General features: G+C 63.9%; 128 protein-coding genes, 2 tRNA genes and 1 pseudogene (1 of these 131 running past the window's edge). 19 read left to right on the top strand and 112 right to left on the bottom strand.

The genetic code is table 11. The features are described 5' to 3' along the window. Positions 1 to 828, top strand: partial view of a selenium metabolism-associated LysR family transcriptional regulator gene (locus G454_RS17135; RefSeq protein ID WP_035106257.1) — the 3' portion only. 81 nt of this gene lie to the left of the window's left edge; the window shows 828 of its 909 coding nt (coding positions 82-909); its start codon lies off the left edge, out of view; the stop codon is at positions 826 to 828. Here G454_RS17135 and G454_RS0100675 read toward each other — a convergent pair. The 9 genes from G454_RS0100675 to G454_RS0100630 form a co-directional block, all read right to left on the bottom strand. Next, positions 825 to 2,096, bottom strand: a complete 1,272-nt coding sequence (locus G454_RS0100675) for a glutamate-5-semialdehyde dehydrogenase (protein ID WP_245574258.1) — start codon at positions 2,094 to 2,096, stop codon at positions 825 to 827. The genes G454_RS17135 and G454_RS0100675 overlap by 4 nt on opposite strands. Before the next feature lie 21 nt (positions 2,097 to 2,117). Beyond that, entirely contained in the window at positions 2,118 to 3,239 is a 1,122-nt protein-coding gene (gene proB / locus G454_RS0100670; protein WP_027717020.1) for a glutamate 5-kinase, read from the bottom strand. Between the two features lie 49 nt (positions 3,240 to 3,288). Continuing rightward, entirely contained in the window at positions 3,289 to 4,557 is a 1,269-nt protein-coding gene (gene obgE, locus G454_RS0100665; protein WP_027717019.1) for a GTPase ObgE, read from the bottom strand. 11 nt (positions 4,558 to 4,568) lie between these two features. Beyond that, a complete protein-coding gene (locus tag G454_RS17130) occupies positions 4,569 to 5,141 on the bottom strand; it encodes a Spo0B domain-containing protein (protein WP_051275729.1) in 573 nt (190 codons plus the stop codon). An 84-nt stretch (positions 5,142 to 5,225) separates the two neighbouring features. After that, positions 5,226 to 5,492: a 50S ribosomal protein L27 gene (rpmA, locus tag G454_RS0100655; RefSeq protein WP_027717018.1), complete on the bottom strand. Its 267-nt coding sequence runs from the start codon at positions 5,490 to 5,492 to the stop codon at positions 5,226 to 5,228. Next, the gene (gene rplU, locus G454_RS0100650; protein ID WP_027717017.1) at positions 5,493 to 5,816 is read right to left on the bottom strand and encodes a 50S ribosomal protein L21; all 324 of its coding nucleotides are present in this window, start codon (positions 5,814 to 5,816) and stop codon (positions 5,493 to 5,495) included. Positions 5,817 to 5,959: 143 nt separating this feature from the next. Then, positions 5,960 to 7,588 (bottom strand): sodium:solute symporter family protein, encoded by a 1,629-nt coding sequence (locus G454_RS0100645; RefSeq protein ID WP_035106254.1) that lies wholly within the window; start codon positions 7,586 to 7,588, stop codon positions 5,960 to 5,962. Between the two features lie 39 nt (positions 7,589 to 7,627). Continuing rightward, on the bottom strand, positions 7,628 to 7,735 hold the full coding sequence (locus tag G454_RS22670) for a symporter small accessory protein (protein ID WP_342669526.1): 108 nt from the start codon (positions 7,733 to 7,735) through the stop codon (positions 7,628 to 7,630). A 427-nt stretch (positions 7,736 to 8,162) separates the two neighbouring features. Continuing rightward, positions 8,163 to 9,911 carry a carbon starvation CstA family protein gene (locus G454_RS0100630; protein WP_027717015.1) on the bottom strand — a complete coding sequence of 583 codons (1,749 nt, stop codon included), beginning with the start codon at positions 9,909 to 9,911 and terminating at the stop codon, positions 8,163 to 8,165. Positions 9,912 to 10,147: 236 nt separating this feature from the next. Here G454_RS0100630 and G454_RS22230 point away from each other — a divergent pair, with 236 nt between their 5' ends. After that, on the top strand, positions 10,148 to 10,555 hold the full coding sequence (locus tag G454_RS22230) for a hypothetical protein (protein WP_245574257.1): 408 nt from the start codon (positions 10,148 to 10,150) through the stop codon (positions 10,553 to 10,555). A gap of 61 nt (positions 10,556 to 10,616) precedes the next feature. On the opposite strand, the gene G454_RS17125 is transcribed toward G454_RS22230, so the two are convergent. The 6 genes from G454_RS17125 to G454_RS0100590 form a co-directional block, all read right to left on the bottom strand. Beyond that, positions 10,617 to 11,837 carry an Rne/Rng family ribonuclease gene (locus tag G454_RS17125; RefSeq protein WP_051275728.1) on the bottom strand — a complete coding sequence of 407 codons (1,221 nt, stop codon included), beginning with the start codon at positions 11,835 to 11,837 and terminating at the stop codon, positions 10,617 to 10,619. After that, positions 11,834 to 12,514 (bottom strand): TIGR03936 family radical SAM-associated protein, encoded by a 681-nt coding sequence (locus tag G454_RS17120; protein WP_051275727.1) that lies wholly within the window; start codon positions 12,512 to 12,514, stop codon positions 11,834 to 11,836. Before G454_RS17120 ends, G454_RS17125 begins: the two co-directional genes overlap by 4 nt. Positions 12,515 to 12,520: 6 nt before the next feature. Continuing rightward, on the bottom strand, positions 12,521 to 14,359 hold the full coding sequence (locus tag G454_RS0100605; protein ID WP_027717013.1) for a TIGR03960 family B12-binding radical SAM protein: 1,839 nt from the start codon (positions 14,357 to 14,359) through the stop codon (positions 12,521 to 12,523). A 57-nt stretch (positions 14,360 to 14,416) separates the two neighbouring features. Beyond that, positions 14,417 to 15,298 carry a M50 family metallopeptidase gene (locus G454_RS0100600; protein ID WP_027717012.1) on the bottom strand — a complete coding sequence of 294 codons (882 nt, stop codon included), beginning with the start codon at positions 15,296 to 15,298 and terminating at the stop codon, positions 14,417 to 14,419. A gap of 20 nt (positions 15,299 to 15,318) precedes the next feature. Next, the gene (locus G454_RS17115) at positions 15,319 to 16,080 is read right to left on the bottom strand and encodes a M23 family metallopeptidase (RefSeq protein WP_051275726.1); all 762 of its coding nucleotides are present in this window, start codon (positions 16,078 to 16,080) and stop codon (positions 15,319 to 15,321) included. Positions 16,081 to 16,146: 66 nt separating this feature from the next. Beyond that, positions 16,147 to 16,791 (bottom strand): carboxypeptidase-like regulatory domain-containing protein, encoded by a 645-nt coding sequence (locus tag G454_RS0100590; protein WP_027717011.1) that lies wholly within the window; start codon positions 16,789 to 16,791, stop codon positions 16,147 to 16,149. A 295-nt stretch (positions 16,792 to 17,086) separates the two neighbouring features. Between G454_RS0100590 and G454_RS0100585 the strand changes: the two genes are divergently transcribed. Both G454_RS0100585 and G454_RS17110 read left to right on the top strand, forming a co-directional pair. Continuing rightward, on the top strand, positions 17,087 to 18,169 hold the full coding sequence (locus tag G454_RS0100585; protein WP_027717010.1) for a mannose-1-phosphate guanylyltransferase: 1,083 nt from the start codon (positions 17,087 to 17,089) through the stop codon (positions 18,167 to 18,169). An 8-nt stretch (positions 18,170 to 18,177) separates the two neighbouring features. After that, positions 18,178 to 19,559 (top strand): annotated as a pseudogene (locus G454_RS17110) (phosphomannomutase/phosphoglucomutase). Here G454_RS17110 and rodA read toward each other — a convergent pair. From rodA to G454_RS0100500, 16 genes are all read right to left on the bottom strand, one after another. Further along, positions 19,556 to 20,884: a rod shape-determining protein RodA gene (rodA, locus tag G454_RS0100575; protein WP_027717009.1), complete on the bottom strand. Its 1,329-nt coding sequence runs from the start codon at positions 20,882 to 20,884 to the stop codon at positions 19,556 to 19,558. The pseudogene G454_RS17110 and the gene rodA sit on opposite strands and share 4 nt — an antisense overlap. 16 nt (positions 20,885 to 20,900) lie before the next feature. Beyond that, positions 20,901 to 21,188, bottom strand: coding sequence for a cell division topological specificity factor MinE (minE, locus tag G454_RS0100570; RefSeq protein ID WP_027717008.1), 288 nt, complete (start codon positions 21,186 to 21,188; stop codon positions 20,901 to 20,903). A 19-nt stretch (positions 21,189 to 21,207) separates the two neighbouring features. After that, complete coding sequence (gene minD, locus G454_RS0100565; protein WP_027717007.1) at positions 21,208 to 21,999, bottom strand: septum site-determining protein MinD; 792 nt, start codon at positions 21,997 to 21,999, stop codon at positions 21,208 to 21,210. Positions 22,000 to 22,026: 27 nt separating this feature from the next. Beyond that, the gene (minC, locus tag G454_RS0100560) at positions 22,027 to 22,383 is read right to left on the bottom strand and encodes a septum site-determining protein MinC (protein WP_027717006.1); all 357 of its coding nucleotides are present in this window, start codon (positions 22,381 to 22,383) and stop codon (positions 22,027 to 22,029) included. A 68-nt stretch (positions 22,384 to 22,451) separates the two neighbouring features. Next, complete coding sequence (gene mrdA / locus G454_RS17105) at positions 22,452 to 24,599, bottom strand: penicillin-binding protein 2 (RefSeq protein ID WP_084413165.1); 2,148 nt, start codon at positions 24,597 to 24,599, stop codon at positions 22,452 to 22,454. Positions 24,600 to 24,605: 6 nt separating this feature from the next. Next, a complete protein-coding gene (mreD, locus tag G454_RS0100550; RefSeq protein ID WP_027717005.1) occupies positions 24,606 to 25,103 on the bottom strand; it encodes a rod shape-determining protein MreD in 498 nt (165 codons plus the stop codon). A 22-nt stretch (positions 25,104 to 25,125) separates the two neighbouring features. Beyond that, positions 25,126 to 25,956: a rod shape-determining protein MreC gene (gene mreC / locus G454_RS0100545; RefSeq protein WP_027717004.1), complete on the bottom strand. Its 831-nt coding sequence runs from the start codon at positions 25,954 to 25,956 to the stop codon at positions 25,126 to 25,128. A gap of 15 nt (positions 25,957 to 25,971) precedes the next feature. Further along, a complete protein-coding gene (locus G454_RS0100540; RefSeq protein ID WP_027717003.1) occupies positions 25,972 to 27,003 on the bottom strand; it encodes a rod shape-determining protein in 1,032 nt (343 codons plus the stop codon). 19 nt (positions 27,004 to 27,022) lie between these two features. Continuing rightward, a complete protein-coding gene (gene radC / locus G454_RS0100535) occupies positions 27,023 to 27,718 on the bottom strand; it encodes a RadC family protein (RefSeq protein ID WP_027717002.1) in 696 nt (231 codons plus the stop codon). 7 nt (positions 27,719 to 27,725) lie between these two features. After that, positions 27,726 to 28,331 carry a Maf family protein gene (locus tag G454_RS0100530; protein WP_027717001.1) on the bottom strand — a complete coding sequence of 202 codons (606 nt, stop codon included), beginning with the start codon at positions 28,329 to 28,331 and terminating at the stop codon, positions 27,726 to 27,728. Positions 28,332 to 28,355: 24 nt separating this feature from the next. Beyond that, on the bottom strand, positions 28,356 to 28,613 hold the full coding sequence (locus tag G454_RS0100525) for a DUF4321 domain-containing protein (protein ID WP_027717000.1): 258 nt from the start codon (positions 28,611 to 28,613) through the stop codon (positions 28,356 to 28,358). A gap of 137 nt (positions 28,614 to 28,750) precedes the next feature. Beyond that, a complete protein-coding gene (locus G454_RS0100520) occupies positions 28,751 to 28,981 on the bottom strand; it encodes a hypothetical protein (protein ID WP_027716999.1) in 231 nt (76 codons plus the stop codon). A 6-nt stretch (positions 28,982 to 28,987) separates the two neighbouring features. Further along, on the bottom strand, positions 28,988 to 30,274 hold the full coding sequence (locus G454_RS17100) for a Ger(x)C family spore germination protein (RefSeq protein ID WP_051275725.1): 1,287 nt from the start codon (positions 30,272 to 30,274) through the stop codon (positions 28,988 to 28,990). Continuing rightward, positions 30,267 to 31,919: a spore germination protein gene (locus G454_RS17095; RefSeq protein WP_035106324.1), complete on the bottom strand. Its 1,653-nt coding sequence runs from the start codon at positions 31,917 to 31,919 to the stop codon at positions 30,267 to 30,269. The genes G454_RS17100 and G454_RS17095 overlap by 8 nt, the downstream gene beginning before the upstream one ends. A gap of 137 nt (positions 31,920 to 32,056) precedes the next feature. Further along, complete coding sequence (locus tag G454_RS0100505; protein WP_245574256.1) at positions 32,057 to 33,415, bottom strand: bifunctional folylpolyglutamate synthase/dihydrofolate synthase; 1,359 nt, start codon at positions 33,413 to 33,415, stop codon at positions 32,057 to 32,059. Positions 33,416 to 33,581: 166 nt separating this feature from the next. Further along, positions 33,582 to 36,230, bottom strand: coding sequence for a valine--tRNA ligase (locus G454_RS0100500; protein WP_027716997.1), 2,649 nt, complete (start codon positions 36,228 to 36,230; stop codon positions 33,582 to 33,584). Between the two features lie 166 nt (positions 36,231 to 36,396). Between G454_RS0100500 and G454_RS0100495 the strand changes: the two genes are divergently transcribed. Beyond that, positions 36,397 to 37,461, top strand: a complete 1,065-nt coding sequence (locus tag G454_RS0100495) for an ABC transporter substrate-binding protein (RefSeq protein WP_027716996.1) — start codon at positions 36,397 to 36,399, stop codon at positions 37,459 to 37,461. Here the strand turns inward: G454_RS0100495 and yihA are convergent. The 6 genes from yihA to tig form a co-directional block, all read right to left on the bottom strand. After that, positions 37,458 to 38,042 carry a ribosome biogenesis GTP-binding protein YihA/YsxC gene (yihA, locus tag G454_RS0100490; protein ID WP_027716995.1) on the bottom strand — a complete coding sequence of 195 codons (585 nt, stop codon included), beginning with the start codon at positions 38,040 to 38,042 and terminating at the stop codon, positions 37,458 to 37,460. The genes G454_RS0100495 and yihA overlap by 4 nt on opposite strands. Continuing rightward, positions 38,023 to 40,455: an endopeptidase La gene (lon, locus tag G454_RS17090; RefSeq protein ID WP_035106250.1), complete on the bottom strand. Its 2,433-nt coding sequence runs from the start codon at positions 40,453 to 40,455 to the stop codon at positions 38,023 to 38,025. The genes yihA and lon overlap by 20 nt, the downstream gene beginning before the upstream one ends. Before the next feature lie 186 nt (positions 40,456 to 40,641). Next, a complete protein-coding gene (lonB, locus tag G454_RS0100480; protein WP_027716994.1) occupies positions 40,642 to 42,363 on the bottom strand; it encodes an ATP-dependent protease LonB in 1,722 nt (573 codons plus the stop codon). A gap of 123 nt (positions 42,364 to 42,486) precedes the next feature. Next, positions 42,487 to 43,737, bottom strand: a complete 1,251-nt coding sequence (gene clpX, locus G454_RS0100475) for an ATP-dependent Clp protease ATP-binding subunit ClpX (protein WP_027716993.1) — start codon at positions 43,735 to 43,737, stop codon at positions 42,487 to 42,489. Positions 43,738 to 43,752: 15 nt separating this feature from the next. Next, positions 43,753 to 44,346: an ATP-dependent Clp endopeptidase proteolytic subunit ClpP gene (gene clpP, locus G454_RS0100470; RefSeq protein ID WP_027716992.1), complete on the bottom strand. Its 594-nt coding sequence runs from the start codon at positions 44,344 to 44,346 to the stop codon at positions 43,753 to 43,755. Then, positions 44,347 to 45,654 carry a trigger factor gene (gene tig / locus G454_RS0100465; RefSeq protein WP_027716991.1) on the bottom strand — a complete coding sequence of 436 codons (1,308 nt, stop codon included), beginning with the start codon at positions 45,652 to 45,654 and terminating at the stop codon, positions 44,347 to 44,349. Positions 45,655 to 46,044: 390 nt separating this feature from the next. Between tig and G454_RS0100455 the strand changes: the two genes are divergently transcribed. The 3 genes from G454_RS0100455 to G454_RS0100445 are packed head-to-tail and all read left to right on the top strand — an operon-like array spanning position 46,045 to position 47,624. Next, positions 46,045 to 46,227 (top strand): OadG family protein, encoded by a 183-nt coding sequence (locus G454_RS0100455; RefSeq protein WP_027716990.1) that lies wholly within the window; start codon positions 46,045 to 46,047, stop codon positions 46,225 to 46,227. A 40-nt stretch (positions 46,228 to 46,267) separates the two neighbouring features. Continuing rightward, positions 46,268 to 46,486 (top strand): biotin/lipoyl-containing protein, encoded by a 219-nt coding sequence (locus tag G454_RS0100450; protein ID WP_027716989.1) that lies wholly within the window; start codon positions 46,268 to 46,270, stop codon positions 46,484 to 46,486. 22 nt (positions 46,487 to 46,508) lie between these two features. After that, on the top strand, positions 46,509 to 47,624 hold the full coding sequence (locus tag G454_RS0100445) for a sodium ion-translocating decarboxylase subunit beta (protein ID WP_027716988.1): 1,116 nt from the start codon (positions 46,509 to 46,511) through the stop codon (positions 47,622 to 47,624). 295 nt (positions 47,625 to 47,919) lie between these two features. On the opposite strand, the gene G454_RS0100440 is transcribed toward G454_RS0100445, so the two are convergent. Next, positions 47,920 to 47,996: transfer RNA gene (locus G454_RS0100440), tRNA-Arg, on the bottom strand. A 64-nt stretch (positions 47,997 to 48,060) separates the two neighbouring features. Continuing rightward, entirely contained in the window at positions 48,061 to 49,467 is a 1,407-nt protein-coding gene (locus tag G454_RS17085) for a B12-binding domain-containing radical SAM protein (RefSeq protein ID WP_051275724.1), read from the bottom strand. Positions 49,468 to 49,617: 150 nt separating this feature from the next. Between G454_RS17085 and G454_RS0100430 the strand changes: the two genes are divergently transcribed. Further along, positions 49,618 to 50,310, top strand: a complete 693-nt coding sequence (locus tag G454_RS0100430) for a DUF554 domain-containing protein (RefSeq protein ID WP_027716987.1) — start codon at positions 49,618 to 49,620, stop codon at positions 50,308 to 50,310. 38 nt (positions 50,311 to 50,348) lie between these two features. Here G454_RS0100430 and G454_RS17080 read toward each other — a convergent pair whose 3' ends face one another. From G454_RS17080 to G454_RS17075, 3 genes are all read right to left on the bottom strand, one after another. Beyond that, the gene (locus tag G454_RS17080) at positions 50,349 to 50,567 is read right to left on the bottom strand and encodes a hypothetical protein (RefSeq protein ID WP_035106247.1); all 219 of its coding nucleotides are present in this window, start codon (positions 50,565 to 50,567) and stop codon (positions 50,349 to 50,351) included. Positions 50,568 to 50,673: 106 nt separating this feature from the next. Continuing rightward, complete coding sequence (locus G454_RS0100420) at positions 50,674 to 51,054, bottom strand: sigma-54-dependent transcriptional regulator (RefSeq protein WP_211229878.1); 381 nt, start codon at positions 51,052 to 51,054, stop codon at positions 50,674 to 50,676. Continuing rightward, the gene (locus G454_RS17075) at positions 51,035 to 52,570 is read right to left on the bottom strand and encodes an ATP-binding protein (protein ID WP_051275723.1); all 1,536 of its coding nucleotides are present in this window, start codon (positions 52,568 to 52,570) and stop codon (positions 51,035 to 51,037) included. Before G454_RS17075 ends, G454_RS0100420 begins: the two co-directional genes overlap by 20 nt. A gap of 247 nt (positions 52,571 to 52,817) precedes the next feature. On the opposite strand from G454_RS17075, the gene G454_RS0100410 reads away from it, so the two are divergent. The 3 genes from G454_RS0100410 to G454_RS0100395 all read left to right on the top strand — a co-directional run bounded on the left by G454_RS0100410 (position 52,818) and on the right by G454_RS0100395 (position 54,683). Next, positions 52,818 to 53,036, top strand: a complete 219-nt coding sequence (locus G454_RS0100410; RefSeq protein ID WP_027716985.1) for a hypothetical protein — start codon at positions 52,818 to 52,820, stop codon at positions 53,034 to 53,036. A gap of 172 nt (positions 53,037 to 53,208) precedes the next feature. After that, positions 53,209 to 53,409, top strand: coding sequence for a hypothetical protein (locus tag G454_RS0100400; RefSeq protein ID WP_027716984.1), 201 nt, complete (start codon positions 53,209 to 53,211; stop codon positions 53,407 to 53,409). 74 nt (positions 53,410 to 53,483) lie between these two features. Continuing rightward, a complete protein-coding gene (locus G454_RS0100395) occupies positions 53,484 to 54,683 on the top strand; it encodes a sulfite exporter TauE/SafE family protein (RefSeq protein ID WP_211229877.1) in 1,200 nt (399 codons plus the stop codon). 974 nt (positions 54,684 to 55,657) lie between these two features. Here G454_RS0100395 and G454_RS0100390 read toward each other — a convergent pair. The 3 genes from G454_RS0100390 to G454_RS0100380 form a co-directional block, all read right to left on the bottom strand. Beyond that, positions 55,658 to 56,590, bottom strand: coding sequence for a PP-loop family protein (locus G454_RS0100390; protein ID WP_027716982.1), 933 nt, complete (start codon positions 56,588 to 56,590; stop codon positions 55,658 to 55,660). Between the two features lie 63 nt (positions 56,591 to 56,653). Further along, positions 56,654 to 56,727, bottom strand: a tRNA-Gly gene (locus tag G454_RS0100385). 215 nt (positions 56,728 to 56,942) lie between these two features. Then, positions 56,943 to 57,962 (bottom strand): inorganic phosphate transporter, encoded by a 1,020-nt coding sequence (locus G454_RS0100380; protein ID WP_027716981.1) that lies wholly within the window; start codon positions 57,960 to 57,962, stop codon positions 56,943 to 56,945. A gap of 131 nt (positions 57,963 to 58,093) precedes the next feature. On the opposite strand from G454_RS0100380, the gene G454_RS0100375 reads away from it, so the two are divergent. Next, positions 58,094 to 58,711: a DUF47 domain-containing protein gene (locus G454_RS0100375; RefSeq protein ID WP_035106245.1), complete on the top strand. Its 618-nt coding sequence runs from the start codon at positions 58,094 to 58,096 to the stop codon at positions 58,709 to 58,711. 11 nt (positions 58,712 to 58,722) lie between these two features. Here the strand turns inward: G454_RS0100375 and G454_RS0100370 are convergent, their stop codons facing one another. After that, the gene (locus G454_RS0100370; protein WP_027716979.1) at positions 58,723 to 59,172 is read right to left on the bottom strand and encodes a hypothetical protein; all 450 of its coding nucleotides are present in this window, start codon (positions 59,170 to 59,172) and stop codon (positions 58,723 to 58,725) included. Positions 59,173 to 59,189: 17 nt separating this feature from the next. Next, positions 59,190 to 59,909, bottom strand: coding sequence for an NAD(P)/FAD-dependent oxidoreductase (locus tag G454_RS0100365; RefSeq protein WP_027716978.1), 720 nt, complete (start codon positions 59,907 to 59,909; stop codon positions 59,190 to 59,192). Positions 59,910 to 60,083: 174 nt separating this feature from the next. Here G454_RS0100365 and G454_RS0100360 point away from each other — a divergent pair, with 174 nt between their 5' ends. Then, positions 60,084 to 60,431 (top strand): cupin domain-containing protein, encoded by a 348-nt coding sequence (locus tag G454_RS0100360; RefSeq protein WP_084413160.1) that lies wholly within the window; start codon positions 60,084 to 60,086, stop codon positions 60,429 to 60,431. Here the strand turns inward: G454_RS0100360 and G454_RS0100355 are convergent. The 7 genes from G454_RS0100355 to G454_RS0100325 form a co-directional block, all read right to left on the bottom strand. After that, entirely contained in the window at positions 60,400 to 61,026 is a 627-nt protein-coding gene (locus G454_RS0100355; protein WP_027716976.1) for an XTP/dITP diphosphatase, read from the bottom strand. The two genes, G454_RS0100360 and G454_RS0100355, sit on opposite strands and share 32 nt — an antisense overlap. Next, positions 60,986 to 61,774 (bottom strand): ribonuclease PH, encoded by a 789-nt coding sequence (gene rph / locus G454_RS17070; RefSeq protein WP_035106244.1) that lies wholly within the window; start codon positions 61,772 to 61,774, stop codon positions 60,986 to 60,988. The genes G454_RS0100355 and rph overlap by 41 nt, the downstream gene beginning before the upstream one ends. Before the next feature lie 25 nt (positions 61,775 to 61,799). Further along, positions 61,800 to 62,573, bottom strand: a complete 774-nt coding sequence (locus tag G454_RS0100345; RefSeq protein WP_027716975.1) for an MBL fold metallo-hydrolase — start codon at positions 62,571 to 62,573, stop codon at positions 61,800 to 61,802. A 13-nt stretch (positions 62,574 to 62,586) separates the two neighbouring features. Further along, positions 62,587 to 63,351, bottom strand: coding sequence for an acyl-CoA dehydratase activase (locus tag G454_RS0100340; RefSeq protein WP_027716974.1), 765 nt, complete (start codon positions 63,349 to 63,351; stop codon positions 62,587 to 62,589). A gap of 18 nt (positions 63,352 to 63,369) precedes the next feature. After that, entirely contained in the window at positions 63,370 to 64,350 is a 981-nt protein-coding gene (locus G454_RS0100335; protein WP_035106242.1) for a 2-hydroxyacyl-CoA dehydratase family protein, read from the bottom strand. Between the two features lie 16 nt (positions 64,351 to 64,366). Then, positions 64,367 to 65,170 carry a glutamate racemase gene (gene murI / locus G454_RS0100330; protein ID WP_027716972.1) on the bottom strand — a complete coding sequence of 268 codons (804 nt, stop codon included), beginning with the start codon at positions 65,168 to 65,170 and terminating at the stop codon, positions 64,367 to 64,369. Between the two features lie 145 nt (positions 65,171 to 65,315). Then, positions 65,316 to 67,010: an N-acetylmuramoyl-L-alanine amidase gene (locus tag G454_RS0100325; protein WP_084413159.1), complete on the bottom strand. Its 1,695-nt coding sequence runs from the start codon at positions 67,008 to 67,010 to the stop codon at positions 65,316 to 65,318. Between the two features lie 141 nt (positions 67,011 to 67,151). On the opposite strand from G454_RS0100325, the gene G454_RS17065 reads away from it, so the two are divergent. Continuing rightward, positions 67,152 to 67,832 (top strand): L,D-transpeptidase family protein, encoded by a 681-nt coding sequence (locus G454_RS17065; RefSeq protein WP_084413158.1) that lies wholly within the window; start codon positions 67,152 to 67,154, stop codon positions 67,830 to 67,832. Here G454_RS17065 and G454_RS0100315 read toward each other — a convergent pair. From G454_RS0100315 to G454_RS0100295, 5 genes are all read right to left on the bottom strand, one after another. Beyond that, positions 67,829 to 69,184 (bottom strand): APC family permease, encoded by a 1,356-nt coding sequence (locus tag G454_RS0100315; protein WP_211229876.1) that lies wholly within the window; start codon positions 69,182 to 69,184, stop codon positions 67,829 to 67,831. The two genes, G454_RS17065 and G454_RS0100315, sit on opposite strands and share 4 nt — an antisense overlap. Beyond that, positions 69,177 to 69,530, bottom strand: coding sequence for an SCP2 sterol-binding domain-containing protein (locus G454_RS0100310; protein WP_027716969.1), 354 nt, complete (start codon positions 69,528 to 69,530; stop codon positions 69,177 to 69,179). The genes G454_RS0100315 and G454_RS0100310 overlap by 8 nt, the downstream gene beginning before the upstream one ends. 20 nt (positions 69,531 to 69,550) lie before the next feature. After that, positions 69,551 to 70,462 (bottom strand): hypothetical protein, encoded by a 912-nt coding sequence (locus tag G454_RS0100305; RefSeq protein ID WP_027716968.1) that lies wholly within the window; start codon positions 70,460 to 70,462, stop codon positions 69,551 to 69,553. A gap of 407 nt (positions 70,463 to 70,869) precedes the next feature. Then, positions 70,870 to 71,256: a hypothetical protein gene (locus G454_RS0100300; RefSeq protein WP_027716967.1), complete on the bottom strand. Its 387-nt coding sequence runs from the start codon at positions 71,254 to 71,256 to the stop codon at positions 70,870 to 70,872. Between the two features lie 57 nt (positions 71,257 to 71,313). Next, positions 71,314 to 71,985, bottom strand: a complete 672-nt coding sequence (locus tag G454_RS0100295; RefSeq protein WP_027716966.1) for a zinc dependent phospholipase C family protein — start codon at positions 71,983 to 71,985, stop codon at positions 71,314 to 71,316. A gap of 422 nt (positions 71,986 to 72,407) precedes the next feature. Here G454_RS0100295 and G454_RS0100290 point away from each other — a divergent pair, with 422 nt between their 5' ends. After that, positions 72,408 to 72,653: a hypothetical protein gene (locus tag G454_RS0100290; RefSeq protein ID WP_027716965.1), complete on the top strand. Its 246-nt coding sequence runs from the start codon at positions 72,408 to 72,410 to the stop codon at positions 72,651 to 72,653. A 65-nt stretch (positions 72,654 to 72,718) separates the two neighbouring features. Here the strand turns inward: G454_RS0100290 and G454_RS0100285 are convergent, their stop codons facing one another. The 4 genes from G454_RS0100285 to G454_RS22520 form a co-directional block, all read right to left on the bottom strand. Next, entirely contained in the window at positions 72,719 to 73,582 is an 864-nt protein-coding gene (locus G454_RS0100285; RefSeq protein WP_027716964.1) for a CBS domain-containing protein, read from the bottom strand. Continuing rightward, positions 73,583 to 73,954, bottom strand: a complete 372-nt coding sequence (locus G454_RS0100280) for a hypothetical protein (RefSeq protein WP_027716963.1) — start codon at positions 73,952 to 73,954, stop codon at positions 73,583 to 73,585. It abuts the gene before it with no gap. Between the two features lie 55 nt (positions 73,955 to 74,009). Next, positions 74,010 to 74,531, bottom strand: a complete 522-nt coding sequence (locus G454_RS0100275) for a hypothetical protein (protein ID WP_027716962.1) — start codon at positions 74,529 to 74,531, stop codon at positions 74,010 to 74,012. Between the two features lie 115 nt (positions 74,532 to 74,646). After that, on the bottom strand, positions 74,647 to 74,778 hold the full coding sequence (locus tag G454_RS22520) for a hypothetical protein (protein ID WP_281168420.1): 132 nt from the start codon (positions 74,776 to 74,778) through the stop codon (positions 74,647 to 74,649). A 236-nt stretch (positions 74,779 to 75,014) separates the two neighbouring features. Between G454_RS22520 and G454_RS0100265 the strand changes: the two genes are divergently transcribed. Then, on the top strand, positions 75,015 to 76,139 hold the full coding sequence (locus G454_RS0100265) for a PQQ-binding-like beta-propeller repeat protein (RefSeq protein WP_027716961.1): 1,125 nt from the start codon (positions 75,015 to 75,017) through the stop codon (positions 76,137 to 76,139). A gap of 2 nt (positions 76,140 to 76,141) precedes the next feature. Then, positions 76,142 to 77,446, top strand: coding sequence for an S-layer homology domain-containing protein (locus G454_RS0100260; RefSeq protein ID WP_027716960.1), 1,305 nt, complete (start codon positions 76,142 to 76,144; stop codon positions 77,444 to 77,446). A 418-nt stretch (positions 77,447 to 77,864) separates the two neighbouring features. Here the strand turns inward: G454_RS0100260 and G454_RS0100250 are convergent, their stop codons facing one another. The 49 genes from G454_RS0100250 to G454_RS0100010 all read right to left on the bottom strand — a co-directional run bounded on the left by G454_RS0100250 (position 77,865) and on the right by G454_RS0100010 (position 110,426). Next, positions 77,865 to 79,016, bottom strand: a complete 1,152-nt coding sequence (locus G454_RS0100250) for a tyrosine-type recombinase/integrase (protein ID WP_027716959.1) — start codon at positions 79,014 to 79,016, stop codon at positions 77,865 to 77,867. A 66-nt stretch (positions 79,017 to 79,082) separates the two neighbouring features. Then, on the bottom strand, positions 79,083 to 79,295 hold the full coding sequence (locus G454_RS0100245; RefSeq protein WP_084413156.1) for a helix-turn-helix domain-containing protein: 213 nt from the start codon (positions 79,293 to 79,295) through the stop codon (positions 79,083 to 79,085). 242 nt (positions 79,296 to 79,537) lie between these two features. Then, entirely contained in the window at positions 79,538 to 79,813 is a 276-nt protein-coding gene (locus G454_RS0100240) for a hypothetical protein (RefSeq protein ID WP_027716957.1), read from the bottom strand. A 203-nt stretch (positions 79,814 to 80,016) separates the two neighbouring features. After that, positions 80,017 to 81,378 (bottom strand): hypothetical protein, encoded by a 1,362-nt coding sequence (locus tag G454_RS0100235; protein ID WP_156896599.1) that lies wholly within the window; start codon positions 81,376 to 81,378, stop codon positions 80,017 to 80,019. Positions 81,379 to 81,470: 92 nt separating this feature from the next. Next, the gene (locus tag G454_RS17055; RefSeq protein WP_051275721.1) at positions 81,471 to 81,707 is read right to left on the bottom strand and encodes a hypothetical protein; all 237 of its coding nucleotides are present in this window, start codon (positions 81,705 to 81,707) and stop codon (positions 81,471 to 81,473) included. 94 nt (positions 81,708 to 81,801) lie between these two features. Beyond that, a complete protein-coding gene (locus G454_RS0100225; protein WP_245574255.1) occupies positions 81,802 to 82,134 on the bottom strand; it encodes a CopG family antitoxin in 333 nt (110 codons plus the stop codon). Further along, positions 82,127 to 82,399 carry a BrnT family toxin gene (locus tag G454_RS0100220; protein ID WP_035106240.1) on the bottom strand — a complete coding sequence of 91 codons (273 nt, stop codon included), beginning with the start codon at positions 82,397 to 82,399 and terminating at the stop codon, positions 82,127 to 82,129. Before G454_RS0100220 ends, G454_RS0100225 begins: the two co-directional genes overlap by 8 nt. A gap of 20 nt (positions 82,400 to 82,419) precedes the next feature. After that, positions 82,420 to 82,668, bottom strand: a complete 249-nt coding sequence (locus tag G454_RS0100215; protein ID WP_027716953.1) for a hypothetical protein — start codon at positions 82,666 to 82,668, stop codon at positions 82,420 to 82,422. Next, positions 82,646 to 82,903 (bottom strand): hypothetical protein, encoded by a 258-nt coding sequence (locus tag G454_RS0100210; protein ID WP_027716952.1) that lies wholly within the window; start codon positions 82,901 to 82,903, stop codon positions 82,646 to 82,648. Before G454_RS0100210 ends, G454_RS0100215 begins: the two co-directional genes overlap by 23 nt. After that, positions 82,893 to 83,099, bottom strand: a complete 207-nt coding sequence (locus G454_RS0100205) for a hypothetical protein (protein ID WP_027716951.1) — start codon at positions 83,097 to 83,099, stop codon at positions 82,893 to 82,895. Before G454_RS0100205 ends, G454_RS0100210 begins: the two co-directional genes overlap by 11 nt. A gap of 140 nt (positions 83,100 to 83,239) precedes the next feature. After that, positions 83,240 to 83,530: a DUF2442 domain-containing protein gene (locus tag G454_RS0100200; RefSeq protein ID WP_027716950.1), complete on the bottom strand. Its 291-nt coding sequence runs from the start codon at positions 83,528 to 83,530 to the stop codon at positions 83,240 to 83,242. Between the two features lie 27 nt (positions 83,531 to 83,557). Next, positions 83,558 to 83,920, bottom strand: coding sequence for a hypothetical protein (locus G454_RS20140; protein ID WP_211229874.1), 363 nt, complete (start codon positions 83,918 to 83,920; stop codon positions 83,558 to 83,560). Between the two features lie 62 nt (positions 83,921 to 83,982). Beyond that, on the bottom strand, positions 83,983 to 84,111 hold the full coding sequence (locus G454_RS22515; RefSeq protein ID WP_281168419.1) for a hypothetical protein: 129 nt from the start codon (positions 84,109 to 84,111) through the stop codon (positions 83,983 to 83,985). Further along, positions 84,111 to 84,911 (bottom strand): hypothetical protein, encoded by an 801-nt coding sequence (locus tag G454_RS0100185; protein ID WP_027716949.1) that lies wholly within the window; start codon positions 84,909 to 84,911, stop codon positions 84,111 to 84,113. Before G454_RS0100185 ends, G454_RS22515 begins: the two co-directional genes overlap by 1 nt. A 102-nt stretch (positions 84,912 to 85,013) precedes the next feature. After that, positions 85,014 to 85,208 carry a hypothetical protein gene (locus G454_RS0100180; protein ID WP_027716948.1) on the bottom strand — a complete coding sequence of 65 codons (195 nt, stop codon included), beginning with the start codon at positions 85,206 to 85,208 and terminating at the stop codon, positions 85,014 to 85,016. Positions 85,209 to 85,407: 199 nt separating this feature from the next. After that, a complete protein-coding gene (locus G454_RS0100170; protein WP_156896597.1) occupies positions 85,408 to 85,893 on the bottom strand; it encodes a hypothetical protein in 486 nt (161 codons plus the stop codon). Positions 85,894 to 86,005: 112 nt separating this feature from the next. Next, a complete protein-coding gene (locus G454_RS0100165) occupies positions 86,006 to 86,461 on the bottom strand; it encodes a hypothetical protein (RefSeq protein WP_027716946.1) in 456 nt (151 codons plus the stop codon). A 697-nt stretch (positions 86,462 to 87,158) separates the two neighbouring features. Continuing rightward, positions 87,159 to 87,494, bottom strand: a complete 336-nt coding sequence (locus G454_RS0100155; protein WP_027716945.1) for a hypothetical protein — start codon at positions 87,492 to 87,494, stop codon at positions 87,159 to 87,161. Beyond that, entirely contained in the window at positions 87,473 to 87,982 is a 510-nt protein-coding gene (locus G454_RS17045; protein ID WP_051275719.1) for a hypothetical protein, read from the bottom strand. The genes G454_RS0100155 and G454_RS17045 overlap by 22 nt, the downstream gene beginning before the upstream one ends. A 15-nt stretch (positions 87,983 to 87,997) precedes the next feature. Next, positions 87,998 to 88,816, bottom strand: coding sequence for an RNA-binding protein S1 (locus G454_RS22225; RefSeq protein WP_027716944.1), 819 nt, complete (start codon positions 88,814 to 88,816; stop codon positions 87,998 to 88,000). A 124-nt stretch (positions 88,817 to 88,940) separates the two neighbouring features. Further along, positions 88,941 to 90,014 carry an AAA family ATPase gene (locus tag G454_RS17040; RefSeq protein ID WP_051275718.1) on the bottom strand — a complete coding sequence of 358 codons (1,074 nt, stop codon included), beginning with the start codon at positions 90,012 to 90,014 and terminating at the stop codon, positions 88,941 to 88,943. Further along, entirely contained in the window at positions 89,995 to 90,825 is an 831-nt protein-coding gene (locus tag G454_RS0100135; RefSeq protein ID WP_027716943.1) for an NPCBM/NEW2 domain-containing protein, read from the bottom strand. Before G454_RS0100135 ends, G454_RS17040 begins: the two co-directional genes overlap by 20 nt. Next, positions 90,822 to 91,043: a hypothetical protein gene (locus G454_RS0100130; RefSeq protein WP_027716942.1), complete on the bottom strand. Its 222-nt coding sequence runs from the start codon at positions 91,041 to 91,043 to the stop codon at positions 90,822 to 90,824. The genes G454_RS0100135 and G454_RS0100130 overlap by 4 nt, the downstream gene beginning before the upstream one ends. Beyond that, the gene (locus G454_RS0100125; RefSeq protein WP_027716941.1) at positions 91,031 to 91,570 is read right to left on the bottom strand and encodes a hypothetical protein; all 540 of its coding nucleotides are present in this window, start codon (positions 91,568 to 91,570) and stop codon (positions 91,031 to 91,033) included. Before G454_RS0100125 ends, G454_RS0100130 begins: the two co-directional genes overlap by 13 nt. A gap of 32 nt (positions 91,571 to 91,602) precedes the next feature. Then, positions 91,603 to 92,091, bottom strand: coding sequence for a metal-dependent hydrolase (locus tag G454_RS17030; protein ID WP_051275717.1), 489 nt, complete (start codon positions 92,089 to 92,091; stop codon positions 91,603 to 91,605). 6 nt (positions 92,092 to 92,097) lie between these two features. Then, positions 92,098 to 92,685, bottom strand: coding sequence for a hypothetical protein (locus G454_RS0100115; RefSeq protein WP_027716940.1), 588 nt, complete (start codon positions 92,683 to 92,685; stop codon positions 92,098 to 92,100). A gap of 213 nt (positions 92,686 to 92,898) precedes the next feature. Then, the gene (locus G454_RS0100110; protein ID WP_156896596.1) at positions 92,899 to 93,471 is read right to left on the bottom strand and encodes a hypothetical protein; all 573 of its coding nucleotides are present in this window, start codon (positions 93,469 to 93,471) and stop codon (positions 92,899 to 92,901) included. Between the two features lie 83 nt (positions 93,472 to 93,554). Beyond that, the gene (locus tag G454_RS17025; RefSeq protein WP_051275716.1) at positions 93,555 to 93,851 is read right to left on the bottom strand and encodes a PDDEXK family nuclease; all 297 of its coding nucleotides are present in this window, start codon (positions 93,849 to 93,851) and stop codon (positions 93,555 to 93,557) included. Next, positions 93,809 to 94,048 (bottom strand): hypothetical protein, encoded by a 240-nt coding sequence (locus tag G454_RS21230; protein WP_156896595.1) that lies wholly within the window; start codon positions 94,046 to 94,048, stop codon positions 93,809 to 93,811. The genes G454_RS17025 and G454_RS21230 overlap by 43 nt, the downstream gene beginning before the upstream one ends. 51 nt (positions 94,049 to 94,099) lie before the next feature. After that, positions 94,100 to 95,929 (bottom strand): VirD4-like conjugal transfer protein, CD1115 family, encoded by a 1,830-nt coding sequence (locus G454_RS17020; RefSeq protein ID WP_051275715.1) that lies wholly within the window; start codon positions 95,927 to 95,929, stop codon positions 94,100 to 94,102. A 6-nt stretch (positions 95,930 to 95,935) separates the two neighbouring features. Further along, a complete protein-coding gene (locus G454_RS0100095; protein ID WP_156896594.1) occupies positions 95,936 to 96,436 on the bottom strand; it encodes a hypothetical protein in 501 nt (166 codons plus the stop codon). Next, on the bottom strand, positions 96,348 to 96,734 hold the full coding sequence (locus G454_RS0100090; protein ID WP_027716937.1) for a hypothetical protein: 387 nt from the start codon (positions 96,732 to 96,734) through the stop codon (positions 96,348 to 96,350). The genes G454_RS0100095 and G454_RS0100090 overlap by 89 nt, the downstream gene beginning before the upstream one ends. Positions 96,735 to 97,136: 402 nt before the next feature. Beyond that, the gene (locus G454_RS0100085; protein ID WP_027716936.1) at positions 97,137 to 97,376 is read right to left on the bottom strand and encodes a hypothetical protein; all 240 of its coding nucleotides are present in this window, start codon (positions 97,374 to 97,376) and stop codon (positions 97,137 to 97,139) included. Between the two features lie 32 nt (positions 97,377 to 97,408). Then, positions 97,409 to 97,753 carry a hypothetical protein gene (locus tag G454_RS0100080; RefSeq protein ID WP_027716935.1) on the bottom strand — a complete coding sequence of 115 codons (345 nt, stop codon included), beginning with the start codon at positions 97,751 to 97,753 and terminating at the stop codon, positions 97,409 to 97,411. Positions 97,754 to 97,786: 33 nt separating this feature from the next. Then, positions 97,787 to 98,152: a hypothetical protein gene (locus G454_RS0100075; RefSeq protein WP_027716934.1), complete on the bottom strand. Its 366-nt coding sequence runs from the start codon at positions 98,150 to 98,152 to the stop codon at positions 97,787 to 97,789. A gap of 19 nt (positions 98,153 to 98,171) precedes the next feature. Continuing rightward, a complete protein-coding gene (locus G454_RS0100070; RefSeq protein WP_027716933.1) occupies positions 98,172 to 98,474 on the bottom strand; it encodes a coiled-coil domain-containing protein in 303 nt (100 codons plus the stop codon). Between the two features lie 125 nt (positions 98,475 to 98,599). Continuing rightward, a complete protein-coding gene (locus G454_RS0100065; protein ID WP_084413155.1) occupies positions 98,600 to 99,649 on the bottom strand; it encodes a ParM/StbA family protein in 1,050 nt (349 codons plus the stop codon). Between the two features lie 130 nt (positions 99,650 to 99,779). Then, positions 99,780 to 99,905, bottom strand: coding sequence for a hypothetical protein (locus G454_RS22510; protein WP_281168418.1), 126 nt, complete (start codon positions 99,903 to 99,905; stop codon positions 99,780 to 99,782). A 32-nt stretch (positions 99,906 to 99,937) separates the two neighbouring features. After that, positions 99,938 to 100,174 (bottom strand): hypothetical protein, encoded by a 237-nt coding sequence (locus G454_RS0100055; protein ID WP_027716931.1) that lies wholly within the window; start codon positions 100,172 to 100,174, stop codon positions 99,938 to 99,940. Next, entirely contained in the window at positions 100,171 to 100,434 is a 264-nt protein-coding gene (locus G454_RS0100050) for an HU family DNA-binding protein (RefSeq protein ID WP_027716930.1), read from the bottom strand. Before G454_RS0100050 ends, G454_RS0100055 begins: the two co-directional genes overlap by 4 nt. 74 nt (positions 100,435 to 100,508) lie before the next feature. After that, positions 100,509 to 101,651, bottom strand: a complete 1,143-nt coding sequence (locus G454_RS0100045) for an S-layer homology domain-containing protein (RefSeq protein ID WP_156896593.1) — start codon at positions 101,649 to 101,651, stop codon at positions 100,509 to 100,511. Positions 101,652 to 101,719: 68 nt separating this feature from the next. After that, complete coding sequence (locus G454_RS0100040) at positions 101,720 to 102,172, bottom strand: Ig-like domain-containing protein (protein ID WP_027716928.1); 453 nt, start codon at positions 102,170 to 102,172, stop codon at positions 101,720 to 101,722. Then, positions 102,159 to 102,401 carry a hypothetical protein gene (locus tag G454_RS21735; RefSeq protein WP_027716927.1) on the bottom strand — a complete coding sequence of 81 codons (243 nt, stop codon included), beginning with the start codon at positions 102,399 to 102,401 and terminating at the stop codon, positions 102,159 to 102,161. Before G454_RS21735 ends, G454_RS0100040 begins: the two co-directional genes overlap by 14 nt. Before the next feature lie 94 nt (positions 102,402 to 102,495). Then, complete coding sequence (locus G454_RS0100030; RefSeq protein WP_084413152.1) at positions 102,496 to 105,132, bottom strand: Ig-like domain-containing protein; 2,637 nt, start codon at positions 105,130 to 105,132, stop codon at positions 102,496 to 102,498. A 24-nt stretch (positions 105,133 to 105,156) separates the two neighbouring features. After that, positions 105,157 to 105,330: a hypothetical protein gene (locus G454_RS0100025; protein ID WP_156896592.1), complete on the bottom strand. Its 174-nt coding sequence runs from the start codon at positions 105,328 to 105,330 to the stop codon at positions 105,157 to 105,159. Between the two features lie 158 nt (positions 105,331 to 105,488). Beyond that, positions 105,489 to 105,932, bottom strand: coding sequence for a hypothetical protein (locus tag G454_RS21225; protein ID WP_156896591.1), 444 nt, complete (start codon positions 105,930 to 105,932; stop codon positions 105,489 to 105,491). 52 nt (positions 105,933 to 105,984) lie between these two features. Beyond that, a complete protein-coding gene (locus G454_RS0100020) occupies positions 105,985 to 106,602 on the bottom strand; it encodes a hypothetical protein (RefSeq protein ID WP_156896590.1) in 618 nt (205 codons plus the stop codon). Continuing rightward, positions 106,589 to 108,991 (bottom strand): DnaB-like helicase C-terminal domain-containing protein, encoded by a 2,403-nt coding sequence (locus G454_RS0100015; RefSeq protein WP_084413151.1) that lies wholly within the window; start codon positions 108,989 to 108,991, stop codon positions 106,589 to 106,591. Before G454_RS0100015 ends, G454_RS0100020 begins: the two co-directional genes overlap by 14 nt. Before the next feature lie 364 nt (positions 108,992 to 109,355). Beyond that, positions 109,356 to 110,426, bottom strand: a complete 1,071-nt coding sequence (locus tag G454_RS0100010; protein ID WP_027716922.1) for a hypothetical protein — start codon at positions 110,424 to 110,426, stop codon at positions 109,356 to 109,358. Between the two features lie 368 nt (positions 110,427 to 110,794). Between G454_RS0100010 and G454_RS0100005 the strand changes: the two genes are divergently transcribed. Further along, positions 110,795 to 112,030 carry an IS110 family RNA-guided transposase gene (locus G454_RS0100005; protein ID WP_027716921.1) on the top strand — a complete coding sequence of 412 codons (1,236 nt, stop codon included), beginning with the start codon at positions 110,795 to 110,797 and terminating at the stop codon, positions 112,028 to 112,030. Positions 112,031 to 112,169: the final 139 nt, after the last annotated feature.

The following is a 112,169-nucleotide window of genomic DNA, read 5'->3' as shown; positions in this document are numbered from 1 at the left end:
TCCCAGCCGGCCATCAGCCAGCACATCCAGGCCCTGGAGGAGCACTACCAGGCCAGGCTTTTCGAGCGCTCCAACCGCAAGGTAGAGCTGACCCAGGCCGGCACCATCCTCTACTCCTACGCGCAGAAAATCCTTAAGCTGCACCAGGAGGCCGAAAGGGCGCTTTCAGACCTCATGGGCCTGGTAACGGGCAGGATCGTGGTAGGCGCCAGCATGACCATCGGGGAGTACGTCCTCCCGGGCCTGCTGGGGGCCTTTGCCCGCAAGTACCCGGAGGTGGAGCTGGCCATGATCACGGGCAACACCGCCATGATCCTCGAACAGGCCGTAGAAGGGAACATCGACCTGGCCCTGGTGGAGGGGCCGGTGGAGCACGCCCAGCTGGTGGCGGAGCCCTTCCTCACCGACGAAATGGTGCTCATCGTGCCGCCGGACCACCCGCTGGCGGCCAGGCCCCAGGTATCGGCCAGGGACCTGGCCTCCTGCACCATCATCCTGCGGGAAGAGGGGTCGGGCACCCGCCTGGTGGCCGAAGGCGTCCTCAAAAAGCTTAACGTAAAGCCGACCCGCATCATCCAGCTGGGCAGCATCCAGGCCATCAAGCAGGCGGTGGAGGCGGGCCTGGGCATCTCCTTCCTCTCCAAGCTGACCATCAAAAAGGAGCTGGCCCTGGGCACCATTAAGCCCGTGCGCCTAAAGGACCTCACCATCACCAGGGAATTCAAGATCGTCCGCCACCGCACCAAGTTCCAGTCCCGGGCCTGCGAGGAATTCTGCCGCTTCGTCAAGGAAGGGGAGGCTCTCGCCGCCCTGCAGGCCAAGGCCTAGCCGCGCACCTGCCCCTCCCCGAAGACCACGTACTTGTACGTGGTCAGCTCCCTCAGCCCCATAGGGCCGCGGGCGTGGAGCTTTTGCGTGGAGATGCCGATTTCCGCCCCGAAGCCGTACTCGTAGCCGTCGGTGAAGCGGGTGGAGGCGTTCACGTAAACCGCCGCCGCGTCAACCTCCCGCAGGAAACGCCTGGCCCGCGCGTAGTCGCGGGTGACGATGGCCTCCGAGTGCCGGGTACCGTACCGGTAAATGTGGTCCAGCGCCTCGTCCAGGGATTCCACTACGCGCACGGCCAGGATGAGATCCAGGTACTCGGTGGCCCAGTCTTCCTCCGTGGCCGGCACCACCCAGGGCACCAGCTCCCGGGTCTGCCCGCAGCCCCGCACCTCCACGCCGTAGGACCTGAGTTCCTCCAGGAGCCCCGGCAGAAGTTCCGGCGCCACCGCCCGATGCACCAGCAGCGTCTCCATGGCGTTGCACACTCCCGGACGCTGGCACTTGGCGTTGATGACGATGGTGCGGGCCATTTCCAGGTCTGCGCCTTCGTCCACGTACACGTGGCAGTTGCCCACGCCGGTTTCGATGACCGGCACGGTGGCGTTCTGCACCACCGTCTGGATGAGGCCCGCCCCGCCCCGGGGTATGAGCACGTCCAGGAGGCCGTTTAACTTGAGCATGACGTTTACCGCCGCCCGGTCGGTGCTCTCGATGAGCTGGATGGCCCCGGCGGGAACCCCTGCCCGCTCGGCGGCCAGGGCAATGACGGCGGCAATGGCGCGGTTGGAATTAATGGCTTCCGACCCTCCCCGCAGCACCACGGCGTTGCCGGCCTTTAGGCACAGCCCGGCGGCATCCACGGTCACGTTGGGCCGCGCCTCGTAAATTACCCCCACCACCCCCAGGGGAACCCTCATGCGGCCGATCTGCAGGCCGTTGGGCCGCTGCCACATGGCCTCGATTTCCCCCACGGGGTCGGGCAGGGAGGCCACCGTGCGCAAGCCCTTGGCCATGTCTTCGAGGCGCTCCGGGGTGAGCAGCAGGCGGTCGATGAGGGCGCGGGAGAGCCCCTTCTCCCTGCCGGCCCGCACGTCAACCTCGTTGGCCTCCAATATGGCCTCCTGGCTGCGCAGCAGGCTTTCGGCCATGGCTAAAAGGGCGCGGTTTTTGACCTCTGTGGAAAGGTAGGCCAGGTGGCGCGCGGCCTCCTTTGCCTTGCGGGCCTTCTCCCTCACTTCCCTTTCGATATCCTCCAGTGATGCCGTCAAGGAAACTTCCCTCCCCGTCTCCTAGATCTCCAGCACCATGTTGTTGCGGTGCACCACTTCGTCGTAGTCCTTGTAGCCCAGCACCTGGGCGATATCCTTTGTCTTTAAGCCCTTAATGCGCTCCACCTCGTGAGCAGAGTAATTAACTATCCCCCGGGCAATCTCGCGCCCTGCCGGATCGCATATGCTTACGGTGTTGCCCACTTCAAAGTTGCCCTCCACCCTGGTGATGCCCGAGGGGAGGAGGCTCTTGCCGTTTAAGAGGAGCGCCCGGGCCGCCCCCTCATCCACGTAAATGCGGCCCTGCACGGCGGCGCCAAAGGCAATCCAGCGCTTTCGGTTTTCCAGACGGCCCTGCGGCCAGAAAACCGTGCCCAGCGGCTCGCCGGCCAGGATGCGGCGCACCACGTCGGGGCAGGAGGAGTTGGCCAGCACGGTGGTGATCCCGGAGTGCATGGCCACGCGCGCGGCCTGCAGCTTGGTCACAATACCCCCGGTGCCCACCGCCGAGCCGCTCGCCCCGTTGAGGGCCTCCAGCTCGGGGGTTATCTCGCTCACCTCAGCAATGAGGCGGGCCGCAGGGTTCTTGCGCGGGTCGTCGTCGTAGAGCCCGTCGATGTCCGAAAGGAGCACCAGAAGGTCGGCATCCACCAGGGTGGCCACCAGGGCGGCCAGGTTGTCGTTGTCCCCGAACTTTATCTCCTCCACGGCCACCGTATCGTTCTCGTTAATGATGGGCACCACGCCCAGGCGCAGGAGCGTGTAGAGGGTGTTGCGCGCGTTTAAAAAGCGCCGGCGGTCGCTGAAGTCCTCCCGCGTCAGCAGCACCTGGCCCACGGTAATGCCGTACTCGGCAAAAAATTTTTCGTAAATGTGCATGAGTAGTCCCTGGCCCACCGCCGCCGCCGCCTGCTTTTCCGGCAGGCTCTTGGGGCGGCGGGCGTAGCCCAGCCGGTGTTGGCCCATGCCGATGGCCCCCGAAGTGACTAAGAGGACCTCCCGTCCCTGGTTGTGCACGTCGGCCAGCTGGCGCACCAGATGCTCCAGCTGCGCAATGTTGGGGCGCCCGGTGGGGTAAATGAGGGAGCTGGAGCCCACCTTAACCACCAGGCGCCGCACGTTGCCCAAGTTTCTTTTGGCCATAAAAACACCACCGCCACCAGTATACCACAAAGTGCCGCCGGGATCTCCTTTATTCCAGGTAGGTAAACTCAAACTTGCCGATGCGCACCGTATCGCCTTCTTTAACGCCGGCCTCCCTCAAGGCCTCTTCCAGCCCTAACCGCTCCAGGATCCGCTGCATCCGGCGCACCGCCTCCTCGTTGTCCAGGTCGGTCATGGCCACGAGCCGCTCCACTTCCCTCCCCCGCACCACAAAGACGCCGCCCTCGCGAAAGATGCTAAAAGGCGCTCCTTCCTCGATCCCAACCGCACGGCGGGGTGCGGCGGGGGGCGCCTGCGGCGCCGGCAGCCGGTCCAGGAGGTCGCCTATACGGTACACCAGGGCGGGGAGGCCCTCGCCGGTGAGGGCGCTCACGGGAAAGATCTCGTATTTCCCGCCCAGGGCCTCCCGCAGGCGCGCAAGGTTTTCCATGGCGCCCGGCAGGTCCATCTTGTTGGCGGCCACGATCATGGGCCGGGAAGCCAGGCCCGGGTCGTATAGGACCAGCTCCCGGTTGACCACCTCAAAGTCCCGCAGGGGGTCTCTCCCCTCGCTGCCGGAAACGTCCAGCACGTGCACCAGGAGGCGGGTGCGCTCGGTGTGGCGCAGGAACCGGTGGCCGAGGCCGGCCCCGGCATGGGCGCCTTCGATGAGGCCGGGAATGTCGGCCATGACAAAGCTGCGCCCCTCGTCCAGGCGCACCACCCCTAAATTGGGCACCAGGGTGGTGAAGGGGTAGTCGGCTATCTTGGGCCGGGCGGCGGAAACCCGGGAGATGATGGTGGACTTCCCCACGTTGGGGAAGCCCACCAGGCCCACGTCGGCTAGGAGTTTTAGCTCCAGCTCCAGCCACCTTTCCTCGCCGGGCTCGCCCTTTTCGGCCATGCGGGGGGCCTTGTTGGTGGGGGTGGCAAAGCGGGCGTTGCCCCGGCCTCCCCGCCCCCCGCGGGCCACCACCACTTCCTGGCCCGGGTGCACCAGGTCGGCAATGACCTCGCCCGTCTCGGCATCGCGCACCACCGTGCCCGGGGGCACCCGTAGGATCAGGTCCCGCCCGTTCCTGCCGTGCATGTTCTTGCCCATGCCGTGCTGCCCCCGCTCGGCCCGGTAGTGGCGCTGGTAGCGGAAGTCCACCAGGGTGCGCAGGCCCGGGTCCACCCTCAGGATCACGCTGCCTCCACGCCCGCCGTCACCTCCGGCAGGTCCCCCGTCCGGCACGTATTTCTCCCTGAGGAAGGCCACGCAGCCGTTCCCGCCGTCGCCGCCTTTAACGTAGATCTTGGCCGTGTCGTAAAACATGCCCCTTCACCTCACTCCCCTTCCCGCAAGGGAAGGCTTAAAACAACCTCCGCCAGCAGGCCTCCGGCGGCAGGCCGCACGCCTAGCGCCGCGCCGCCCCCGCACCCGGCCAGCTCTTCCCCGGCAGCGTCCACCGCTTCCCTCAGGTCCCCGTGGTCCTGCACCGGCACGCTCACGCGGAAGAGGCAGCGGCTGCCGTCCTTCTCCAGGGAGACGGAAAGGGAGCGGTGCCGTACCTCAGGAGGAGAGAGCATCCTCACGGCCCGCAGGAGAACCGCCTCCAGGGCCCGCCCTATCCTCGTTCCCGGTACGGTGCAGGAAACCAGGGAACAGCGGATGTCGTAACGCAGGTCCACCTGTGCCAGGGCCGCCTCCCTTAAAGCGTAAAGCAGGGCAAAGGCGGCCTCCGGCACCCCGAGGTGCAAAATCGCCCCCTGCCGCTCCAGCTCCCGGGCCACTTCGCGGATGTATGCGCGGGCCTCCTCGCCCTTATGCAGCTGGATAAAGCCGGAGATGACCTGCAGGTGGTTGAGGAAGTCGTGCCGCTGGGCACGGAAAACACCCAGAAGGTCGGCCATTTCCATAAATAACTTTCCCCCGCCCGTACAAAAAGGTACAAGAAAAGCCAGCCTGGTGTGGCTGGCCGCAAAACCGCTTCTCGGGGCTTCCTACATGGTGGCTGCCGCCGGGATCACGCTGACCTGCTTTTTGTGGCGCCCCTTGCGCTGGAAGGCGACAATGCCGTCCACGAGGGCAAAAAGCGTGTCGTCGCCGCCGATGCCCACGTTGCGCCCGGGGTGGATCTTTGTGCCCCGCTGGCGCACCAGGATGGTCCCGGCCCTCACAAACTGCCCGTCCTGGCGTTTGACGCCCAAAAACTTGGGGTTGGAATCGCGACCGTTGCGCGAGCTGCCGACGCCCTTTTTATGCGCCATTTAACTCACCTCCCGGACGTCGATCTTTTCCACCACTACCTGTGTGAACGGCTGCCGGTGCCCCTTCTTGCGCCGGTAGTTTTTCTTGGGCTTGTACTTAAAGACGATGATCTTTCTGCCCCGCCCGTGGCGAACGACCTTTAAGATTACCCTGGCCCCTTCCACAAAGGGCGTACCGGCAACCAGCCTGCCGTCTTTTTCCACGGCCAGCACTTCCCGGCACTCTACCGTCTCGCCGGGCTCGGCGGGCAGCTTCTCCACGTAGAGGGTGTCCCCCTCGCTAACCCGGTACTGCTTTCCCCCCGTGGCGATGATGGCGTACAACGGCAAAACCCCCTTCAAGCAGGACTCGCCGGGAGCAGGCAGGGCGCCGCCGGCCCGTTTGGAGCCCCTCCCGTGCGGTTGCGGCAGCCCGGGGCTGCCTACGGGCAATATTTTAGCATATGGCCGCGTTTTGTCAAGGAAAGCTACTCGTTTAAGGCCGGTGCGCCTGGCCCGTGGATATTCCTAAAGCATGCGCGCAGGTGCTCTCGGGGGAGCGATTGCGAGGCCAGGCTCACCAGCACGAGGGCCGCGGCGGAAGCCGGCAGGGCCACCACCAGGGGGTCGATGATGTTCCAGGGGAAAGAGGCCAGGTAGGGCTTCCCCGTAAGGGCCTTGGCTACCCCGAAGATCACCGCCTCCTTCTGGTGCACGAAAAGCACCATGAAGGCGTAAACCGCCGAGCCCGCCAGCATGCCCGCGGCGACCCCGCTGCCCGTCGCCCGGGGCCAGTACAGGGCCGCCAGGAGCGCCGGCAGGAAGCTGGCCGCGCAGAGGCCGAAAAAGATGGAGGTGGCCAGGGCAATGATGCTGGGAGGGAGCTTAAAGCCCAGGTAAAGGGTCACGGCCAGGCCCACCAGCACCCCGCCGCGGGCAACCATCATGCCGGCCCGCGGCGAGGCCTCCGGCTTGCCCATGAAGTAGAGGTCGCGCACCGAGGTACCGATGACGTGGAACTGGCTGCTTAAAGTGGACATGGCCGCCGCCAACAGGGTGAGCATGAAAATGTAGACAAACCACGGGGGCAAAGCCTGGTTGATGTACAGGGGGATGATGCGGTCGATGTTCGGCGTGTTGGTAACCGGATCGGTGACCATGGCCAGGGCAATCTTGCCGCTGGTGCGGTAGAAGTAGACGTTGGAAAGGGCGCCCACCACAAAGGCGGTGCCGGTCATGGCCAGGATGAAAATGCCGCCGGTAACCATGCCGCGGTTCAGCTCGCGGGTGCTGCGCAGGGTCATAAAGCGCACGGCCAGCTGCGGCTGGGCCAGCACCCCGATGCCCACGCCGAGCACTAGGGTGGTGAGCACGTACCACCACAGCTCCGACCCCACCAGGGGCATGGACGTCCAGCCCGCGTGGCCCTTGGCGGCCAGCGAGGGCGGCACCAGGCCCTTTAAAGCCGACAGCGCTTCGTGGGCCGGAGTGATGCCGCCCAGCCGGGCGTAGGTCAGCACGAGCAGCAGCACCATGCCCACGAACATGATCCCGCCCTGCAGGGCGTCGGTGTAGATGACGCCCCGCAGGCCGCCGTAAAAGACGTAGGCGGCCACTAGGAGGGCAAAGACGACCAGGGCCAGCGAGTAATCCAGGGAAAGCACCTGCTCTAAAAAGCGGGCGCCACCGATCATCACCGCCGCCGCGTAAAGGGGCATGACCAGGGCAATGAGCAGCGCGGCGTAGGCGTGGATGAAGCGTGAGTTAAAGCGCCTGGCCAAAAGTTCCGGGAAGGTCTCCACTCCCAGGTTGGACCCCATGAGCCGGATGCGCCTGCCCAGGAAGGCAAAGGCAATAAAAATGCCCACCAGGATGTTTAAGGCGGCCAACCACAAGAGGCTCATGCCGTAGGCGGCTGCCGCACCGCCAAAGCCCACGATGGCCGAGGTGCTGATGAAAGTCGAACCGTAGGAAAGGGCGACCAGAAAGCCGTTAATCTGCCCGCCCGCCAGCATGTAGTCGGATGAGGTGCGCGTCTGGCGCCACCCCAGGTAGCCCAGGAAAAAGGTCGCCGCCAGGTAAGCCGTCACCACCAGGTAAAAGAGCGGGTCGCGCAAAGCAAATCTCCTCCTTCCGTCCTGCCGTCCTGGTAAATTTTAGTCGCCGGTATTCCAGCGCACCGCCCCGTAAACCACGCAGAGCAGGGAAGAGGCGATGCAGAGGATGTAGGCCAGGAAAACCCCTGCCCCTTCAAGCCCCAGCAAGGTACCACCTCCTGTTAAAAATTTAAGGCTTTTCGTCCAAGGGACGAAAAGCCTTTGCTTTCCGCGGTACCACCCTTCTTGGCCGCCCCCGCTCCGGCCCGGGCGGCCCCCTCGTTCAGGCACAAAGCGCCTCCTTGCCCGCTCACGGGGGCAGCCGGCGCCGCCTACTTTTGCCGCCAGGCCAGCGGCTTTCAGCGGCGCAGCTCCGGGGTGAACTTCGGCCGGATGCGCCTGGAGGGGCTTGCAGCCGGCGGCCCCTCCTCTCTGCCAGGCCACCCCCGGCCTACTCTCCCGTTCATCGCCGTTCTCGTTATCTGCCTGCCGGTGCCTTAAGTGGCATTATAGCACAGCGGACAGAGCACAGGCAAGGGGATAAATTCTTTCAGCGGCTTGGCTCCCGCTCGCTCCGTTCGCCCTTAGAGAACGTTCACTTTGCCGCCTCCACAGCCGGCGAGGCTTTCTTAAAGTCGAAGTAGCGCTTGACGGCCAGCACGATGACCGCCAGGGCCAGGACCATGAGGGCGATGTCCGTGACCACCAGGGGGTAATTGTGGGTGGGCAGGTAGCGCGTCACCAGCAGCTTGTAGAGGGCCATCAGGGTGGTGCACATCATGAAGGCCGCCGGTAGCACCGTAAACCAGCTGGGCTTGCCGCGGTAGGCCAGCCAGGTGGATACGGCTATTAAGGCCAGGCCGGAAAGCAGCTGGTTGGCCGAGCCGAAAATGGGCCAGATCACCGTGTAGGCGTTGGTGTAGCCCAGGTAGAACATGACCAGTACGGAAAGCCCGGAATTAAACCAGAAGGTCTTGAAAAGGGGCGGCACCTCTTTAAAGATAAACGACCACAGCTCCTCAAAGAGGTAGCGGTTCAAGCGCACCGCCGTGTCCAGGGTGGTGATGATGAAGCCCTCGAGCATGAGAATGCCGAACACCGTGCCGATGACTATGGGTATGCCCAGCGACTTTTCCAGGAGGCCGCCCATGCCCAGGGAAAAGCCTAGGATGACGTTGGCGCCCTTGGTGGGCCAGACGATCTGCTTGTAGATGTCGTAGCCGATGCCCGTGGCCACCGCCACCACCACCAGGGTGGCCAGGATGCCTTCCAGGATCATGCCCCCGTAGCCGACCTTGCGCGCGTGGGACTCTCTGGCCACCTGCTTGGAGGAGGTGCCGCCGGCCACCAGGGAGTGGAAGCCCGAAATGGCTCCGCAGGCCACGGTAATGAAGAGGAAGGGCCAGAGCAGGCCGAGCTTTTCCACCCCGTAGGCAATGTTATAGGCTGGTGCCTGGGTGGTCAGGCCGCCAAACCCGCCCAGCAGGGCTCCCAGGAAAAGGAGGGCCAGGCCGCCGTAGAGCAGGAAGGCGTTGGTGAAGTCGCGCGGCTGCAGGATAATCCACACCGGGATGCCGGCGGCAAAGAGGACGTAGATGGAGATGATGACCATCCACACCTTGGGGTTGAGCATCACGGGGTGGGACATGCCGACGATTACCGAAACCACGCCCACGGCAATGGCCAGGAGCGCCACCAGGTAGACGTTGGCGCGCCGCCGGTAGAGCAGGTAGCCGATGAGGGGGCTGAAGAGGGTGATGATAATGACGGAAGTGGAAGCAATGCCGCCGATGACCACCTTCTGGGTTCCCTCGTGCGTGATCACCTTTAGCGCGGTCTTGGCCGGGTCGACGCCAATGGCGCTAACGGGCACCAGGGAGGATAAGGCCGTGGCCGTCAGGCCGAGAAAGGCGGAAGTAACCAGCACGATCATAAAGAGGGTAAAGAGGACAAACAGCAAATAGCCGGCCCTCCCCAGGGTGGTCCCGGCCACCTCTGCCATGGAGCGCCCCTTCTCCCGCATGGAGACGAAGAGAGAGGTGTAGTCGTGCACCGCCCCGATAAAAATGGTGCCCAGGAAAATCCAGAAGAGGGTGGGCATGTAGCCAAAGGCCAGGGCCATGGTGGGGCCCAGGATGGGGCCCGCGCCGGCAATGGAGGCAAAGTGGTGGGAGAAGACCACCAGTGGGTTGGAAGGGCAGTAGTCCTTATCGTCGCAGATCTCAACAGCAGGCGTGGGCCGGCTGTCATCCTCGCCCAGCACGTTTTTAATGTAGCCGCTGTAGTAGCGGTAGGCCAGGAAAAAGCCTATAAAAACGAGAAGGATGATGACCAAGGGGTTCACCAAAAATCTCCTCCTAGCAAAGATTTAATCGGCAGGTTGGGCAGCCAGCTGGTTGTTATTTTTTCCTATCACCTCCATTCCGCCCTGCGGAAAAACTTTTGCAAAGATTTTATATTTTACTTCTATTTTGCTCCCGTTTTTCCTGCACCCCGGGCGCTTTTTTTGTAGTATGTGCACACATCCTCTCTCCCCGGCATACCCATAAGGGAAAAAGGTAAAAAGGAGTGTGCCCCGTAATGCCGGAAGATAAAAGGGAAGCCGCCCCGCAGGGGACAGAAGAAATGGCCGCCAAAGGCATCCTCGACCAGATCAAGGAAAGCCTGAACCAGGAAATTGATTTTGAGCTGCCCTTCCCCCAAGATGCCAACATCCAGACGCTCCTCAACAGCCTGCACGTTCCCGGCAGCCACCAGAAAATCGGGCTGGAGTTTTCGTGCGGGGACTGCTGCAAGAAGGTTTTAAACGGCGCGCGGCTCTTCTTCGTCTTCGGCCTGGCTGTCCTGCTCCCCGCCCCCGGCGACTGCCTGTTCATGAAGGTCTTCAGCGGCGGCAAGCTGGTCGACAAACAAATCATGAGGGCCATCATCGTGCCCGTAAGAAACATCTGCGCCATTGAGATCCAGCCCGTGCAGGTAGACCCGTAGGGCGGATTTATAGCGGGGCCGGCGGCGCAGCGCCGGCCCCGCTTTCCCTGCGGGCAAATTTTTACGCCTGCACGCGGCCCTGGCCCTCGCAGCAGGGGCAGGGGCGCAGCAGCAGTTCGGCCAGGCTGGGGCGCGTTTTCTTGCGGGTCATTTCCACCAGGCCCAGCTGCGTGATGCCTAGCACCTGGGTGCGCGTGCGGTCCCTCTGCAGCCCCTCTTCCAGGACCTCCAGCACCTGCCGCCGGTGGTCTTCCCGGGACATATCGATAAAATCAATGATGATGATGCCCCCGATATTGCGCAGGCGCAGCTGGCGGGCTATCTCCCTTGCTGCCTCCACATTTGTCCGCAGCACCGTCTCCTCGAGGCTGGCGCCGCCCACGTACTTGCCCGTGTTCACATCAATCACCGTGAGGGCCTCGGTCTGGTCAAACACCAGGTACCCGCCGCAGGCAAGCCACACCTTGCGCGCCAGCGCCCGCCTGATTTCCGACTCGATGCCGTAGAGCCAGAAGAGGTCTTCCCCTTCCCTCAAGAAAACACGGTATTTCAAGGCCGGCGCCGCCAGCTCCAGCCAGTCCATGATGGCCTCATAGGCCGCGCGTGAATTCACCACCAGCCTGTGCACTTCTTCCGTGAAGACGTCCCGCAGGGTCCGCTGCACCAGCTCCAGGTCGCGATGCAGCAGCCCCGGCACGGGCTGCTCCCTTGCGCGGCGGCGGATTTTCTCCCAGAGACCGCACAGCAACTTCATTTCCCGCGCCAGCTCCTCCGCGGCGGCGTCCTTGGCCGCCGTGCGCACGATGACGCCCATCCCCGGGGGCCGGCAGCGGGCCGCCAGTTCCCGCAGCCTCTCCCTTTTCTCCTCTTCCCCAATGCGCCGGGAGATGGCTACGTAATTTACCGTGGGCATTAAAACCAGGTAGCGCCCGGGGAGGGTGATGCGGGTGGTAACCTTGGCCCCCTTGGTACCCATGGGCTCCTTGACCACCTGCACCACAATTTCCTGGCCCGGCTTTAAGAGGTCGGAAATCCTGGGCAAAAAGGGCGTTCCCGGGGGCACCAGGTCCTCCACGTGCAAAAAAGCGTTCCTGGCCAGGCCGATGTCCACAAAAGCCGCCTGCATGCCGGGCAGCACGTTTTTCACCCGGCCCCGGTAAATGTTGCCCACCAGGCGGTCCCCGGGGCCTTCCTCAAGGTACAGCTCTACCAGCACCCCTTCCTCCAGGAGGGCCACGCGGGTCTGCTCCGCGCTCACGTCCACGACAATTTCCTTTTTCAAGGCCCGCCCGCCTCCACCGGGAAGAGGCCCGTGCGCACGACCCGCGGCTCCCCCCCGGCGCAGAGATGCGGGCAGAAAGCGGCCAGGGCGTTTATTACCTCCTGCGGGCGCACGTTAAGCCGGTCCCCCACGGCCAGGGTCATTTCCAGGCACAGCACTCCTCCCTCCACGCGCCCGCAGAGCCGGTAAATGCCCGGGCGGATGTTTACGGTCTTTTCTTCCCTCCCTTCCCGGCGGCGGGTCACGCTCACCTCCTGCTTCTCTAAGAGCAGTTGCAGGCAGCGGCGCACCTCTTCCTCGCCGGCTTTTTCTGCCAGGGGCATTTCCACCCGGTAGGAGGCCCTGCCGACAGCGGCCATGAGGGCAGGAGCGCCGGCGGGAACGCGCCGGACGCTTTTAACCGCCAGGCCCGCGGGAAGCTCCCGGGAAAGGCGCCGCTGCACCTCCTCGGGAGCCAGCTCCTCTACAAGCTCCACGTCCAGGCACTCCCTCTCCCCTTCCATCCCCACCGGCAGGGGCGGCCCCGGGCTGATGAGGGGGTGGGGGTTAAATCCCCGGGAGAAAGCCAGGGGAAGCCCGGCCCTGCGCATGGCCCGCTCAAAAGCCCTCACCAGGTCCAGGTGGGAGATATAGCGCGCCGGGCCGCTCTTGCCGTACTCTACCCGGTAGCGGGGCATAAAGGGCTAACCTCCAATCTCCGGCTCGATTTCCAGCGTGGGGCACAGGCCGCAGCCCGGGCAGCGGCCTTCCCGGCAGTCGGGCGTGGTCAGCCCGGCCAGTGCCCTCCTGTGCTCCCTGATCAGGTACTCCCGGCTGACCCCGGCATCGATGTGGTCCCAGGGGAGCACGTCCTCATAGCTGTAGCGGCGGTAGGCGTAACAGGCGGGGTCCAGGCCGGCCCGCGCAAAGGCCTCCCGCCAGCGCGCAAAGTCAAAACACTCCGACCAGCCGTCGAACCGGCAGCCGAGCCGCCAGGCCTCCTCCAGGGCCCGGCCCAGGCGCCTGTCCCCGCGGGCCAAGGCGGCTTCCAGGAAGCTGGCCTCGGCCCCGTGCCAGCGAAACTCCAGCCCCTTTTCGCGCAACCTGCGCCGCAGGTATCCCTGGCGGCGCACCAGCTCTTCCATCTCCGCCTGCGGCTCCCACTGGAAGGGCGTGTGGGACTTGGGCACAAAGGAAGAGACGCTCACCGTAACTTTCAGCCTCTTCGGGGGAACCCCCATTTCCTTCCCGCGGGCCAGCACCCGCCGTGAAAGCGCGGCAATGCTCTCTAAGTCCTCGTCCGTTTCCGTGGGCAGCCCGATCATAAAGTAAAGCTTTATGGCCGTCCAGCCCGCCGCAAAGGCCGCCGCCGCGGCGCCCAGCAGGTCCTCCTCGGTGACCCCCTTGTTGATGACGTCCCGCAGGCGCTGCGTGCCGGCCTCCGGGGCAAAGGTAAGGGTGGAGCGGCGTACCCGCTGCACCTCCCGCGCCAGGTCCACGGAAAAAGCGTCCACCCGCAGGGAGGGAAGGGAAACGCTCACCCCCATTCCCTCAAAGGAGTCCAGGAGGGAGCGCACCAGCTCCCGGACCCGGGAGTAGTCGGCGGTGCTCAGCGAAACCAGGGAGAGCTCCTCGTAGCCCGTGTTTTTGATCAGCTCGGCGGCCTGGCGCAAGAGGGTGTCCGGGTGCTTTTCCCGCACCGGCCGGTAGATCATCCCCGCCTGGCAGAACCTGCAGCCCCTGGTGCAGCCGCGCTGTATTTCCAGCATGCCGCGGTCGTGCACCACGCCCAGGTAGGGCACCACCGGCCTGGTGGGAAAGGGCGCGCCGTCAAAGCGGCGCACCACCCTCTTGGTCACCCGGGGCGGGACGCCTGCCGCCACGGGCTCCACCCGGGAAACGGCGCCGTCGTCCCGGTAAAGCACCCGGTAGAGGGAGGGGACGTAAACGCCGGGGATGGAGGCGGCGCGGCGCAAAAAAAGCTGTCGATCACCCCGGCGCCCGCCCAGCTCCAGGTAGAGGTCGAGCAGTTCCCCCAGCACCTCCTCGCCCTCGCCGATGACAAAGAGGTCCACGAAGTCGGCCAGGGGCTCCGGGTTAAAGGCGCACGGCCCCCCGGCCACGACCAGGGGGTGCCCCGGGCCGCGCGCCGCGGCGCGCAGGGGCAGACCGGCCAGGTCCAGCATGTTGAGGACGTTGGTAAAGGTGAGCTCGTATTGGAGGGTGAAGGCCAGGATGTCAAAGTCGCGGACCGGACGGCGGGACTCCAGGGTGAAAAGGGGCACGCCCCGGCGGCGCATTTCCCCTTCCATGTCCACCCAGGGCGCAAAAACCCTCTCCATCAGGGCGTCCTCCCGGCTGTTCACCAGGTGGTAGAGGATCTGCAGCCCGAGGTAGGACATGCCTACCTCGTAAACGTCGGGGAAGGCAAAGGCCACCCTGACCGCCGCCTTATCCCAGTCCTTGCGTACGGCGTTCCACTCCCCGCCCGCGTAGCGGGCCGGTTTCTGCACCCGCGCCAGGAGCGGCTCGATGTCCAGCATGGGGTCCTCCCTAAGGGCAGGATTTTTCCACAAGCAAACTGCTTCAATAATTTTACTTCATTCGGGTCCCGCAGGCAAACGGCCCACGGGCAAATCCGTGCCGTATTTTAAAAGGCTTTCCACGAGCTGGGCCTCGGTGAACAGCCCCTTAACGCGCCAGTGCCGGTCCAGGACCAGCACCATGCAGAAGCGGCGGGGCAAAAACGAGGAGACGATCCGCCCCAGGGGCACCTCCTCCAGGGCCACCAGGTGCTCCACGGGAAGCATCCCGCATCTCAAAAGCTCGCCCTTCTTGGCGGCCAGGTGCCAGGCCACCAGGTAAGGGGCCCTCAGGCGCTCGCGTCGGGCGGCAAAAAATAAAAACAGGGCGACGAACAGGACGTCCAGGCCGCTGACGCCCAGCCACAGCCCCAGGACCCCGCAGGCCATGACCAGCACGGCCACCACCTGCCCCAGGGCCGCCGCGCGGTAGGTGGCCTCCCGCAAATTCAAGCGCCCGGCCAAAACCGCCCGGTAGACCCGCCCGCCGTCTAAGGGCAGCGCCGGAAGGAGGTTAAAGGCCGCCAGCAGGAGGTTGCACTGGACGAAAAAAGGCCCCAGCTCCTCATGCCAGAGGCCGTACCTTTTGGCGCCCAGGGCCAGGAAAACCAGGAGCAGGTTGCCCAGGGGGCCCGCCAGGGCCACCCAGAACTCCCTGGCCGGGTGCAGGACCAGCTGTCCCCCCACGCGGGCCACGCCGCCAAAGGGCAGGAGCTCCACCTCCTTCACCGGCACCCCCAGGCGCCGGGCGGCAAAGGCGTGGGCCAGCTCGTGGGCCAGCACGCAGGCAAAGGCCAGCAGGCCCCTGGCGAAAATGCCGGCCACAAAGAAGAGCCCCAGGAGGGCCAGGAAAAACGGGTTGAGGTATACGTCTACCCCCAGGATTTTGCCCAGGCGCAAGGCTACCCACCACCCCGCCTCTAGTAGCGCAGCCTGAGCAGCGGGTCGATGAGCTTCTCCTTTTCCCGCACCTCAAAATGCAGGCCGCCGCCCTTGACGTCGCCCTTCTCCCCCACCTCGCCTATTTTCTGCCCCGCCGCCACCCGCTGCCCTTCGGCGGCTGCCAGGCGCCCCAGGCCCGCGTACAGGGTGTAGTCGCCGTCCCCGTGGTCGAGCAGCACGAAGCGCCCTAAGGCGGCGTCCTCCCCTACCCTGGTCACCCTGCCGTCCCGCGCAGCCTTCACCGGGCTGCCCGGCGGGGCGGCAATGTCGATGCCGGGATGAAAGCGCTCCAGGCCGTCCAGGGGATCCCTGGTCCAGCCGTAGCCCCGCACCACCTTGCCCGAGGCGGGGAGCTGGTAGGGCTTTGCTTCCTCCGCCGGCCCCATGGCCTGGCGCGCGCCCGGGGTGAATTCCCCGGGGTAGGGCTGGTCCACGTTAACCATCTGCAGGGCCGCCTGCACCGCCCTTTGCAGGACCGGCTGGTAGTTCCACTCGGTGGTCAGGAGGTAGCGTAGGCCCTCCCGCACCTGCTCCCCGCCCGGGTAGGGAAACTCCCGAGCCACGAGCAAAAGGGCCAGGATGAGCATCGCGGCCATGCTGCGCCAGAACCAGCCGTAGGCGCCCCTGTGCTGCGCCGGGAGATGGCGGGGCGGGTAGCCGCGGGGCCAGCCGCCCGCCGGAGGCGGCTCGGGAACGGCGCTTCCCCTTCCGGGCTTCTTCTGCCACGGCCTCTTCCACAAGGCACATCCCCCCTGTCACTAAATCATACTGGACAAGGGGGTGAAAATATGACCGGTCGGGCCGCCTCACCGCGGCATTTTCTCTTCCTCCCGCCGGCGGTAAAGCACAAAGTTCACCGTATCCCGCAGCATGAGCACGGCAATCTCTTCCTGCGGCTCGTAGCCCTCCGCCTCCACCCGCACGCGGTAGGTTCCCGCATCGCAGTCGGCAAAAGCATAGGTGCCGTCGGCAGCCGTAGTGGTCTCCCGCACCGCCCGCCCGTTTTCCATCTCCAGCAGGATGACCCTGGCTCCCCCTACGGGCTGCCCCGTGAGGAAATCCGTCACCCTCCCGTCCAGGCTCACCGGCGAGAGGTACTCCACCTCCAGCTCCAGCGTGCCGATAACGCTGATGCGCCCGGGACGCACGGTTACCTTGGCGATGTCCACGCGGTGGCGGATGGAAAGGATGTCGCGGGGGTGGGCAACAGGCCTCAAGCGCATGAAGGTGGAGGCGTGCACCAGGGTGCTGTAACCGCCGGGGTAATCCCCGCTGCCGAAGACGGCAAAAAGCTTGATGGCCGCGTTGACCTGGAGGATGTGCTCCTCCAGCAAGCGGTGTTCCAGGGACTCCACCCGGGCAAAAATCTCCGGCTCCCCCGTCCCGGGCCTGGTGGTTATGCTCCCGTACCAGTTAATGCGCTTGGTATCCAGCCTGCGGATGGAACCCAAAGCAAAAGACCCCCGCTTCAAACAGCCGCCCGCAGTTTTCCGCCGGGACATCTCTGTGGAACCCCGGCACATTTATTTTCCCCCGCAGCCAGCAGGGTTAACCAGACGCACCCTGCCTTGCTTTGGGGGCGCAAGCGCCACGCGGGCCGGAAAGGGGGCGGCAAAGGCGGCGCCGGGCGAAAAGAATTTGGCCGTAGAACTCCGGTTTGGCCTGCGGAACTCCCGGGGCGGGTAAGGGCATAAACCGCATGTTTTGCCCGAGGGTGACTAAATATTTTAGTGGTGGTGAGCAAGCGTGCCCAAGCAAAACCTGTTTGCGGTTATACTGGCCGGCGGCTCCGGGGAGCGCTTCTGGCCTCTTTCCCGCCGGGCAAGGCCCAAGCAGTTCTTGGCCCTGGTGGGGGAGCGCACCATGCTGCAGCTCACCGCCGAAAGGCTGGCCGGCATTGTAAAGCCGCAAGATACCTTCGTGGTCACCGCCCGTGCTTACCTGGACCTGGTGAGGGCCCAGCTGCCCGGGTTGCCGGAGGAAAACATCCTCGCCGAACCCGTGGGCCGCAACACCGCCGCCGCCGTGGGCCTGGCCGCCGCGCTCCTGGCCCGGCGCTCTCCCGGCGGCATAATGGCGGTCCTGCCGGCGGACCACTACGTGGCCGACGTGGCCCGCTTCCAGGCGGTCCTTCGGGCGGCCATTGGCGCCGCGCGCGACGGGCAGTGGGTGGTCACCATCGGCATTACCCCCACCCGCCCGGAAACCGGCTACGGCTACATCTGCCGGGGCGAACAGCACGCCGTCTTCATGGGCATCCCCGCCTATCGCGCCCTGCGCTTCACCGAAAAGCCGGATGTAAGGCAGGCCCGAGAGTTCCTGGCCAGCGGGCGGTACCTCTGGAACAGCGGCATATTCGTCTGGCGCGTGGATTTAATCAGCCGGTTGATTGCCCGGTACCTTCCCGAGCTTCACGGGGGCCTGCTGCGGCTGGCCGGGACCATAGGCGACCGGCTGGCAGCGGCCATGGAGGAAGTCTACCCGGACCTGCCCGGCATTTCCGTGGACTACGGCATCATGGAGCGCGCCCCCAACATCCTGGTCCTGCCCGGCGACTTCGGCTGGGACGATGTGGGCTCCTGGCCGGCCCTGGAGGGCTATCGGGAAAACGACGACCTCGGCAACGTGTTGGAGGGGCGCGGCGTGCTGCTGGACACCAGGAACACCCTGGTCTACGCCCCCCACAAGGTGGTGGCCACGCTGGGGGTGGAAAACCTCATCATTGCCGACGCCGGAGACAGCCTCCTGGTCTGCCGCAAGGAGCGCGCCCAGGAAATAAAGCGCCTCCTGGCGGCCCTGAAAGAAGCCGGGCTCGGCGAGGTGTTATAAAAGCGGCCATGGCTCTGGCAAACCCGCACATTTTCCGCCAGTACGATATCAGAGGAGTGGCCGGGCGAGACCTGACGCCGCAGGTGGTGGAAGCCCTGGGGCGGGCGTTTGGCACCGTGGTGCGGGAGCGGGGCGGGAGAGAGGTGCTGGTGGGGAGGGATAACCGCACGAGTTCCCCGCGCCTGCGGGACGACCTGGTGCGCGGCCTGGTGGCGTCCGGCTGCCGGGTCCTGGACCTGGGCCTGGTGGTTACCCCCATCCTTTACTTTGCCCGCGAGCACTGGGGCATTGAGGCCGGCGTGATGATCACGGGCAGCCACAACCCCCCGGAGGAAAACGGCTTCAAGCTGGCCCTGGGCCCGGGAACCATCCACGGCGAAGAAATACGGCGCCTGCAGCGCCTCATGGAAAAGGGCCTCTACGCCGGAGGCCGCGGGAGCGTGGAGCGGGTGGATGCGGTGAGCCCCTACCTGGCCATGCTCGCCCAAAGGATCCGCCTGGGACCACGCCCCCTCAAAGTGGCCGTGGACTGCGGCAACGGCGCGGCGGGGATCTTTGCCCCCCGCATCCTGGAGGCCTGGGGCTGCCGGGTGGTGCCTCTGTACTGCGAGCCCGACGGCACCTTCCCCCACCACCACCACCCCCGGCAAAAAGGGCCAACCTCAGGGAACTGCAGCACGCGGTGGTGGAGGAGGGCTGCGACCTGGGCGTGGGCTACGACGGCGACGCCGACCGCCTGGGGGTGGTGGACGAAAGAGGGGAGGTAATCTGGGGGGACCGCCTTATGTGCCTTTTCTGGCGGGAAATCCTGCCCGGGCACCCCGGCGCCCCGGCCCTCGTGGAGGTCAAGTGTTCGCAGGCCCTGGTGGAGGAAATAGAGCGCCTGGGGGGCAGGCCCGTGTTCTGCAAGACCGGCCACTCGCTCATTAAAGCCCGGATGAGGGAAATGGGGGCCCCCTTCGCCGGGGAGATGTCCGGGCATATGTTCTTTGCCGATGAGTTCTACGGCCACGACGACGCCTTTTACGCCACCGGGAGGCTCCTGCGCATACTCTCGGGCACCGACCGGCCCCTTTCCGCGCTTACGGCGGACGTACCGCAGTATTGCTCTACCGCCGAAACCCGCATCCCCTGCCCCGATGAGGTAAAGTTTGCCGCCGTGGCCAGGCTGGTGGAGTTTTTCAAGGGGAGGTACGAGGTGGTGGATGTAGACGGCGCCCGGGTGCTCTTTGCGGAAGGCTGGGGCCTGGTGCGGGCCTCCAACACCCAGCCCGCGCTGGTGGCCCGCTGCGAGGCCAGGACCAGGGAGGGCCTGGAAAAAATCTGCGGCCTCATGCACGAGGCCCTGGTAAAGATCGGCGGTGTAAAACCGTTTGCGTGGGAATATTAAAACAGGATCTTCCTGCGCCTCACGTATACGTTAAGCAAGAGGCCCAGGGCGGCCAGGTTCATGATCATGTTGGAGCCGCCGTAGCTGAAAAAGGGCAGCGGGATACCCACCACGGGCATGATGCCGATGGTCATGCCCACGTTGACAAAAACGTGGAAGGCAAACATGGACACCACGCCGCCGGCCATCAGCGCCCCGAGCAGGTCCCTGGCGCTGGCGGCAATCCTGATGCCCCGGTAGAGGATGAGCAGGAAAAGGCCCAAAAGAAACACCGAGCCCAAAAAGCCGGCTTCCTCGCCCACGACGGAAAAAATGAAGTCGGTGTGGCGGATGGGCAGGAAGGTGAGGTGGCTCTGCGTGCCCCCCAGCAGGCCCTTGCCCCAGAAGCCGCCGGAACCCACGGCAATGAGGGACTGCCAGATGTGGTAGCCCGCCCCCAGGAGGTCGCTTTTGGGGTCCAGAAAGATGGTCAGGCGGGTTACCTGGTACTCCTTGAGGGTGTGCCGGTGGAAGAAGTCGTGCCTCCTGCTGGCCTCCTGGTACTCCCGGAACACCTCTTCGTACTTTTTGTTTAGCTCTTCCCGGGCGGGAGCGGCCACGGCGGTCTTCTTTTCCTCCTCCAGGGCCAAAAGCTGCTTTTCCAGGAGCGCTTCTGCCTGGTGGAGGTGGGCGTGGAGCACAAAAAGGGCCACTAAAAGGGCCATCCCGGCTCCCAGGAGGGCCGCCAGCGTGGAGGGGCGCGCCCCGGCCAGGAAAAGCATGCCGAACATGATGGCCACGAAGACCATGGAGGTGCCCAGGTCCGGCTGTTTCAAAACTAAAAGGGTGGGGACGCCCACGTGAACAAAAACGGGCAGGAGATCCCGCAGGCGCTGGAGGCGCCCCTCCCGGGAGACCAGGAACTGGGCCAGGGTCACGATGAGGATGAGTTTGGAAAATTCAGAAGGCTGGAAGACAAAGGGACCGACCTGTATCCAGCGCTGGGCCCCCAGAGCTTCCCGCCCCACAAAGAGGACGGCTACGAGCATGAGGAGGTTTAAAATATAAAGCCCCCGCGCATGCTTGGCCAGGTCCTCGTAGGGGATGTAGAGGACCAGCGCCATGACCACAAGCCCTATCAGCACCCACAGCACCTGCTTGAGCACAAAGGCATAGTCCAGGTGCAAGAGGCGCAGGGGAAGGAAAAGGTTTTTTAACTCGCTGAAAGACTCGTCGGTAAACTCCAGGGTGGCGCTGCCGATGGCCACCAGGCTGAGGAGGATGACCAGGCCCGTGGCAAAGACAAGGGTGTGGTCGATGCTGCGTACGATGCGCCGGTATACCAAGGGAAATCACCGCTCTTTAAATGCTTACTGCCGGCGTCCTGGTGGCCCGTTTCATGCTCTTCACGGGGATGCTGGCCACCAGGGCCACCTGCCTTTCGTTGCTGTCCAGGGTGACCTCCATGGCCTTCTCGTCGATGTCCATGTACTTGGAGATCACCTGGATGAGGTCCGTCTTTAAGGCCTGCAGGAGCTGGGGCGATACGCTGGCCCTGTCGTGCACCAGGACCAGGCGCAGCCTCTCCTTGGCAATCTCTTTGCTGCCGCCAGATTCCCTTCCCAGCACGCGGTTGATGAAGTCCAGCAAGGCCCTTCCCCCCTTCCTTCTACCCCCTGATCATCCGGCGCCAGAGGCGCGCCAGGAACCCGCCTTCATCCAGGTTCATCAGGGGCACCTGCTCGCCCAGAATCCGCCGCGCGATGTTGCGGTAGGCCTGCCCGGAACGGGAGTGCTCGTCCTGCACGATGGGCTCGCCCCGGTTGGTGCTGATGACCACCATCTCGTCCTCGGGGATCACCCCCAAAAGGTCTACCGCCAGGATGTCCACGATGTCCTCTATGCTCATCATGTCCCCGGCGCGCACCATGCGGGGGCGGATGCGGTTGATGATCAGCTTGGGGTCCCGCAGCTCGGCGGCCTCCAGGAGGCCGATGACCCGGTCGGCATCCCTTACGGCAGCCACCTCGGGGGTGGTCACCACAATGGCCTTTTCGGCCCCGGCAATGGCGTTCTTGAAGCCCTGCTCGATCCCCGCCGGGCAGTCTATGATCACGAAGTCAAACTCTTCCTTAAGCTCGGCGCAGAGGGCCTTCATCTGCTCCGGGCTGACCGCCGTCTTGTCCTTGGTCTGCGCGGCGGGCAAGAGGAAGAGGCCCTCAAAGCGCTTGTCTTTAATCAACGCCTGCCGCAGGCGGCAGTGGCCCCCCGTCACGTCGGTAATGTCGTAGACGATGCGGTTTTCCAGCCCGAGCACCACATCCAGGTTGCGCAGCCCGATATCCGCATCCACCAGGGCCACCCGGCGGCCCATGAGGGCAAGCCCCGCCCCCAGGTTGGCCGTGGTGGTGGTCTTCCCTACCCCGCCCTTGCCGGAGGTCACCACAATAACTTCTCCCATGAACGCTGCCTCCTTCCCCACACCTTCTTACGGTGAATAAGCTTCGATGGTCACCACACCGTTTTTAATGCGGGCCACTTCGGGGCCGGTGGGCTTCTGGAGCGGCCCGTCCGGGGAACGGGTAATGTGGTTGGCAATGCGCAGCTGGATGGGCTCCAGGCGGAAAGCCAGGACCATGGCCTTCTCGTTGCCGCCGGCCCCGGCGTGCACCACTCCCCGCACCGTGCCCATGACGATCACGTTGCCCGTAGCCACCACCTCCGCCCCGGGGTTCACGTCGCCCAGGATGACCACATGCCCGTCGTAATACACCTTCTGGCCGGAACGCAAAGTGCGCCGGATTAAAATGGTGTTATCTTCCACCTCCGGGGTTCCTCTCTTCAAGGCCGACTCCCCCCGCTGGAGTTAAAAGTTCTACAGGTGGTAACCAAATCCTGCTAGGGTTTTATAATTTAAGCGCCCGCACCCGCGGCGGGTGAGGGATTTGTCCCCCGGGGCGCCTGCTGGCCGGCAGGAGCCGGCGGCTCCCGGCGCGCTCCTGGCTGCGCGGGAGGAGCCGCCCCGGGCCCGCCGTCTAAGGGCTCGGTTAAACCGGCCAGGGGAGAGGCGGTTTTCAGCTTGAAGTAGGCGTCCAGGATGTCGCGGGCCACGGCACCGGCGGCGGAGCTGCCGTGGCCGCCGTACTCCACCACCACGGCCAGGGCTATTTCCGGGTTTTCGTACGGGGCAAAGGCCACAAAGAGGGCATGGTTGTCGTGGCCGTGTACCTCGGCGGTGCCGGTTTTCGCCCCGGCTGTGTAGGGAGCCCCCCAGAAGACCCCGGCGGCGGTCCCGTCGGGCGGCAGGGTGGCCTCGCGCATCCCCTGACGGATGATCTCCAGGGTGCGGGGAGAAATGTTCACCCGGCGGATTTCCTGGGGGGCAAACTCCTTCACCACCTGCCCGTCGGGGGCCACCACCTTTTTCACCAGAAAGGGCTTGTAGAGGGTGCCGCCGTTGGCAATGGCGGCCACATAGTTGGCCAGCTGCAGCGGGGTGTAGTAGTTGTTGCCCTGGCCGATGGCCATGTCCAGGGTGTCGTACTCGCGCCACTCCAGCTCCCAGGCAATTTTCTCGTACCTCTCCTGCAGGGAGGAAAGGCGCCCCTGCATTTCCCGCGAAAGCATCGCCCTTTCGGCCTCGCCGGCGGCGGCAGCCATGCGCCGCTCGTACTCCTGGCGCACGGCGTCCATTTCCTTCTGCACGCCGTCCAGGTAGGGCTTCCACAGGTTGTACTTTTGTTCCGGGCCGGGAACGCGCCCGGCGTTTTCCCCGGGCAGCTCCACCCCTGTTTTTTGCCCCAGGCCCAGCTCGCGGGCGTAGCGGGCTATCGGCTCCGGGCCCAGCATGGCCCCCACGGTCCAGAAGAAGGTGTCGCAGGAAACCTTGATGGCCCGCACCAGGTCCACCCTGCCGTGCCCCCCCGGCTGCCAGTCCGTTTTATACTTATAGCGCCCCGTATCGCTGATGGCAAAGTCCGGCGTGATCTTGCCCGTCTCCAGGGCCGCCGCCGCCACCACCATCTTAAAGGTGGAGCCGGGAGGATAAAGCCCCAGCGCCCGGTTCAGCAGGGCCTGCTCCCTGTTGATCTTGGCCCAGGCCTCGTTCCACTCCCGGCGGGAAAGCTCCCGCGTGAAGATGGTGGGGTCGTAGGTGGGGTGGCTGGCCAGGGCCAGGATCTCCCCCGTGCGCACGTCCAGCACCACCGCCGCCCCCGCGCGGGCCTCGGGGTAGCCCTCCCGCTGCAGGCGCTGGAGGTTTTTGGCCAGGGCGTCCTGGGCGGCCCGCTGCAGGCGGGCATCCACGGTGAGCACCAGGCTGTTCCCCGGCACGGGCTCCTTCACGCCCAGGTCCCGCACCGGCCTACCCTGGGCGTCCACCTCCACCTGGCGGGCGCCGCGCTCCCCCCTGAGGTAGCGCTCAAAGGACTTCTCCAGCCCGTCCTTGCCCCAGCTGTCGCCCATCTGGTACCCCTCGTCTTTGTGCTCCTCCAGCTCCTGGCGGTCCATCTGACCCACGTAGCCCAGGGCGTGCACCAGCAGGTCCCCGAAGGGGTAATCCCGCACGGGCTGCACGTCGATGAGCACGCCCGGTAACTCCAGGCGCTGCTCCTCAATGCGGGTGACCGTTTCCAGGGAAACCCCGCGGGCCACGGGCACGGGCTCATACAGCCGCAGCTTCTGCTCGCCCAGCCGGCGGTGTATTTCCTGCTCGATCTCGGCCACGCTCATGCCCGCAAAGACCCGCTCGCCGGCCAAGATGCGGGCCAGCCGCGGCACCACCTGGTCGGTGTTCTTCACCCCCAGGTAGGCCAGCGAAACGGTGTAGATGGGCTTATTGCCCACCACGCGGACGCCGTTGCGGTCGTAAATCTCCCCGCGGGGAGCCATGATGGGGATGAGGCGCAGGTGGTTCTGCTGGGCCATCATGCGGTACTTATCGGTCTGCACCAGCTGGAGGTAGGCCAGCCTGCAGACGAGCACCGCAAACGCCGCCAGCACGACGGCCAGCATGACCTGCAGCTTCTTTTCCAGCTTGGGGGCCGTTCCCGGCGCGTTCATGAAGGGCTAGCCACTCCCCATCCATCCTCTCTGGTAAAGGCGGCTGAACAGGGGGTAAAAAAGGGGCACAAGGGCGGCGGAGTACACGGCTGTGGGTAATATGACCCTCACCACGGCCGTCACCAGGGGCACCTTCACCCCCACAAAGAACAGGAGGGGGTAATAGATTAACTGGCTGGCCAGGGAGCACCCCAGGGTGGTCAGCAGGGCTACCGCCGTGCTCTCCTTGTAGAGGCGGGATTCGGCCCAGCCGGCCAGGTAACCGGCTGCGGACAAACTGAGAGCGCTCAGCCCGAGGTAGTGGCCGCAGAGAAAATCCTTGCCCAGCCCTGCCGCAAAGCCCCACAGTGCCCCTTCCCTTGACCCCCTCCAGAGGCCGTGAAAGACCACCGGCAGAAGGACCAAGTCGGGCACCGCCCCCCAGAGGGAGATCATGCCGGCCAGGGTCACCTGCAACAGGAGGGCCAGCCCGAAAAGGGCGCCTAAAAAAAACAAGCTCCGCACCGCCGGCACACACTCCTTCGGCCTAGGGTGAGCGCACCCCGGTAACCACCAGCACTTCTTCCAGGCGGTTGAAGTCCACAAAGGGCTTTACCTCTGCCTCCAGGAAAAGCCCCGTGGAGTCCCTCTTCACCCTGGTCACCTGCCCGATGGGCACGCCCTTTACAAAAAGGCTCCCCGTGCCGGAAGTGACCACCACCTGGCCTTCCTGCACGGGCTGGTCGTTGGGGATGTGGATCATGTGCAGCCGCCCGGTACCCCCAGCCTCCCCCTCCACCAGCCCCGGGGTGCGGGTTTCCTGGATCAGGGCCCCCACCGCGCTGCGGGGGTCGGTGATGAGGAGGACGGTGGCGCTGTGCTCGCCGGCGCCGATAACCCGCCCCACCAGGCCGCGGGGCGTGAGTACGGTCATGTTTTCGGCCACGCCGTGGGCGCGCCCCCTGTTAATGGTAATGGTGGCAAACCAGCTTCCCGGGTCCCGCCCGATCACCGCCGCCGCGCGCACCTCCAACCCCGCCGCGGCCGCCGGGCCGCTCTTATAATCCAAGAGCTGTTTTAACCTCTCGTTTTCCAGGCGGTACTCCCTGGCAGAGAGCAGCTCGCCCTCCAGGGCGGCCACGCGGCGGGAAAGCTCCTCCGCCCGCCGGGAGGCGTGCACCAGGGAAACGGGAAAGGACAGCGCCTTACGCGCCCCCTCCCCCAGCCAGGTCAATCCCTGCTGCAGGGGGGCCAGGAGGTCTCTCACCGCCCCCCCGGCGGGTGCCTCGCCGCGGGGCCCAAAGGCGCTCACGCGCATCAGGTAAAGGGTGAGTGCGAGCAGCAGGACCAGGAGGAAAACCTTCTTGCCCGCAGCCAAGCGCACCCCCACCCGTCAGGACAGCCTGCGGGGGTGAACCAGCACCCGCCGCAAGACGTCGATGTTTTCCAGCACCCTGCCGGTGCCGTAGGCCACCGCCAGGAGGGGCTCGTCCGCCAGGTGCACGGGCATGCCCGTCTCCTCGCTCACCAGCCGGTCGAGGCCCTTCAAGAGCGAGCCGCCCCCGGCCATGACAATGCCCCGGTCCATGATGTCGGCGGCCAGCTCGGGCGGGGTCTGTTCCAGGGTGCCCTTGATGGCCTCCAGGATGGCCTGCACGGGCTCGGTGAGGGCCTTGTAGACCTCCTCGTTGGTGATGCGCACCGTCTTGGGCAGGCCGGTGACCAGGTCCCTGCCCCGCACCTCCGTGGTGAGGATCTCTTTAGGGGGATAGGCCGTGCCGATTTCGATCTTGATCTCCTCCGCCGTGCGCTCGCCGATCATGAGGTTGTAGGTCCTCTTTACGTGCTGGATGATGGCCTCATCCATCTCGTCGCCGGCAATGCGGATGGAGCGGCTGGTGACGATGCCCCCCAGGGAGATCACCGCCACCTCGGTGGTGCCCCCGCCGATGTCCACGATCATGCTGCCGGTGGGCTCGTGCACGGGCAGCCCGGCGCCGATGGCCGCCGCCATGGGCTCCTCGATGAGGAAGGCCTCCCGGGCGCCGGCCTGGATGGCCGCTTCCCGCACCGCCCGCTCCTCCACCGGCGTCACCCCTGTGGGCACGGAAACCACCACCCGGGGCCGGAAGAGGAAGGTACGGTTGCGCAGGGCCTTGTTGATGAAATACTTGATCATGGTCTGGGTAACGTCGAAATCGGCAATGACGCCGTCCTTCATGGGGCGGATGGCCACGATGTTGCCGGGTGTGCGGCCGATCATCTGCTTGGCCTCCTCGCCCACCGCCAGCACCCGTCCCGTGTCCCGCTCAATGGCCACCACCGAGGGCTCCCGGAGGACGATGCCCTTGCCTTTAACGTAAACCAGGGAGTTGGCGGTCCCCAGGTCTATGCCCATGTCGCGGGAAAAAAGACCTATACGCATTTTTCTCTCCTTTCCCCTTTCACAAAATCCCTTCGGCCTTCAAGCTGACGTAGCGGTTGTCGCCGATGATGAGGTGATCGAGCACCTCGATGCCGAGGATGCGCCCGGCCTCCACCAGCCTCCTGGTAACCGCCAGGTCCTCCGGGCTGGGAGCGGGGTCGCCGCTGGGGTGGTTGTGCACCAGGATGAGGGCCGCCGCGCTGCGGCGGACGGCGCTCTTAAAAAGCTCCCGCGGGTGCACCGCGGAGGAATTAAGGGTGCCTATGGCCACGACCTCCCGGGCAATAACCTGGTTCCTGGTGTTGAGCAGGAGCGCCCAGAAGTGCTCCCGGTCGAGGTGGCGCATCTCCTCCATGACCAGGGCGGCGGCGTCCGCGGGGCTCCTCACCGCCGGGCGGGAGCCGTCGCGGCTGGCGGCCACGCGGCGGCCCAGCTCCAGGGCCGCCTTAATGACGGCGGCCTTGGCCGGCCCCACGCCTGCCAGGCCGCTCAGCTCCTCCACGGAAGCCTGCACCAGGGCCTTCAAGCTCCCGAAGCGGGCCAGCAGGGCCGCGGCCAGCTCCACGGCGCTGGCCGTGGGCGTGCCGGTACGCAGCAACACGGCCAGGAGCTCGATGTCCGTCAGCGCCCCCGCCCCCTCCCGCAGCAGGCGCTCGCGGGGGCGGGACTCCCGGGGCATGTCCTTGATGGTCACGCGGTAAACCGGCACTTCCATGGCGGCCCTACTCCCCCGCCGCCCCCCCGGTCCGGTACTCCAGGGGGTCGACACCGAATTCTCTTAAAACCGCCGCCAGCCTGGCCACCGGCAGGCCGACCACGTTGAAATAGCAGCCCTTTATGCCCTCAATAAAAATGGCCCCCAGGCCCTGGGCGGCATATGCCCCTGCCTTATCCATGGGCTCGCCGGTGGCCACGTAGCGCGCGATCTCTTCCTCGGAAAGCGCCCTAAATTTTACCTCCGTGCGCTCGTGGGCGAGCACCCGGCGCCCGGCGGGCTTTTCCAGCACGGCCAGGCCCGTGTAGACCTCGTGGACGCAACCGGAAAGGAGACGCAGCATCTCCCTGGCCTCTGCTTCCCCGGAAGGCTTGCCCAGCACCTTCCCACGGCAGACGACCACGGTATCCGCGGCCACGATGATGCCGCGGGCCACGGCGCCTTCCACGGCCAGGGCTTTTTTGTATGCCAGCTCCTCCACCAGCCGCGCGCAGGGCAGGCCGTCGACCGTTTCCTCTTCCACCTTTGGCACGATGACGCTGAAGGGAAGGCCCAGCTGCGCTAAGAGCATGCGGCGGCGGGGAGAGGAAGAAGCCAGGTAAATGGGCAGCACGTCCGTTCCCCCTCGCGAAAAGCCCTACAGCTTGCGGTAAAGAAAATAGCCCAGCAGAAGGCCCAGCGCGGTCATGGGCCCTAAGGTGAGGGTAAAGCCGAAGGTGAGGCGCAGGAAGTGGAGGTCGGCGGTGGCCGGAGCCAGCCCTATGGAGGTAAAGGGCTTGAGCAGAGGAAGGTAGGGGATGAGGATGGCCCCCAGCGCATCACCAACCAGGGCCCCCACCAGGAGGAGGACGAAAAGCAGCCAGAGGCTTTTCTGGGGCTTGTAGGCATTGGGCATGAAAAACCACCGTCGAAAAAAGTCAAAAATAAACGAAAAGCCTTACTAACGGGGCGAAAACCCCGTCTTCTCCTGTACCAGTTTATCATTTTGCCCCCGGCCTGGCAAGCTCCAAAACGTGCCGCGCGCCCCGCCGCCTAGCCCATCATTTTTTGCAGCAGCCTGGTCACCGGGGCATAGATTACCTCCACCGCCCTGGCCGGGTTGGGCACGGGAAGCTCCAGGGCCACCCCGTAGCCGTAGGCCATGGCCAGGATCATGAGCGCGGCAAAGGCGGCCAGCTCCCGCCACCTCCTTTGCTTCCACAGGGGCGGCACCTGCAGGGCCCAGACGGCGGCAAAGAGAACACTCAGTAGAAAGACCTTCATTAGCTTTCACCCTCCTTGGATTCCCTTGATTTTATCCCCTCCCTTGGGCACCAGGGGCTTTTTGATGAGGCCGGTGCGGCGGATGCTGGTCTTGACCTCCACCTCCACGGGCAGGGCGGCAAAGTAGCCCTCCCACTCGCCCTTGATCTGCCTCCAGGCCCGCGGGTACCGGCGGTGCACCGCCTCCCCAAAGCCAAAGGCGTCGGCCCGGTACTCCCCCTGCAGGCGCGCCAGGGCCGCCTCCACCTCCCCGCGTATGGCCCGGGAAAGCTCTTCCTCCAGCCCGTAGATGACGGCGGGCTTGTCCAGCTCCAGCCCCGGCGCCTGGGCCTCCACCAGGTTCACGCGGGTCTTTATCCTCACCCTCATGGAAAGCCGGCCCTCGCTGAGCACCGGCTCGAGCTTCACCGCCCCCCGCCCGGCCCGCAGGATCTCCACGGCCACCCTGCCTCCCCCGGGCAGCGCAAACTCCACCGGGCCGCCCCTCACTTCCCCCCGCAGCCAGAGGAGGCCGCGGGCCTCCCGGTTGTCCAGAAAACCGGCCAGCTTATCGCCCTTGAACACCGCCGCCCCGGTAATCCTGATGTCTTTCGCCGGGTCGGGCCCGGCGGCGCCGGGGGTAAGGCCGATACGGCTCACCGTTTCGCTGGGCACCATCTCCACCACTCCGGTGTAGGCCTCCCTGCCGGGGCTCTCCAGCATCTCCACGAAGTCCCCCAGGCGCGTGGCGGCCACGCGGGAGGAGAGGTCCCGGTTGTCCACCACCCCCAGGATGTGCCTTCCCGGGAGGGGATCTAAAATGCTGCTCACGTCCATCAGCTCTTTTAAGTCCCCCCTGGCCACCAGGAGCCAGGTGTCCCGCCGGATCTGGGGGTTGCGCTCGAAGAAGTCCACCACCGGCCCCACGCCCCTCTCCCTGGCCAGCCGCTCGCCCACCAGGATCACCTGGTTGTGGGCAAAGAAGAGGCGCCGGGGGGCCTTGGTGGTGAGGTCGCGGAAGGCCTCAAAGAGGGTGTCCGCCTCCGCCAGGTAGTGGCGGTAGGGCTTGCGGGCGCCCCCGCCGCGCGCCGCTCCCCCGCCAGCCATCCCTCCCGCCCCGCCGCCCCCGGCCAGGGCCGCAGGCACCAGCACCTGCACCCGCAGGCAGAACTTGCCTCGGTGGGTGAGGTCCACGGAGGTGAGCATGACGTGGCCCATGTCCTCCACTTCCTTGTAGTCCCAGCAGCCGGCGGCGGCCAGGACGAAAAGGGCCGCCAGCAAAAGGCCCGCCGCCCGCCGCACCCCCCTAAGCACCGCCGCCGCCTCCCCCGGGGGGCCTGCGGCTGCCGGGGCGGGGCACCTGCCCAGGCGCCTGGCGCCGCTTGTCCCCCTTGACCAGCTCCGTGGGCCGGTGGTCCATGGCCCAGGTGGGCGCGCGCACGAGCATGTCCTTTAAATCCCGGCGGTGGAGCGGCGCCAGGGGGGCCAGGTAGGGGATGCCGAAGCTGCGCAGGCCCGCGGCATGGACGAGGATGGCCAAAAGCCCGGCCACAATGCCGTAGAGCCCTAGGGTGGCCGCGCAGACCATCATGGGAAAGCGCAAAAGGCGCATGGTGATGGCCAGGCTGAACACAGGCGCGGCAAAGGAGGCAATGCCCGTTAAGGCCACCACGATGACCATGAGGGGGGAGACGATGTTGGCCGAGACCGCCGCCTGGCCGATGACCAGGGCACCGACGATGCTCACCGCCTGGCCCACCTGCCGGGGCAGCCTGATGCCGGCCTCCCGCAGGGCCTCGAAGAAAAACTCCATGAGCAGGGCCTCCACAAAGGCGGGGAAGGGTATGCCCTCCCGGGAGGAGGCCACGGAGGTGAGCAGCCGGGGCGGGATCATCTCCTGGTGGTAGGTGGTCATGGCAATGTAGAGGGAGGGGAGGGTGAGGGAGGTCACCAGGGCAATGTAGCGCAGCCAGCGGATGGCCGTGGCCAGGAAGTAGCGCTCGTAGTAGTCCTCGCCGGCCTGCATGAAGACGGCAAACTCCGCCGGCACCACCAGCACGATGGGCGTGCCGTCGGTGATGATGGCCACCCTCCCCTCCAGGAGCATGGAGACCACCCGGTCGGGGCGCTCGGTGTGAAAGACTTGGGGAAAGGGGGTGTAGGGGTTGTCCTCGATGAGCTCCTCGATCTGGCCGCTCTCCAGGATGCCGTCAATGTGGATGCGCGAAAGGCGGTCCTTTACTTCCTGCACCAGCTCCGGGGCGGCCAGCCCACGGATGTAAACGATCTCCACCTGGGTGCGGGTGCGCTCTCCGAAGCACAGGCCCTCCACCACCAAATTCGGATCGCGCAGGCGCCGGCGGATGAGCGCGGTGTTGGTGCGCATGAGTTCCGTGAAGCCCTCCCGGGGACCGCGCACCAGGCCCTCGCTGGCGGGCTCCTCGATGTTGCGCACTGCCCAGCCCTTGGCGTCAACCAAAAGGGCCCTGTCCTCGCCGTCAATGAGCAGGGCCACCTCGCCGTAGAGGAGGCCGTTTAGGAGGGCAAAGTAGTCGGCGGCCTCCTTCACGGCGGCCACGCTGACCAGGAAATTTTTGGCCAGGAGCAGGAGATCCCCGGCGTCCCCGGCCTTCAGACCCGCCATGCGGCCCTCCAGGGTCAGCCCCTTGATGAGGGTGTCGCTAACGATGGCTCTATCCACCAGGCCGTCCACATAGGCCAGTGCCGCCGGCACCCCCGCCCCCACCCCCAGGCGGATCTCCCGCAGCACGAAGTCGCTGTTGTGGCCCAGGACCTCGTTTAAAAAGGAAACGTTCTCCACCAGGCGGGCGCTCACGGGCCGTTGTTTGAGCTCGGCGGCCTCATAGCTCTTTTCCCACTGCACCCCGCTCTCAACCGCCTGCAGGCTCTTTTTCTTTTTGGGTAAGAGGCGGGCCAGCTGCCGTAAGACCCTGCGCACCACCAACACCCCGGCACCTTTTGTGCATACGGCACACGGCTTTCCTGTGGTGGTATTATGAATCGCCAAAGGCGCTTTTATCCGGGAGGGAAATTTTAAAGGGGCACCGGAAATCCGGTGCCCCTCTGAGCATCTCCCTAGGTCCCTGCCAGCAGCACTTCCCTGGCCTCCGCGACCATGTAAAGCGAGCCGGTGACCACCACCGCTTCCCCGGGGCGGGCCAGCGAGAGGGCCCTCTGCACGGCCCCGGCCACCTTTTCCTCTTCATACACCTCCTGCAGGTGTTTTCGCGCCTCATCTGCCAGCTCCCGCCAGTTGGCCGCCCGGGGGCTGTCCGGCCTGGTGACCACCACGGCGCGGGCCAGCGGGGCCAGCTCCGCCACCACCTTCCCCCGCTCCTTGTCCCCCAGCATGCCGATGACCAGCACTACGCCCCTGCCGGGGAAGTGGTCGGCCAGGGCCCGGGCCAGGCTCCTGGCCCCGTCATAATTGTGCGCCCCGTCCAGGATCACCAGGGGCTCCCCTTTGAGCACTTCCAGCCGGGCCGGCCAGCGGGTGGCGGCCAGCCCCCGCCGCAGCGCCTCCTCCGTCACGGCATACCCCTGCTCCCGGAGGATCTCCAGCACGGCCACCGCCCCGGCGGCGTTTTCCAGCTGGTGCCGGCCCAGGAGGGGAATGAAGAGGCGGCGGTAAACCCCGTGCCGCCCGCAGACGGTCAGGTGCTGGCCCGCAAGATCCGGGGCGGCACCCTCCGCCTCCCAGGTGACCAGGGCGGCGGGGAGGCCGGACAGCCCCTCCCCGGGCGGCTCGCCTGCCGCGCGCACCAGCACCAGCGGCGCGCCCTTTTCGCGGCAGGCCCGGGCCACCACCTCCAGGGCCTCCCCCCGGCAGGCGGTAACCAGGGGCACGCCGGGCTTGACGATGCCCGCCTTGGCGGCGGCAATTTCCCGGATGGTGCGGCCCAGGTAGTCCATGTGGTCCATGCCCACGTTGGTGATCACCGTGACCAGGGGTCTCTCCACCACGTTGGTGGAGTCGATGATGCCTCCCAGGCCGACTTCCAGGACCAGGAAGTCCACCTGCCGGCGCGCAAAGTACAGGAAGGCGGCGGCGGTGCAGACCTCAAACTCCGTGGGGTGCTCGTAGCCCTCGGCCACCATGGCCTCAAGGTAAGGCCGCAGCTCGCCGATGAGCCTGCCCAGCTCCCCCTCGGAGATCTGCCGCCCGTTGATCTGGTAGCGCTCCGTGTAGGAGTGCAGGTGGGGGGAGGTGAAGGCGCCCGCCCGGTAGCCGGCGGCGGCCAGCACGGAGGCCAGCATGGCCGTGGTGGACCCCTTGCCGTTGGTGCCCCCCACGTGCACGACCTTTAGCTCTCTGTGGGGGTTCCCCAGGCGGCGCAGGAGTTCTTCGATCCTTCCCAGGCCCAGGTTAAAGCCGAATTTGGTGAGGTTTTCTAAAAAGGAAAGCGCCTCCCGGTACTCCAAGGCAGCAAGCACTCCTTTTTTAATCCCCCACGGGCGCCTCCCGCTTTTTCCGCCCGGCATGCTCCGCCTCCCGCCCGCACGGCAAGCTTTGCGGGCCGGGCCGGCGCCCGCTTCCCGGGTTCCTGCCGGGGACCCCGGCCCATGCGGCATCCTTCGTTGCGGGTTGGCGCCCCGCCGGCTAGCCCCTTAAAACGGCCAGCCGCTGCCGCAGGGAGGCGGCCCTGGCGGAAAGGTCCTTCTCTTTGGCCCGCTCTTTTTCCACCACATCCGGGGCGGCCTTGGTTAAAAAGGCCTCGCTGGCCAGCTTGCCCTTTACCCGCGCCAGCTCTTTCTCCACTGCCGCCAGCTCTTTCTCCAGGCGCGACGCTTCGCGGTTTATGTCGATGAGGCCGGCCAGCGGCACGTAAATCTTTACCCCCCGGGCCACCCCGTGGGCGGACTGGGGCGGGGGAGCGTCACACGCGGCGCGTAATTCCACGCGGCAGCGCGCCAGCCCTTCGACGTAGTGGCGCCAGCCTGCCAGCAGCTCCCGGGCGCCCTCTTCCTCCGCCACCAGCACGGCGGTAGCCGTCTTGCCCGGCGGCACGTTCATCTCGCTGCGGATGTGCCGGATGGCGCGGGTGACCTCCATGAGCAATTCCATGGCCGCCTCGGCCCCCTCGTCCACCAGCTCCGGCTGGTAGACCGGCCAGGGGGCCAGCATGATGGTACGCCCCCGGTGGGGCAGGCGCTGCCAGATCTCCTCGGTAATGAAGGGCATAAAGGGGTGCAGCAGCTCGAGGGCCCCTTTGAGCACGCGGGCCAGCACGTGCTGGGCCAATTGCCTGTCGCGGGGCTCCCGCGGGTGGTAGAGGCGGGGCTTGGCCAGCTCGATGTACCAGTCGCAGAACTCGTCCCAGAGGAAGTCGTATATGGCGCGGGCGGCCTCCCCCAGCTCGTAGGCCTCGAGGCTCTCGGTCACCGCGCGCACGCACCTGGCGTAGCGGCTCAGGATCCAGCGGTCGGCTAGGGTATAGGCCTCCGGACCGGGGGCCTCCTCGGGCCGGTACCCGTCGAGGTTCATGAGCACGAAGCGCGAGGCGTTCCAGATTTTGTTGGCGAAGTTCCGCGCTCCGTCTAAGCGCTCGAAGTGGAAGCGCAGGTCGCTGCCGGGCGTGTTTCCTGTCACCAGCATGAAGCGCAGGCTGTCTGCGCCGTGGCTCTCGATGACCTCAATGGGGTCCACCCCGTTGCCCAGGGACTTGCTCATCTTGCGCCCCAGGGCATCCAGGACCAGCCCGTGGATGAAAACCTCCTTGAAGGGCACTTCCTCCATGGCAAAGAGGCCGCTGGTGATCATGCGGGCCACCCAGAAAAAGATGATGTCCCGCCCGGTCACCAGCACCGTGGTGGGGTAGTAATACTCCAGGTCGCGGGTCTTCTGGGGCCAGCCCAGGGTGGAGAAGGGCCAGAGCCCCGAGGAAAACCAGGTGTCTAAAACGTCCGGGTCCTGCTCGAGCCGCGGGCTGGCGCAGCGGGCGCATTTCTCCGGCGTTTCGCGCTCAGCCATGGTCTCGCCGCAGTCCTGACAGTACCAAACCGGGATGCGGTGGCCCCACCAGAGCTGGCGGGAAATGCACCAGTCCCGGATGTTCTCCATCCAGTGGAGGTAGATCTTGGTGAAGCGCTCGGGCACAAAGCGGATGCGCCCTTCCTTTACGGCGGCAATGGCCGGCTCGGCCAGGGGCTTCATGCGCACGAACCACTGGCGGGAGATCATGGGCTCGATGACCGTCTCGCAGCGGTAGCAGTGCCCCACCGCGTGGGTGTAGTCTTCCACCTTTAAGAGGTAGCCCTGCTCCTTTAAATCCCGCAACACCGCCTTCCGGCACTCCCAGCGGTCGAGGCCCCGGTAAGGGCCGGCCTCCCCGTCCATGACGGCATGCTCGTTCATCACTTTAATTTGCGGTAGGCCGTGCCGCCGCGCCACCTCAAAGTCGTGGGGGTCGTGGGCGGGGGTGATCTTCACCGCCCCGGTGCCGAAGGAGGGGTCAACGTACTCGTCGGCAATGACCGGTATTTCCCGTCCCACCAGCGGCAGCACGAGCACCTTCCCCACCATGTGCCGGTAGCGGTCGTCCGCGGGGTGTACGGCCACGGCCACGTCACCCAGCATGGTCTCCGGGCGGGTGGTGGCCACCACCAGGTAGTCGCCGCCTTCCCTGGCGGGGTACTTGATGTAGTACAGCTGGCCGGGCTTCTCCAGGTGCTCCACCTCGATGTCCGAGATGACCGTCTGGCAGCGGGGGCACCAGTTGACAATGTAGTAGTCGCGGTAAATGAGGCCCTTTTCGTAGAGGCGCAGGAAGAACTCCCTCACCGCCGCCGAGCAACCCTCGTCCATGGTGAAGCGCTCGCGGTCCCAGTCGCAGGAAGCCCCCAGGCGGCGCAGCTGGCGGGTAATGCGCCCGCCGTACTCTTCCTTCCAGGCCCAGACCCGCTCCAGGAACTTTTCCCGGCCAAGGTCGTACTTGCTCAGGCCTTCCCTGGCCAGCTGCTCCTCCACCTTGGCCTGGGTGGCAATGCCCGCGTGGTCGGTGCCGGGCAGCCACAGCACGTTGTAGCCCTGCATGCGGCGCCAGCGGATGAGCACGTCCTGCAGGGTGTTGTCCAGGGCGTGCCCCATGTGCAGCTGTCCGGTAACGTTGGGCGGCGGCATGACAATGGTATAGGGCACCCGCGAGGGGTCGACCTCGGAATGGAAAAACTTATTCTCCTCCCAGTAGCGGTACCACTTTTCCTCCACGTCACGGGGGTTGTAGGCGGTGGGCATGTCGGTTCTGGCCATGCGCTTTCCCCTCTCCTTGGTTCCAGCCTCCAGCAGTTGCCGATCAGCATCATTATAATGGCGGCCTTTTGCTTTGACAAGAACAGACCGGACGCCCGTCAAAAAAGGCGGGGGCGAAAATAAGTATTTAAGTAGCCAGTCAATTCTTTCCGCGGGAGGCGGGGCAATGAAGAAGCCGGGAGTGTTATTATTGCTCCTTACCTTTAGCCTGGCCCTGGCGCTGGGGGCGATGGTCCTCAAGAGGGGCCGGGAGGGGGGGCCGGAAGTAAGGACGGTCCGCCTGGTGGAAGGGCCGCGCACGCTCCTCTACCTGCCCCAGTACGTGGCCCTGGCCCTGGGCTTTTTCGGCCAGGAGGGGCTGGAGGTGCTGCTTTCTCCTGCGACCACGGAAGAGGCCGCCCTCCTGGCCCTGGAAGACGGCAGGGCGGAGGTGGCCCTGGTGGGCCTGGAGCAGGCGGTGTACGCTTGCGCGCAGGGACCCGGCGGCCTCAAGGCCTTTGCCGCCGCAGCGCAGGCCGACGGCCACTTCCTCCTGGCCCGCAAGGCCGGCGCCGCCTTCCGCTGGCAGGACCTAAAAGGCAAAACGGTTATTGCCGGCTGGCCCGACAGCCGGGAAACGGTGCTCCTGGAAGGCATCCTGCGGCAAAACGGCGTCGCCCCCTACCGGGAGGTTACCCTTTACACCAACATTCCCGCCAACCTGCGCCTGGGGGCCTTCACCGCCGGGTCGGGGGATTTCATCGTCCTTGCGGAGCCCCAGGCCTCCCTGGCCGAGGAGCGGGGGCTGGGCAGGGTGGTGGCCTCCCTAAGCCGCGATGCCGGCAGGTTCCCCGCCGCGGTCTACGTGGCCGGGGACGCCTTCCTCGCCGCCTGCCCGCACACCGCACAGCGGTTTGTTAACGCCGTCTACCGGGCCCAGCTCTGGCTGGCCGGCCACACCGCCGCCGAGGCCGCGCAGGTTGCGGCCCCGTACTTTAAACATCTGGACGGGGAGGTGCTGGCGCGGGCCGTGCAGCGCCTTGCAGACGGGCAGGTCTGGTCGCCCGGCCCGGCGGTGCCCCCCGATGGCTACCGGCACTTTGTGGGCTTCCTCCTGCAGAGCAGGGAGGTGCGGCGGGAAGTGCCCCCGGAAGAACTCCTCGACAACCGCTTTGCCTCCGGCGCCCCGGAAGGGCTTCCCCCGGAGGGGGCAGCAAAAAAGCCGCGGCTCCCCTTCACCCGCGGCAACTAGCTTATCCAGCCGGCAATTATTTTCAACAGCTCGGCACGTCCCTCGCGGGTGACGGCCGAAAAGGCCACCAGCGGCACCCCGCTCTCCAGGGCCATGGCCTCTCGGATGACCTGCAGCGAGCGGGCCACCTGCCCCCGGGAGATTTTATCCGCCTTGGTGGCCACCACGGCCGCCCTGATGCGGTAGTGCTGGAGCCACCGGTAGAGCTGCAGGTCCATCTCCGTGGGCGGGTGGCGGATGTCCACGATCTGCACCACTCCCGCCAGCGTGCCCCGCTGCGAAAGGTAGCCTTCAATCAGGGGCCCCCACTTCTCCCGCTCTTCTCTGGACACCTCCGCGTAGCCGTATCCCGGCAGGTCCACCAGGTAAAAGCGGCGGTTTATGAGGTAAAAGTTGATGGTGCGGGTCCGCCCGGGAGTCTTGCTGGTGCGGGCCAGGTTCTTGCGGTTGGCCAGGCAGTTTAAAAGGGAAGACTTGCCTACGTTGGAGCGCCCGGCCAGCGCCACCTCGGGGAAGCGCTCTGCCGGGCACTGGGCAAGCTCGGCCGCGCTCTTTACCAGCTCAGCAGCAACGATGTTCATGGATGGTGGAAGGACCCTCCCCGGGAGGCACCACCGGCGGGTAGGGAACGCCGGGCAGGTCCCCGGCAGCCCCCAGCGCCACCTCTTCCTCCGCCGGCTCCTTCTCCAGCAAGGCAATCTTCAGTACCTCATCCATGTGCTCCACATGGATGAACTCCATCTTGTTCCGCACGTAGGGCGGTATTTCCTCCAGCTCCTTGTTGTTGTCTTTGGGCAGAATCACCGTATTGATGCCGGCCCGGTGGGCGGCCAGCACCTTTTCCTTGATCCCGCCCACGGGCAGCACCCGGCCCCGCAGGGTGATTTCCCCGGTCATGGCCACGTCGTGGCGAACTTTCCTACCGGTAATGGCCGAGGCCAGGGCGCAGGCAATGGTAATGCCCGCCGAGGGCCCGTCCTTGGGTATGGCGCCCTCCGGCACGTGGATGTGGATGTCGTGCTTCTCAAAGAAGTCCTCCGAGATGCCCAGCTCGCCCGCCCGGCTGCGCACGTAGCTGTAGGCCGCCTGGGCCGATTCCTTCATCACGTCGCCCAGCTTGCCGGTCAGGGTGAGCTTGCCGCTGCCCCGGTAGACCGTTACCTCCACGGCCAGGGTATCGCCGCCCACCTCCGTCCAGGCCAGCCCCGTGGCCACCCCCACCTGGTCCTCCTGCTCGGCCACGCCGTAGCGGTACTTGGGCCTCCCCAGGTACTTCTCGAGGTTCTGGGCCGTGATGCGCACCCGCTTGGTTTCCTCGGCCACGATCCGCTTGGCCGCCTTGCGGCACAGGGTGGCAATCTGGCGCTCCAGGTTGCGCACGCCGCTCTCCCGGGTGTACTCCCGGATGATGCGGCGGATGGCCGGCTCGGTAATGGTAAACATTTCTTTTGTTAGGCCGTGCTCCTTGAGCTGCTTGGGCAGGAGGTGCCTTATGGCAATCTGCACCTTCTCCTCCTCGGTGTAGCCTGGAATGTGGATGACCTCCATGCGGTCCAGGAGCGGGCGCGGGATGGTGTGCGTCACGTTGGCCGTGGTGATGAACATCACGCTGGAGAGGTCAAAGGGCACCTCGATGTAGTGGTCGCTGAAGCTGTTGTTTTGCTCGGGGTCCAGCACTTCCAGGAGGGCCGCCGACGGGTCTCCCCGGAAGTCCATGCTCATCTTGTCGATCTCGTCCAGCAGGAAGACCGGGTTCTTGGAGCCCGCATTGCGCATGCCCTGGATTATCCTTCCCGGCAGCGCCCCCACATATGTGCGCCGGTGGCCGCGGATTTCCGCCTCGTCCCGCACGCCGCCCAGGGAAATGCGCACGAACTTGCGCTCCAGCGCCCGGGCAATGGAGCGGCCCAGAGAAGTCTTGCCCACCCCCGGGGGCCCCACGAAACAAAGGATGGGCCCCTTCATTTTCTTGTTGAGCTTGCGGATGGCCAGGTACTCCAGGATGCGCTCCTTGACTTCCTTTAAGCCGTAGTGATCCTCCTCCAGGATGGCCTCCGCCACCTTGATGTCCAGCCGGTCCTTAGTGACCTTGTTCCAGGGCAGGGCCAAAAGCCAGTCCAGGTAGGTGCGGATGACCGCCGACTCCGCGGCCATGGGCGGCATTTTTTCCAGCCGCTCCACTTCCTTTAAGGCCTTCTCCTCCACTTCCTTGGGCAGCTTGGCCTCGGCAATTTTCTCCCGGTACTCCTCGGCCTCGGCGGTGCGCTCGTCCTTTTCGCCCAGCTCCTTCTGGATGGCCTTCATCTGCTCTCGCAGGTAGTATTCTTTCTGCGTCCTCTCCATTTGCTTGCGCACGCGGACGTTGATCTTGCGCTCCAGCTCTACAATTTCCAGCTCCTTGGCCACCAGGGCGCAGAGCTTTTCCAGGCGCTGGACGATATCCACCGCCTCCAGCACCTGCTGCTTTTCCTCCAGGCGCAGCGGCAGGTGGGAAGCCACCGCATCCGCAAGCCGCCCCGGATCCTCCAGGTTGATCACCGAGACCATCGTCTCGGGCGGGATGCGCTTGGAAAGCTTTACGTACTGTTCAAACTGGCTAACTAGGTGGCGCATTAAAGCCTCAATTTCCGGGGTCTTCACGAAATGTTCCCCGTACTGCTCGATCTCCACCTTGAAATAGGGCTCCTCGCTCAGGTAGTGCAGGACGCGCCCCCTGGCCAGCCCCTCCACCAGCACCCTTAAGGTGCCGCCGGGCAGCTTTAAAAGCTGCTTGATTTCCGCCACGCAACCGAACTGGTATATGTCATCGGGACCCGGGTCATCGGTCTGGGCCTCTTTCTGGGTGGCCAGAAAAATAACGCGCTCGCCCATCATGGCCTGCTCGATGGCCCGCACGGACTTCTCCCTGCCCACATCGAGGTGGATAACCATATGGGGAAAGACCAGGATCCCCCTTAAGGCCAGGAGCGGTAAGACCCTTACTACCATCTCCATCTTTTTGCCTCCTTTTGCCGTGATGCATGGCCCCCCTGAGCTCAACATTATTTTAACACAGCCGTCAGACCACCGCCATAGCAATAAGTGCCACCCCTGGTCTATCCCCGCTTCCGTTTAGCGTGCTTGGCTCCCGGTCGCCCCTCGGCCTGTGGCCGTTCAAGTTGCCACTAAAAAAGCCCGGCCTTAAAAGCCGGGCTTGGTGACGGCGGGGGAGAGCAGGCCCGCTTTGGCCAGCATCTCCAGGGGGGCGGCAGGGCCTTTGGCCAGCGGCACCGGAGGCTTTACCAGGGCCGCCTTGAGGACCTCTTCCAGCCTCTCCACAGGTATGATCTCTATATCCGCGAGCTTCTTGAACAGTTCCTGGTGGTTTTCCCGGGGTATGATCACCCTTTTGGCTCCTGCCTGGCGGGCCGCCTCCACCTTGGCCACTATACCCCCCACGGGCATGACCAGGCCGCGGATGGAAAGCTCCCCGGTCATGGCCACCAGGTTGTCCACCGGGATGCCGGTAATGGCCGAGTACACCGCCGTGGCCACCGCCACCCCGGCGGAGGGGCCGTCCACGGGGATGCCGCCGGGGAAGTTCACGTGGATGTCGTAGTCCCGGGGGTCCACGGCGGTGGTGCGGCGCAGCACCGTGAGCACGTTCTCCACCGCTCCCCGGGCCATGCTCTTGCGCCGCACGGTGCGGCCCCTGCCGCTGACCTCCTCCTCGTCCACCACCCCGGTCACGGTGAGCCGCCCCTGGCCCCGCCCCGCCGGCGCGGCGTGGGCCTCGATTTCCAGGAGCGTACCCGCGTTGGGCCCGTACACGGCCAGGCCGTTGGCCAGGCCCACCTGGGGATGCGGGCCCACCTTCTTTTCCGGGCGGGGAGTGTACTGGCCGCTGTGAATCACCCACTCCACGTCGGCGGCGCTGATGCGGCGCCGCCCCTCGGTGAGGGCGATGCCGGCGGCAATTTGCACGATGTTCACCGCCTCCCGCCCATTGGTGGCGTACTTCTTGATGATTTCCAGCCCCCGCTCCTCCAGGGGGAAGCCGATCTTCTTGGCGGCATTGGCGGCAATGATCTCAATCTCGTGGGGCAGGAGGGGCCGGAAGAAAATTTCCACGCAGCGGGAGCGCAGGGCCGGGGGCAGCTCCTCCGGAAGCCTGGTGGTGGCCCCCACCAGGCGGAAATCGGCCGGCAGGCCGTTCTGGAAGATGTCGTGGATGTGGCTGGGGATGTTGGGGTCGTCGGAGCTGTAGTAGGCGCTCTCCAGGAGCACCTTGCGGTCTTCCATGACTTTCAAGAGCTTGTTCATTTGAATGGGGTGAAGCTCGCCTATCTCGTCGATGAAGAGGATGCCCCCGTGGGCCTTGGTCACCGCCCCGGGCTTGGGCTGGGGTATACCCGCCATGCCCAGGGGCCCGGCCCCCTGGTAAATGGGGTCGTGGACGGAGCCGATCAGGGGGTCGGCAATGCCCCGCTCGTCAAAGCGCGCGGTGGTGGCGTCCACCTCTACAAATTTGGCGTTTTCCTTAAAGGGGGAGTAGGGGTTTTTCTTGGCCTCCTCCAGCACCAGGCGCGCCGCCGCCGTCTTGCCCACCCCCGGCGGCCCGTAAATGATCACGTGCTGCGGGTTGGGCCCGCAGAGGGCCGCCCGCAGGGCCTTTAAGCCCTCCTCCTGACCGACGATCTCCTCAAACCTGCTGGGCCGGGTCTTTTCCGAGAGGGGCTCCGTGAGGGAGATGGCGCGCAGGCGCTGCAGCTTTTCCAGCTCGCGTCTTGACTCCCGCTCCACCGCCGTGCGGCTGCCCTGCTGGAAGCGCAGCATGTTCCAGAAGTACAGCCCGATGATCACCCCGAAAAAGACCTGGAGGAAGGTGAGAAAACTGCCCAGCCCCCCAGAAAACTCAGCCACGGCAAAGCTGCCTCCTCGGTAAGGGTAAGCTTTTTTATGCATGATCTATTATTGCCTTTTTATGCATGGGGAAAAACAAAAAATTAAAAGGGCGCGCCGCCAAGCGTGCCCTTTAAAAGTTCCCTACACTGCCTCTCCCTTTTTCTTCTTGCGCTCCAGGGTAACCAGCAGGGGTTTTTCCCTCTTTAAAATGGTGTCCTTGGTGATGATGACCTTGGAGATGTCCCCCCGTGAAGGGATCTCGAACATTACGTCCAGCATGATGTCCTCCAGGATGGCCCGCAGGCCCCGCGCGCCGGTATTGCGTTTCAAGGCCTCCTGGGCAATGGCCCGCAGCGCCTCGGGGTGAAACTCCAGGTCCACCCCGTCCAGCTCGAAGAGCTTCTGGTACTGCTTCACCAGGGCGTTCTTGGGCTCCACGAGGATGCGCACCAGGGCATCCTCGTCCAGGGCGTCCAGGGTGACGATGATGGGCAGGCGGCCGACAAACTCGGGGATGAGGCCGAACTTCAGGAGGTCCTCCGGCATGATGTGCCGCAGGATTTCCCCGATCTTCACCTCCCGCCTGGTCTGGATTTCCGCCCCGAAGCCCAGGCCCTTTTTGCCGATGCGGTTCTGGATGATCTTCTCGATGCCCTCAAAGGCACCGCCGCAGATAAACAGGATGTTCGTGGTGTCCACCTGGATGAACTCCTGGTGGGGGTGCTTGCGCCCGCCCTGGGGCGGCACGCTGGCAATGGTGCCCTCGAGAATTTTTAAAAGGGCCTGCTGCACGCCCTCGCCGGAGACGTCGCGGGTAATGGACGGGTTTTCCGACTTGCGGGCAATTTTGTCTACCTCATCTATATAAACAATGCCCCTTTCCGCCCGCTCCACGTCGTAGTCGGCGGCCTGGATGAGCTTCAAGAGAATGTTCTCCACGTCCTCGCCCACATAGCCGGCCTCGGTCAGCGACGTGGCGTCGGCAATGGCAAAGGGCACGTTGAGAATTTTGGCCAGGGTCTGGGCCAGGAGGGTCTTTCCCGAGCCTGTGGGCCCCAGCATGAGGATGTTGCTCTTTTGGAGCTCCACATCGTCAATCTTGCCGCCCAGGTTGATGCGCTTGTAGTGGTTGTATACGGCCACGGCCAGGGTCTTTTTGGCCTGCTCCTGGCCGATAACGTACTGGTCCAGTATTTCTTTAATTTCCCGGGGCTTGGGGATGTCCCCCACGTCCAGCCCCAGGTCCTCGTTGAGCTCCTCTTCGATGATCTCGTTGCAGAGCTCGATACACTCGTCGCAAATGTAAACCCCCGGACCGGCAACCAGTTTTTTTACCTGGTCCTGGGTCTTGCCGCAAAAGGAACACTTCAGCTGGTTGCGATCGTTAAACATGGTAAAAACACCTCTTTATTTTTGCTTGCGGCCGGTGAACACCTCGTCGATGATACCATATTCCTTTGCTTCCTGCGCGGACATAAAGAAGTCCCGTTCGGTGTCCCGGGCAATTTTTTCCTTCGGCTGGCCGGTATGCTTGGCCAAGAGCTCGTTGAGCAGGTCCTTCAAGCGCAGGATCTCGCGGGCGTGGATCTCGATCTCCGTGGCCTGGCCTTGCACACCGCCCAGGGGTTGGTGGAGCATGATGCGGGCGTAGGGCAGGGCGTAGCGCTTGCCCTTGGTCCCGGCGGCCAGCAAAAAGGAGGCCATACTGGCCGCCTGCCCCAGGCAGATGGTGGACACGTCCGGCTTGATGTACTGCATGGTGTCGTAAATGGCCATCCCGGCGGTCACTACGCCCCCGGGGGAGTTGATGTACAGGTGGATGTCCTTTTCCGGGTCCTCCGCCTCCAGGAAGAGCATCTGGGCAATGACCAGGTTGGCCAGGTAGTCGTCAATGGGACCGCCGATAAAAATAATGCGGTCCTTCAAGAGGCGGGAGTAAATGTCGTACGCCCGCTCACCGCGGTTGGTCTGCTCGATGACAATGGGCACTAGCGTAGACATCTAGGAACTTACCTCCTGATCGACAATCTTTGCCCGCTCCACCAGGAACTGCAGCACCTTTTCCCGCGTCACCAGCTTGGTCACCGACTCCAGCTGGCCCTGGCTCTCCACTGCCTTCCTCACCACCGCCGGGTCCTGGCGCATGTCGTCGGCCATGCGCTTTATCTCGGCCTCGATTTCTTCCTCGGTGGCCGCAATCCCTTCTGCCTTGGCAATGGCATCCAGAACCAGCATGGACTTTAACGTTTCCTCGGCGTCGGGCCGGAGGCGCTCCTTTAACTGTTCTAAGGTAAGGTCATTGTACTGCAAGTAGCCCTCCAGGGTCAAGCCTTGAAGCATCAGCCGCCGCTCGAACCCCTGGACCATCTCCTCCAGGCGGCCGGCAATCATCTCCTCGGGGATGTCTACCCGGGCGTTGTCCGTGACCTGCTTAAGCACCGCCTGGCGGATTTCCGCTTTGGCCTTGGCCTCCGCGGCTTGCTTTAATTTATTCTCTATGTCCGCCTTTAATTCCTCTAGGGTATCAAACTCGCTCACATCCTTGGCAAACTCATCGTCCAGGGGGGCAAGCTCCTTGCGCTTGATGGCCTTTACGGTAACGGTAAAGACCGCTTCCTTGCCGGCCAGCTCCGGGCGGGGGTAGTCATCGGGAAAGCGGGTGGTAACCTCCTTTGTCTCGCCGACGGCCATCCCCACCAGCTGGTCCTCAATGCCCGGCAGGAGGCCTGCCGCCCCCACTTCGATGGTGAAGTCCGTCCCCTGGCCCCCTTCAAAGGGCTCGCCGTCCACCTTACCCTCATAATCGATGGTCACGTAGTCCCCTTTTTGCACCGCGCCCTCGTCCAGGCTGATCAGCCTGGCGTAGCGCTCCTGCAGCTTTTTAAGCTCCCTCTCCACGTCCTCCGGGGTGACCTCCACCCTGGGACGGGTAACCTCAATGCCCGTGTACTGGCCCAGCTCCACCTCCGGCTTTACCACCACGCGGGCCTTGAAGATAACCGGCTTGCCCTCCTCCACCTGCACCAGTTCCAGCTGGGGCTGGGCCACGGGCTCGATGCCCGTATCTTTTACCGCCTGGTAATAGGCTTCCGGCACGAGCATCTCCACCGCTTCCTCCAGGAGCGCCTGCTTGCCGATGTGCCGCTCCAGGATGAAGCGCGGTGCCCTGCCGGGGCGGAAGCCCGGTATGTTCACCTTCTTGACCAGCTTGCGGTAGGCCCTGTCCACGGCCCGGGCAAACTGGTCGGCGTCAACCTCCACTTCCAGCAAGACGGTGTTTTTTTCTATCCTCTCCGCGTGTGCCTTCACCGTGCTCCCTCCAAGCTCTAACGTGAGACATCAATATTTTAACCAGGTCGCGGGTAAACACTTAAGACTAGTTCTACGGACGCAAAAAATTTCCTCTCCAACAATTTAACTTTTAACACACTTACTGGCCCGCTACATGCTAATAAGGTATTTTACCGGAAGGCAGTTAAAACTGCAACAAGAGAACTGACGAAAAGCGCCGCGAAGCGCCAAAAAAGGCTCCCCGGCGGCAGGACAAAAATCTTGACACGGATTTCCTTTATAGTTTTTATAAATTCTAAGCAAACATTTTTAAAAATTTTCAAAGGGGTGGTGGGTGCCTACACCTGTATACAGCATACTGCTTGATGCATACAGTAGAAAGCATGCACCGAAGGGGGGTATAAAACCATGGAGTGGGGAAACGCTTTAGCTGTGGCCGTCAGCGGCATCGTCTCGGTCTTCCTGGCTCTGGGCATCCTAAGCGCGGCGGTGGGGCTGTTCAGCTCCGCCTTTGCGTGGGCCAGCAAGAAGAGGGCCGCCGCTACCAGCTGCTCGCTGCAGGGCGCTCCCACGCGCAAGCCCCAACCCTAGCCTAATTAAACATACTTAATGCCGAGGAGGTCTGAACCTAATGGTTGTCCCCGTCAACGCACCCATGGTCGGCAAGCTGGTCTCCATTGACGTGAAAGTAGGCGACCAGGTGAAGGAAAACGACCCTGTGGCCACCATTGAGGCCATGAAGATGGAAATTAAGATCTACTCCCCCGCCGGCGGCGTGGTCAAGGAAATCAAGGCCAACCCCGGCGATGTGGTCAGCCCCGACACGGTCCTCTTAACCCTGGAGTCGTAAGGAAGAGGGGTGGTCCCCCGTGATCCTGCAGCAGCTGGTAGACGCCCTTAACAGCACCGGGCTCTTCAACCTCACCCCGGGCAACCTCATCATGTGGGGCATTGCCTTTGTGCTCATGTACCTGGCCATTAAAAAGGGCGTGGAGCCGCTTTTGCTGGTGCCCATCAGCTTCGGCATCTTTGTGGCCAACTTCCCCCTCACCGGCCTCACGGACGAAGAAGGGCTCTTCTACATGTTCTTTAAGCACGGCATCCAGAACGAGCTCATCCCGCCCCTCATCTTCCTGGGCCTGGGGGCCATGACCGACTTCGGGCCGGTCATTGCCAACCCCAAGACTCTGCTCCTGGGGGCGGCTGCCCAGCTGGGGGTGTACGCGGCCTTCTTCACCGCCCTGCTCTTCGGCTTCAGCATCCCCGAGGCGGCCACCATCGGCATCATTGGCGGTGCCGACGGCCCCACCACCATTTACCTGGCCGCCAACCTGGCCCCGCACCTCCTGGGGGCGGTGTCCGTGGCCGCCTACTCCTACATGGCCCTGGTGCCGCTCATCATCCCGCCTGTGGCCAAGCTCTTAACCACCAAAAAAGAAAGGGCCATGGTCATGAAGCAGATGCGCCCGGTGAGCAAGACGGAGAAGATCATCTTCCCCATCCTGGCCACCATCGTCATCGTGCTCCTGGTGCCCAAGTCGGCCCCGTTGATGGCCATGTTCATGCTGGGCAACCTCTTCATGGAGTCGGGCGTGGTGCAGCGCTTAACCGACGTCTCGCGCAACGAGCTCATGAACATCGTCACCATCTTCCTGGGCGTGGGCGTGGGGTCCACCATGTCCGCGGAAAACTTCCTAAAGCCCCAGACCATCTACATCTTCATCCTGGGCATCGTGGCCTTTGCCTTTGCCGTGGCCGGCGGCATCCTCATTGCCAAGCTGATGAACCTGTTTACCAAGAATAAGGTCAATCCGTTAATTGGCGCCGCCGGGGTTTCCGCCGTCCCCATGTCCGCCCGGGTGGTGCACATGCTGGGCTCGGAGGCCAACCCGCAGAACTATCTGCTCATGCACGCCATGGGCCCCAACGTGGCCGGCGTGATCGGCACGGCGGTGGCCGCCGGGGCTTTTATTGCCGCCCTGCACTGACAAGGCCATTCCCCTCAAGGTTTATGACCCCTTTGCTCTGGCAGGGAGAAATCATCGCCTCCCTGCCCTTTTGTTCTCCTCCCCAGGCCCTTTTGTTCTCCTCCCCAGGCCGACCGGGGCCGGGCCCACCATCCGGGCCCCGTTGAATCAAATCCGCCTTACATTAGCCATAAAGAAAGGCCACCTCCATTTGACGGAGCGTGAAGGCGGCCGTTTTCAGGACCAACGGATTTTAGCATTTTGCAGGTATTTTCTAAGCCTTAGAAAAAGCCGCAAGGCCTTGATTTTTCTGGGCTGGCGTCCCAGGAGGGATTCGAACCCCCGACCCACGGATTAGAAGTCCGTTGCTCTGTCCGGCTGAGCTACTGGGACACCTTCAGGCCTTATTATAATACAAACGCCCTGGGGCGGCAACTGCTTTTGCCCCGGGGCCGGCTTATCCCCTGGCGGGGTAGTGGGCCTTGAGGTAGGCCGCGGGATTCACAGACAACCGCGCCCCGTACCAGAGCCGTCGCAGGTGATCCATGGAGAGCCTGCCCAGGAAAAGATTTTTCAGCACCCACCAGGCGGTGGTGAAGGCGTAGAGCGGCTTGCTGTAGGCCCAGCGGTAAAGGCCGGCCAGCTCCCGGTAAAATTCTCCCAGGGGGAGCCTGGTGGGCAGCACCGCGTGGAGCAGGTCGAACAGCTGGCAGTCAAAGTTGCTTATTTTTTCCTTCAGCTGTTCAAAAAGCACCGTTCCGGGCAAGGGGGTAAGGACGCTAAAGTAAGGCTGGCGCAGCTTAAACCGCCTGATGTACTCGCGCAACCTGTGGAATTCGTCCCGGGTGAAGTCCGGGTCCACAATGAAAGAGGCATAAACCCCTATGCCCATCCTCTGCAGGATTTCCAGCGCCCGGCGGTTATTTTCCACATGGTTACGCTTGTCCACCTTTTCTAAGTCCCGCTGCTCTATTTTTTCAAAGCCGATAAAGACCTGTGCCAGGCCGATTTCCTTCCACCTGGCCACAACCTCCGGGTGGGAAACAATGGTATCGCTGCGCGCCTGGATGAGGTATTTCCGGCGGGGGAGGCGCTCCCGCTTGATGAGCTCCGCAATCTCGGCCGCCCGCCCGGCGTCGGCCAGGAAATTGTCGTCCACAAAAAGCACATCCCCGGGAGGAAGCTGGGCCAGCTCTTCCACCACCCTCGCGGCACTCATGGCCCTGTACTTGCCCCGGTGAAAACGCCACACGCTGCAAAAATTGCACCGGTAGGGGCAGCCGCGGGAGGTTTCCACCGTAACCACCGGGCGGCGAAAGCCGAGGAAATACCGCCCGCGGTTATCCTTCACCAGGTCCCGCCGCGGAAGGGGCACCTTATCCAGGGCGGGCAGGAGGGGCCGCAACCCCGTAAAGAGCTGCCTCTCGGGAAAATTCAGGGCCAGGCCCGGCACCGCCGCCAGATCCCCTCCCTCCTCCAGGGCGGCCAGCAGTTCCGGCACGGTGGTTTCCCCCTCACCGATAACCACCGCATCGACAAACGGGTGGTGAAAATCCTGGGGATTGAGGGAGGCGTGGTGCCCACCCACAAAGACAAAGAGGCGGCGGTCGATCTCCTTTAACGCCCCCGCCAGCTGCAGCACCTGCAGGACGTCCACGGTAAACGCACAGCTTATGCCCGCCGCCTGGGGCGCAAATTCCTTGACCTCTTCCACCGGCAGCCGCCCGTCAAGCAGGTCGATTATCTTTACCTCGTGGCCGGCCAGCGAGGCGGCAACAATCTCCAGGCCCAGGGGTTCAAGGCAAATGACGCTCTTAAATCCCAGCCCGTCCGTCGGCCGGGGCTGCACCAGTAACACGCGCACCCGACTCACCTCTCCGGGGCGGCAGGTGGTGTCATTTTTTATATTATATCACAATTTTCCCTACTTTATGGTTGCACCCGGCACGGGCAGGAAAACGGGTGCAGGCGGCGAATTTACTAAGACTTATCAGGCCGAAAGGAGCTACCAAACTTGCTCGGTACCATCATTAACGCCGCCGCCATCTGCGCGGGGAGCGCGCTGGGCACGCTACTTAAAAAGGGCTTGCCCCGGAAAACGGGAGAAACGATCATTCAGGGCCTCGGGCTCGCCGTCATCCTTATCGGCACCCAGATGGCCCTGCAGACGAAAAACCCCCTCATCGTCATCGGCAGCCTGGCGCTGGGCGGCCTGGTGGGAACCGGCCTGGACATCGAGGGACGGCTGGAAAGGCTGGGCAAGCGCATCGAGGCCAGGTTCGGCAACCGCGGGGAAGGCGGCGCGGCCTACGCTTTTGTCACGGCCAGCCTGGTTTTCTGCGTCGGCGCCATGGCCGTCATGGGCGCCATCGAGGACGGCCTGACCGGCAACCCCAGGACGCTTTTTGCCAAGGCCATGCTGGACGGCATTGCCGCGGCCATCTTTTCCTCCACCATGGGCATCGGCGTGCTCTTCTCCGCCGTCCCGGTTTTCCTCTACCAGGGAACCATCACCGTCCTCGCCCGCTTCCTCGGCGCGGGCTTAAGCCCCTGGGTGGTAACGGAGCTTACCGCCACCGGCGGCCTCCTCATCCTGGCCATCGGGCTAAACCTGCTCAAAGTAACCCGCATCCGGGTGGGGGATCTTTTGCCTTCCATCTTCATTGCCGCCGCCCTCACGGCTCTAATAGAGGCGGCAAAATTTTAGGCCCCAAACAAAATCATCGGAGAGATAAATGGTAACATCTAACGATTTAACATTGGGGTTCCGGTTTTTGTTTTTCCTTTCCCTTGGGCAGTTTCCTCTTCCTCCAACTTTACCGTACGAATCGCCTCATAAATTAACACCGGTTGCCCGTTTTCAACGCGCAGCCTAATTTCTCCCCAGCCCAGCTGGCGAATAAAGCGAATCAGCTGTAACTCCCTTTTGGTCAAGACGATCTGCTCGCTGGAAACTTTAGACACACTTATTCCTCCTCTTTTGGTATGTACTATATTTCACATTCTAAGAAAAAAGGCCGGCCTACAGGTTATAAACCAATGCCAGCCTATCGTTGTTCGATTCGGCTGTTTAAGGGCTATCTTTTTTTACTACAACACCTGAGAGAACTTTCTCTACCGTCTGCTTTAGTGTGGACATCTGAAAGGGCTTAGTGACATAGGCGTCAGCTCCTTTCTGCATAGCTTCCAAAGCAACGGGTAAACTGGAAAGGGCGGTCATGATTATCACCGGCAAGGATGGGCTTGTTTTGCGGATTTCTTCTAATACCTCTAAGCCGCTCATTCCAGGCATCTTTATATCTAAGAGCACCAGGTCAAAGTTTTCACGCTTAAGCATACTTAAGCCTTCAGGGCCGCTCAAGGCCGTTAAGACTTCATAGCCCCCCTCCTCCAGAGCTTTCTTTAAAGCCCAGCACATGCCTTTTTCATCATCAATTACCAGCAAGCGCACCATGATTATTCTCCTTTCTTTCTCCACTCTTTGCCGGTAAATATATCTTAAATTTGGCTCCCTGGCCGGGGCGGCTTTCCACAGAAATGGAGCCGCCATGTAAACGAACTATCTCGTGGCATAGTGCCAAGCCTAACCCGCTGCCGCCGGCCTTCCGGGTAAAAAAGGGCTGAAAGATATGCTCCAAATCTTCGGGTGGTATGCCTTCCCCGGTGTCTTGGACAACCACACAAACACCTCCCTCATGGGGAAGAGTCTCTATAGTTAGCTTTCCACCTCCCGGCATGGCCTGCATGGCGTTCATCATCAGGTTTAAAAATACTTGTCGCAGTTTTTCTTTATTCCCCTTAACCAGAACCTGCTCTTCTGCCAAATTTAGGATTAACTCTATGCCTTGGCGCTCCAGCAACAGCCGGCAGGAATTTGCAAGGTCCTCAACCAGCGAATTGACATTTATTTCCTCTACTTCTTTGCTCGGCCGGCCAAAAAGCAAAAGCTCATCGATCAGATTGGTATGCCTACTTATTTGCTCTTCCATGATTAAAAGGGCTTCTTTCACATCGGTATTGCCTTCTAGCTTTGGCCTTACCACTTCTAGAGCAGCTTGCATGATACTCACGGGCGCACGCAGCTCATGGGCGATTTCTGTAATCAACCGCCCTAGGGCTGCCAGGTGCTCCGTGCGGCGCAGCTCCTCAAGCATCTGCTCTCGTTCAATGAGCCTAGAAGCTAATTGATTAATTGCCCGGCCAATATCCCCCAACTCTCCGGGCATTTCCGGCAATCTGACGCCTAAGTCCCTCTCCAAGGTTAGGAGCCCTTCTTTAACTCGCCTAACCCCTCTCATAAAAGTACCTACCGTCAATAAAGTTATCACCACCGAAAACGTAAAAACGCAAAGGATGGCAAAGCGTAACAGCAACCGCGCTTTAGCGCTTTGGGCAAAAGCAGGATGGATTCTCTCCCCTGCCCAAACTACTGCCACCACTTCTCCCTGGAACTTAACGGGCACAAGGTACTCCAAAAAATAGTCATCCCACGTCTGCCCCACCCTCTTCACGGGTTTACCACTGGCCAGCACGGCCTCGATTCCTTCCCTTGATTCCTCATAAACCCTTTTTAGCCTTTGCTCCGGGGTTTCGGGAAACTTTGGGCGGTATTCATGGAGAAAGCCCTGCACCCAAATTCTTTCGCTGCCGGGTATAAAAAGGCCACATCGCACCCCCGGATAGCTCTGCGTCACCGGCTCGGTTAACTGGTAAAACCTGTCAACCAGCGTATTTTTGGCACCACTTAGGGAAGCGTTTTCTTGTAAACGGTTCCCTAGTTCTCTACCAAGGTAATCACCCAACGTTGTCAGGCGGTGCTCGATTTCTTTAAATAACAGGTCATCTGTGCGCGCAGCAAAGACAAGGTCGTAAATCATTACCAACACGGGAACAGTCAAAAGTATAGCCACAATCCCTACCAACTGCAGTTTAAAACTTGGAGGCCGGAAGCGGAAAGGGAACGACATAAGTATAGGCCTTCCTCCTATTGCTCCTTGTCTTAAGTTATATCATAGCCTCAGCCACTTGTGAAGTATTTCTCAAAAAAGCAAAAAACCTATTGACAGGGGATTGTGATTTTGGTAACATGGAGGCAAAGAAAAAAGAAAGGCCGAATGGAACAACCATAGGCCGGTTTACCTGGGATCTACCAGGGAGCCGGTCTTTTTCTCTCTTCAATAAATACATGCAATCTCCTGAAAGGGGAGAAGGCCAATGACGGGCAAACGTTCCCCTTCCCTTGCCCAAAGAGAAAAGGCGGAAGATATGGCCCTGCTGGCCGTTGATGCGATGGGAATAACTGCTATATCGATATCAACTATCATTCTATATCTCAAAGCCTTCTCCCCCAAGATTTATGCCTCTTTATCCAGCAAGTTTTTCATAACTTTAAACAAGCTAACAAAAATTTCAATGCAAGTATCAAACTGGTAAAGAGAGGAGGTGAGCTCTATGGGTAAACTTCTGACCAGGATTTTCATTGTGCTCTTCTGCACCACTTCCGTAGGTTTGTGGATTTACTGGCTGGTCACCGGGCAGGTCAAGGGCAAGGCTGGCTAATACCAAAAGCCAAAGGGACAATTTTTGCGAAAGGAGGGATGAAGGGATGCTCGCCGAGTTTTTCACCTGGGCCGCCGGTTTGGCTAAAACTTCACCCTTTGCTTACGCCATTGTAAATATCGGAACCATGGTGGCATTGGGAGTAGCCATCGGCCTGATCGCAGATGGAATCTTCAAGCTCCTGCGCGTGGACCTGGGCGCATACAAGAAAGAGTATGAAGATGAAAGCGCGGTTATTAAGCATTAATAGCCCGGCAATTATGCTTATCGTCAAGGAATCCAAAAATAAACCCATTTTGAAGAAAGGGGTGTTGAGTAATGATGCACATGCCTGTTAGCGGCGTGGATATGGCCTGGTGGCCGCTGCTGCTAATTGGCTTTACCGTCGGGGTGGTCGGGGGCTTCTTTGGCATCGGCGGCGCCTGGCTGGTTACGCCGGCATTAAACATCTTCGGTTTCCCCATGATTTACGCGGTGGGCACCGATATGACCCACCTGGTGGGTAAATCCATTGTAGCTACCTTCAGGCACTGGAAATTCGGCCATGTCAGCGTTATCATAGCCTTCGTGATGCTCATCGGTACCTTCTCCGGCATTGAAACCGGCGCCCAAATCCTTTACTGGCTCACGCAAAAGGGCATTGCCGGCAGTGTGGTTCGTTACCTCTACATCCTCTTGCTGGCTTCTATCGGCATCTTCATGCTTTCGGAATACCTGCGGGTAAGAAAGCTGGAAAAAGAGGCCGGCAAGCAGGTTAAAGACGTCGTCGGAACCGCCTGGTCCCGCTGGATCCAAGAAACCCTTAATATTTGGCCTACTTTCTACTGCCCGATCGCTAAAATGCGCGTCTCCCTCTGGGCCATCCTCTTCGTGGGCGTAGTCACCGGGTTCGTAGCCGGCATCCTCGGTGTCGGCGGCGGCATCATCCGCGTGCCCGCGCTGATTTACCTGATGGGCGTGCCTACGAAGATAGCGGTCGGCACCGACTTGTTTGAAGTTATGTTCTCCGGTGCATACGGCGCCTTTACCTACAGCTTAAAAGGCGGCGTGGAACTCATAGCAGCAGTGATCATGCTGCTGGGGGCCAGCGTGGGCGCCCAGTTTGGTACCATTTGCACCAAGTACGTATACGGCATCACCATCCGCTTGATCTTCACCATCGCCACCTTCTTCGCCTGTGCCTCGGTAATCCTCAAGGAAATCTCCTCCCGTTACGCAGCGCTGTACAAAAAGGCCTTTGAGGCTTTCCTCAAAAAGCAAGGGCTCACGCCTGCCGAGATCTCTGCTATCTACGCCAAAAAGGCCACTGTATACCACTATATGGTAGAGGTTGCCAATAAGCCCGAGTGGTGGGCTGCCTACACGAAAGAATATCTCTGGAACCAGGCAGGGGGTATCCTGATGCTCACCGCCGCCTCGGGCATGTGCGCGTACATCCTCATTCAGCTGTACCTCGGCGTAGCCCGTGAACTAAAGGAAAAGCGCCTGCGCGCCCAGGAAACTGCAAAAGTGAAAGCATAGACCCTCCCCTCCCCCGGAGTGAAGCCCCGGTCGGTCAGGCCGGGGCTTCACTCTTTCAGCCTTCACAGTCCAGGGGGCCGGGGCCGCCAGTAAGTTTGGGGGTCATCCGGGTTCCAGTAGGCATCGCAGTCAAGGCAGCAGTATTTTCCCAAAGGCGGTATAAGGCAAATAAACATGCCGCACAATAGGGCAATGGTAATCAACATGCGTACTGGCGGGTAAAAGAATCCCAAAAGATAGAAAAACAGCGCACCGCCCAGTCCTAGGCCTACGCCGGCAGCCAACCTGATGATGCGTCCTCGGGTAGTGTTCTTTGAGCCGCATGCAGGGCATGGAGGTGTTTTAAAAAAAGGTAAAGGCATTTTTTCACCCCCCGAAATATCCCCTATACTTTGTGAGATATTTCTCTAATATGTTCACTATTTCCTTTAAAAAATGGGCCTTGGATACTTTTCAAAATTTTAAGATTTTCGTTGACCTCAAGCATGATTCATGTTATCATTTACCTTACAAAAAGGCTCTTTGAAAATTACAGAATGGGTTGTGGGGGGATACTATGTGGATTGGAGAGTGGGGGTGTTCTCAAAACCGGCTAGAAGAATCCGATATCTTGTGCGATCTCGTTGACGTGCTCGGTTCTTTTGCCACCGGTGCTCTAATGGTCACTTGGCTAATACGCGTGCTGGGCCCAATTTTTTAGCCAATCCCTAGGCTATTGAAACAATGTTGCTCAAAAAAACACTTTACAAATAACCTTCCGGCTAGTATAATTAATTAAGGAAAGGCCGAATGGAACAACCATAGGCCGGTTCTCCATGAGCTCAAGTAAAATGGAGAGTCGGCCTTTTTACTTTCCTCAAAAACCAACCCCTCTCTTTTTATCATATCATTCCCTCACTCTTCACCCCATAACCCTTTTCATCTCTTTTTAGAAAAAGGCCCCCTACAGGGGCCTTTTTCTTTTAGGCAACCTGCTACACCACCTGCCGCACCTGGGGGCGCGTCAGGGGGTCCAGGCCTGCCCTCTGCATGAGCCGGCAGAAAAGGCAGGTGCTGGCCGTGGTAGGCTGGCCGCAGATCTCGCATTCCTTTAGCTCCACGGGTACATCGGCAAACCTGCTGCGCCCTTCCTCCAGGAAGCCGAAGAGGAACCGTAGCTTGCTTCCGGGCATCCTCTCTTCCAGGGAGTTGAGCAGTTCCTTGTAAAACAGCGAAGACGCCCCTTTGGCCAGGGGACAGCCGTCGCCAAGGTAGCCCAAGCCCCGCAGCTGGCAGTAGGTCCGCGTTTCAAACTCGCTCAGGCGCACCAGGGGCTTTATACGGGCGGGAAAGCCGGGGTGGCTGGGAGGCAGGTACGGGTACTGCCGCGCCAGGTAACCTTCCTGCCAGCCCAGGAGGTTGCCAAACAAGGCCGCCGCCTCGTCGTCCAGGTTGTGTCCGGTGGCCACCACGCGGTGGCCTGTCTCCTGCACCAGCCGGTTCATGAGGTAGCGCTTTACCGTGCCGCAGACGGAGCAGGTAGCCCGGCGGTTCCTGGCGGTAATCTCCCTCATGCTCACGCCGTACGTCTCCACCACGGAAAAGAGGTAGAGCTTTGCGCCGCGGCGGCGGGCAAATTCCTGGCAGGCCTCTCGCGAGCCGGCGGAGTAATCCCCCAACCCCAGGTCCACGTGCACGCCCTCTGCCTCGTAGCCAAGGGACAAAAGGGCATCCCACAAAGCCAGGCTGTCCTTGCCCCCCGAAACGGCCACCAGCACCCGCTCTCCTGGAGAGAGCATCTTAAACTTTTTTATGGCCCGCTCGACCTGGTTTAAAAAATGCTCCACGAAGTGCTCGCCGCAAAAGCTGGCATTTTTGGATTTCAGGTGTACAGCCGCTTCGCCTTTACACTTCACACAGCGCCTCATTTATACCGACCACCTAAAAAAAATGAAAAAGTGTAGTGATAGTAATAGTAAACAAAAAATAATTGGAGCGGGTGATGGGAATCGAACCCACGTACCCGGCTTGGAAGGCCGGTGCTCTACCATTGAGCTACACCCGCTCGCAGTTGGCACCACATCTACGGTCGGACCGCGCCCTGCCGCCGGTACGGGGCCGTCTGCCGCCGCGCATACCGGCAACGGCCAAGGAGCACTTATAATTATACTTCAAAACTCACCGGGAGTCAAAGGACCCCCGTCCCCAGGTATTTTTTTTAGAAATAAATTTCGCTCCCTTCCGGCAGGATTCTGCAGGGATTAGCAAAACTTTTATCACCTAGAAGGCTCCTGCCAGGCGGGAGGCGCTCAGGTAAAGGCCGTAGCACACCCCCGCCAGGAGGGCGCTCACCGGTAGCGTGATCAGCCACGCCAGGACCATCTTTTGCGCCGTCCCCCACTTGACCATGGAAAAGCGCCTGGCGGCACCCACGCCCATGATGGAGGAGGAGATGACGTGGGTGGTGCTCACCGGCAGGGCCAGCAGCGTGGCGCCCAGGATGACCGCCACCGAACCCAGGTCGGCGGACACGCCGCTGCCCGGCTCCAGTTTGATGATGCGCGTGCCCACGGTTTTGATGATCCTCCACCCGCCCACCGAGGTGCCCGCCGCCATGGCCAGGGCGGCCACCAGCTTGACCCAGAAGGGCACGTGCAGGGTGTCCTGGAACCCCCCGGCCACCAGGGCAAAGGTAATGATCCCCATGGTCTTCTGGGCATCGTTGGTCCCGTGGGAGAAGGCCTGGAAGGAGGCGGTGAGCACCTGCAGGAGGCGAAAACGCCGGTTTATGCGGTGGGGCACGGCGTAGTGGAAGATGTTGTTAACCAGGGTCATGATGGTAAAGCCGGCGGCAAAGGCCACCAGGGGCGAAAAGATGAGCGACTTGATGATGGTGAGAAAGCCTTTAAAGTTCACGGCGGAAAACCCCGCGGCCACCAGCACGGCCCCGGTCAGGGAACCGATGAGGGCGTGGGAGGAGCTGGAGGGAATGCCGTAGTACCAGGTGATCAGGTTCCAGGCAATGGCCGCCACCAGGGCGGCGGCCACGATCACCAGGCCGTTTTCCAGGGTCATGGGGTTGGCAATCTTGCCGCCAATGGTCTTGGCCACCCCGGTAAAGGTCATGGCCCCGGCAAAGTTCATGACGGAGGCCAGCACGATGGCCGTGCGCGGGTGCAGGGCTTTGGTGGAAATCGAGGTGGCAATGGCGTTGGCCGTATCGTGAAAGCCGTTGATGAAGTCAAAGCTTAAGGCTAAAATGACCACCAAAACGATGAGCAAGAGCTGGGCGTCCGGCAACGGAAAGTCCCCTTTTCCAGGCTCGTACAACTTTGTGACAAAAGTAATATATCATAACACGTACCTTTTTCTCAACATGCCCGCACCCTTTTAAAGCCCCTAAAATAACACCCGCGGAGGAGATTTTGAACATGATCTCTTTAAAGCGAAAGCCGGACTTCTTTCTTGAACACTTCCTCCTCATTGCCGAAAACATCAAGGACGCCGCCGCGCTGTTCCGCGAGAACATCGAAAGCCTCACGGACACCGAAACTTACGCCGAGAGGATCAAGGAGCTTGAGGACCGGGGGGACGAGTACACCCATGCCGTGTTCAAGGCCTTAAACCAGACCTTCGTCACCCCCCTGGAAAGGGAAGACATCATGGAGCTCACGGTAAAGCTGGACAACGTTTTAGACGGCATTGAGGCCTGCACCGACCTCATTGACATTTACGGCATCCGGGAAACCGACCCGTACATGCAGCTTTTTACGCGCATCGTGGAGAGCTGCACGGAGGAAATCCTGGCCGCCGTCAGGCTCCTGGCCCAAAAGAAGCTTGCGGCCATCCACCGCCACACCTTCCGCATCAACGACCTGGAAAAAGAGGCCGACCAGCTGTACCGGGAAAGCCTGCAGGTGCTCTTCACCGAGCAGCACGACCTCAAGCGGATCATACAGATGAAGGAAATTTACGAAAAAATGGAATCCATCCTCGACTGCTGCGAGGACGTGGCCAACGTTTTAGAGGGCATCATCATGCGCAGCTAGGCGGCAAAACACTAACTGCCTTTCTTTACTTCCCTGGCCAGGAGGGCCGCCAGCTCCGGGTTCTGCTCCTTTACCCGCACGAGGTAGAGAAAGACGCTTCCCGGGTAGTCGATGTTCTCGGGCAGGACGGTGCTCTCCAGGCAGGTGCGCACCAGGGCAATGACGCAGTCCGGGGAGTGGTTGTCGCGGCACTCCCGGCACTGCCGCAGCGTTTCGGCCAGGCCTGCGGCCACCAGGTCCTGGCCGTAGGGCTTGAAGTCGTCAAGGGGGATGAGGCTCCTGGCGCCGGGCACGTCAAGCGCCCCCTTGAGGCGGGCATACTTGAGCACCTGGCGGGCAAAGCCGGCCAGGCACTTGTCCCTGCGGCAGGCGCCCTGCTGGTCGCAGTTCTGGCAGATCCTCTCCAGCGGCCGCTCCAGGGCGGCCAGGTCGACATCGCCGGCACTCCGCACCACGGTCATCCCGCGTCCCTCCCCACCTAATCATGTTCCTTTAAAAAGCGGGCAAACTCCGCCAGGCTGCCGTCCTCCTCCTCCGGCGCCAGCGTAGGCGCCGGCGGCAGGAAGGGCTCCACGCCCAAGCGCTCGATGGCCCGGCCCAGCTTTTCCCGCGGCTGGGCCAGCTCGCCGAACCTGGCCAGCACGTGCTCCAGCAGCGCAAAGACTTTCTCCCGCCCGATGCGGCGGGCAATAACGACCCCGTGGCGGGGGCGGGAGCTGCCGCCCATGCCGCCGACGGCCACGTCAAAGACGTCCTTTCCTGCCGCAATTACGCCGAAGTCGGCACAGTACGGGTCGACGCAACCGCGGGGGCACCCGGCAACGGCAATTTTAAAGTCCTTGGGCACCTCCCGCCCCAGGTAGCGCTCCTGCAGGGCCATGCCCAGCCCCAGGGCGTCCCCCAGCGCCCGCGGGCAAAAGTCCTCATTCCCCGGGCAGGCCTTTACCGCCCGCACCACGTTGCCGTAAGGGGAAACCCGCAGGCCTAGGGTGGCCAGCCCCTCGATAAACCCTTCCGCCCGCCCTTCCGGGAGCAGGGCCACCAGCGTCTGGCGGCTGGTGAGCTTAAAAGCGATGGCCCCGGCCTTTTCCGCCAGGCGCGCCAGGCCCGCCAGCTGCTCCGGGGTGAGCACGCCGCAGGAGCCCACCACGTCCACGGCCAAAAGGCCGTTCTTCTGTTTAAAAATTCCCTCGCCCATGTGTCGGCACACTCCTTCCATACCCGTCTGCCGCCGCTTTGTTGTTTAAAATAGTAACTTCTACCGATTTTATAAATTTCCTTCCGGCAACCGAAAAAATAAAAAAAGGGATTTGCCCCCGGAAGGGGAAAATAAACGCAGCAGGTGTGCCCAAAAACGCTTGGGGGGATTTTCGTGGAGGGACAACAGAAGTACGAGGGGATAAACATTGCGCCAGCCGCCGTGTTCAACCTGGCCGGGCTGGTGGACTACCAGGAGGGAGCGGTGGTCAGCCGCACCCTGGTCAGCAAGAAGGCGGGCACGGTCACGCTCTTTGCCTTTGACCGGGGCCAGGGCTTAAGCGAGCACACCGCCCCCTACGACGCGCTGGTCCACGTGCTGGAAGGGGAAGCGGAGGTCACCATTGCCGGAAGCCCCCTGGTTTTAAAGGAAGGGGACGTGGTGGTCATGCCCGCCAACCGGCCCCATGCCCTGGCGGCGCGGCAGAGGTTTAAGATGCTGCTGGTGATGATCCGCTCTTAGGGCCATCTTTGAAGCGGGCCAGGATCTCCCTGGCCCCCGCGAGGGCGCGGGCCCGGTGGCTGAGGCGGTTTTTTACTTCCGGGTCCAGCTCCGCAAAGGTCTTTCCCAGCTCCGGCACATAAAAGAGGGGGTCGTAGCCAAACCCGCCCTCGCCCCGGGGGGTATCGGCAATGACGCCCTCGCAGCTCCCTTCGGCGGTCCAGACCTCGCCGGCCGGCGTGGCCACGGCCACCACGCAGCGGAAGCGGGCGGTGCGCTTTTCCGGGGGCACGCCGGCTAAAAGCGCCAGCAGCTTCTCGTTGTTGGCCCTGTCGTTCCCGTGCTCGCCGGCAAAGCGCGCCGACAACACCCCCGGCGCCCCGCCCAGGTAATCCACTTCCAGGCCCGAGTCGTCGGCCAGGGCCAGGTGCCCGGTGTGGCGGGCTACGGCCACGGCCTTTTTTACGGCGTTCTCGGCAAAAGTGGCCCCGTCCTCGGGCACCTCGGGCACGCCGGGAAAGTCCTCCAAGGACACCACTTCGTACCCCAGAGGGGCCAGGAGGGCAGATAGCTCCTTAATTTTCCCCCGGTTGCGGGTGGCCAGCACCAGCTTCATCCCCCGGCCCTCCTCTGCCTATGCGGGCGGCCAGCTCCCCCAGGGCCGCCTTTTGCAGTTCCACCAGGCGGGCGATGCCCCCGGCGGCCAGGTCGAGCATGGCCATGAGCTCTTCCCTGGTGAAGGAGGCCTCCTCCCCGGTGCCCTGCACCTCCACCAGCTCGCCGCTCCCGGTCATGACCACGTTCATGTCCACCTCTGCCGCCGCGTCCTCCTCAAAGCACAGGTCTAGCACAAGCTCCCCGTTCACCCGGCCCACGCTGGTGGCGGCCACGAAGTCCTTCACCGGCAGCTTGCTTATGGCGCCCTGCTCCACGAGGCGCCACAGCGCCTCCACCAGGGCCACAAAAGCCCCGGTGATGGAGGCCGTGCGGGTGCCGCCGTCGGCCTGGAGCACGTCGCAGTCCAGGATGACGGTGCGCTCCCCCAGGGCGGCCAGATCCACCACCGCCCGCAGGGAGCGGCCGATGAGGCGCTGGATCTCCTGGGTGCGCCCCTTGCCCCTCACCGTATCCCGGGGCGTACGCGCGCCGGTGGAGCGCGGCAGCATGCCGTACTCCGCGGTAACCCACCCGGCCCCCGTGCCCTGGCGGAAAGGGGGCACCCGGTCCTCCACCGTGGCCGTGCAGATCACCCGCGTGTCTCCCAGCTCAATGAGCACGGAACCCTCGGCGTACTTGTTCACGCCGCGGCTGATCTTCACTTCCCTCATCTGGCCGGCCAGCCGGCCGTCGGGCCTTACTGCCATCCTCCGGCACCTCCCCTGCAACTTGCTAGTACAGGAAGTAAGTATCTCCTTCCACGGCCAGTTCTACCCGCCCGCGGTACCCCGCCTCGGCCTGCGCCTTCAGGGCGGCCAGGTCGTACTCGGGGAAGAAGTGGGTGATGATGAGCTCCCGGACCTCTGCCCGGCGGGCCAGGGCCCCTGCCTGGCGGGCGGTCATGTGCCGCCCCTGTACAAAGTCTTCGTCCCCGTCCAGCCCGGTGGCCTCGCAGAGGAAGATCCCCGCCTCGCTGGCCAGGGCGGCCAGCTCCTCCGTAGGGGCGGTATCGCCGGAGTACACCAGGTAGCCGGAGCCCTCCACCCCCACGGAGTAGGCGGGGAGGGAGTGGCAGGCGGGCAAGAAGAAAAGCCTCACCGCCCCCACGGAGGCCACGTGGACCCTCACCCCCGGCGGCACCACCTCCTCGGGCAGGGAATCCACGGGAACGACCTCAAAGGCGTCGCTGAAGGCCGCCAGCTCCTTAAAGACCTGGGCGGGCTCTGAGGGCAAAAAGAGCACCACGCGGCGGTGGCGCATCCCCCTCTTGAGGGCGGCCACCGTGGCCCGGCGCAGGACGTACAGGTCGGCGTAGTGGTCGGGATGGAGGTGGGTGATTATCGCCGCCCGCAGGTCGCAGTGGTGGACAAACTGCAAGAGCCGGCTGAAAGAGCCGTTACCCGCATCAAGCATTATGTAGGCTCCCCCGTCCTGCAGGAGGTAACCCGAACATGCCCCTCCGGGCGCCGGGTAAGGCGACCAGCAGCCCAAGACGGTCAGGCGCACTATGACCCCTCCCTCAGCCAAGTTTCGCCTCCACGCAGCAGCCAATGGCCCCGGTGTACTGGGGGTTATCCGGCACCACCACCTTCACCCCCAGCTCGCGGGAAAGGATTTCCACCAGGGCGCGGTTTTGCGCCACCCCGCCGGTAAAAACCAGGGTATCGCTCAAAAGCCGCACCAGCATGGGCCGGATGCGCCTGAAGATGGAGTAGTTTACCCCCGCCGCCAGGGAGGAAAGGGGGTGACCCTCCACCATCTTGCCGATGAGTTCTGATTCCCCGAAAATGGCACAAGTGGAGTTAAGTTCCACAGGGTCCCGGTAGTGCTGCCCCAGCTCTTCCAGGGTGATGCCCAAAACGGCGGCCATGTTCTCCAGGTAGCGCCCCGTGCTGGCGGCGCACTTGTCGTTGGTCAGGAAGTCCACGATGCGCCCCTTTCGCACCAGGGCCACCTTGCTGTCCTGGCCGCCCAGGTCCAGCAGGGTGAAGTCCAGAAGGCCGGTGAGGTGCACGGCTCCCAGCACGTGGGCCTTGATCTCGGGGATGGCGCGGGCACCGGCCACCGCCGCTGCCTGGCGCCCGTAGCCGGTGCTGATCACCCTTTCCACCACCGCCCCCTCGGGCAAAAGGGCGCGGAAGTCCACCGCCAGCTTGCCGTCGCGGCAGGAGCCGAAGCGGCGGTAAAAGTCGGCGGTGGCAAACTTGCGCAGGGTAAAGCCGCCGTCTTCACCGGCCAGGGCCACCTTGACGCTACGGCTGCCCAGGTCCAGGCCGCAGTACAAAGCAAGAAGCCCCCTTTTCTAGCGCAGCATGTCCAGGAAAGCGTCCAGGCGCATGCGCGTGCGGGCGTCTAGGCGCCCGGGCTTGTCCCCTTCCAGGGTAAGCACGGGCAGCCTGATTTTCTGGCGGACGATGAGGTCCTCTATCTGGCGGAAGCAAAAGCTCTGGGCGTAATGGATGACGCCGTGCACGCCGCGCCTCGCTATTTCCCGCAAAATGTCCTCCAGGCGGTAAAAGATGCCGTAGGGGTAGGTGTAGAGGCGGTAGCGCTCCACCAGGTCGGCGGCGGCATAGGGCAGGGTAAACTGGCGCTGGGTTTCGTTGAAGACCACCCGCGCCCCCCGCTCCTCCAGGTAATCGTAGAGGTCGTCCATGATGGGCGGCACGCCGATATAGGCCAGGCGTATTTCCTCCCGGCGGGGAGATCTTTCCCTGGCGCGGGCCAGGAACTCGTCCACTTCCCGCTCAAAGGCGTCCGGGTCGCCCTTAAAGTCGCTGCAGTTGACCTGATAGAGGTGGTTTTCCCACCCGCTGACCAGGTTTTCCTCCCAGGTCAGCCGGTCTATCACCCACACCTTGCGCCGCACGGCGTCCAGGCGCTCCCTGGCCCGCTCCACGGACGGCCAGTCCACCCCGAAGTGCGCCATCAGCTTCTCTATTTGCAGCTTTAACAGGTCCCGGTCGCGGTCGAAGGGGTAGGCAAAGGGGATGACCTTTATCCCCGCCAGCTCCAGGGTTTCCATCAGCGCGTGGGTGTTGCTGCAGTCGCCCTGGGTGACCGCCACCAGCACGCGGATGTCGCTGTGCTTCATCACCGCCCCGTAAATGCCCTTTATCCATGCGCACAGGTTGCGGGGGTAGCCGGCCAGCTCCGCCTCCTCCACCAGGGCGCCGGGATGGGGGTCGGTTATAAAGAGGTTGTTTAAATCCACCGGCACGCAGCCGGCGGCGTAAATGACCTCCACCGGTATGGTGGTGGTCAGGCCAACGCGGTAGCCCACGGTAAAGCCCCGCCTCTCAGTCCAGGGTTACCTTCTCCACGCGCACCCCGTCCAGCCCTAAAAAGCGCCGGGCGGCAGCTACGAGGGGCAGGGGGTCGCCGCTCACGTAGTAACGGTGCTCCACCGGCCCGCCGGGGCCGCCGAGCAGGCCCAGCCGCGCCAGCTCTTCCCTGGCCGCCTTCACCGTGGCTTCCGCCGGGTCGACCAGCACCACCTCCGGGCCCAGGGCGGTGCGGAATTCCTCCCAGAGGAAAGGGTAGTGGGTGCAGCCCAGGATGAGGGTGTCTATGCCCGCCTTCTTTAGCGGCTCCACGTACTCCCTCACGGCCTCCAGGGACTCCCTGGTGCCGAAGCGCCCGCCCTCCACCAGGGGCACCAGCCGCGGCGCCGCCTGGGCAAAAACCTCCAGGCCGGGCGCGGCGGCCTTCAGGGCGGCCTGGTAGGCGCCGCTCTTCACAGTGGCCTCGGTGGCAATCACGCCTACCCGCCCCCGGCGGGTCACCCGCGCGGCTTCTGCCGCCCCCGGCTCGATGAGGCCGATCATGGGCACGCCGAAGCGCCGCCTCATGGCCGGCAGGGTAAGGGAGGAGTTGGTGTTGCAGGCAAAGATGATGTACTTGGCCCCCCGGGAAAGCAAAAAGGTCAGGATCTGCGCGGCAAAAGTCATGAGCTCTTCCCGGGAACGCGACCCGTACGGGACGCGGGCGTTGTCGCCGAAGTAAATGGTAGACTCCTCCGGCAGGTAGCGGAAGATGTGCCGGGAGACGGTGAGGCCCCCCACCCCCGAATCGAAAAGGCCGATGGGACGTTTCTCGTTCAACGTTCGTTCTCTCCTAAAAACAGTATAAGGTTAAAAGTAAACCGCTGCCTAATTTATTTTACTTTAACTTCCGGGACGAAATGCCTGCCCAAAAAAGGCAGGCCCCTGGTAAAAAGGCCTGCCGGAAAGCTAGGCAGAGAATTGTTTACCGGGAAGCCAGATAATCCACGATGCCCTGGTAGATGGCCTCGGCGGCTCTGGCCAGGAAAGCGTCCTGCTTTAAAAGGCCTGCCTCGCGGGGGTTGGTGATGTACGCCACTTCCACCAGGACCGCCGGCATCGACGCGGTGCGCACCACCACAAAGCTCGCCTCGCGCACCCCGTCGTCTTCCAGGCTCAGGTTCCGCACCAGATACGACTGGATGCACTCGGCCAGGCGTCTGCTCTCCTCGTAGCGCCTCGCCTCCGCCTCCTCCCGCCGGGGAATGTACGTGGCCGTGCCCTGCACGTCCGGGCTGGGGTTGGCGTTGATGTGCACGCTCACAAAGAGGTCCGCCCCGGCCCGGTTGGCCATGTCCGTGCGCGCGTACAGGTCCACATCGCTGTCATTGGTGCGGGTCATGAGCGCCTTTGCCCCTTGCGCGGCAAGGAGCCCGGCAAGGCGCTGGCCGATCTTGAGGGTGAGGTCTTTTTCTTTCAAGCCGTTGGCCATCGCCCCGGGGTCAGGCCCGCCGTGGCCCGGGTCCACAACAATTATTTTGCCGCGCAGGAGTTCCCGAGCATCGGGCACAAAAACTTCCAGCTCCAGGGTCTTCTTGTCCGCGGAAAGCCTGGCCCGCCACGCCGCCCTGTCACTCAAGTCAAAGACCAGGCGGGTCACGTCGGGCGAGCGGCTGAACCACCCCACCCGCAGCCTGCCGGCCACCCGCGAGTTTAACTGCACCTCCCTGGGCACCTCACCGGGCTGTACCCCGGTGAGGTCCACCACCAGGCGCTCGGGAGAGGAGAGGCGGAAGACGCGGTAGTCTACGGGTGCGCCGGCGGTGATCTTGACCTTAACCGCTTTCTCCGCGGCGCTCACCTCCAGGCTGTTCACCGCCGGGCCTGCAGGGGCACCGCCGGGCTGCTCCTGCTTCCCGGAGGAGGAATCCTCCGGCGCGCCGCCCTGGCCGCTTTCCGGCGGCGAGCCGCGGGAGGTTTCCTCCCAGGGAGCCACGTACCAGGCCACGATCCAGCCCACCTCGCCGCCGGGAAGCTTCACCTGGTACCAGTCGGGCACCTTCCCCAGTACCGCCAGGCGCTCCCCTTTGTTGACCTGCGCCAGCACGGTGTAGTTCGTCCCCGGCCCGCTGCGCACGTTGACCCTGTCGCCCTGCACTGTTACCTGCGTGTTCTCCGGCACCGGCAGCACGTCGGGCGTGATGCGCACGGCGGGTGCCTGCCAGTCCACGCGGTAGCCCAGCTCTTGGGCCACGTAGCGCGCCGGCAGGTAAACCCGGTTGTCTTTTAGCAGCGGGGCCACGTCCATGGGCTTGGCCTGACCGTTTGCCTCCAGGGTGGCCTTGCCCAGGGTCAGCTTCAGGGTCACCCCGCCCTTTTGCAGGGTGACCGTCCCCCTCTGCCCGTCCCAGCCGATCCCTTCCGGCGGCACCCCCAGGGAGAGGGCCAGGTAGCGTACCGGCACAAAGGCCCTGTTCCCGGCAATAAAGGGAGAGGCGTCCATGGAGAAGGGTTGGCCGTTGACCGTGTATGTATTGGCCCCAATCTTAAAAACAACCTCCGGTATGGGAGAGCTTTCCGCCCCGGGAGCTTTTCCGGCCAGGGAGAGGAACAAAAGCCCTGCCGCCAGCCATCCGGCCAGCCGCCGGCACCACGCCAGGCAGGATTTCCACCCAGGCATTTTCCTCCAACTCCATATGCCGTTACCTGATAAGACAGGGTTTGGTTACTCATTTCGACATGAAAGGTGGAAATCCTGCCGTTACATAAAAAGGGGAGCGAATACAGATAATTCTTAAAAACGCTTTACAGGGGGTGCACCATGCGCCGCAAGGCAGCCCTGATGTGCCTCCTGGCGATCACCCTCTGGGTGGCCGCCGCCCGCCCGGCGGGCGCCAACCCGCCCCGCTGCAAGTGCCAGGAGGGGACGTCCCAGGATGTTAGCCTGCTTGTCGACACCGACCGGTGCAAACTGGTGGTCTTTGCCGACCGGGAACCCTACCGCCAGTATCCCGTGGCCGTGGGCAGGCCCGAGTCTCCCACGCCCGTGGGATACTTTCAGGTGGTGCGCAAGGCCAGGGACTGGGGAGCGGGGTTCGGCTCGCGCTTTCTTGAGCTAAACGTCCCCTGGGGCACCTACGGCATCCACGGCACCAACAAGCCCTGGACCATCGGCAGCTACGCCAGCCAGGGGTGCATCCGCATGCACAACCGGGATGTGGAAGAAATCTTCCCCTGGGTGGCCGAGGGTACCCCCGTGGTGATCATCGGCAACCCCTTCACCTACCGCCATCCCCCTTTCCGCGAGCTGCGCCGGGACTTCTGCGGCTCCGACGTGATGGAGGTACAGCGCACCCTGCAGAGGCTGGGGCTGTTTGGCGGGCAGGTGGACGGTACCTGGCGCCATGACATGGAGGAAAGCGTCTACCGCTTCCGGGCCCAAAACGGCCTCTCCCGGGATAACGTCATTGACGAGGCGGCCTACCGCGCGCTGGGTTTCTAGGGCAGGGCGCCGGGCCTGGGTGATGACTGCCGGCGGCGGGAGCGGCGCTCGCGCCGGTATTTCTCTTTTAGCGCGGGCACCACATGGCGGACGTAAAGCCAGGTTAGCGCAAGGCCGGCCAGGAGGTACAGCCCCACCGCGGGGTTGACCAGCACCACCGCCCCCAAAAGGCCCAGGAACACCGCCGCGGTGAGGGCGGGGACAAAAAGCCCGCCCCTTACGGTGTAACCGCAGGCGGCGGGCTCCTTTCTCCGCAGGGCCACCACCGCCAGGGCGGCCAGAACGTAAACCAGCGACTCCATGGCCGCCGCCAGGTTGACGATGGTGAGGTAGCAGCCCGTTAAAAGCACCCCCACGGAAGCGCTCACGCCGATTACAAAGACGGTGAGCACGGCCACCCAGGGAGTAAAGAAGCGCATGCTTACCCGGGAGAAGACCGGCGGCAGGACGCACTCCCTGGCCGAAGCGTAGATAAAGCGGGAAACGCTGATCAGCCCGGCATTAAAGGTGGTGGCGGAGGCAGCCAGGGAAAGCCCCACCATTGCCCACACCCCTGCCGGCCCCAGGGCGTGGCGGGCAAAGAGCATGTGCGGCACGGGCGAGGAGAGTAGCTCTTCCCGTGGGACGACAACCGTCATGGCCACGGTAAAGACGGCGTAGACGAGGCTCAAGAGCCCCACGGCCAAAAGCATCCCCCGCGAGACGAGGCGCGTGTGCACCACCTCCTCGGCCAGGGGAGCAGCCCACTCAAAGCCCACAAAAAGAAAAATGCCCACGGCCACGGCGTTAATGAAGGAGGCGGGGCCGCCGGTGGCCAGGGGCGCCTGCAGCGCAAAGCCCCTCTGGGCCAGGGCCGCCAGGCCCAGCGCCACCAGGGCCACCATCATGCCGTAGGTAATGAGGTCCTGAAAGTTGCCGGCAATCTTGATGCCGCGTATGTTGAGGCCCGTCACCAGGACGTAAACGATCATTATCCAGGCCAGGGGCGGCACGAAGGGCACGGCAAAGGTAAGGCTCTGGGCCAGCACGTAGCTCTCCGCCCCCACCACCCCCAGCACCACGGCCATATAAAGCAGGGAGACGACCAGGGCCACCCTCTCCCCGAAGGCGCGGGCAAAGTAAAGGCGGATGCCCGCCGCCGAGGGATAGCGAGCGTTGAGCTCGGAAAAACAGGCCGCCGCCCCGAAGCATAAGAGCCCGCTGGTGAAGATGGCCAGCCAGGCCGCGTCCCCGGCCAAAAAGCCCGCCACCTGCACGGCGGCCACAAAAGTGGAGCTGGCCAGGGTGAGCCCGGCGCTGGTGGCCACCACGGTGCGCAGCGTGAGAACCCTTTTCAGCTGCAACCTATTCACCCCAGATCATGAGGGAGATGAAGTCCAAGCGCACGATGTCGTCCTCGGAGCCGATGATCTTCAAGGTGCCATTCATGTACGGCTCCGTGGGGGTGATGTCGCCGTAAAAGAGGTCGGTTAGCGTTTCGCTGTCGGCAATAACCACCAGGTCCGGCCTGGGCGGCGCCCCCTCCCGCACCGAAAGCTCCCCGCCCCGCAGTTCCAGGGTGTGCCGGGAGGGAATGTCGCTGGCCTCAATCAAAATCACCCGGTCCCAGTCACGGTTCATTTGCTTCAAGCGCTCGTTCTTGTTATAGCTTTCCTGAAAGGCCAGAAGGCTGGCGGTGATCTCCTCGTGGGTGGCCAACTTATGTCAACCTCCGTGCGCTACTGTAAAGGCACCAGGCGCGGCTTGAAGTCCAGGCGCTTTAGGCATTCCAGGTACTCCTCCGGCGTGATCTCCTCCCAGGGCTTTTGCAGGATGGTCACCAGCACTGCCTCGATGACGTTGGTGCCGAAGCTCCGCCCGGCAAACTCCGGGGTGGTGGTCACCAGGTAGCCAGCACCTTTTTCCTTTAAGAAGGCCACGTCCTCGGGGGTGGTGGTGTTGGTGATGATCACCTGGCCGTTTAGCCGGGGCATGTAGCGGCGCATGAGGTGGAAGTCCCCGGCAATCACCTGGGCCTCCTGGTAAAAGTGGCCGAACTTCCTGACCTTTTCCTCATCCTGGGTCTCCTGCTTCTTGCCCGTGGGGTAGAGCATGTGAAAGGGCAGCTTGACCATCTCCGGCAGGATCTTCCTGGCCAGCTCCTCCAGCTCCTGCATGGAGCGGATGGGGTAGGGTATGCCGGCGGAAAAAATTAAATCCCCGAAGGTGAGGTCGCAGCCCAGCTCACTCAGCGCCTCGGCCATGCCGAAGCGGTCCACGGCGCTCACCATGAGCACCTTTGTCCCCGGCGCAAGGAAATCCGTGTGCTCCCGCAAATAGTACACGGTCTCCCGCTCCAGGGTGTTCTTCAAGCCGCTGCCGTCCACCACCGGGGTGTGCCTGACCGCCTGCATCAGCTTCAGGCCGTCCTGCACCACGTAGCGGGTCTTCCCGGCGTAGAGGTAAACGTCAATGCCCCCCAGGCCAATGGCGTCTACCTTGCCGTCAAGCTCCTGGAGCAGCCGGACGGCCCGTTCAAAGTCGCCGTCCGTGCCGCGGCGGCTGATCTCAAAAAGCTCCCCCAGGAGCTCTACCTCCACGCGGTGGTCCCGGCGGGAAGAGCCCAGGCTTACGCTGACAACCCGCTTCAAAAGAAAAAACCCCCGTTTCCGGTTGATTTTATACACACTCCATTGTAACCAAAAGGCACCAAAAATACAAGGGCAGAACAAACGTGGTCTGGCTTCCGCTCGCTCCATTCACCTCGCGGACCAAACTAGCGCTCAGGCTCATGCTCCGGCGGGGCCCCCGGCCTATTCGGCATCCATGCCTCAGAGGCCGGCCTCGGCCATCCAGGGCCTCGGCCCCGCCTCCGCTATTCGCCTTCGCTAAGTTTGGTTTCCGCTCGGCTCAAGCGACGAGCAATTTTGCCAAGTCAAGTTTTTCGTTGTACGAGACACTTTCCGGGGCAAAATTGCTCGTCGTCGCTCGCTTTTGAGCCAGACCACGTACCCGAGCTAGGGACAACCAAACGATATCCCCATCCACCTTACTTCGCCTACACCGTGGCGCCGTGCCTCTTGAGAATCTCCACCGCCCGCTCGACACCCTCTTCTCCGGTGACCACCGTGACCAAAAAAGCGTGGCCGCCCGCCGTGCCGTAGCCAACCGCGCCGTAGCCGCTGGCCGAAGGGTCAGCCGCCCGCAGCACGCGGAAATCCCCTCCGGCGGCCCCTGTGGAGTACAGGGTCAGGCCGCTGACCGTCTGGCCCATCCCCGCCAGGGGGTAATCGATTTCCGCGTCCTCCTCTACCCCGAAGCGGGAGACGCGGTCCAGGCTGACGGCGGTGTAGCCGGCGGCTTTGAGCTCCTCCACCGCCCGCCGGGCCCTGCCGCTGGAGGGAAAGTAGGCGAGTATAGACCGCTCGCCGGGAGAAAGCTTCATGGACGAAATCACCCCGGGCTTTATTATCCGCCTGCCCGGGGCGCCGCATACGCAACTTCAGGCACCCGCCAGGCGGCAAAAAAAGAGCAGGAACCCTGCCGTGGACCGCTGGGCCCGCGGCAGGAGCACTTCCGTCGCCCGGTGGTAGCCCTCCCTGCCGGCCTGGGAGTTGACCAGCGCGTAGTATTCCCGCGCCACCCGGGCGTTGGCCACCACCCACTCCGCGGGCGTGTTCCCCAGGTGGTATATGCCCCCCTCGCTGACCCGGTAGCGCTCCTTCCTGGCCTTGACCCACCTCTCGTAATCAAGGTGCCCGTCAAAAAGCTGGCAGCAGGCGTGGTGGGGCACGCAGGCATCCTGCACCAGGTGTACCGCCGCGCCGAGCATGAAAAAGGCCCGGGGCAGCTTTCCCTGCTGCCAGAAGCAAAGGGCCTTTTTAAAATACTGCTCGCATTTTACGGCCGCGTTGGCCCGGGGGAAGACCCCCGCCCCCCGTTCCGGGTCAAAGTGGTGGGTGGTGCTGCGCAGGCCGCGGTCGGCCCAGACGACGCCCTTGTTTAAAAACTTCATAAAACGCTCCACCAGCCGGGCGCAGGCCTCATACCCGTCGTTAAAAAGAATTTCCTTCCCCTGCTCGTTGCAGAAAACGTGGGTGTCGCTGGCCCCCAGTATCTGCACGGGCAAGGGCACGGAAAAAAGATAGCGGGATGCCGCCAGCACCGGCTGCATGAACTTGGGTACAGGCATGCCCTTCAGTCCTTTTGCTTAAAAGCTCGGCACCAAAACACCCGGCCAAAAGAGACCGGCAAAACTCATTATTCTCCCCGGCAAAATGAAAACCCTCTTACCATAAAATAACACCGCCCCCGCGCGGCGGCAAAAAGTATTGAGAAATTTTTCACATGACCGTTGCCACGGGGAAATTTCTCGTATAAAATAAAAGCAATAGTATAAGCCGGAGCAATAGCGTGGATAAGCGGGGGCAATAGCCGCAAAAGTAAGAAAACGCCCTTTGCCCACCTCGTGAAATGGCGAACTTTGCACAGGCGCCGGTAGACCGGCTTTTATGGCCGCCCGGCGGCAGGTCGTTTCCGGGGCAAGCCACTAGGCCGTATAATTACCACCAACCGGCAACTGCAGGAGGGAAACGCATGTCCGTAGCGCAAAACATCAAGCTCATCGCCCAGGCGGGGATTAAGGCCACACCGATCCCGGGCACCGCCAAGTACCACATCCAGTTCCAGGACGGCAGCAGCGTCTTCATCGGCGAGCACGCCTTTTTTGCGCTTTTAAACTCCAACCTGGGAGCGGAGGGCATAATAAAAGCCCTGCAGGAGCTTAAAACGACCCCCGCAAAGCCGTTTCCAGGCCACGCGGCAAAATACGTTACCGGCTGATTTATGCCGCATAAGTACCCCCGGTCCCTGAAAAGCCCTGCACAATATGCCTGTTAACCGGGTGACTAGCCGGCTTCCCCCAACTCCACCCATCCGGCGGTAACCACGGCGCGTTTCTCCCTCTTGGCTTTGGTGGAGGCCAGGCTGGCCAGGTTGATGAGATCGCGCACGCAGCCGTCTCCCCCGGCGGCCCCGCGCGCCTGAACGCGCCTGCCCCCGGCCACGCCTGCCGAGGCCGTTATCTTAATGCCGTTTGGCCACTCGCACCTTTCCAGGGCCTTGATCAGGCGAAAGGCAAGCTGCCGTGCCTCCTCCAGCCTGCGCGAGGTGACGATGGCAAACTCGTCCCCCGCGTAGCGGCAGAGGAAGTCCACCTCCTCATCCACCTGCTCCTTAAAGACGCCGGCCACCCGCTGCAGGATCTCGTCCCCCACCACGTGGCCGTACTCCTTGTCGATGGCCCCGAAGTTGTCCAGGTCGATGAAGATGACGGCAATTTCCCTGCCGCCGCCGAGCAGCTCCGCCGCCTTGTGCTGCAGGAACTCGGCCCGGTGCAGGCCTGTCAGGGTATCTACGTGCTTGCCGATCTCCGCGTACAGCTGGGACTTGGTAATCACCCCCACCGGGCGGCCCTGGCTCACCACCACCAGGCGCTCGATGCCGTGCTGCTCCATGAGTTCCTTGGCCCGCCAGAAGGAGCACTCGGGAGGGATGGTCACCACCTCCCTGGTCATGGCGTCGGCCACCAGGCGGTTGGGGTGGGAAGAGCGCACGTCGCGGGAGGTGATGATCCCCACCAGGCGGCCATCCTCCACCACCGGCAGGCCGCCGATCTTCAGCCGGTTCATGGTGGCCGCCGCCTTCCCCACGCTCTCCCAGGGGCTAATGGTGATCAGGTTCTTGTTCAGGATGTCCCCCACGCACACCACCTACAGGTCCACCGCCCTTTTCACCTGGATGATCACGCTTACCTGCGCCTTGATGACCACGTACTCCGAAGCCACCCGGGAAGCCTCCTCCAGGAGGATGGGCACCAGCTTTTCCTGGGGCATGAAGGTTAAAAGCGACTTGCGCAGCACCACCGCCTCGAAGATGCGGTGGTCCAGGTGCAGGATCACGTACTGGTCCGGGGTGAGGGCGTCCACCATGCGCCTGACGGCTTCGGGACCGATGGGGGCCTTCCTGCCCACCAGGAGCACGTCCTGCATGGGCGGGATCTCAAACTCGGCCATCTTAATGGAAAGCTCGGCCTTGCGGGATACCCCGTGGGGCTCGTCAGGGGAGGATTTTGCGGCGTGCACTAAACTCTTTCCCTCCTGAAGCTGGTTGGGGTATAACAATTTACCCTGTTATACATTAAATACCCCTTTTCCTCCTCGCGTTAACAACCTGAGAACAAAAATGTTTCCTCCGGCGGCAAGATCTCCCGGTTCCTGCCGTCAGAGCCCGGCAGAGGGCCAGGTTCACCCCCTCGTTGGCCAAAATAACCGCCAGCTCCCCCCTGCTCGGCCAGGGGCCGCGGGGGGTGTATTCCCCGCACACGTCCACCCCCACCACGCGGTAGTGCCTTTTCAGCCACAGCAGGCAGCTCACCAGGGAGGGAAGGGCCAGGCGCCCGCTCCCCCAGTCGGTAACCGCCTCCCTCAGGGCATCCTTATCGACGGAAACATAGACGCGGGGGGTGGAAATGAGCCCGGCCAGGACGGCGGGATTGCAGGGGGCGTAAACCAGCTTTGGTAGGGTAAGCTTTTCCTGCGAGCCCACCAAGATAATGCGCGCCACTTTGGGCAGGGCCGCCACGTCCCTCAGCCAGGAGCCGCAGGAAACGTAGCCATGCGGGGCCTGGTGGCAGTCGGCGTGCCGGTCGAAAACCACCACGGTCAGCGGCTCCGTCGCGTAGCGGCAGATGCGGTGGTAGGCAAGGTGATGCAGGCTGTTGCTCCCCCAGAAGGTTACGCCCGGGGGCAGGCTTTTGAGTACCCCGCCGGTGCCCTCAAAAAAAGGGGCGCGGAGACAGCACTTTTAACCCCCGCTCGCCCAGCGATACCTCCACCCGGCATATCCCCCGCAGGCGCCTTTGCCAGACCAGAGTGCTGTCGGTGTGCACCAGGCTCACCACTCCCATCCGGCAAAACCCCCCGCTAATTATTTTACAACAATACATAAATATAAGGTCCCCTCTTTTCCCAATGGGAACCCCTTTCATCCTCCCGCTACCGCCTTCGGCAACCCCGCCCTCCCAACCGCCGAATTTTCTTGTCCCAAGGTAGGGTCTTTGCGCGGCAGAAGAAAAGGGCTAAAATGATGGGGAAAGCGCCTGCGGGACAACCCGCACGGGCAAGGAGGGGGCAAACAGGCAGGATGCCTTCGGTGCGGGCAAAGCTCTACCTGTTGAGCGCGCTCCTGGTATGGCTGGCCTGGTCGGCCGGCCACCAGCCGACGGCAGCCGGGCAGGACGGCTCGTACACCGTTTTGTGGCAGCAGCCCGTGGGCAAGGCCGCCCTGCCGCCGGCCGTAAGCCCCTGGGGGGACATTTACTTGGTTACCGGCAGCGGCCTCCTCCGCCTGGACGGGCGGGGCCGGACGCTCTGGGAGTTCCGTACGCCGGAGAAGCCTACCGGCGCGCCGGTATTTTTCGCCGACGGCAGCGCCTTTATAGCCACCGGCAGGGGCCTGTATGAGGTCAAGCCCTTTGGCCGGGCCGGCTGGAGCTTTAACATCGTCTGCGGCGAAAAGGGCGGGCCGGCCGCCCCCAACCTGGTGCAGGGCCCCGGCGACCTCTTTTACCTGGTGGCGGGCCTGAGCCTCTACGCCGTGGAGCCGCGGCGCAATCTGGTGTGGTACGTCGGGGAGGCCGGTGAACCGGTTGCCGTTGACGCCGGCAGCCGCCACGTCTTTCTCGCCCGCCACCGGAAAGGTGCCGGCACCACCGTGGTCGCCCTGGATGCCGCAGGCCGGGTGCTGTGGGAGCAGGGGCTGCCGGAACAAAAGGAGATCTACCTGGCCCCCGACAACAACGGGGAGCGCCTGTATGCCGCCGGCGTGCCCAAAACTTTCGACAGGCTTAACAAAGCCTCCGTGTACGCCTTTGAGGCCGCCACGGGCAAAATTCTCTGGTGCAGGAAATTCAACCACCGGGAAGTGAGTAAAGTAACCGTGGGCCCGGAGGGCTCCCTGTACTTGGTGGCCGGTAAGCGTTACCTCTACGTCCTGGACCCCGCCACCGGGCAGGAGGTCTTCTCAACGGCCCTGGGGGAACTCTCCGGCGCCGCCCCCGCCGTGGACGGGCCGGGAACGGTGTACGTCCCCGGCAAGGAGCGCCTCTACGCCTTGAACCGCCACACCGGCCGGCTCCTGTGGGAGGCCGCGTTTGAGGGCGGCATTCCGCATACCCCTGCCCTGGGCACCGACGGCCTCACGGTTTACTTTGTCAACGGCAGGGGTACGCTGTTTGCCCTGCAGACCAACCGTTACGGGGTCGAGTAAAAATGCGCGTGCTGCTGGCGGCTTTGGCCATTGCCGCGGCCTCAACGACCTTATTCCCCCGGCCTGCCCCGGCTGCCTGGGGCGACGGCCTGTTTCCCGACGCCGCCGCCCACTGGGCCGCCGAACCCCTAAATTTCTTGGGCGCCCTGGATATCATCCGCGGCTACCCGGACGGGAAGTGCCGCCCGGAGGGGCCCCTTACCGCGCTGGAGGCCGTGCTGCTCCTGCTGCGGGCGGCGGAATACGGCGGGGGCAAAGCTGCCGGGCCGGCGCTCAATGTGCCCGTGCCCCGGGAAGCCGCCTGGGCGCAGAAGGACCTGGCCCTCGCCGTGCAGGTCGGCATCCTCACCGCCGACGAACTGCGCCCGGAAATCCTCCTGGAGCCCGCACCCCGCTACCTGGTCTGGGTCTTCCTGGCCCGCGCCCTGAAAGTGCCCCTGGACAACGGAGCGACCCTGGAGTTTAAGGATGCCGGCGAAGTGCCCCCCGGTGCCCTTCCTGCCGCCGCCACCCTCGTGCGGCTGCGGCTAATCAAAGGCTTCCCCGGCGGGTTCTTGCGCCCCCTGCAGGCGGTCACCCGCGCCGAGATGGCTGCCCTGTTGGCCAGGATGGTGGAAGAGGGCTGGCTGAACCCTGCCCCCGCGCGCCGCCTGGAAGGGTGGGTGCAGGCCGTCAAGGCGGGAGGCCCCGCCCGCTACGCGGTGACGCTCTGCACGCCGGCCGGCGGCGCCGCCGACTACTTCCTGGCCGGCAATGTCGCCGTTTTCAACGCCCCTTTGCCGAGCCCCTATGCCCTGTACAACCTCCACGTCAAGGCGGTCTTAAACGGGCGCGGGGAGCTGGCCTTCCTCAAGGCCGGAGAGCCGCGCCTTGCCGGGCAGCTGAGCATCAAGACCGGCACCGTAGAAAAGGTGGTCAAGGGGGCAAATCCGCAGGTGGTCATCCGGGACTTGAGCCACGAGCTGTGCACCTACACCGCCGGCTGGGCCACGGCGGTGCCCCGGGGGCTGTTCTCCCTTAAAGAGCGGCAGTGGGTAAAGGTGGCCCTGGCGGAGCAAACGCTCTGGAGCATCGAGCCCCTGGAGGTAAAAAGGGTCACGGGGCGCATAGCGCAAATTGACGGGGTCAAGCTCTACCTGGACAAGGAAGACAAAAACCTGGGGAGGGTCTTTCTCCACTGGCAGCGGGCGCGCCTCTCCGATAAAAACGGCCTGCCCTACAGCGGCAGCAACGCCTTAGGGCCGGGCTGCAAGGTGGAAATAACCTGCCTGGACTGGGACAAGCTCCTGGAGATAAAGATCCTCTAGCGCGAAGCGTCGCAAGGAGCCCGCCCGACGGGCGAACTTCCGGCGGGTACGCCGTCATCCGGCGGGCAAGGGCAAAAATCACGCCGGTTTCTTTCCCGGCGGGATTTCCAGGGCGTAACCGGCAAAAGTCGGGGAGTGGCTGCTGGCCAACACCTGGCCCGTCTCTCCTTTGACCTGGCCTTTACCTATGACCGGCACTTTACCCAGTACGGGCTGCGCACCCAGGAGGATATTCTGACCCCAGGAAAAATTTGATTGCTCTCTCTCCCAGAACTGCAGGAATCAGGGTTTTCTTAGCCCCGCGCGGCGCTCCATCAGGGCCCGCACCTTTGGGTGCTGGCCCCGGAACCCTTGTTTTTGCTGGCCTGCGGGGTTTGACCTTCCCTGACCTGCCGACATCTGCCGACGCGGGAGGGGCCTACCGCCTGTTCCCGCTGCCCTTCGTGCGAAACAGCTCTTCCAACACCCGCACCGCTTCTCTCTGGGTGTCGGGCAGGACGTGGGAGTAGGTGTCCAGGGTTATGCTGACGCTGGAGTGGCCCAGGCGCTCTGCCACGACTTTCGGGTGGATCCCCTTCCTCAGCAGGAGAGTGGCGTGGGTGTGTCGAAGATCGTGGAAGCGGATGGGCTTTACCCCTGCTTTTTTCACCAGGCGGTTGAAGGCTTTTCTCACGTCCGAGTGGTAGAAGGGCGTGCCCTGGGACGTACAGAACACCAGGTCGTAGTCCTGCCACTCCGGGCCTTTCTTCAGGCGGGCTTCGGCCTGCTTCTTTTTGTGCTTCCGCAGGACTTCCACCGTGGCGGGGTCGAGGGGTATCTTCCGCCTGGCGGCCCTGGTCTTGGGCGTCTGGAAAACGACCCTTCCCTTCCCCATTGCCGACTTGTCCGCCAGGGTGCGCTTTACCTGGAGGTACCCGGCGTCCAGGTCTACATCTTCCCACTTCAGGCCCAGGAGTTCTCCCAGGCGCATCCCAGTGGTCAGGGCCAGCACAAAAACGGGGTAGTAGCCGGACTTCTTTGCCACCTCCAGGAACCTCGTCGCCTCTTCTTCCGTCCACACCTGCAGCTCCCTGGTCTCTTTCCGCGGGACCTTTACGCCCTCCGCCGGGTTTTTGGCCAGCAGCCCCCACTCCACGGCCCGCCGCAGGGCGGCCCGAAGCACGTTGTACATTTCCCGCACCGTTTTCGGGGCGGACTCCCGAAAGAACCCTGCCAGCGCTCTCTGCACGTCTGCCGGGGTCAGTTTTGCCAGGGGCACTTCGGCCAGTGGAGTCTGCTTCCACTTCTTCACCTTTACCCGGTAGGTGGCCACAGTAGAAGGTTTCAGTTCTGGCTCTACCGCTTCGATCCAGCGGTCCAGGTAGTCTCCCAGGGTTAGCCTGGCGGGCGCTTTACCCACTGCGCCCCCGTGGGCTTCGACTAAAAGCCTTGCTAACTCCGCCTCCGCGGCCTTCCTTGTCCCCTGCACAGTCACCCACTTTCTCCTGCGCTTCCCGGTCTCCGGGTCTCTGGGGAGTTCGATGACGACCTCCCAGGAGTTCTTGCCACGCCTCCTTATGGAACCTCTCAAGGAGCCTTTCCTCCTCCCGTGCTTTTTAGGCCAGCCTGCGGGAAGGAGGGGCCGGGTATAGCATTTCTACTCCCCGGCCCCGTCCTCCTTCCTGCCCAGGCCCGCCATCTCCAGGATCTTGGCCTTGGGTATCCTGATGAAGCTGCCCAGCCGCACGCTCGGGATGATGCCCTGGCGCACGTACTCGTAGGCCGTGGTGCGCTTCAGGCGGAGGACGCGGGCAGCCTCCTCCACGGTCAGGAAAGCTGGCAGGGCCTCGATCTCCCGCTCGGTCAGCACGGCAAATCACCTCCCCGAAAAAAGAAAAAGGCCGGGCGAACTGCCCGGCCCTACGTCTTTCGACAAAATCCGCCCCTTGCTTCCGGGTGCGGGGGCGCGGTAAAATGACGTCGGGCGGTCAGTTTTTCCAAACGCTCTCCATTGGTTGCCGGAAGCCTTGCGGGGGCCTTTTGAGAGGCCCCCGCGGGCTTTCTCCGGTGGCCACGAAAGAGAAGAAGCCCGGCGGTTTTCTGGCCGGGCCTCTACCCGGCGGGCGCTTCCTCCGCTCCCTTCTTGGGGCCTTCCCCGGCGATCTTCACCATGCGGTTTCCCAGCTTCAGCCTGACCGCCCCGCGCGGGACATCGTACCAGGCGCCGGGGCCTTCCTCCCGCACGGGCTTTAAGCCCATCTTCTCCATGCGGGCCTTGACCTTCGGAGAAGCGGTGTACACCACGGCCCTCCCTTCCAGCTTATCCCACCGGATGATGGTCTCCTGCTCGGAGAGGGAAAGCCTCATCTCATCACGCTTCCCGGCCACTTTCTCCACCTCCTTCCCGCCAAAAACGTGGTCTGGAAGCAGGGGGCATTTCCGGGGACGTATTCTCAATCGTCTTCCGGTAACACCACCTGCGCCACATACCCACAGTGAAGCCTGAATATACCCTCCCTGGTTTTTGCCATAAAATTACAAGCCAGCAAAGCCGCATGAGTTCTGGCTTTGCGGGTTGGAAGGAAATGGGTCTAAAGCGTGACATTTGAGGGGTTAACCCCACTTTCTGCCCTCCGCCTCTCCCTCTCCCTGGCCTTCCTCTGGGCGGCCCGCTGGCGCTTCACCTTTTCTCCGCAGGCTTCGCAGTACGCCTGGCGGTTGCTCTTTGGGGCGAAGGGTTCCCCGCACTCCGCGCACGCCGAGAAGAGGGCCAGCGGTCGTGGCGAGGGTCTTTCCTCTTCGACCCTCTCTGCGGGGGCTGCCTTTTTCGGGCTGACACCCAGTTTCTTTTTCCCGGCCAGCTCCCGCACAAGCTCCTTTGGCCCGAGGAACTGCCACGCAAAAGTAGCTCCTCTGCGGGTGTAGGCGCACATCTCCCGCAGGCCCGCCTTCCTTGCCTCCTCCGCCCTGGCGGGGTCCTCCGTGTACAGGGCCCAAGTGTCGCCGTCGAACTCCCAGGCGTCGGTGCGCGGCCTGGCCTTTACTACCACCGGGGCTTCCTCCCCGGCCTCTTCCAGTGCCCGGGGCGCGGCGGGCGCTTCTGCTGCGGGCTTCTCCCTCCGGACCTTCAGTTCTTCCCACACTTTAAACCTGGCGGGCCACACGGCGTCCTCGAACCACCCGCACCGCTTGCCCAGGTAGAGCAGGCACTTGCCGTCCCGCTCCCAGCACCAGTCGCTCGCACCGGAAGGCCCTTCGGTGGAGAAGGCGTAGCACTCCAGGATTACTGCCCTCACGCGGTCATCGTGCAGGTTTTCCGGCGTGGGGTAGAAGGCTTCCCGCTGCTCCTTTTCCCGCCTGGCCTCCTGGGCGGCCACCTTCCGGCCTTCGGCGTCCGCTCCAACCCACGCGCCGCACGAAAGGCACAGGTACGCGGCCCCCTTCTCCGGCCTGTCGGTCACTACAGCGCCGCAGGAGGGGCACCGCAAACCCTGGCCCTCTCCTCCGGGGTCCACCACGCCGTCAGCGCCCACGCAATAAACCCGCAGGCACCGCGGGCAGGTGGTTAAGCCCGGAAGGGTCTGCCACGTGGATCCGCAATTGCACCTGACCTGGTGGAAGGGCGTCTTTTCCTCTGGTGGCTGCCACGTCACCTTTGGCAGGGGCGGGGGCTGCACCTGGACCTTGGGCCTGGAGGAGCAGGTCACGCCGCTGTCCAGGATGGCCCTTTCGATGGCCCTCTCCCGGTCGGGGTCCCACAGGCGGTTGGCGCTCCGCACGTAGAAGTCCCTGGTGGAGATCCCACACCCCATGCACCGGAAGGTGTCATAGTATGGGTCGTAGCCAAATATGCGCTCCTGCTTGCAGTGCGGGCAGTGCAGGGTCACAGGCGCCCTGGGGCTTGCGGCCTTCCCCATCTTGGGCTTGCGCTTCCTCGACCTCGCTTTGGCCACGAAAACCACTCCCCTTTCGCGGAAATTTCCCTCGAAAAACGAAAAGGCCCAGGCGGGATCTCGTAAAGCTCTCCCGCCTTGGGCCTCTCTTTTTACCGGGCCAAGGCTGCCAGCAGTTCTTCCCGCTGCCGCTCCTCGCAGTCGCGGCAACAGCAGCCGCGGAAGTAGCCGTGGCAGCCGACAAATCCCCAGCAGTCCGCATATGGGCCGATCTCGGAACAGTTTTCGCAGCCGATTGCAGACCCCCACCCCTCCCACAGCATCCACGGCTCTACCGGGACGCCGTGGAGGGCGGCAAACTCCCGGGCTACTTTATCCCTGTCCGCCACCTCGCTCACCTCCTCCCGGCGGCAGTGTTTTAAAAAAGCTGAAGGCCCGGCTTTAAAGCCTGGGCCTTCCGCAGCTCCCGGCGTCTTTTGTCTCCTACCCCCTGGCTTCCAGCTCCCTGCGTATTCCCTCAGCTATCCATGACCTCAGCAGGGTCTGGTAGGGGATGTCCTTCTTCCTGGCGATCTCCTTGGCCGCCTCTATCTGGGACACCCGCAGGCGCAGGGTCACGCGCTTGGTCTTGAGTTTGGCGGCAAGCTCCGGGTCAAGCTCTACAGGGTCATCGGGTGCCAGTACACCCCTCTCCATAGCCTCTGCAAAGCTGTGCTTGTCAAAAAACTCGGCGGCTTCTTCCTCGCTGGTAAACTCCGGTATTTCGTTGCCTTTGAACTCCGGTAATTCTTTCTTCCTGGCCATACGCTTATTCACCTCTCTCCCTCCGGTAGTAACGCCTTTCAGAGGCGCTCATGTCCCTGGCAGTGATCACGCGGACTACGTTGCCGGGCTTCAAAGCGAAGACGACGAAAAGGTAGCGCCCGGCATCTGTGCGCCCCATCGCCACCTTCAAGCCTGACCGGGCCTTGCGGATTAAAGGCCCGGTAAGAAAAACCTCCTCGACTTCCCCCGGCTTCACGTTGTGCCTGGCGATGTGGCCCACGTTGCGTGAATCCCACTCGAAACGCTTTACTCTCATCGACTGCACCCGCTCCCATTCTAAGCCTTCGTATTGCTCCTGTCAATACACCACTCCGGGCACTCCTCCCACCGGGCCAGCGGGGTGTGCGGGCCGTAGACTTTCCGCAGGCGGGCGAAGTCCTCGCGGGTCCGCCTGTAGCGGTAGCCCGCAAAGACTTCGCCGCCGGGCAACTTCAGGTAGGCCGCGTAGACCTGCTGGCCCCACACATCCTTTCCGGCGGGGACGTAGCGGTGGGTAGCGGTCTCATACGTTCTGGGTTTCGCCATTGCGCCTGCCCCCTTCCGCTACACCCAGTTTTTCCAGGGCCTCTTTTAGCCTTGCCGCGCAATCCGGGCAGAGGAAGCCCAGCATGTTTCCCTCCCGGTCGTAGGCGGCATGGGCCTTGATGCGCTCCCGGTTTCCCGCCCACTGGCGGGTAGGCTTCCTGCAGTACCCGCAGGCCCCCCAGCGGAAAAACCTGCGGGCGTCTTGGCCCCGGATGCAGACGGCCTCAATCCTCACACCGCGCACCCCCCTCCGCCGTGCCCTGCCAGAACGCCTGCCAGGCGCGCTCCAGGGCTTCTACCGCCTGCGCCCGCTGGCCTTCCGGCATGGCCGCCAGGGCGCGCACCAGGTCCTCTCCCGGTTTGCGCTCCCGGCGGGGCGGCAAATTCAGGGCGCGCTCAAGAGTTCTCTTCGGTATGCGTCTCATCCTCACGCGGCGGGCCTCTCCCCTCCGGCCCGCCTCCCTCCTTTCCGGGAAGTTTTTTCAGGGAAAAGGCGGGCCTGGGGAGAGTGGCCCGGAAAAGGGAAGCGCCCGGCTTTTACCAGGCGCTTCCGAAACTCACGTGACTCTGGCTACTCCCCAAACTCTTCCGGCAATCTCAGCGGGACGCTCCTGGCGTACAGCACGTCCGGGCATATGTCCGCCCCGTTGGGCCAGACCACCGTCCTCGCGTCGGGGTCGACCCTCACCTGCCGGAAAAAGGCGGGGTCTTTCAGCGGCTCAAACACAGGCCCCTCCAGGAAGGGCCGGAGGTTGGCCACGCGGTACTCCCCGTTCTCGAACTCCAAAATCAGGTAGTAGGGAGCCACCGGGTACGCGCTCCGCACTTCGTGGAGGACGCTCTCAACTCCGCCGCTCCGCATCGCCGTCACCTCTCTCTGCCATGCCCCTCAAGGCGCCCGGAGCTTCGGCAGAATGGGCACGAGCATGGCCAACGTGGTCCCCATCAGGGCGAGGGCAGTGAGAGCAATGCCTATGGTAGTCCACACGAGTGCCCTGACGCCCTTAAGCTCCTGCTTTAGTTCCTGCCGCAAGGAGCTTTCGGTGTCCTTCAGTTCCTTCCTGAGCGCTAAGATTTCCTGGCGCAGTTCCTGACGCAAGGCGCTTTCGGTGCCCTTGAGTTCCTGCCTCAGCTCCCGGATCTCCTGCCGGAGGTCGCGTAACTCTCCCTGCACCCAACTCCCGAGGAAGAACACCTCACCGGGCTGGCGGGCAGGGTACTCTTCTGACCTGTGCTCCTTCGCCTCGCTCACGGTACTCACCGCCCTTCACCTCCAGTTTACCCGTTCTACGCTGGAAAGGGAAGCGCCCGGCCTCAACTTTCCGGGCGCTCCCCTTCCTCTTCCTCCAGCCTTTCAGCGCACAGCTCGCAGTACACCCGCCCGCCGACCACTACCATGTCCCAGTTGACGGGCTTGCCGCAGAGGTTGCAGAACTCTACCATCAGGCAACCACCTCCACGGCTACCGCGTAGAGGCCCTTATCCAGGGCGCGGTACCGGGCTTTTACCCGTTTACCAACCGCGCCTTGCAGGGCTTTGGCGGCGCCGTTCTTGGCGTACAGCGCCACCTTTTGGCCCTGCGGGCCCTCGCACCAGGCGCGGACAACACCCGGGGAGTTCCCCGGTCTGGCCTCCAGCACCTTGAAGGTGCCCTCGGCCAGGCCCTGGGTGTTGTCCTGGCCCTGGGCGTTGGCCTGGGTTTCGGCGTTGGCCTGGCCCTGGGCGCTGGCATTGGCCTGGGCTTCGGGCTGGCCCTGGCCTTGGCCCTCCGCCTGGGCCTCGGCGGGTTCATCACCCTGCCCGGCCAAGCCCTGGGCGTAGGCCTCTAAGGCGGCGAGGGCCTCTTCCCGCATGCCCGCGTTAAGCAGCGCCGCTGCGAGGTCCGCCATCCGGCAGTCGCTGCGGTGCCTGCGGGAGACTTCCTCCATCCGGGCGTCGAGTTCCCGGACCCGGAGGCGCAGGCGGTCCGCCTCGGCCTTCAGGGCCTGGTAGTCCCCGTCGGCCTGGAGGCGGCGCTGTATTTCCGCCAGGCGGGCCTGCTCGTTCGGGTACAGGGGCTTGCCGTCCCCGTTGCGGGCGGCGGCCACCTCCCCGGCCACCTGCGCCTCGCGCTCCTTGATGGCATCCAGGGCGCGGTGGAGGGCGTCAGAAACCTCACCGCGCTCCAGGACTAGCCTCGCCGTCTCCGTGGGGGCGGAGGCTAAACGGACTGCTAACTCACGCAAAATTTCTTTCATTCTCACACGGGCGGACCCCCGGCAGGCCCGCCCTTTCACCCCCTTTGCCAAAAAATTTATTAGGGTCTTAGAGAGGCGGGCTGCCGGGTTTGCCCGCTTGAAAGCAAACTAGACTAGCTTCCCTAGTACCTCCGCGGCGCGGGCAACTACGGCTTTGAACTCATATGGTTGCACGTCGCCGCGGCGGCACAACTCCTCAAGCTCCTCCCGCACCCGGGCCAGCTCCTCTATCTCTTCGGGGTAGAGGAGCATGTACCCGGTGCTATCGCAAAAACTGATTACCTGATCTAAATCTAACTCCATCGCTACTCACCTCCCCAGTTTTTGAAACGAAAAGGCCCGGCCAGCAGGCTTTTTACGCCCGGAGGCCGGGCCTCTCTCTCGCTTCTTACAGGCCCAATACGGCGGCGATGGAGTTCCATGCCCAGATCCCCACGCCGCCATATAGGGCAATAACCAACAGTGCTATGGCCCAGGTGGGCACGGCCCGCGCACCCCCTTCCTAGGCCAACTCCGGGGCGGGGTACTCCCCCGCGGCCCGGAGCATCATGGCGTCCAGGGGGTGCAACCCCCGCCGCGCGACCCCGTCTTCGGCCCGCGCGTTGATCACCACGCGCAGGCGGTAGCGCGCCACGGGGTACATATCAACGACGGAGGGCGTGGGCAGCTTCGCCGCCTCCTCCTCCGCCTCCCGGGCGGCCTCTTTGGCCGCCCCGGGGAAGGCGTTGAAGGGCACCAGCAGGGCGGGGTCGGTGGCCCCGCAACCGCAAGTGCCGTCCTGGGCCAGCACCAGGCCGCACCGGCGGCAGTACACCGCCGGGGCCTGGGCGTACAGCCCTACTCTGGCCTGCCGCGCGGCCCTCCCCAAGAGGCCGTTCACCCGGTAGGGTTTCAGGGCCTCCTGCTGGAGGGCCTGCTCTGTCGCCGCCGCCAGGTGGGGCCTCAAAGCCTCCAGGACGGCCCCTTCCACCATAACTCTGGTCGCCACCACTCACGGCCGCGAGACCCCCTGCCCGGACGGGGATCCCGCGGCCTCCCACCTCCTTTACCAAAATTTTGGTGAGAGGCTTCGGGTCCCCGCCTCCGGGCAGGCGGGGGTTTTAACGCAGTTCCCAGAGACGATCGCGCAACTCGAAAATTACCCGGTCCAGGTGGCCCCACAGCCTTTTAGGGGCCTTGGTGTGCCTGTAGTGGACCGTCTTCCAGAACACCTCCAGGAGGGACAGCCGCCTTGCCGCCTCGGGCTTAACCCCGCCGGAGGCAAGCCAGCAGGTACCCTCAAGCACCCAGGCTGCCAGGTACGCCAGGCCGAACGCGGCGGCCAGCGCCATGCCCGCGAGAGATATGGCCATCGGGATGACGCTAAGCAGAAATCCCCACCACGGCCCCGCTCCCTCGAACCAGCGCATCCTGGCAGGAGAGCCGTGCCAACCAAACTCCCACAGCGCCTGGGCGGCCCTCCCTGCGGCCTCTTTTATGGCCGCAAAAACGAGGGCCGTCTCCGCGAACCAGGGCCGCTTGTAGTCCTCCGGCCCTGGTTCGAGCCTGTCGCTCACAACCGCAACACTCCTCACAACCGCGCGGGGCAGGGCACGTGTCCGGCCCGGGCCTGCCCCGCAAAATCACCCCTTTCTTCCTTCGGGATTTTTTTGCGGGGCTTACGGCCCCTGACATTCCCCGCGCGGCACGCCGGACCTGCCGCGCCGGTGGCAGCTTAAGCGGCCACCCTGCACCTGATTGCCAGCGCGAGCCACAGTCCAAAACGGACTGCGGCGACGGCAAGGGTGAGGGCCGCCATCTTGATTAGGACTGCTGCCATGTCCTCCGGCGCGGCCCTCTCCCCCGCCGCGCCGCTTCACCCCCTTTCCCTTGGGTGTCGAACGGCGCGGCGGGCGGGAGAGGGATGGCCCGCCGATTAGAGACGAAAAAGGGACGCGCAAAAAGGCGTCCCTTCGTCTCCTCGCTTTAGTCGGTTGTCCGCCCCGGCACTTGGCAGTGCTAGGGCCTCTTAAGGCTAGCACGCCGGACAGCCTTACTGTCCGGCCTCGGCCCGCACGGCGGGCGTTCCGGCACGCTTCCCCGAAGCCGGGGAAGCCTCGGCCGCGGTGTCGCGGCAAAACGGCACGCTCCCTAGGTGGGAGCCTCGGCGCTCGAAGCGCAAAGGGAAAGAGGGCTTCACCCATGTGTTATGTTAACACATCCCTCCGGGACAAGTCAAGCAAAAATTTTGGGCCGGGGGTTTTCCCGGCCCTTCTAGCTGAAAAGCCCGCTAGCGGAAGCGAGTTTCATCGCCGCGGGCCATGCCCAACGGTAAAGCGCCCAGCACGCCAGGGCCACCCCCGCCAGCGCCGCGTAGCCGCGGACGGGCTCCTCGTGGTTCCCGCAGCCGTGCGCCGCCGCCCTGGGCACCGCCATTGCCAGCAACAGCGGCCAGGGCACCAGGGAAAAGGCAGCCCGCGCTGATTCCGGCGTCCTGGCCAGGGCTGCCGCGGCAAGCGCAGCGGCGAGGGCGTACAGGGCGGGCACGGCACAGGACACTACGCCGAACACCAGGGAGCCCACGAACGCTACCGCCTTCTGTACAAACATTCTTTCAGCCTCCTTTCGGGCAGGTCCTTGGCAAAGACCCACAGTTCCGCCCCCGGCGGCGGGGGGACGTCCCCGAGGCACACCGCCAGGCAACCATTCGGCACGCTACCGCTGCCCCGCCAGACCACCACCTGGAAGCTCCTACCAGAAGGGAAAACCGCCCTGTTGCCTTCCAGCCTCGCCCCCGCTTCAAGCAGTCGCGCGGCGAGCCAGCCCAGTGCGCTGCGCTCCCGGTATTCCTCCACCGTGGCGGGGGGCTTCGCCGAGGCCGGGCACCAGAATGGGTCATGGTTTGGCATCCAGCAGCGCCTGGCGAAGCCCGCGCCGCGCAAAATACGCAGGGAGTCCCTGTAGTGGCGGGGGAAAAGCAGGGCCACGGCCCCCTCCGGCGCGCCGCGGCAGGACTCAAGGAAGTCCAGCACCGCGAGGGCATTGGAGGAAAAGACCGCGCCCTGCTCCTTTTCGGGGTCGCAACTCACGAAGGGCACGCTTCCCACCTCCCGCTAGGCCAGGAGGCCCCTCACGCGCAGGTGGAGCTTGCGCCTGGCCGGGTCGAAGTTGGAGACCACGCAGGCCACGCGCTGGCCCCGGCGCAGGCTGCCCTTCAGCGGCGGGGGCGCTATACCCACCACGCCGGGCCTGACCTCCACGAAGAGGACGCCCGGGGCCTGGCGTACCACCGTCCCGGCAACTACCTCGCCGCGGCGGTAGACCAGGCCGCCCCAGGGGTCGGGCTCGGCGTCCACGACGGACACCCTCACTTCTCCCGCCTGCCTGTTTACCGCGAGGACTTTGGCCTTGACCGCCTGGCCGGGCTTGAATAAATCGCCCAACCGCGCCACCTCGCTCCTCGTTGCCCTGGCGCGGGGCACCTCGGCCATGAGGCCACCGCCCACGTCGAGCACCAGGCGGGCGGGCCTGCCGGACACGGGGTCGCGCGGTAGCACGGCCCGCACTACAGCGTCTACCACTTGACCCTCCTCCAGGGACGCCAGCACCCTCTCCCTGGCGTCGGCTAAGGCCTCCCTCCTGGAGCAGGCTGCCACGCGGTTCTCGCGGTCGAGGCCCTTCACCTTGACGAAGATCCTCTGGCCCACGAAGCGGGCCATCAGGGCCTTGTCGTCAAGGCCGCTCTCGCTGGCGGGCACGACGCCCGTGACGCCGGGCAACTCCGGGAAGGAGACCTCCCAGACCGGGCCAGCGAGGGTGTCCGGGTAAGACACCTTCTCCACCTGGGCCTCCAAAATCAAGCCCCGCTCCTTGGCGAAGAACAAGAACTCGAAGGGATCCGCCTGCTGGACAAAGCCTTCTGGCTTGAGCATACGCTATCCCCCCTCTCTCGCATTTTTTGCCCTTTGCCCGGCGGCGGACTCCCCCGCCAGAACACCCGCCGCCGGGAAAGGCTCCCAAAAAAAGAAAGGCGCGGGCTTCTCGGTCTGCCCGCGCCTACTCTAGAAAGTCCTCGGCCCGCAGTTCGCCCGCTGGCCTGCCCGCCATCACGGCCCTCCTGATGGCCTCCTCCACGAGCTTGCGGGCGTAGCGGCCGTTGCCGAGCTCGCCGATGCGGGGTTGCACGAAGTAGAAGTGTTCCAGGAGCCAGTCCTCGGCGCCGGGGGCCAAGTGGAAGTTCTGCTTCCGGGCCTCCAGGCGGGCTATGGCCAGCAGTTCTTCCGGCGAATAATCGGGAAACTCTATGGTGAAGGCTATCCGGCTCTCCAGGCCGGGGTTCACCTTGAACAGTTCCCTCGTGGGCTCCGTGTACCCTGCCAGGATGACGCACACCCTGTCCCTGTAGTCCTCCATCAGCTTGACCAGCGTTGACAAGACCTCGCTGCCCTGGGTGTCGTAGCCGTACCAGTCCTTTTTCGCCAGGGCATAGGCCTCGTCTATGAAGAGCACCCCGCCGAGTGCCCGCTTCACCGCCTCTTCGGTGAACTTTGCCGGCTCGCCACGGTAGACCCCCGTCAGCTTGCCCCTGTCGACTTCCACTAAGTGCCCGCTCGGCAACACGCCCAGCGCGGCGAAGAGTTCCCCGACGAGCCTGGCGATCGTGGTCTTGCCCGTGCCCGGATTACCGGTAAACATCATGTGCAGGCTCTGCTTCAGCGGCGGCAGGCCCATCCTCCTGCGCTCGCGGTTGGCACGCACCACGGCCGCGACTTCCCGCAACTTTTCTTTCACTTCGGCCAGGCCCACCAGGGAGTCTATCTCCCGCCAGACCTCTTCGGGGCTGCGCCTCCTGGGCCTGGACTGGGAGGGAGGAGGGGGCGCGGCGGTAGTGGCCCCCTCCTCCCCCGCCACGTGCCCCGCGGCCTGGCCCTGCCTGGACACCCACCAGCCCGCCAGCGTGAGGCCGAGCCACACGGCGTAGGTCAAGGCCAGCGGGAAGCCCTTCTTGTGCAACAGCGAGCCCGCAAGCGCGCCGCCCACGAAGCCCGCCCAGCGCGGCCAGTTGGGCCACTTCGCGCTCAGGCGGTCGAGAAAAGTCTCCGGGTCGAACCTAGCCCTGGGTTGCTCCATTGCCCGCGCCCCCTTCCTGTTGCGCCGGAGTTAAGGCGATTTCGTATAGCGCCAGCGGGTAGGGCACCGTGGGGGTGAAGCTGTACTTCCCCTCCGCGGCCGACAGCGCCTGCACCCGCAAAGTCAACACCCTCGCCCCGCTCAAGTCCAACTCCAGCGGGCGGTCTGCGGCCCTGCCCATGGCGGCGTCATCGGCGGTCACGACCGTCTCCCAGACCTTGCGCCCGTCGAGGAAGAGCTCATACTTCCCACCCGGTTTACCGCTCCCCTTCGGGGGCAAAAAGCCCACCTGCGCGGCCAGGTGGGTGTACTTACCGCCGAGGGGCCAGGTGACCGTGGCCGCCACGGGCCTCACCTCCTCCTGCCTGGTGGCCCAGATGTTGCCCCAGGCGGAGGGTTCAGCGGGGGAGGGTTCTACCACCAGTACCCTGCCGGGCGGCAGGACGCCGCCGAGGGTCACTCCCGTCACGTTTTCGCGCTCCCCCACGCGCAGCGGGCCGCTCACCACGGGCCGCACGCCCAGCAGGGGCGGCGCGGCCTCGTGCTGCTGCCCCACCTCTTGTTGCTGCTGTGGCGGCGGCGCTGGCGGCGAGTGCAAATACAGCGAAGGCACGAGGAAAGCGAAGAACACCGCCAGCAGCACCGCCCCGAGGAAGGCCATGCGGGGCCGCTCGCGGGCAAAGCCTGTCAACGCTTGCAAACTCTCCCTCACGAACCTCCCGGCAAAGCGCGCCAGCAGGCCCGCGGCTTTGCCGGACAAGGTAGCGATAAAGCGCAGGGCCACCAAGAAAAAGGCAAAGCGTCCCGTCACGCCGCCTCACCTCCCTTTTCCAGTCTTAGTGTGAACTCCCAACCGCAGGCCTCGAAGCCCACTGCCAGGGGGTGTAGGTAGCAGTCGAAGAAGCTGGCTAGCCTCTCAAGCTCCCCCCGGCCGGGCAGGAGCACTTTGCCCACCGCCGGGTCGGCCCGGCCCGCAATGCCAAGCCTGGCCAGCAGGGCCGAGACCTCTTCGTAAGTCAACTCCGCCACTCTGCCCACCTCCCCAATGGCATTGCAATGTTCTCCTCGTAAAGCCTTAAAAACTTCCTTGCGGGGGCGTCCAGGGGCACGTCCCCGCTAGCAATAGCGCGGTACAGCCCGCTCAAAAGCTTCAGCGCGGGGCGGGAGGAGTAGCCCTCCGTCCACGAAGAGTACACGAAAATCGAAGAAAAAGTCCCGTATGCCCCGGCCAGCAGGCAGCCAAACGGCGCGGCCTCCTCCCTGCCGGTCGCCAGTACGTTTAATGCACCAGCTCCCCTTGTGCCGGGCGGTAAGGGGAAGCCCGCCGCGGCGTACTCCCCCAGCTCCTCCGCCACCAGGAACACGTGGCCCAGGCGGTAGGGGCCTACCGTGCCGTAGACCGCCGCACTGCCCAGGCCAAAGACACGTGACCCGAAGGCCCTGGCGTAGCCCTCAGCCAAGGCTACTGCCAGCGCGGCCCTCTCTTCTAGCGCATCGCCCCCGGCTTTGAGTGCAGTCTCAATCCCTTTAAGCAGTTCGATAACTACCTCCCTCAACGCTTCACCTCCTCCCTGGTTGCCTGAATTTGCTAAATAAGCCCCGCCAACCTCAGCGCGCCCAGCGCGAAGAGCGCCGCCGCGGGCCACTCCACAAAGGGGTCACCGGTAACGAGTGGGCCCCTGACGTGCCACGACTTCACCGGGGCCAGGGGTTCTATGCCGCTCCTGGTCAGGGCGTCGAGCGCCAGGTGCGAGAGCGCCCCGACAAAGAGGGCCAGGGCCGCAAACCACACGGACAGCGCCGCCAGGCCCCGCAGGCACGCCGCCAGCAGCGCCCCCAGGCCGCCCAGAAACAGCGCGAACCAGAGGGTGTGCGTCACAGTCCTGTGCCCCGCCAGGTTTTCCAGGAGTACCGCCACGGGCCTCAGCCTGCGGCCCGCCCAGGAACCGGGGTGGTCTACGTCCGGCAGCAGCCCGCCCAGGGCGCCCAAAGCCATGCCCAGGTAGGGTTCGCCAGCCAGGTGGCCCAGGGCCGCCCCCACGAAGGCGCCGGCGGCGGCGTGGGTCTTGCCGGTCATGCGCGGTCACCTCCTCGATGATACTTCTTGGCACAGCTTGAAAAGTCTGTACGACAGCACCTCTCCCCCGCAGGCTTTCACTGGGCCGCCCCGCTTTCCCACGCCCGCCGCTATCTGGCGGGCTAACTCGCAGGCGTCGAAGGGCACTAACTCTTCCCCGCGCAACGCCCAGACAGCCGCAGAAAGCCGCGGGTACCGGGCCACCAGGGGCAAAAGGTCCAGCAGGGCCGCGGGCACGAACTCTTTCGCCCCCGCAAGCGCCTCCGCCCGCACCTCTTTGCCCCGGGCCAGCAGGGAGGGCACCACCTCCTGGGCCGTGCCTGCGTGGAGGCACGGCACCAGCAGGTGCGGGGCCTCCACAAGGTAGCCCGCGCCGCCGGGCAGGGGGCGCGGGACCGCGCCCAGCTCGCAGCCCGCCCAGCCCGCAAGGGCCGCCAGCGCCCAGGAGAAGGCCCCCAAAAGGGCCGGGTCGCCCCGCACCAGCTTTTCCGGCCAGCCCTCCCCGGCGGCGGCGACCCTCTTCGCCAGGTGCCTGGCCGCGAGGGTGAGGCGGCCCCGCGCGAGCGCGGCCAGCCTCTTGTCCGCGGCGGTCATTTTTTGCTTCCCTCCTTCCCCGGCCAATCTCCCCAAATTTGAGGAGAGTGGCCACTAATAGCTCTCCGGCAACCGGTCCAAAACTGGACGGATTGATTTTCCACCCGCCCGCCGCGTGCTGTCCGTTTTTCCACCGGCATACGGCAGGCCAGTCCGCCCGGAAAAAGAGAGGGGCCGGGAGGGGTGTCCCCTCTCCGGCCCCTTTCCCCCTCTTTACCGCCCGGGCGGCAGGAACACTACCGTTGCCCTGCCGGGCATCTGTTTGAGGTATTTCAAGTCTTCCTCGGAAAAAGGGGCGGCGACCGCCACCAGGTGGTTGGCCGCAGGACTCGAGCCAATGCGGATCATGTTCCAGAACAGCGTCCAACCCCCCTCCACGTAACGGAGGGCCGGCCTGCCCTGGTCACCCCCGGTGGTTTTCAAGCCCCCCTCCGACCAGCGGCGCAGCTCCTCCACGCCCGGCGCGAAGAGCGCGATCCTCTCGCCCCTCGCCCGCGCGGAGGCCATGCGCTCCGCCAACTCCCGCGCGGCCTCCGGGTCCGCCTTGGCGCCCCAGGCGACCTCCACCACTTCGACCCCCGCCCCCCGGAGCTTCGCGGCCAGGGCATTCCTGCCGTACCCGGCATCGGGTACGAACACAATAGCCGTGCCGGGCTTTTGAAAGTGCTCCAGCAGCAGGCGCTCGGGGTCGGGTTCGGCCCTGTACCCGGGCACGTCCGCCAGCGGGCAACGGCCTGGGTCGATGCCGCAGGGGTACGCGGCTACATTCATTGCGCACGGCAACATCCAAACTCACCTCCTTTCCGGGGAGTGTCCTGCAAAAACAAAAAGGCCGCCCGGCTTTTCCCTTTACCGGACGACCTTCCCGCCTACGCTAACCTCTCCTTGGCCACGAAGCCCTCTTTGTCCCGCCACAGCCAGGCTTCCCTGGTCACTCCGGGCGGCGCGGGCACCCTCTCCAGTTCCCGAAGGGCACTGGCCAGGCCATTGCTGCCCCTCCTGGTGCGTCTCACCTGGATTAACCGCACGCCGTCCGGCCCCACGGCCACCAGGTCGACCGGCCCCTTCGACCCGGCGGCCCGCACCACAAGGTAGCCTTGGCGCTCAAGCTCTTCCCTGGCCTTCAGTTCGGCCCGGTAGCCCCGGCGGTAGTTGCGCCCCGGCACGGCTTAAACCCCTCCCCCCGCCCGGTGCTCTCTCCCGGCACCCCCGGCCTGACCACCACCCAGCCGCAGGGTGGGTGGGCAAACGCCCTCTCTCCCCAGTCGAGGCTGCGGAGATCCAGCGCCGCGCCGGGGGCAAACCGCACGACCCGCTCTCTAGGCCCCGCGGCCAGTTCCTTCCCGCAAACCGGACACCGCACTGTTTCACCCCCCGCAAAAGAAAAGGCCCGGCGCGCCTTTTGCCGGGCCCCCTAGATGCCCAGGTCGGCGAAGGTGTCCTCGCTCTGCTCTCCCCGCTCCGGCCCTCCTCCCAGTTCCCGCCCCGGTTCGGGCTCGGGCTCGGGTTCTACGGCCCTCTCCGCGGCCCTGCCCCTGCTCCGCTTCGGCTCCTGCGGCGCGGCCTCCGCCTTTTCGGGCCAGGGCGGGAGCGCCACGGCGCAGTCCCTCACGCCGGTAAACATCTCCGGGTTGGCCTTGGGGCAGGCCATGATCTCTTTTGACTGCGGCAACTCAGTCCACGCCAACTTCTGCATGTACAGAGGCTTCTTGCCGCGGAGGACAGCCACGCAGTCGTCTTCGGGGAGTTGCAGGAGTTCCCAATCGAACATCGTCTCCACGTCAGCGGTCGCTTCGGTTTTCTTTGGCGTCTCCAGCTTGTTCCAGGGATAGGTGACGTCCCTGCGCTCCGTCACCCTGCGCACCTTGGCCCCGCCCATTAGGGACGTAAACCACCTGGCAGTTTCCAGGTCGTCAGTCGCTAAGCATAACTTTATCGGGCAGTTGCCCGCAACAGCACTCCACATGCGGTCTTTGCTGTAAAGTCCCTTTAGCTGGCCGATGTTTTGCAAGATTATGTGCCCGTACAGGCCCCGGCCGCGGCCAAGGGAGAAGAGCTTGTCAATATCGGGTATCTTCCCGATGTTGGCAAACTCGTCCATAATGAAGCGCACCGGGACCTTCAGTCTACCGCCATCAGCGTCGGCCTTCTCCCGCAGTCGCCTGAACATGAAGGTGTAGAAGGGTACCAGAATTGCACGGTAGTCTCCTTCTTCAGGGAGTATCATGAACAGCGCGGTCTTCTCTTCGCCCAAACTCCGCAGGTCGAAGTCGCTCCTGCTGGTCAGCGCGGCCAGGCGCCCCTTCACCAGTTCCCGCACCTTGTTGCGGACGCCCTCAACGTAGTTGTCGTAGTGCCCCTGCGCCGCGCTCCACGTCTCTATTGCGTCCTGCGGGACTTTGCCTTGGCGGAAGGCCTCCTTGTACGCTTCGTCCGCCGCTTCCTGGGGCCAGCTTAAAAAGGACAGCGCGGCCCGCAGGTGGCGGTATTCCTCTGGCAGTGCCCAGCGCACATACGCCACCGCGGCCAGGAAGACGTTCTTTTCACCGCCGCTGAAAAAGGCATGGTCGTCGCCAGCCGACGAAATCAGCCAGTTGGTCAAGTCCATCATCTCATCCCAGCCGCGGCACTCCAGGATGGGATTCCACCAGTGGCTCCGGGAAGGGTCAATTAAGTTGAACACCAGCACCCGGTAGCCCTGCCTCTCCGCCAGCCAGAAGCCCATGTCGCGCAGAAGCTCGCCCTTCGGGTCGGTTATGACCATCGAGTGCCCGTCCATTGCGCCAGCTATGATGTCGTTTCTCACCAGGGTGTAGGACTTACCTGTGCCCGTAGCGCCCACTACCAGCATGTGCCCGGCCATCTTGACCTTGCCCTTCTCGGGGTGGACGCGCACGATGCGGCCATTGAGCTTGCCCAGCGGGATCAGCCCGTTGCCGGGCCTAGGCGGGCCGAACTCGCAGTGGCTCGCTATGTCCGCATCGCCGGCCCAGCCGCCCTCTATAACCTCCATGCCGCGCACCACGCCTGGGCCGTGCCGTACAGACCGCCTGGCCCGCAAGGCCCCCCAGGCCAGCGCCGCGAGCCCCGCCAGGGCCAGCACGAACAGGGCCTTGTGGCCCGGCAACGCCAGCCAGGCCAGGAACCGCTCCCAGAGGGCCTTCAGCACCAGCAGGCCGAGGCCCGCCAGGAGCACGTAGCCCAGGAACTCTTCCCAACTAATCTCCTTACCGCTCTTTGCCACGTTGCGTCACCTCCTCTCCCTGGTTCTTCTTTCCGGCGTCCTCTCCCTAACCCTCTGCCCGGCCGCGGGCCTTTCCCTTTGCACCGGGCACAGCTCCCTCAAAGCCCCCAGGTCGCCCGGTGTGGGCCGGAACCACACGCGCTTCCCGGTAGCCCGGTCGTAGGCGTAGGGCTTCACCAGCAACCACACCGCGCCGCTGGCCCTGTACCCGGCGGCCCAGTCGAGCCAGGCGTTGTGGCGTCCGGCCAGCAGGTTCGCCGCCACAAGCGCCACGTCCTCCGGGCGGTTGTAGGGAGAGGCGCGGTACCAGGCCAGGCCCGGGTGCAGCACGAAGGCGTACAGCTTCGGGATGGCCGGCCTGGGGTTGGCCGGGTACGTACCCGGGACAAAGAACTCCGAGGGCCGCAGGTGCGGGTACTCAAGCCTGCTGTCGCCCAGCAGGCGCAGCGACCTCAGCACCCGCCTTGCCGTCCGCTCCCTCCCCAGCACCAGGAGCTTTACCATCACGTTGCCTCACCTGCCCTTCCATTCGCCTCAACTGCTCCCTCGCCTCGGCCACCAAGCGCCTGGCAGCGTCCCTGGGACTGCCCGGAGACAACAGTTCCGCCACGCCCCACAAGGCGGCCCTGGCAAACAGCTCCGCACGCCTGGCCACCTCCAGGCTGCCGCGCTCCTCCAGGAACCTCTCCACCGCCAGCGCCACCAGGCCCGACACGGGCGCGTGCATCTCCGCCGCCAGACGGCGCAAAGCCTTCGCCTGGGAAGGCGGTAAGCTAATGGACAGCTTCTCACGCTTCTCCCTCAAAGGCACACCACCTCCCGAATGCCTGTTTGGGTTGTTTTTTCTCCCGATACCCCCGCCTCCTCGGCCCCCGGCCTGCGGCGGCGTCCCCACCCTGCCCTTCCTAAACCTTCGGTTTAGGCGGGAGTGTGCGTGGCACTCTGGGCCACACACGCAGCAATGCCTGGCGGTATTCCGGCCGCCCGCTTCCAGGCAGCCGGGAAAGCGGGCGGCCGCCTGGCCCATGCAAGGCAACCGCGGCAACAGGGCAACCAGGGCAGGCCCGGAACACCACGGAGGCAAGGCGCCACAACGCACAGCGCCACACCGCGCGCCCCCGCCTAAGCCTTTGGGCTTAGGAAGGGTGGGCGTGGAAAGCGCCGCCGCACCGGGAGGGAGGAGGCGCGGGGCCTTCGGGAAACAAAATCAGTCCCGGCCTTCCATGCCAGGCCCTCCCAGGTTAGGGCCAAAGGGCAGCCACGTCCTGCCCCCGCACTTTGGGCAGGGCACGCACCCCTCGCCCCCGCACCGCGGGCAGCGCTCGTCGAGGCCTCCGCACTCCGGGCAGGGCACCGTGCCCGGTAACAGGGTGTCGCTTTCCGCGCACTCCGGGCACCGCGCCCGCAGGCCGCCCCAGGAGGTACGATAGACCCCGGGCCTCGCCATCCGCGCTCACCTCCTTTAAAACTAGTGGCCCGCTACAGGCTAGAAAGCGCCCGGGAGAGTTCACGCAAGCCGCGCTCCGCCTCGCCGGTCAGGGCATCCAGCGGGCCAACGCCACCGGGGCCGCCGCAGGGCACGCCCAGGGCCTTGCACGCCGCCGCGCAGCCCCAGTCCACGGCACACCAGAAAGCGTCCGGTTGGGTGAGGAAAGCGAAGGCTGCAAGGGCCAGGACGACGCTGGCCACCAGGCCCGCGAAGCGCCCGAGGACGGGGGACAGCAACGCCCACAGTAGCGCCCGGAGCGCGGTGAACGCCAGCGCCAGCACCGGCAGGGCGAAGGCAAGCTTCTGGAGCTGGTAGAAAGTGCTCAGAACCGCCACCACAATCACCTCCCAACAAAAAAGCGCGGGGAGCTAGGCCCCGCGCCTCCTCTGGTGGTGCAGCCAAGCCACCGCCCGCAGGACTTCCCCCGCACGCTCCCAGGTGAGGGTGCCCTGGCCTCCACAAGCTGGGCAGTCGGCATAGCCCTCATCGCATTCGGGACAACCCTCTGGGCTTTCGCCGCAGGCCGGGCACGGCAAATAGCCCAGGCCCACACAGGCAGGGCACTCCACGCGCACCCCGCCGTCATGCCAGTGCAGGGTCAATTTGTCCGGCATCGGCAAATACGGGCCGCGCAGGACACCGGGCTCACCGCCGGGGAAGAACTCGCCCAAAGCGTGGGCCAAGCGGGGATCAACCCCGTCCCATCCGTTGGCGAGCCGCACCACGCTCCCCACCGCACTCACCCCCCTTTCATCAGAACATCCCGAAAAAGCCAGCGGCATCGAACCTACCGCCTGGTTCTCCTTGTTGCCGTTGCCCGGGGGCCTGGCCCAGCGCTCCCCCCGCTTCCATCCGGGCCTCCAGGGCCGCCAGCTTCTCCTCTAGGCGGGCCAGTCGGGAAAGCGCCTCCCGAAGCATCTCCGACTGGGCCTCCAGTAGAGGGGCCAAGTTAAGATAACTCCGGGCCAGCGCGGCCCGGTAGCCGGGAGGCGCGGCCCAGATGAAATGGTTATCCGGTAGCCAAAGCTCCAGTCGTCTTAACCCTTTTCGCCCCATCTCGGTACCCCCTTGTCCGGTTATGGCTACCGGGAGCAGGCAAGAAGACCCGGCGGGGCGCGCACGCATACCGGACACGCCCCGCCGGGAAAGGCCCCCTCACCCGCCTGTCACCTGGCTTCCAGCTATCCGGTAAGCGCCCGCAGGAAGCCCAGGGCGTTGGCGAAAACCGGGTCGGGTGCCTCCACCACGCACGGCAGGCACGCCGCTAAGCGCTCTTTCAGCAGTAGCGCGCCGCCGCCCGCCAGGATGGTGGCACTCACGAACCCTGCACGGTTGCCCCAGGCCCCAAGCACGCGCTGGGAAATGGCCTGCGCGGCGTCCGCCAGGGCCCTCTCCACGGCCGCCGAGAGGTCCACCGCTCTGCCCTCGTACACCACGCTCCCGGCACGTGCTGTTTCCTCCCACATCTCTGGGGGCAGGGGCGCGCCCGTCCTCGCTTGGAACTCCCGCGCCACTGCCTTGTGGACCAGGTGGACGCCCACCTCAGCGCTACCGCAGCACTCCAGCACCGGCTTGGGCTCGGCCCGGCCCGGCAACTTTTCCAGGAGTAAGTAGTCGGTAGTGTAGGTTCCCACGTCCACGACACCCACCAGGCCCTTTTCGGGCAGGAGCTCCGGGAAGGCCGCCACCACGCCCGCCCCCTGGGGCAGCACCAGGACCTTGCGGAAGGAGACATAGCGCTCCTCCCCGCCGTCCATGCTCACCCAAGCGGACAGCGCCTCCAAGCGGGCCCTCAAAGTGTCCCTCTGGGCACGGTAGAAGGCCAGCGGCAGGCCCACGGCCAGGTCAACTTGTTGCGCCGGGAAGGGGCTGGCGCTACCCGCCCCCACCAGGTAGGCCGCCGCGAGCAGAAGGGTGTCGTGCATGTCCGCGGGCTTGTTTTTCGCCAAGGTCGTCACCGCCGCCGCGCTCCTGGCCGCGGCCTCGCCGACCAAGCGCTCTTCCGCGCTCCCGTCCAGGCGTCTGACCCGCACCCGGTGGCCCAGGTTATCTTCCATGAACCCGCCTAGCGGGTCGTGCGTGGCGGGGGCCACTACACTCGGAAAGATGGCGCGGTGGCCTGAAGAGGAAATTGCCTTCACGTAGCCGTAGCCGATGTCAGCGGCCACGGCGGGCGTGCGGGCCGAAGCCTGCGCCGCGGTAGCGGGACGCTCTAAGACCGCTACGTTCACGCCAGTTCACCCCCTCAAAAATTTTGTTTCGACCTCGTAGTATGGTAAAATTCCCTCAAGAAATCGCCACCACTCTCACCTCCTTCGGCCCGCCGGGCGCACGACAAGGCCCGGCGGGCTTTTTCCCCGGTCAGGCCAGCGGCAGCACGAGGCCCTCCCGCGCCAACTCCAGCACCAGCTCATAGGGCAGGGCCAGGGCCTGTGCCACGCACTCTTCACAGGCCAGGCCGGGGCAACCCACACAAGGGTCAAGCACCCTTTCACCTCCCACCTGTGCCCGCCAGGCGTCTACAAAGCCCGGCGGGCCTTCTTTTGCCCCGCGCGGGCCAACAAATACTGCGCTACACCCGCGTCCAGTCCCGCCAAAGCGAAGACCGCCGCGGGCCAGCCCTCGCCCCGGGCCGCCTCTTTCAGGAAAACCCAGGCGCTCTCCCGGTACTCACGCGGCACCCTGCGGTCGGTCAAGTCCTTCGCCGCCCGCAAGACCACCGCCAGGGCCAGGTCACGATAGCCCGCCGCGGTCACTGGCCACCGCCCCCCTTCTCCCGCAGGGCACGGAGCAACTGCTTGGCGGGCTTGAAGGCCACGCGGGGGCCTTTTTTGCCCCGCCGGGGGTAAAAAGTGCCCAGGCCCGCGAGGTGGACTTTTTTCCCGGCGGACACCGCCTCCGCCAGCACTGCCGGGAAATGCACGAGCAGCAGTTCACGGCAGTCCTTGTGGTAACAATTCATTCGCCGGGAAATTGCCCGCACGGCTTCCCTGGTATTTACGGCCCCAGTCGCCACACCTACCACCTCCCGCAAAGGTTTTCTCGCAAAAAAGAGAGGCCCCGGCTAGGACGCCGGGGCCTCTCTTGGCGCTACCAACCCAAGGCGCGGAGCAAGCGCAGTAATACCGTCAGCGCCTCCGCCCTGGTAATGTGTGCGTTCGGGCGCAGGGTGTTGTCCGGGTAACCCGAAAGCACGCCGTTGCCAACCGCGGCCTTCGCCCAGTCGGGCACGTCCTGGGCGTCCCGGAAGGGAGCCAGGTCAGCGGGTTCATACCCGGGCAGGCGCTTCAAAAAGTTGCTCACCATCACCGCGGCCTCGATGCGGGTGATGGGTTCATCGCCAGCGAAGTCTCCCTGCCCGCGCCCGCTCGCCAGGCCGGACAACAGGGCCGCGGCTATGGCGTCCGAAGCCCACTCAGGCACGCCGCGCACCCCGCTGAGCACCCGGGCCTTCTCTTCCGGCTTCGGGTGCGTCAGGACGCTGTACAGCTTTTGCTCACCTTCGGGCAGCAACCCAAGCGCCCTGGTCAGCACCGCAACGAACTCAGCCCTGGTTATGTCCCTGTCCGGGCCACAGGGACGCTCCAGGCTGGCGGGATCCTTCGGGTTCGGGTAGCCCTCGACCAGGGCCAGGCCGTTCATGCGGTTTATCGTCACCTCGGCCCAGTGGCCCTGGACGTCGGTAAAGCGCGGCTGTTTCACCGCAAAGACCGCCACCCAACCGCTGTACCCGCCGTCGTTCAGGGCCTTGACCGCCCTGCCGTCCGGCTGCGGGTAGCTGGCCAGGGCCACCCACTTCTGGTATTTCTGGTTCCAGTAATAGACCCGCGGGGTCAGCCCTTTCGCCCTGGCCTCCTCCAGGCGGTCGCTCCTGGTGATGTCCACCAGGAACTCCGCCCCGGGCTTCACCCCCTCGCCGCCCGGCGCGTAGCCCACCCTCACCGCCCGCGCCACCAGCGGCACGTGGCCGGGCCAGCGGGCGATGAACACGCTCTCCGGTATACCCTCCACGGGGGGCGGGCCCTCCTCCTGGCCGCCGCCAGTGTCACCACTGGAGGAACTACCGCCCGGGCTGCCGCCGCCAGAGCTGCCGCCCGAACTACCGGAGTCCACAACGTTCAAAATTGCCGTGTCCTCTAGCACCGTCCCGGCCGCGGCGGAAAAACAAGGCAGGCAGGACGCCAAGACCAACAACACCGCCACCAGCACTAGGGAGAGAAAACGCTTGGACAACAAGATGTCACCCCCTCAGAGTTTTTTGTCCCAAAAAAGAAAAGCCGACCCCGGCGAAAAGGGGTCGATTAGAGTTCGAGAATAGCCTTCACGGTTGCCCGCCCCGCTTTTTTGCCCCGGAAAAGACCTTTCGCTGGTTCGGGCGTTGCGAAATCCGTGCCGTCCGCCACCACCCAAACACACCGCTCTGTGACGTCCTCTTCCGTGCCGTCAGACCAAATTAGGTACGCCCGGTACTGCTGGACTTCGCCCACTCTGATGGTGGCTTCTGCCGGGCGCACTTCTAACCGCACTGGCGCTATCACGGTCAGTTTGGCCGTCCCGGTCAACCCCTGCCAACTTGCCACCACGTCAGTCTGCCCCGCCGCCAGGCCCGTGGCCAGGCCGCCCTGTGCGCCCTGGCCGATGGAGGCTACCGAAGCATCCGACACAGACCAGGCCGCCTCCCCGGTCACGTCCTTTTCAGACCCATCCGAAAAGGTAGCGATGGCCCGGTACTGCACCGTTTCACCTACCTTCACCGTGGCCTCCGGCGGCTCCACACGCAACGAAACGGGTTGCGGGGGCGGGGGGGGTGTCGTCAATGACGTTCAGCACCGCGCTCCCCGTCAGCGTGATTGCGTGCGCGGCCTGCACGGGGAGCACGAAGGACAGGGCAAAAGCGAGCAAAGCGAACAGGGCAAGCACTTTCTTTTTCCGCACGACTACCACTCCTCCCTTCCAGGTTTTTCCCTCCCGCGGCAAGCGCACCGCCTCACCTCCCTCCCAGCGCGGGAGGGCCAATTGCTTCCAAAAAAAAAAGCAAAGCCCCCGGCAAGCAGTGCCGGGGGCCTCATGCTTGCTCCTACTGCCCCTGCCAGACCGCTATGACGTCCACCCTGCCCGCCTTCAGCCCGGTCGCCAGGCCGCGCCCTTGGCCTTCCGTGGTCACGGAAGCGACGGACGGGTCGGAGACCGACCAGGTACACTCCTCCGTGACGTCCCGCTCCGTGCCATCGGAATACACCAAGTAGGCCCTGTATTGCTGGCTCTCGCCCACCTTCACCGTGGCCTCGGCCGGCCGCACCTCGAGGCGGACGGGCACGGGCTGCGGCGGGGGCGGAGGCGGCTGCTGCTGGTCGGAGAGCTTGACCAACAGAGTTTGCCCGATCTCGGTGTCCTGCGCGGCAATGTAGAGGGATCCGAACTCCGCGGGTTGGTCGTAAGTAAATCGGTCGTAGATGACGTCCGTCACCATCCTGGGTGCCTTACCGCGCAACCAGGATAGGACTGCGCTCAGCTTGACCTCCCCGCCGCTCCCAAAAACCAGGTACTCGGTCCCGCTCACGCTGGCCCCGCTGTAGACCAGCATGCCGTCCGCGCAGGCACCAAGCACCGCGACACGCTCCACGGTCCCGCCGGGGGAGAGGGGCAACCTGGTCTCCTCGTAGGCACCGGAGGCAAGGTCAACGGTGTACCCGGCATAATAGAGTTTCCCGCCGGATACCACCATATAACCTTTATTACCCAACGGGGCCGGGAGCTGTGCATTCCACCTTAGTGCCCCATCCGGGCCAAAGGCGTACAGCACCGCGCCGGAAAAGCCCGCGTCCTGGGCGGCGTAGAAGCCCGTGGCGTCAGCGTGCAGGCACACCACGTTGCCCGCCGTAGCGCCGGCCTGGATCGGGACCTTGCCCAGCACCGCCAGGTCGGCAGAGGAGAAGTCCACCACGGCGATGCTGGACCCGGTGGCCACCACGGCCCTGTGCCCGTGCAGGGCCAGCTTGCAGGAGGCGTTGGCCCAGGTGGCGTTGCCGCCCAGGGCGTCCGTGAGGTCCCAGGCCCCCTTCAAACGGCCGTCCGGGCTGAAACGCCAGACGACCAGCGCGGTGCCGGAGCTGAGACCTACCGCCGAGTCGCCCACGGCGTAGAGGATATCGCCGTCAGGCAGGAACTGCGGCGGCGCGGGCACCTCGCCCGGCACGGCTATCTCGCCCGGCAGGTAGCAACTCCAGGCAAGCGTGCCGTCAGGGTTGTACCGCTCCAGGTAAAACCCGGAGTCATCGCCCCTCACAGCGTACACCCCGCCGTCCGGCCCCACCACGGGGGCGGAGAACCAGCCCGGCACCTCCCACAGCACTTTACCGGTCGCCTCATCGTAAGCGGCCATGCCAGAGGCCGTGGAGGCCACCACGAAGCCAGCGCCGCGGGCAATGCCCCGCACCCTGGTGTCGTTGCCGCCTGGCAGCGGGGCCTCCCAGGCCACCTTGGGGTCGCTCAGCGCCTTGGCCTCAACTGCGGGTGGCGAACTGCCGGGCATGTAGGCACCATCAGCTACGGGCGGGTTCACCTCGATGACCAGTTCGATGGCCTCGGCGTTGAGGCCGTCCTGGCCGGAACCGAAGTGCCGGACAGCACCTGGCAGGAACCGCAGGGCCAACGTGCCCTGGAAGGCCGGGCCGAGCACGCTCAGGGAGTCGTAGTTCCTGCCCAGGAGCAGCCGGTTGCCCGGCTCGCGCGCCAGCAGGAATTTTCCGCCGCCCTCGCCCGCGGGGTCGGCGGGGTCACACGTGCCCGTCCAGGTGCGCTCGTACAGCGGCGTCCGCACGGTCAACTCCACCTTGGAAGGGTCGGCCACCTCCACGGGGATGTCAAACTCCACGGCCGGGTTGAGTTGATCCGGCCTGGCGTACCCGGCGTAGCCGCCCCCGATGGTACTCGCCATGCGCAGGTACGCTTTCGTGCCCGGCTCCGGCGAGAGCTTCACAGCGTTGGGAGCCTTGGGCCGCACCATGTAGGTCAGGTCGGGCGTCTTCTCAGGCAGTTCCGCGCCGTCATGCCCGCGGATAATAGTAGGCGGTATGCCCGATAGGGTTACCTGCCCCGCTGGGAATCCACAGGGTTTCTTCAGCTTCACCGCGGTCGGGTCGGCGGGATCCACCTCGCCCCACTCAAAGCTGACCCCGCTCCCGTTTAAATTGTACGCCGCCAGCTCGCCGCCCGTGAGCACCACCGGCCGGTCGAACTTGACCCGAACTTCCGCGTCCGGGTCAATCTCGCTGCCCGGCGCGGGGGTGACCTCCACCACCTTGAGTTGCGTGGGCTGCTGCGGCGGCTGCGGGACCCGCACCGTGACGGTAACCTCTGCACGCAAGTCCGTACCGTAGACCTGCGCCGCCACAGTCACCTGGCCCGGTTCTTGCGGGGCCGTGAAGGTGGCTTTGGCCTGGCCTTGGTCATCGGTCACCGCGCTCGCGGGATCGACCGTGCCCGCCGCAACCGAAAAGTCCACCTGGACGTTCGGCACGGGCTGGCCGTAGGCGTCCTCCACCACGGCCACCAGGGCCGCCGTCCCGCCAGGCGGTACCTCCGCGGGGTCGGCGGCGAGAGTTACCTTTGCCGGGGCCGCCTGCCCACCCCCCTCCTGGGCAACGGCGGACGGCAGGGGCAGAAGGAGCAGTAGCAGGGAGAGAAGCAAAGCGAAGAGCCTCTTCGCACTCACGACAGACCACCTCCAGTCAGTAGTTTACTTTCCTTCCAGCGCCCTCCCGATCTCCTCCGCGGCGTTCTTCACGTGGTCGCGGAGGTGCAGGAAGGCCGTGACGATGATTATGATCGCCGCGATGGTCACGACGATCCACGGCACGCTCTCCCCGGTCTCGCCGAGGAGAAACCGCTTGAAAATGTCCACCACGGGCATCCCTCCTTCCCGGATTTTTCGCCCCTCCCCGCGCCCCGCCGGCAACCACGCACACGCACCACCCCCTCCCCGCCAGGACTACAGCGGGCCGCGGGAAAAGGCTCCCTAACAAAAAAGCCGGGCCGCTCACGCCCGGCACACCAACCTTTCTCCCGACCTCATCGGTACGCCGCTACCCGCCCGCGCCTGAAGCGATAAATGTTAGAGGGATCCGGGTGCGGCAACTCCGCAGGGCCGGGCACGCGGAAGGGCACCGCCTTCCCGCCCGGCAAGGGTTCCCTGCTCGGGGGGGCGACCAGGACGCCGCAAGAGGGGCAGGGGACCCACAACCCCTCGGCCAACCTGCTGCAGAAGGGGCAGCGGTCGACCTCGTAGCAACAATACCATATACCTGAGTAACACACCACGCAGATGTAAAACCTGGCCATGTCCCCATCCACGCAGACCACGTAGCGGGAACCACACCGGGAACAGTACCACGGCGGCCGGTCTTCCAACCACGAGGCGTAGTAATACGTCCTATCAGGGTCGCTCTCCCAGCGCAAGTACAGCGCTGGCTTCGGCTTCCCCGGCACCAGAACAGCCCTCCGGCGTCGGGCCAAGCAGGATCACCTCCTTCCCTCAGCCCCTACTAAAAAAGGCCAGGTCTCGGTCTCACGCCCGGCGACCCGCCAACCGCTCCAACTTCTCCTGCCACTCTTCCGCGCTCAGCCAGCCCCGCGCAGTCCGCACCAGCACCGGACCCTTCTGGTTAAAGAGGCGATCCAGGGACGCGGCCTGGGCATCAGTAAGATCCCAGACCCGCTCAAACCCGCCCCAGGCCGCCTCCGCCTCCTCGAAGCCCAGCTCCCGCTCCTGGCACTGCTCCCCCTGCTGCCAGCCCTGGCCCTGTTGGCCCTGCCCGGTAGCCCGCTCCCAGGCCGCACGCAGCTCCCGGCGGGCCAACTCCCACTCCGCCCACGCCTCCTCCTCCGCCCAAGGCTCCCAGGCCCAGGCCAGCTTGCACCGCTCCTCCGCGGCCAGCACCCAGGCCGCAAGCGCCGGCGCGTTCTCCTTCGCCCAGGCAAGCGCCTCCTCTTCCCAGGAGGGTCGCCAGTCCTGGCACTGGCCCCGCTGACCTTCCTGGACCTCCCGCACCTGCCCCAGAGCAGGGGCAGGTGCGGGTACAGGTATAGGCGCAGAGGCGGGGGCGGACTGCGCTAAAAGCCGCCGCACTCCAGTATAAGGCGCAAAAGCTGGTGCTTTTTCGCTGTGCCTCCTAATCCTGCGCACCATTCCCCGCCCCCTTCTTCCTAATCGAAACCACTTTCTTCTCTTCCGTAGAAGAAGAAGTCGTGGGCAACATAGGTCCGGGCGTGTCCGGGAGGGTGTTTATTCGCCCGGTCAGCCCATCTAGTATTAGCGGCACCGCCTTGCCCACGTTCCCGCGCCAGCGGGATTTCAGAATATTCACCTCCAGTAGTACCCCGCCCCAGCTAGCCGCCATCGCCAGCGCCGCCTGCGCGTCCAGGCTGTTCTCGCTGCCCTGCGGCGTCCAGTACCATCCCTCCGCAGGCGCAGCAGGTGCCACACCCTCAGCCGCCACCTTCGCCCCGGCGGCCATGCTGGAGTTCCAGAGGCCCAGTACCATCTGCGAATACTGCTCTATCCCCCCGCTCTCGCGCAGGTCCGTCAGGCGGGGACGCTGGGAATACTGGAAGTTACCGCGATTAATCTGGGCCGCTGCGATTACCGCTATGTTTAGGTCCCGACCAAGTTCATGCAGGGCTTTCGCAATTGCAGTAACTTCCTGCTCCCGCGTGGCGTACCTGGAACCATCCGGTTTCTCAGGAGGCAAAAGCATTTGCAAGTAGTCCACAAAAACCGCCAGCACCTGCTGACGCTTCATCACAGCCCACACTTTCGCCCTTAGTTCGTCTGTGCCCACAGGGTCATCAAAAATGAAAAGTCTCTCCCCACACAGCCGGACCAGCTCCTGCCTGGCTTTAACCACTTCCGGCGCGAACCCCTCCCGGTACTGGCGCATAACTTCTTTCATGCCCACACCGGCAAGGACGCCGACCAATCTGGCCCAGATGAGAGGCGCCGCGATTTCACCTGTCCAGAACACTATTGCCCCGTCCGGATATGCAGCTAGCCAGGCCAGGAGAAGCGCGTAGAGGAAGGTGCTCTTACCGTGGCTGGTCCCCGCGGCGACTGTCGTCAATCCGCCGGGGTCCACGCGAACCAAAGCATCCAGTGTGGGCCAAGGAAAGCGCAAGCCCGCCGGAAAGGCGGCCAGGTAGCCCTCCAGGGCGGATACGTCCGCAGGTTCAGGAGGCGGAGGTTCCTCCAGCTCGGCGAGTTTGCTGCGCGCCTCATCGGCCACAACAAAAATCCGGTCGTGTTTGCCTTCTTTCAGCGCTTCCTGCACCTTCTTGGCCACTTCGGCCAGGATTTCTTCGCGGCGCCTTTCTTTCTTTTTGGCCGCCAGGCGCTCCACCGCTTCGGCCAAAACAGGCGCGGGAAGCCCGAAGGTGGATGATGCTTCGTCCAGTACCTCCCTAGCCTCCAAGGGGTACCTCGCGCTAAGCGCCTCCGCAAAGTCCAGCGCCTTCTCCAGCGCCGCGTCCCGCTCCTGGTCGGTTGCGCCCGGCACAGGTGCCAACTGCCGCACAAGCCACTTGTGGCCGCTGGTGGCTTGCCTGATGGCCTCCCGCACCGCATCCGGTCCGCTCTGCCGCAGGAGTTCATCAGGGTCCTTGGCACCGCGCAGGTCGGCAACGTAGGTCTTTGTCCCGCCGGAAATTAGCACCCGCACAAGATCCATTGTCCCGGCCCGGCCAGCGGCATCGCCGTCTAGCGCCAGGATTACACGCGGGAAGCCCGCCAGGGTTTTTGTCTGCTCCCCGCTGGCCCGCGCGCCGCCCAGGGCCACCACGCCTTCTATGCCCGCCGCGGCAAGGCTTTCCGCATCCAAAACACCCTCCACCACCACCGGGACCTGGCCGCGGCGGAGGCGATAGAGGCCCCACAGGAAGGTGGACCTACTGAAACCTGGAGAATACTGGTACTTCGGCTCCCCGCCGTCCAGCCGCCTGCCCGCGAAACCTAGTATCTTGCCGCCTCTAGTACGCGCAGGAATGAGAAGCCTGTACTCCTGCGGTGGAAGTTTTAAACCACCAGGCGCCGCGCATCCAGGGTGAACACCCACGTCCATCTCCCGGATCAGGTCGTCACCGTACCCCCGCCCGCGCAGGTACTCCAGCACGTCCGCACCCTCCGGCCCCCAGAGGGCCGCGCGGCACTTCTGCCACCACTCCTCTACTTGCCGTGCTTCTTCCGCTGCCTGCCGGGCTTTCTCCGGGTCACCGAAGGCCAGAGGCGGCACGCCTGCCATACGTGCTAACTCTTCTATGACCTGCCACCCGGAAAGGCCATTCTGCTCTAGAGCCTGCCACCAGGTAACTAGGTGGCCGCAAGCGTAACAAAAACCGTAAGGACGCCCGTCTGGCATGTAGAAAGACGGGTGCTGATCACTATGCGCCGGGCAGCAGGCCACGTAGCCGCGCCCGGAACGCTTGAAACGGGCAAGGTGGGAAAAAAATTGCTCGTGGCTCAAGCGCGGGTAAACTTCCTCATCAAGCCAGCGCGTTAACTCGTCCACACCAACCACCTCCACAAAAAGAAAAGCCGGGGCGGGCGCGCAGGCCCATCCCCAGCTGGAGGTGGTTGGCTCCTTCGGGTGGCCTCGGATACCCCCCAGGGGGTGCCCGAAGCCGCGTAAAATCTGGACTTTTGCCCCCCTTGAGGGGGGCTATGGGGGGTGTAGGGGCCGCCCCCTTTAAAAGGGGGCGGCCCTATATATGTGTATCTACACAGTCTACAAGATCTACGGACCGAACAGAGAACCCATGAAGCCAGGTGTATCAAGGCTTCCCGTGTTCGGGGGTTTCGATATTACCTCCCAATTTCTTCGATATTACCTCCCAATCTCTTCGATATTACCTCCCATTCGGCTTCGATATTACCTCCCATTCTTTTCTTCAGTACCCCCTTGGGGTATCTCCTTTCTGGGGAACCGCTTTCCCTGTCAGGTGGATCTCGTATACGTCATCCTTGCGGTCGTAATTTTTGACCATCACCGGGTGCAAAACCTTGATCACGTTCTCGATTGAGCGGATAAGTTCGGTCCTGTGGCTGTTTTGGAAACCCAGGATCTCGGCCAAGGTGTTGGTGCTTAAGCTCACACGCTCCAGCGGGACCCTCGCGGCTAGGTAGTAAATCAGGTTTTTGACCGGCGTTTTCAGCCTCCTTGGGGCCTTGTGTGCCGCTTCCAGCGCCAAGGCCGGTACGGGAGCGGGAGGGAGGTGTACTATTGCCCACGCATATGGTTCGGTCAGGCATATCCTCAGCGGTTGCTTATTTCGCGGGATATTTCTCCCGTCCACCATAGTTAGGCGCTCCCACCAGGAGATGAACCCGAAAGTGATTTCTCCCTTTTCTTTCACCTTACCGCCTTGTATTTTCCTGATGACCGGATGGTTTTGGATAGTATACCACCTGGCCACCAGTAGCGCGTTTTCTAGATCTTCTCTGGTGGTCGTGCCGCCCCAGGCCAGTCCTAAGTTTTCGGCCAGTTTTCTGTAGCTGGTGACTACAACACGGTCCGCAGGAAATCCTTGTTCACGGTACATATGGCTTACTATTAGAATTAGGTCGCGGGCAAGAGGCGCAGCAGTTATGAACGTTTCAAGGATGTTTGCGGGTATGAGGAAAACACGTTTGTCACCTTCCCACTGCCAGGTTACCGCTGTAACCTTCTCTCCCGTGTGCGTCGTTGTTGTTTTTTCTATCCCTTCTTCGGGAACGCGTGCCAGAGCAGAATCGCGTGCGGCATTCTTTTCTACCAGCAGTACCTTTCCCCCGCAGTCCCACTCCCACCTTCCCGCACCCGCGGCCATCCCCGCCAGCACCGGCACCAGGACCAGCGCCAGCGTGGCTATTGTGGCCGGGTCGTGGTGGGCCAGGGCCAGCAGGCCGGTGGCCAGCGCGGCGAGGGGGTCGGCGAGGATTGCGCCGCGGTCACTGCGTAGCCAAGCAACAAGCGCGTTCAATGCGATTTCACCTCCTCGTATAATTTAGTCCGAAGGTTATCAATAACCCCAGCCAGGAATTCTTAAAGGGTTCTTGATAACCTGGTGTGCCTCTGCGAAGATCAACATAGGTTGGTCCGGGGTCACTCTAAGCACCTCCTGTAGCCCGGTTAAACCCGGTGACTACTTAGGAAAGAGTGAGACCCATGCGGTGCGGCGCATATTTCTTACGCGTGAGCTGAGCCAGCAGTTCACTTGGCCCCTGGGCTCAGCAGACCAGGGGTGCACCCCCAAGTGTACTGTCAAGCTCTCATCGCCCCGCGAGGTTGTTACGCGCCGCACCCGCAGGGCACACCCCTAATCTGGGCCAACCCAAGGAGGGATAACCCTTGGCCCAGGCCATCTTCGCAGGCATTGACATCAGTGCCCTTAAGTGTGACTTGGTATGCCTCGATGAGCAAGGGCACCAGCTCGCTCCTGCTAAGTCTTTCCCTAACGACCTTGAGGGCGCTTCTACTTTGGTTGAAGTGCTGGATGCCCTCGCACGTAAGTTCAACATCCAGCAACTTCATATCGGGTTAGAGGCCACTTCGGTCTACGGCGTCCACCTCCGCGAGTTCCTCCTGGACGCCACCCAGCTTATGCCATACTCTACCAGGGTCTATGAAATAAACCCTGTTATGGTAGCCGGTTTTAAAAAGGCTTTCGGCTCAAAACGCCCTAAAACAGATGCTCTCGATGCTTACATCATTGCGGAACGAGTGCGCTTCGGGCACCTCACACCCTACAGCCGCGAAGCCACGGTTACCGAACCCTTACGCCAGCTTACCCGCCTCCGCCTCCACCTGGTAGAGATGGTGACGGCTGAGAAAAACCGGGCCCTAAACCTTCTCTTCCTCAAGTTCTCTAACTACCGTAAGGACAAACCCTTTAACCATACTTTCAGCAAGGCTTCCCTAGCAGTTCTGCAGGAGTTTACACCAGACGAACTGCTTGAAATGCCACTGGAAGAATTGGCAGAATTCATCCAGGCCCACAGTAACAACAAACTGGTCTCACCAGAGGAGGTGGCTAAGGCCCTAAAACAGGCAGCTAACCGTGCTTACCGGCTTAACCCCAAAATGCTTGAAGCTTGCGAGGTGGCCCTTTCCCTTACCCTGCAGAATATCGACCACCTCAAAAAGCAGCTCAAGCAGCTGGATAAGGTTATTTGCCGGGAACTAAACGCTATTCCTCAGACCCTGACCAGCGTAAAGGGCTTTGGCCCCGTCTCAGCTGCCGGCATCATCGCCGAAATCAGCGACATCAAGCGCTTTAAAGACCAAGCTGCCCTGGCTCAATATGCAGGCCTTACCTGGACCCGCTACCAATCAGGAGATTTTGAGGCCGAAGAACGCCGCCTGACTAAAAGTGGCAACCGCTACTTGCGCTATTACCTGGTCCAGGCTGCTAACTCGTTGCGGGTGCACAACGAGGAGTATAAGGCCTACTACCAGCGCAAATACCACGAGGTTACCAAGCACCAGCATAAACGGGCGCTGGTCTTGACTGCCCGCAAACTGGTAAGACTGGTCTTTGCGCTGCTGAGCAAAGGCCAAATCTACAAGGGGACGGTGGTGAATTAACACCCTTAGACAAGACCTTTCTCACACTCCTTTTGCCAACTGTTACCAGATGGTTGGGAGTAGGGTAATTATTGTCTTCTTTAATCCGTGCTTCTCTAAATCCCATTTTCTGGTCCTTGACATCTTACCGTGAGTCTTT

It is taken from the genome of Desulfovirgula thermocuniculi DSM 16036, from assembly GCF_000429345.1.
Classification (GTDB): Bacteria; Bacillota; Desulfotomaculia; order Desulfotomaculales; family Desulfovirgulaceae; genus Desulfovirgula; species Desulfovirgula thermocuniculi.
This window is presented reverse-complemented; position numbering and strand designations above follow the sequence as displayed.

Bases quoted from the DNA above. Each gene is read 5' to 3' on its own strand.
- G454_RS0100300 (WP_027716967.1), bottom strand. From the start codon at position 71,256: ATGAAGCTTTCTCCCGGCGAGCGGTCTATACTCGCCTACTTTCCCTCC.
- G454_RS22520 (WP_281168420.1), bottom strand. From the start codon at position 74,778: ATGGGAGTGGTGAGCCTGGTGCACACCGACAGCACTCTGGTCTGGCAA.
- G454_RS0100325 (WP_084413159.1), bottom strand. From the start codon at position 67,010: ATGCCTGGGTGGAAATCCTGCCTGGCGTGGTGCCGGCGGCTGGCCGGA.
- G454_RS0100265 (WP_027716961.1), top strand. From the start codon at position 75,015: ATGCCTTCGGTGCGGGCAAAGCTCTACCTGTTGAGCGCGCTCCTGGTA.
- G454_RS0100370 (WP_027716979.1), bottom strand. From the start codon at position 59,172: ATGACCGTGGTGCGGAGTGCCGGCGATGTCGACCTGGCCGCCCTGGAG.
- minD (WP_027717007.1), bottom strand. From the start codon at position 21,999: ATGGGAGAAGTTATTGTGGTGACCTCCGGCAAGGGCGGGGTAGGGAAG.
- G454_RS0100525 (WP_027717000.1), bottom strand. From the start codon at position 28,613: ATGCCCAATGCCTACAAGCCCCAGAAAAGCCTCTGGCTGCTTTTCGTC.
- G454_RS22515 (WP_281168419.1), bottom strand. From the start codon at position 84,111: ATGGTAGAGTTCTGCAACCTCTGCGGCAAGCCCGTCAACTGGGACATG.
- G454_RS0100085 (WP_027716936.1), bottom strand. From the start codon at position 97,376: ATGGCGAGGCCCGGGGTCTATCGTACCTCCTGGGGCGGCCTGCGGGCG.
- mrdA (WP_084413165.1), bottom strand. From the start codon at position 24,599: ATGAACGCGCCGGGAACGGCCCCCAAGCTGGAAAAGAAGCTGCAGGTC.
- radC (WP_027717002.1), bottom strand. From the start codon at position 27,718: ATGGAAGTGCCGGTTTACCGCGTGACCATCAAGGACATGCCCCGGGAG.
- G454_RS0100390 (WP_027716982.1), bottom strand. From the start codon at position 56,590: ATGAGGCGCTGTGTGAAGTGTAAAGGCGAAGCGGCTGTACACCTGAAA.
- G454_RS0100215 (WP_027716953.1), bottom strand. From the start codon at position 82,668: ATGGCGAAACCCAGAACGTATGAGACCGCTACCCACCGCTACGTCCCC.
- G454_RS0100355 (WP_027716976.1), bottom strand. From the start codon at position 61,026: ATGAAGCTGGTGCTGGCCACCCGCAACCGGGGGAAAATTAAGGAGCTA.
- obgE (WP_027717019.1), bottom strand. From the start codon at position 4,557: ATGTTTTACGACACGGCCAAGATCTACGTTAAAGGCGGCGACGGCGGG.
- G454_RS0100500 (WP_027716997.1), bottom strand. From the start codon at position 36,230: ATGGCCAGAACCGACATGCCCACCGCCTACAACCCCCGTGACGTGGAG.
- G454_RS0100260 (WP_027716960.1), top strand. From the start codon at position 76,142: ATGCGCGTGCTGCTGGCGGCTTTGGCCATTGCCGCGGCCTCAACGACC.
- G454_RS0100400 (WP_027716984.1), top strand. From the start codon at position 53,209: ATGCTCGCCGAGTTTTTCACCTGGGCCGCCGGTTTGGCTAAAACTTCA.
- clpP (WP_027716992.1), bottom strand. From the start codon at position 44,346: ATGTCTACGCTAGTGCCCATTGTCATCGAGCAGACCAACCGCGGTGAG.
- G454_RS0100375 (WP_035106245.1), top strand. From the start codon at position 58,094: ATGATCTCTTTAAAGCGAAAGCCGGACTTCTTTCTTGAACACTTCCTC.
- G454_RS0100410 (WP_027716985.1), top strand. From the start codon at position 52,818: ATGACGGGCAAACGTTCCCCTTCCCTTGCCCAAAGAGAAAAGGCGGAA.
- G454_RS0100070 (WP_027716933.1), bottom strand. From the start codon at position 98,474: ATGGGGCGAAAAGGGTTAAGACGACTGGAGCTTTGGCTACCGGATAAC.
- G454_RS0100200 (WP_027716950.1), bottom strand. From the start codon at position 83,530: ATGCGGAGCGGCGGAGTTGAGAGCGTCCTCCACGAAGTGCGGAGCGCG.
- G454_RS17130 (WP_051275729.1), bottom strand. From the start codon at position 5,141: ATGGAAATGGCCGACCTTCTGGGTGTTTTCCGTGCCCAGCGGCACGAC.
- G454_RS17120 (WP_051275727.1), bottom strand. From the start codon at position 12,514: ATGCCCCGCTACCGGGTAGAGTACGGCAAGAGCGGCCCGGCGCGCTAT.
- G454_RS22230 (WP_245574257.1), top strand. From the start codon at position 10,148: ATGCCGGAAGATAAAAGGGAAGCCGCCCCGCAGGGGACAGAAGAAATG.
- G454_RS0100605 (WP_027717013.1), bottom strand. From the start codon at position 14,359: ATGCTGGACATCGAGCCGCTCCTGGCGCGGGTGCAGAAACCGGCCCGC.
- G454_RS0100290 (WP_027716965.1), top strand. From the start codon at position 72,408: ATGTCCGTAGCGCAAAACATCAAGCTCATCGCCCAGGCGGGGATTAAG.
- G454_RS17040 (WP_051275718.1), bottom strand. From the start codon at position 90,014: ATGGAGCAACCCAGGGCTAGGTTCGACCCGGAGACTTTTCTCGACCGC.
- rpmA (WP_027717018.1), bottom strand. From the start codon at position 5,492: ATGGCGCATAAAAAGGGCGTCGGCAGCTCGCGCAACGGTCGCGATTCC.
- G454_RS0100450 (WP_027716989.1), top strand. From the start codon at position 46,268: ATGGTTGTCCCCGTCAACGCACCCATGGTCGGCAAGCTGGTCTCCATT.
- G454_RS0100115 (WP_027716940.1), bottom strand. From the start codon at position 92,685: ATGACCGCCGCGGACAAGAGGCTGGCCGCGCTCGCGCGGGGCCGCCTC.
- G454_RS0100155 (WP_027716945.1), bottom strand. From the start codon at position 87,494: ATGTTTGTACAGAAGGCGGTAGCGTTCGTGGGCTCCCTGGTGTTCGGC.
- G454_RS0100295 (WP_027716966.1), bottom strand. From the start codon at position 71,985: ATGCAGCCGGTGCTGGCGGCATCCCGCTATCTTTTTTCCGTGCCCTTG.
- G454_RS0100520 (WP_027716999.1), bottom strand. From the start codon at position 28,981: ATGAAGGTCTTTCTACTGAGTGTTCTCTTTGCCGCCGTCTGGGCCCTG.
- G454_RS17075 (WP_051275723.1), bottom strand. From the start codon at position 52,570: ATGTCGTTCCCTTTCCGCTTCCGGCCTCCAAGTTTTAAACTGCAGTTG.
- G454_RS0100110 (WP_156896596.1), bottom strand. From the start codon at position 93,471: ATGTTGCCGTGCGCAATGAATGTAGCCGCGTACCCCTGCGGCATCGAC.
- G454_RS0100025 (WP_156896592.1), bottom strand. From the start codon at position 105,330: ATGCCCGTGGTGGACATTTTCAAGCGGTTTCTCCTCGGCGAGACCGGG.
- clpX (WP_027716993.1), bottom strand. From the start codon at position 43,737: ATGTTTAACGATCGCAACCAGCTGAAGTGTTCCTTTTGCGGCAAGACC.
- lon (WP_035106250.1), bottom strand. From the start codon at position 40,455: ATGGAGATGGTAGTAAGGGTCTTACCGCTCCTGGCCTTAAGGGGGATC.
- G454_RS0100365 (WP_027716978.1), bottom strand. From the start codon at position 59,909: ATGGGCGAGGGAATTTTTAAACAGAAGAACGGCCTTTTGGCCGTGGAC.
- G454_RS0100455 (WP_027716990.1), top strand. From the start codon at position 46,045: ATGGAGTGGGGAAACGCTTTAGCTGTGGCCGTCAGCGGCATCGTCTCG.
- G454_RS0100180 (WP_027716948.1), bottom strand. From the start codon at position 85,208: ATGGAGTTAGATTTAGATCAGGTAATCAGTTTTTGCGATAGCACCGGG.
- G454_RS0100395 (WP_211229877.1), top strand. From the start codon at position 53,484: ATGCACATGCCTGTTAGCGGCGTGGATATGGCCTGGTGGCCGCTGCTG.
- G454_RS0100495 (WP_027716996.1), top strand. From the start codon at position 36,397: ATGAAGAAGCCGGGAGTGTTATTATTGCTCCTTACCTTTAGCCTGGCC.
- rph (WP_035106244.1), bottom strand. From the start codon at position 61,774: ATGGCAGTAAGGCCCGACGGCCGGCTGGCCGGCCAGATGAGGGAAGTG.
- yihA (WP_027716995.1), bottom strand. From the start codon at position 38,042: ATGAACATCGTTGCTGCTGAGCTGGTAAAGAGCGCGGCCGAGCTTGCC.
- G454_RS0100540 (WP_027717003.1), bottom strand. From the start codon at position 27,003: ATGCGTATAGGTCTTTTTTCCCGCGACATGGGCATAGACCTGGGGACC.
- G454_RS22225 (WP_027716944.1), bottom strand. From the start codon at position 88,816: ATGCTCAAGCCAGAAGGCTTTGTCCAGCAGGCGGATCCCTTCGAGTTC.
- G454_RS0100220 (WP_035106240.1), bottom strand. From the start codon at position 82,399: ATGAGAGTAAAGCGTTTCGAGTGGGATTCACGCAACGTGGGCCACATC.
- G454_RS17030 (WP_051275717.1), bottom strand. From the start codon at position 92,091: ATGACCGGCAAGACCCACGCCGCCGCCGGCGCCTTCGTGGGGGCGGCC.
- proB (WP_027717020.1), bottom strand. From the start codon at position 3,239: ATGGCCAAAAGAAACTTGGGCAACGTGCGGCGCCTGGTGGTTAAGGTG.
- G454_RS17065 (WP_084413158.1), top strand. From the start codon at position 67,152: ATGCGCCGCAAGGCAGCCCTGATGTGCCTCCTGGCGATCACCCTCTGG.